Below are 112,282 nucleotides of genomic sequence, written 5' to 3' on the forward strand. Positions count from 1 at the left end.
GAATGAGTAGCAAGGTCTTGTGAAGATCAAGTGTGGGAGCGGGTTGTGAGTTAGAAGAAGCCCAGCGGATTGATGTCGTAGCTCACCAGCAGGTTTTTGGTCTGCTGATAGTGATCAAGCATCATCTTGTGAGTCTCACGGCCCACACCGGACTTCTTGTAACCACCGAAAGCGGCATGTGCCGGGTACAGGTGATAGCAGTTGGTCCACACACGCCCGGCCTTGATCGCCCGGCCCATGCGGTAGGCGCGGTTGATGTCGCGGGTCCACAGGCCGGCACCCAGGCCGAACTCGGTGTCGTTGGCGATCGCCAGGGCTTCGGCTTCATCCTTGAACGTGGTGATGCTCACCACCGGGCCAAAGATTTCTTCCTGGAACACCCGCATCTTGTTGGTGCCCTTGAGCAGGGTCGGCTGGATGTAATAGCCGGTGGCCAGGTCGCCGGTCAGCTTCTCGACCTTGCCACCGGTCAGCAGCTCGGCGCCTTCGCCTTTGGCGATTTCGAGGTAAGACAGGATCTTGTCGAATTGCTGTTCGGACGCCTGGGCGCCGACCATGGTGTCGGTGTCCAGCGGGTCGCCACGTTTGATCGACTCGACCTTCTTCATCACCACTTTCATGAAATCGTCGTAGATCGACTCTTCCACCAGCGCGCGGGAAGGGCAGGTGCAGACTTCACCCTGGTTGAAGAACGCCAGCACCAAACCTTCGGCGGCTTTCTCGATGAATTGCGGTTCGGCTTTCATGATGTCGGCGAAGAAGATGTTCGGCGACTTGCCGCCCAGTTCAACGGTGGACGGAATGATGTTCTCGGCGGCCGCATGCATGATGTGCGAGCCCACTGGTGTGGAGCCAGTGAAGGCGATCTTGGCAATGCGCTTGCTGGTGGCCAGGGCTTCGCCGGCTTCTTTGCCGTAGCCGTGCACCACGTTCAGTACGCCCGGCGGCAGCAGGTCGCCGATCAGTTCCATCAGCACGTTGATGCCCAGCGGGGTTTGCTCGGCGGGTTTGAGCACCACGCAGTTACCGGCAGCCAGGGCTGGCGCGAGTTTCCAGGCGGCCATCAGCAGCGGGAAGTTCCACGGGATGATCTGGCCGACTACGCCCAGCGGCTCGTGGAAGTGATAGGCGGCGGTGTGTTCGTTGATTTCGGCGCTGCTGCCTTCCTGGGCGCGGATGCAGCCGGCGAAATAGCGGAAGTGGTCAGCGGCCAGCGGGATGTCGGCGTTCAGGGTTTCGCGTACGGCCTTGCCGTTGTCCCAGGTTTCGGTGATGGCCAGCAGCTCGAGGTTCTGTTCGATGCGGTCGGCGATTTTCAGCAGCACCAGCGAGCGGTCCTGGGCCGAGGTTTTGCCCCAGGCGTCAGCGGCGGCGTGGGCAGCGTCCAGGGCCTTGTCGATGTCTTTGGCCGTGGAGCGCGGGAATTCGGCGATGGGCTTGCCGTTGACCGGCGAGGTGTTGGTGAAATAGTTGCCATCGACCGGCGCGACAAATTCACCGCCGATGTAGTTGCCGTACTTGGCCTTGAACGAAACGATAGCGCCTTCAGTACCGGGGTGTGCGTAACGCATGGTGGGTATCTCCTGGCTTTTTTGTGTTTATTGGAGGACGCACGGTTGTGCTTGTTAAAGCGTAGAGCAAAGGTCGGGCCAGTGCCTTGCGGCCCCCGTAAATCAAGGGTTTTGAGGTCGTACCAAGCCGTTGCTGTGACAGGCTTGGTACAGCTTGGGTGACAGTTTGTGCCATAAACGGTACAGCCTGTGACCCATGGGTCTGGTCGGGATTGCATTGGTCGGGGCGCTGGAGGATGCTGGGCATTCGCGCGCGGTGGTGTAGCTCACGCAGGGAGAATAATAAAAACATGCAAAACGATCATTTCAGTCGCCATGCCCAGCAAGTCCTGACGGTCACCCGTGGTCAGGACCCGTTGCACGGCCCCGGCAGCGATCCGTCCATCGCCCGCTCCTGGCTGCGTTGCCTGGAGGACTATCACCTCGACCCCGCGCTGACGGTTGCGCCCACGGTGCTCGAACATGGCCGCCTGCTGGAAAGCCGCGAGCGCCTGCAACAAGTGCTGAGCATCGCCGGCAGTGAAATGAACAGCCTGCATCAACAGTTATCCGGCGCCGGCCATGCCGTGCTGCTGACCGATGCCCGTGGGGTGATCCTCAACTGCGTCACCGCCCCAAGCGAGCGCAAGATTTTCGAGCGTGCCGGGCTGTGGCTGGGCGCCGACTGGAGCGAGGCTTGCGAAGGCACCAACGGCATCGGCACCTGCCTGGTGGAGCGCCAGTCCCTGACGATTCATCGCGATGAACACTTCCGTGGCCGGCATACCGGGCTGACCTGCTCGGCCAGCCCGGTGTTCGACCCCCATGGCGAACTGCTGGCGGTGCTGGATGTGTCTTCGGCCCGGGAAGCGGTGTCGCGTCAGAGCCAATTCCACACCATGGCGCTGGTCAATCTTTCGGCGAAGATGATCGAGAGCTGTTACTTCCTGCGGCATTTCGAGAACCACTGGTTGCTGCGCTTTCATTTGCAGGCGGAGTCCGTGGGCCTGTTCAGCGAAGGGTTGCTGGCGTTCGATGGCGAAGGGCGCATTTGCGCGGTCAACCAGAGTGCGTTGAACCTGCTCGGGCAGATCCGTGGCGGCCTGTTGGGCCAGCCGGTGGAGGCGTTTTTCGATTGCTCCCTGGACGAGTTGCTCGGACGTGCCAGCGCGAATGCCAGCGCCAGTTGGCCGCTGCGTACCCGCGATGGCCGTGGGTTGTTCGCGGTGTTGCGCGGCCAGCCCCGCAGCGTACCGGTGCCAGCTCCACAGCCCTTGCCCGAACGGCCCCGGTTGCCGGGCATTTGCCTGGGCGATGCGGCGCTGCAAAACGATTTCCGCAAGGCGTTGCGTGTGTTCGAGCGTGACGTACCTTTACTGATCAATGGCGAAACCGGCTCCGGTAAGGAGGCGTTTGCCAAGGCGGTGCACCATGCCAGCCTCCGGGCCGATAAAGCCTTTATCGCCCTGAACTGCGCGGCCATCCCGGAAAGCCTGATCGAGAGCGAGCTGTTCGGCTATCGCGGTGGCAGTTTCACCGGTGCCCGCAAGGAAGGTATGCGCGGCAAGCTGCAACAAGCGGATGGTGGCACGTTGTTTTTGGATGAAATCGGCGATATGCCCCTCGCTTTGCAAACGCGCCTGCTAAGGGTTTTGGAAGACCGACTCGTCGTGCCCCTCGGCGGCGAGCCGCAAGCGGTGAACGTCAGAATCATCAGCGCCACCCACCGTAATTTACTGGAGCGGGTAGAGGACGGCAGTTTTCGCGAAGACCTGTACTACCGGCTGAACGGCCTGGAAATCGCCCTGCCGCCGTTGCGTGAGCGCAGCGATAAGTCGCAACTGCTCGACTTCCTGTTGGCTGAGGAGACGGGCGACCAGCCGGTGTTGCTCGACGGCCCTGCGCGTCAGGCACTGTTGGCATTTGCCTGGCCGGGCAATGTGCGGCAGTTGCGCACGGTGCTGCGCACGTTGGCGGCATTGTGTGACGATGGACGGATTGGGCTTGAGGACCTGCCGGCGGTCATTCGCCAGTCGCGCCCGCAGCCTGCAGTAGTGGAGGACCGTTCGGATTCGCCCTTGGACGATGCAGAGCGCCTGGCGCTGCTCAATGCCTTGGAGCAACAACGCTGGCACATGAGCCATACGGCAGAGCAGCTGGGGGTAAGCCGCAACACCTTGTATAGAAAGCTGCGTAAACACGGGATCGCCCGTTAGCTAAAGAGTGCGAATTTTCCCACCCTACGCTAACCTGCCTCGATGTTTTACGAGGTCGACTATGCACATTCATATTCTCGGTATTTGCGGCACGTTCATGGGCTCTATGGCGGTTCTCGCCAAAGAACTGGGCCATCATGTTACTGGCTCCGATGCCAACGTTTACCCTCCCATGAGCACGCAGCTGCAGGCTCAGGGCATTGAGCTGACCCAAGGCTACGACCCGGCGCAGTTCGACCCAGTCCCGGACCTGGTGGTGATCGGCAATGCCATGAGCCGCGGTAACCCGGCGGTCGAGTACGTACTGAATAAAGGTTTGCCTTACGTGTCTGGCCCGCAATGGCTGGCAGACCACGTGTTGCAAGGCCGTTGGGTGCTGGCGGTTGCCGGAACCCACGGCAAGACCACCACCAGCAGCATGCTGGCCTGGGTGCTGGAACACGCGGGCATGAGCCCGGGCTTCCTGATCGGCGGCGTGCCACAGAACTTCTCGGTGTCGGCGCGCCTCGGCGACACCCCGTTCTTTGTCATCGAAGCCGATGAGTACGACAGCGCATTCTTCGACAAGCGCTCCAAGTTCGTTCACTACCGCCCGCGCACGGCGATCCTGAATAACCTGGAGTTCGATCACGCTGACATCTTCCCTGATCTGGCGGCCATCGAGCGGCAGTTCCATCACTTGGTGCGCACTATCCCAAGCGAAGGCCTGGTGATTCACCCGACTACCGAGCCGGCCTTGCAGCGCGTGATCGAGATGGGCTGCTGGACCCCGGTACAAACCACCGGCGCGGCCGGCCAATGGCAGGTCAAACTGCTGAGTGAAGACGGCTCAAAATTTGAAGTGCTGTTCGAAGGCGTCGCCCAAGGCATCGTCGATTGGGACATGACAGGCCAACACAACGTCGCCAACGCCTTGGTTACCCTGGCGGCTGCGCGGCATGTCGGGGTGGTGCCATCCATGGGCATCGCTGCCTTGAGCGCATTCAAAAGCGTCAAGCGCCGTATGGAAAAGGTCGCCGAAGTGAATGGGATTACCATCTACGACGACTTTGCCCACCACCCGACGGCCATCGCCACCACCCTGGATGGCCTGCGCAAACGCGTGGGTGGCGCCCAGGTCATTGCGATTATCGAACCACGCTCCAACTCCATGAAGCTGGGCGCCCACCGTGATGGTTTGCCGGAAAGCGTGAACGATGCAGACCAGGCTGTGTGGTATGCACCGGCCAACCTCGGCTGGGACTTGCCCGCCATCGCCGCGCTGTGCACGGTGCCGTCGATTTGCTGCGACTCACTGGAAGGCATCATTGAGCACGTGAAACACCAGGCCAAGCCCGGCACTCACGTGGTGATCATGAGCAACGGCGGCTTCGGCGGCCTGCACGGCAAACTCGCCGAGGCCCTGAAATGAGCGGCCCGGAACGCGTCACCCTGGCGATGACCGGCGCATCGGGCGCGCCCTATGGCTTGCGCCTGCTGGATTGCCTGGTGCGCGAAGACCGCGAGGTGCACTTCCTGATCTCCAAGGCGGCGCAACTGGTACTGGCCACCGAGACCGATGTCGCGTTGCCGCCCAAGGTGCAGATGATGCAGGCCTTCCTCACCGAGTACACCGGTGCGGCGGCGGGGCAGATCAAGGTCTATGGCAAGGAAGACTGGATGTCGCCGGTGGCTTCGGGCTCCGGCGCGCCGGCCGCGATGGTGGTGGTGCCGTGTTCCACCGGGACCCTGTCGGCGATTGCCACGGGGGCCTGCAACAACCTGATCGAGCGGGCAGCGGATGTGACCTTGAAGGAGCGCCGACAGTTGATTCTGGTACCGCGCGAGGCGCCGTATTCGAGCATCCATCTGGAACACATGCTCAAGCTATCAAACATGGGCGTGACCATCCTGCCGGCGTCGCCGGGCTTTTATCACCAGCCGCAAACCATCGATGACCTGGTGGATTTTGTGGTGGCGCGGATTCTCAACCTGCTGAACATTCCCCAGGACATGCTGCCGCGCTGGGGCGAGCACCATTTGAGCAGTGATGAATAAACTATTGATGGTGTTGCTGGCGGCTCAGCTGACGGGGTGCGCGACTGCGCGCACGCTGGACGCGGCACAACCCGGGGCGCCGGTGGTGTATGCCGGGACGCGTCTGGATTTGTATGCGATTCAAGGTGGGTGTTGCGCAATGGACCGCTTTGGGGCCGAGGCGCCGAGCTATCCCCATGTCGACCTGCCGGCCAGCGCGTTGCTCGATACGTTGCTGTTGCCGTTGTCGGTGCTGACGGTGTTGGGGGTTGGGTTTAACGCGACGGGCGGCCTGTAGTACAAAATATCAGGAACACCCTATACCTAATGTGGGAGCGGGCTTGCTCGCGAATGCACAGTGTCAGTCAATACATCAGTGACTGATCTACCGCATTCGCGAGCAAGCCCGCTCCCACATTTGGATGGTGTACGCCCTGGAATACGGGTTACTTGCCGAGCTTGCGCAACTCATCCGACTCCACAACCCGCACCCCGTCCTGCTCTTCCAGCGCCAGCCGCCACATCGCGCGTGCCAGTTCGCACACTTCAATGCCGTGGTACTTGCCCGGAATCAGTCGCGACAATGGCCCGGCCAGTTGCTCGGCCAAGCGTGGCTCCAACCGCTCACCCAGCAACAGCGAAGGTCGGACGATGGTCAACTGCGGCCAATCCTGAGCCTTCAGCGCCTGTTCCATTTCGCCCTTGACCCGGTTGTAGAAGATCGACGATTTCGGATCGGCGCCGATCGCGCTGATCACGATCAGGTGGCGTGCGCCCAGCTCCCGTGCGCGCTTGGCGAAGGCTACGACCATGTCCAGGTCGACGGCGCGGAAGGCTGCTTCGGACCCGGCTTGTTTGATGGTGGTGCCCAGGCAGCAGAAGGCGATGTCCACCTGGCCGCTCAGTTGCGGCAAGAACACCGCCGGGTCGCCCACCGGGTTTTCAAGGTGTGGATGCTCGGCCAACGGCTTGCGGCTGGGTGCCAGCACGCGGGTCACTGTCGGCTCGTTGAGCAGGCGGTCCAGCAGGTGTTCCCCGGTCAGGCCGGAGGCTCCGGCGAGCAATATATGCTGAGGCGTCAGGTACATGATGTTTCCCCCTAGATACAGATTCAGCTTAGTTGCTCTTGGCTTCCTTGCTATTCATTGAGACGCTTTCCAACGCTTTTCGTGCCTGCTGTTTTCGTAATAATTGCCAATGGGCAATCACGCCTTTGGGGGCCCAGATCTGCGGCTCGGAGGCTTCGAAGTTGTCCGCCTGTTCGCGTTCGGCCACGTGGGTTTGCGCCAGTTTGAAGGCTTGCTGCAAGTCGTCGGTCTGGTTGAAGGCCTGGGCGAAGAGGGCGTCGCCGAAGTAGGTGAAGTCGGCTTCTTCGGAGCAGCCGAACGACACGCGGTCGGCCCGTGAGGCGGTCATGATCAGGGTGTGTTCGTCTTTCAGCGCCGGGATGAACCCGCCGGAGTAGCAGGCCGAAATCACGATGATCTTGTCGCGGTTCTTCAGCGGTGCCAGCACGGCGGCCAACTCATCGGCCGGCAGGTCGGCCAGCTCCATGCGTGGCTGGTCGAGCACCAGTTCGTGTTCGTGGGTGCCGTGGCTGGTCAGGTAGATGAACACCAGGTCTTCCGGACCACTGCGTTCGGCCAGGGTCTGGACCGAGCGGCGCAGGCTTTCGCGAGTGGCCATGGGGCGGTCGGCAATATGGTCGCGGTGGTTCACCAGGCGGATCTGGCCGTAGGCGCCGAAGCGGGTGGCGAGCATGTTGCTGACGTAGTCGGCTTCACGCAGGAACACGCTCTGCTTGCCGTCGCCGGCCACCACCAGGGTGTACAGCTCCACCGCCTTGGTGGAGGCTGGCACGGCGGCGAGGGCAGCATCGAGCAAGCGGCCCTGGGCCAGCAGGCCGGTTTCCAGCGGGTCGGGTAATAACTTGCCGTCGGCGTCGCGCACGCGCATGCCGTTGACCCAGGTGCCGGCCTGTACGGTGCCATCGGTGAGCACCAGGGTTCCACGCCCTTGATAGCTGTCGCTGTCAAAGCCGCCGATATAGAAGCTGCCGTCGGTGAGGTTCAGGCGGCCTGGGCCGGTGAAGCGCCAGTCAACGAATTGACCGACATAGTGGCTGCCGTCGACGCCGATCAGTTCGCCCTTGCCGCTGAGGGCGCCTTCCTTGAACTCGCCGATCCATACGTCGCCGTCGGCGTTCTCATAACGGCCCTTGCCGTTGAGCTGGTTCTGTTTGAAGTGGCCGATGTACATGTCGCCTTCGGCACTGTTGAAGGTGCCGTTGCCCTCCAACTGGCCATCGACGAAGCGGCCGCTGAACTGGTTGCCGCTGTCGTCGTTACGCTGGCCTTCGCCGTTGGGCTTGCCGTGGGCGAACTGGCCCTGGTACTGGCTGCCGTCGGCCAGCTCGAGGCGGCCGAGGCCGGAATACTGGTCGTCCTTGAATTCGCCGCGATAGGTCATCTGCCCTTCTTTGAGGGTGCCTTCGCCGTTGCGTTTGCCTTGCTTGAACCCGCCGACGTAGCTGTTGCCCGCAGTGGTCAGGCTGCCCTGGCCGTCGAACAGGCCTTGCTGGAACTGGCCTTTATAGACTTCGCCATTGCTGCCATGCCACTCACCCTGGCCGTGCCATTGGCCTTTATCAAACTGGCCGGCGTACCAGCTGCCGTTGGGGTAATCCACTCGGCCCTGGCCTTGCAGCAAGCCATTGACCACATCGCCACGGTAACGACCGCCATCGGGCAGCCGCGCATCGGGCGGCAACAGCGATTCGCCGTCGCCGCACGCGGTGAGCAACAGGACAAGAGCAAGGGGGGCGAGTGGGCGCATAGCGGGATCCGGATAATTGAGCGCCGAGTATGCCGCAGCTGCGAGATCTATACATAAATTTACATGAATTGTGGTGAGCGGTCGGGCCCACCACAGCCAGGCTCAGACGAAGCAGAGTGACAACGACTCGGCTATATACGCGGGTTTTTCCTGGCCATCGATTTCCAGGGTACAGGTAGCTTTAAGTAGCCATTGCCCAGGCTTTTTCTCGGTGGCGTCGGTCAGGGTCACGGCCAGGCGCACCTTGGAATCCACCTTCACCGGCTGGATGAAGCGCACGCTGTCCAGGCCATAGTTGACTGCCATTTTCAGGCCTTCTGGCATGATCAGGATGTCTTCGATCAGCTTGGGTATCAGCGACAGCGACAGGAAACCGTGGGCGATGGTGCCGCCAAACGGTGTCTTGGCGGCTTTCACCGGGTCGACGTGGATGAACTGAAAATCGCCGGTGGCTTCCGCGAACAGGTTGATGCGCTCCTGGTCGATGGTGAGCCATGCGGAACGTCCCAGTTCCTTGCCGACATAATCCTTGAGTTGCTCTACGGGTACTGAGGGCATTGCGACTCTCCTTGGTTCATCATGTTGTGTTTTTGGACAGGTCCAGAGAACCAATGTAGATCATCACGGGCACTTGGCCCGGTCAACCCACCATGCTTTTGGCGAATGCCGCTCCATAGAGGCAGCGTGCTTATAATGCCGACACGCTTTTGGGGGGAAGAACGGATGCTGTTACGCGGTCTGACATGGCTGGTGCTGTTTCAATTGCTCGGCACGGCGATCAATCATTTGTTTGTCCCGGTGTTGCCGGGGCCGATTATTGGCCTGCTGCTGATGCTGGCATTTCTGGTGTGGCGCGGCGAAGTCGGTGAACCCCTGAGCCTGGCCGCCAGCAGTCTGCTGCGTTACCTGCCGTTGCTGCTGGTGCCGCCGGCGGTAGGCGTGATGGTGTATGCCAAGGATATCGCCGCCGACTTTTGGGCCATCGTCGGCGCGTTAGTGTTGTCGCTGGTGATCGCCATGGGTTTTGTCGGCGTGTTGATGCAGCAGATGGTCAAGCGCAAGGAGAAGGACCAATGATCTTCGACTGGCACGGCGCGTGGTCGGCGGTCATTCATCACCCGCTGTTCGGCATCGGCATCACCCTCGGCGCCTATCAGCTGGTGCTGGCGGGCTTCGAGAAAACCCGCTGGATTTTCCTGCAGCCGGTGCTGGTGTCGATGCTGCTGGTGATCGGCGTGTTGCTCAGCTGCGGCCTGACCTACGTCGAGTACCGCAAAAGCACCGAGATCATGAGCATCCTGCTGGGCCCGGCAACGGTAGCCCTGGCGGTGCCGCTTTACCTGAATCTGCGACGGATTCGCCAATTGTTCTGGCCGATTTTTACTACGCTGGTAGTGGGAGGCGTATTGGCCACCGGTCTGTGCGTGCTGTTGGGCTGGTGGTTTGGTGCCGAACACATGATGCTGATGACCATGGCGCCCAAGTCCGTGACCTCACCGATTGCGATGCTGGTGGCCGAGCAGATCGGTGGCGTGGCGGCATTGGCGGCGGTGTTTGTGCTGATCACCGGGGTGATCGGCGCGATGATCGGGCCGGCGTATTTGTCGTGCCTGGGCGTGCACAGCCCTGAGGCGCGCGGCATGGCGCTGGGCATGACCGCCCACGCCGTGGGTACCTCGGTGGCTTTGCAGGAAAGCGAAGAGACCGGCGCCTTTGCGGCGCTGGCCATGAGTTTGATGGGCGTGGCCACGGCGGTGTTCTTGCCGTTGGCCGTGTCGCTGGTTATTTAAGTCGGGTTTAAGGAAACCTTTTATGAGTCTGGCGCTTTTCCCGCTCAATACCGTGCTGTTTCCCGGGTGCACCCTCGACCTGCAATTGTTCGAGGTGCGTTACCTGGACATGATCAGCCGCTGCATGAAAAAGGGCGAAAGCTTTGGCGTGGTGTGCATCCTCGACGGCAAGGAAGTCGGGCTGGCGCCGGATGGCTACGCGTTGATTGGCTGCGAAGCGCTGATTCGCGACTTCAAGCAGCAGGACAATGGCCTGCTGGGGATTCGGGTCGAGGGCGGTCGGCGTTTCCGCGTACGTGACGCCGGTGTGCAGAAGGACCAACTGCTGGTGGCTGAGGTGCAGTGGCTGGACGAACACCCCGAGCAGCCGTTGGAAGAGGAAGACGCCGACTTGCTCGCGCTGCTCCATGCCCTGGCTGAGCACCCATTGGTAGCGTCGCTGGACATGGGCACCCACGCCGATGGCCAGCAGGCCTTGGGCAATCAGCTGGCGTATCTGCTGCCCTTTACCGAGGCCGACAAGATCGACCTGCTGCAACTTGATGACCCGCAACAGCGACTGGACGCGATTCAACTGTTGCTGGATGAATTGCAGGGCGAGCTGTTCACCTGACCCGCGAGTGCCGCTCGGATTTATCCTTCCCCGTCTTCAGATTTTCCGTCGTTGTCCTGATCTCGTTGCCTGAAATAGTTGGCAATCACGTAACGATGATCAGGGGGAAGGATGATTCAGCTTTCGCAATCGGAGCAGGTCGTATGGGATGCCTTTTTTATAGCCATCACGACACAGATACTGCAGTTGGACGACGGTCGCGGTGCGGAAGACATCGCCGAACGCGCCGCGCATATAGCTGACGAAATGTTTCTGGAGCGGCGCGAGCGCAGCGTAGAACGTCGCGCTGCGCCCTTGGATTGGCTGGGGCCTGCTTAGTAGGCGTACCTGAGCAGCGCGTGAGAGGTGCCGGTAAACGCAATAAACGCGAGCACCGCGCCACACACGGGCAAGATCAGCCACCAGACTTTCGGCGGCATTGCTGGTAATGGGCTGCGCTGCTGGCTGAAGTGCAGGCTGAAGGCACAGACCGTCATCGCCAACAGGGTGCCGGCCAGGATGTCCGTCGGCCAGTGCGCGCCCAGGTACACCCGGGAAATCGCGATGGTCGCTGCGGGAATGCAGCCGAGCACCAGCCAGGTCAGGCGCAGGCGGGTCGGTTGACCACGGCCGGCCAGCACCGCCAACGCCAGGAAGAATGCAAACGAGCCGGATGCATGGCCGCTGGGCATGCTGAAACTGGTGAGCGGATCGGTCAGCACTTCGGGGCGCATCCGCGCAAAAAACAGTTTGGTGCCGGTATTGATCAGCGCAGCGCCCAGCAGGGTGGCGCCGACAAAGATTGCCTGGCGCCATTGCCGCGCCACGACCAGCAGGCCGGTCAATACGGCACTGGCCACAAACATCTTCTTGAACTCGCCGAGCTGGGTCACCATCACCATGGCTCTATCGATCGCCGGGCCGCGGTGTTCCTGCACCAGCGCCATCAAGCCCTGGTCAAAGTCGTTCAGGTAGTGATAGCCGATAAACAACGCAATCAGCAGTGTGCCGCCGATGCAGCCAATCCACAGGGTGGCGCGCCGGTGGCCGCGCAGGCTGGTGTTGAGGCTCACGCCGATCAGCACCGCCAGGCAGGCGGCGACAATCCCGGCTTCTGGCCAGAAGCCCTCGGGCAATGGCAGACGGAAGGCCGCGCCGGTGGCCCAACCCGGCAGCAGATACGCCACCGACCATCCCGCGCCGGCCAGCAGGCTCACGGCAACAAAGCGTGGGAAGGGCATGTCACACATGCCCGCGACCATCGGCAGCATCGGCCGCAACGGGCCAATGAAACGTCCTACCAGCAGGCTCGCAATGCCGTACTTGTGGAAGTAAGCCTCAGCGCCGCTCATCCATTCAGGGTGATGCCGCAGGCCGGGCAGGCGTCGGATGTTTTGGTGGAAATGACGACCGAGGAAGTAGGAAGCAACATCACCCAGCATGCCACCGAGGAAGCCCAGCAAGAGGGTTTCCCCCAGGGACAGTGCGCCGCTGCCGGCCAGTGCGGCGATGGCAAACAGCAACACCGTGCCCGGTACGATCAGGCCGGCAATGGCCAGGCACTCCACGCACGCCACGATAAATACCGCCACGGCGAGCCATTGCGGGTTTAGGGTCAGCCAGCCGGTAATGCCATCGAGCCATGGGCCCATACAATCAAACTCCCTCTGTGAATATTGCCCCCTCTGTAGGAGCGAGCTTGCTCGCGAAGGTCGTTAACGATAACGCGGGCTTTCTGGTTTAGCGCGGCGCTCTCGGGTTCTTCGCGAGCAAGCTCGCTCCTACAGAGGGCTGGTGTGTTTCAAATCAAAAAATAGTCGCGGCCTTCGACCTGGCCCCGGCGCAGCGGGTTCCGTGTGCAATACGGCGCATAACCGGCATCCACGAAGCGGTACATCAGGTGTTCATCGCGCCCGCCGGGGATGCCCAGTCGGGTGGTCTGGATAATCTGCGCCGGCGCAAGCCCCACGTCTTCCACGTAGAGCAACTCCTGGTCAAAGCGTTTGGCATCCCACATCGGCACCTTCAAACCCAGCGCCTTGCACAGCAAGGTCTGGCCGGCACACAGCTTTTGCGAGGGGCGCGGCTTGCCGCTGGCGTCCGGGTTGTTCAGCAGCATCTGCGCCAGGCTGGCCGGGCCGGACACTTCGTCGACCCACGGATAGGCCGATTTGATCAACACCGCATTGCCTGGGCCATGGGCGCTGAAGTTCAGCGAATCCCCGCCACGGGCGTAGTACATATAGATGTGGCCGCCATCCAGAAACAAAGCCTTACGCTTTTCTGTGTAGCCGAGGGACGCGTGGCTGCCTTTTTCGGCGAGGTAATAGGCTTCGGTTTCGATAATTCGCGCCGACAGCCACAAATCACCGACACGATGGCGAATGACTTTTCCGAGCAATTCGCGCGCGAGCAGTTGCGCGTCACGGTCGAAAAAGCCGTCGGGCAGGGCGTTGGCGGGGATCAATGGCGAAAAACTGGACATGGCGATCAAAGGTAATACGGCTAAATGTGACAGGATGATAACAACTCCAGCCTTAATTCCCGCTGAACGTCGGGTTTTTACAGCTCATTTCGACCATCCGCCCCTCACCGCTGTCCGTGGGACGGCGTCACAGCTATAATCTGCCGCTTTCCTCTTTGCCAAGACCCCACCAGACCATGACTGAGTCCGTTCTTGACTACATGACCCGCCTGGGTCGCGCTGCCCGTCAGGCCTCGCGGTTGATCGCCCGTGCGAGCACGGCGCAGAAGAACCGCGCCTTGCTGGCGGCTGCCGACGCTCTGGATGCTTCGCGCTCCGAGCTGACCGCCGCCAACGAGCAAGACCTGGCCAACGGCCGGGCAAATGGTCTGGAGCCTGCCTTGCTGGATCGCCTGGCGCTGACGCCGGAACGCATTGACGACATGATCGAAGGTTTGCGTCAGGTGGCCAAGCTGCCTGACCCCATCGGTGAAATCCGCGACATGCGCTACCTGCCATCGGGTATCCAGGTGGGCAAGATGCGCGTGCCCCTGGGCGTGATCGGCATCATCTATGAGTCGCGCCCGAACGTGACCATCGACGCCGCGAGCCTGTGCCTCAAGTCCGGCAACGCCACCATCCTGCGGGGCGGTTCCGAGGCCATCAATTCCAATCGTGCCATCGCCGCGTGCATTCAGCAGGGCCTGGCCGTGGCCGAACTGCCGGCCGAAGTGGTGCAAGTGGTCGAGACCACTGACCGCGCTGCCGTTGGTGCGCTGATCACCATGCCTGAATTCGTCGACGTGATCGTGCCGCGTGGTGGCAAGAGCCTGATCGAGCGCGTGAGCCGTGATGCCAAGGTGCCGGTCATCAAGCACCTGGACGGCGTCTGCCACGTGTTCATCGACGTCGCCGCCGACCTCGACAAGGCGATCCGCATCGCCGACAACGCCAAGACCCACCGCTACGCCCCGTGCAACACCATGGAAACCCTGTTGGTGCACGCCGGCATTGCCGATCGCGTGCTGCCGCCGCTGGCTGCCATCTACCGTGACAAGGGCGTTGAACTGCGTGGCTGCGAGCGTACCCGGGCGATCCTCGGCAGCGACGTGATCGAAGCCACCGAGCAAGACTGGTACACCGAATACACGGCGCCGATCCTGTCGATCCGCATCGTCGACGACCTGGACCAGGCCATCGAACACATCAACCAATACGGCTCCAAGCACACCGACGCCATCGTCACCGAGCATTTCAGCGACGCCCGGCGTTTCCTCAACGAAGTGGATTCCGCTTCGGTGATGGTCAACGCCTCGACGCGTTTTGCCGACGGCTTCGAGTATGGCCTGGGGGCGGAGATCGGTATCTCCACCGACAAGCTTCACGCACGCGGCCCGGTTGGCCTGGAAGGGCTGACCAGCGAGAAGTACGTGGTGTTCGGTGACGGTCATGTGCGCACTTGATGGGTAAACGCATCGGGCTGCTCGGCGGCACCTTCGACCCCGTGCACATCGGCCATTTGCGCAGTGCACTGGAAGTCGCGGACGCCCTCGGGCTGGATGAGCTGCGCCTGGCACCGAATGCCCGGCCGCCCCATCGCGACACGCCGCAGGTGTCTGCGCAGCAGCGCCTGGAGATGGTCCGCCTGGCGGTGGCCGGCATCGCACCGCTGGTGGTGGACGACCGCGAACTCAAACGCGACAAACCGTCCTACACTGTCGACACCCTGGAACTGATGCGGGCCGAGTTGGCCGCGGATGACCAGTTATTTCTACTTTTGGGCTGGGACGCGTTTTGCGGCCTGCCCACTTGGCACCGCTGGGAAGAGTTGCTCCAGCATTGCCACATCCTGGTGCTGCAACGCCCGGATGCCGACGCAGAATCGCCGGATGCCTTGCGCAACCTGCTGGCAGCGCGGTCGGTAAGTGACCCTTTGGCCCTGACCGGGCCGAGCGGGAATATTGCATTCGTCTGGCAAACCCCGCTTGCGGTGTCTGCCACCCAGATCCGTCAACTGCTGGCCAGCGGGAAGTCGGTACGTTTCCTGGTGCCTGACGCGGTCCTGGCCTACATCGATGCGCACGGGCTTTACCGTGCGTCGAACTGAAAAGGCGCGCTTGAACGCACGAACATTCGTGCAGCGAGCGCCCGAACATACGAGCAAAACGAGTTTTATATGACGAACAAAGACGTAAGCAAAGTTAAGCGCAAAGGCACGTTCAAGAGCGCTCCTCTGCCAGTAGAAGCCCACACCGGCCCTGAGCTGGCCGGCGAAGAGCTGGTCAAGGTTGCCGTGGCTGCCCTGGAAGACGTGAAGGCCCAGGACATTCAAGTCCTGGACGTGCGCGACAAGCAGAGCATCACCGACTTCATGATCATCGCCACCGGTACCTCCAACCGCCAGATCGGCGCGATGCTGGACAAGGTTCGCGAAGCGGTCAAAGCCCAGGGCGTCAAGCCATTGGGTGAAGAAGGCAAGGGCGACAGCGACTGGGTACTGTTGGACATGGACGACGTGATCGTTCACATGATGACCAGCAACGCCCGTCAGTTCTACGACCTGGAGCGTCTGTGGATAGGCGCCGAGCAGAGCCGTGCCGCTGATGGCAAGCACCACAGCCCTGAAGTTGGCCACGCGCACTTCGACAAGCTCAACAAAGACCAGGAATAAGGAACGGCTGTGCGCCTGCGTCTGATCGCTGTCGGTTCACGCATGCCCAAGTGGGTGGAAGAAGGCTGGCATGAATATGCCAAGCGCCTGCCATCCGAATTGGCGCTGGAACTGGTGGAAATACCGCTCAATACCCGGGGCAAAAATGCCGACGTGGCCCGCTTTATCCGTCAGGAAGGCGAAGCCATGCTGGCCAAGGTCGGGCCCAACGAGCGGATCGTGACCCTCGAAGTGCACGGCAAGCCCTGGAGCACCGAGCAGTTGGCGGTGGAGCTGGATCGCTGGCGCCTGGATTCGCGCACGGTCAACTTCATGGTCGGCGGCCCCGAGGGGCTGGCGCCGGAAGTGTGCGCGCGGGCGGACCAGCGCTGGTCGCTGTCGCCCCTGACACTGCCGCATCCGTTGGTAAGAATCCTGATCGGTGAACAGCTGTATCGCGCCTGGACAGTTCTGTCCGGGCACCCTTACCACAAATAATCTGCGCCCTGCCTGATGACCCAGCCGATCCGCATCAAGGACCACGAGAAAGACGCACGTCTTGTACGCGCGCGGGTGGTGTTTGGCGCGATTTTGGTGGTGGTACTGCTGGGGGTGCTGATTGCGCGCCTGTATTTCCTGCAGGTAATCCAGTACGACTATCACTCCACGCTGTCGGAAAACAACCGGGTGCACGTGCAGCCGATTCCTCCGACCCGTGGGCTGATTTTCGACCGCAATGGCGTGGTGGTCGCGGATAACCGGCCCAGCTTCAGCCTGAGCATGACCCGCGAACGTTCCGGCGACTGGCAGCAGATCCTTGATGTGATCGTCGAGGTGCTGCAACTGACGCCGGAAGACCGGGTGATCTTCGAGAAACGCATGAAGCAGGGGCGCCGGCCGTTCGAGCCGGTGCCGATCCTGTTCGAGCTGACCGAAGAGCAGATCGCCCGGATCGCGGTGAACCAGTTCCGGTTGCCGGGTGTGGAAGTGGTGGCGCAATTGGTGCGGCATTACCCGCAAGGGGCGCACTTCGCGCATTCGGTCGGCTACATGGGCCGAATCAACGAGAAAGAGCTGAAGACCCTCGACCCGGTCAACTACAGCGGCACCCACCATATCGGCAAGACCGGCATCGAGCGTTTCTACGAGCCGGAACTGCACGGCCAGGTGGGTTACGAGGAAGTCGAGACCAACGCCCGTGGCCGCGTGCTGCGGGTGCTCAAGCGTACCGACCCGGTGCCCGGCAAGGACATCGTGCTGAGCCTGGACATCAAGTTGCAGGAAGCGGCGGAGATGGCCCTGGGCGGTCGCCGTGGTGCTGTGGTGGCGCTGGACCCGAGTACTGGCGAAGTGCTGGCGATGGTCAGCCAGCCAAGTTTTGACCCGAACCTGTTTGTCACCGGGATCAGCTTCAAGGCCTACGCCGAGCTGCGCGATTCCATTGACCGGCCGCTGTTTAACCGCGTGCTGCGCGGCCTGTATCCACCGGGCTCGACCATCAAGCCGGCAGTGGCAATTGCCGGCCTGGATTCTGGCGTGGTCACGGCGTCGAGCCGCGTGTTCGACCCCGGCTACTACATGCTGCCCAACTACGATCACAAATACCGTAACTGGAACCGCACCGGCGACGGATTTGTGGACCTGGACACGGCGATCATGCGTTCCAACGACACCTACTTCTATGACCTGGCCCACAAGCTGGGGATTGATCGGCTCTCGGCCTACATGGGCAAGTTCGGCCTCGGTCAGAAAGTCTCCCTGGACATGTTCGAAGAATCGCCGGGCCTGATGCCGTCCCGCGAGTGGAAGCGAGCAACCCGTCGGCAGGCGTGGTTCCCGGGCGAAACCCTGATCCTGGGGATCGGCCAGGGCTATATGCAGGCCACGCCGCTGCAACTGGCCCAGGCGACCGCGCTGGTGGCCAACAAGGGTGTGTGGAACCGTCCGCACCTGGCCAAGACCATCGAGGGCGAACGCCCGGTGGATGAAAACCCGATTCCCGATATCGTGCTGCGCGACCCGTCCGACTGGGCCAAGGTCAACCACGGCATGCAGCAAGTGATGCACGGCGCCCGGGGTACCGCGCGTAAAGCGGCAGCCGGCGCGCAATACCGGATTGCCGGCAAGAGCGGTACGGCCCAGGTGGTCGCGATCAAGCAGGGCGAGAAATACGACCGCTCCAAAGTTCAGGAGCGCCACCGTGACCACGCCTTGTTCGTCGGCTTTGCCCCGGCCGACAACCCGAAAATCGTTGTGGCAGTGATGGTCGAGAACGGCGAGTCCGGTTCCGGTGTGGCCGCTCCGGTGGTGCGTCAAATCATGGATGCCTGGCTGTTGACCGAAGACGGCAAGCTCAAGCCCGAATATGGCGGCACCCCTTCAAGCGTGGAGGCTACGGCCCGTGAAGAGTAATTTTGATCGCATCCTCTCCAGCGAGGATGTGATGCGCCGTCGTGCCACGTTGCTGCAGCGCATGCACATTGATGGCCCGTTGCTGATCCTGCTGCTGACCCTGGCGGCCGGCAGCCTGTTCGTTTTGTATTCAGCCAGTGGCAAAAACTGGGACCTGCTGATCAAGCAAGCGTCCTCGTTTGGCCTGGGCCTGTTGTCGATGGTGGTGATCGCCCAGCTGGAGCCGCGCTTCATGGCGCGCTGGGTGCCGCTGGGTTATGTCGCCGGTGTGTTGCTGCTGGTGGTGGTGGATGTCATGGGCCACAACGCCATGGGGGCGACCCGCTGGATCAACATCCCGGGGGTGATTCGCTTCCAGCCGTCGGAATTCATGAAGATCCTGATGCCGGCGACCATCGCTTGGTACCTGTCAAAACGCACATTGCCGCCCCAGCTCAAGCACGTGGGCATCAGCCTGATATTGATTGGCGTGCCGTTTATCCTGATCGTGCGCCAGCCCGACCTCGGCACCTCGCTGCTGATCCTCGCGGGCGGCGCGTTCGTGCTGTTCATGGGTGGCTTGCGCTGGCGCTGGATCCTCAGCGTGCTGGCCGCCGCCGTGCCGGTGGCCGTGGCCATGTGGTTCTTCTTCATGCACGACTATCAGAAGCAGCGAATCCTCACGTTCCTCGACCCGGAGAGCGATCCGCTGGGCACCGGCTGGAACATCATCCAGTCCAAGGCCGCCATCGGTTCCGGCGGTGTGTTCGGCAAGGGTTGGCTGTTGGGCACCCAGTCGCACCTGGACTTTTTGCCGGAAAGCCACACCGACTTTATTATCGCGGTGATGGGCGAGGAGTTCGGCCTGGTGGGCATCTGCGCACTGTTGCTGATTTACTTGCTGCTGATCGGCCGCGGCCTGGTGATTACCGCCCAGGCGCAAACGCTGTTCGGCAAATTGCTCGCCGGCAGCCTCACCATGACGTTTTTTGTTTACGTTTTCGTCAACATCGGTATGGTCAGTGGCCTGTTGCCGGTGGTTGGGGTGCCGTTGCCGTTCATTAGCTACGGCGGAACTTCGCTGGTGACATTGATGTCAGCGTTTGGGGTTTTGATGTCGATCCATACCCATCGTAAGTGGATCGCACAGGTTTGAATAAGGTGAAGATGTCAATGCAAGTAATGCGCGGCTGGGCGGCTCGGCACGTGTCCTGGATGGGCCTGTTGGGCCTGCTGGGAGCCGCTGTGCAGGAAGCGCAGGCCGGCGACTACGACGGCTCGCCCCAGGTCGCCGAATTTGTCGGTGAGATGACCCGTGACTATGGTTTCGCCGGTGAGCAACTGATGGGCGTGTTCCGCGAGGCCCAGCGCAAGCAGGCAATCCTCGACGCCATTTCCCGGCCCGCCGAACGCGTGAAGCAGTGGAAGGAATATCGCCCGATGTTCCTGACCGACGCCCGTGTGGCGCGTGGCGTGGACTTCTGGCGCCAACACGAAGCCGTGCTGGCCCGCGCCGAGCAGGAATACGGGGTGCCGGCCCAAGTGATCGTGGCCATCATCGGCATCGAAACCTTTTACGGCCGCAACACCGGCAGCTACCGGGTGATCGACGCCTTGTCGACCCTGGGCTTCGATTACCCGCCGCGCGCCGAATTCTTCCGCAAGGAACTGCGCGAGTTCCTGTTGTTGGCCCGTGAAGAGCAGGTCGACCCGTTGACCCTCAAGGGCTCTTACGCCGGGGCCATGGGCTTGCCGCAGTTCATGCCGAGCAGCTTTCGCGCCTATGCCGTGGACTTTGACGGCGACGGCCATATCAATATCTGGAGCAACCCCGATGACGCCATCGGCAGCGTTGCCAGCTACTTCAAGCGTCATGGATGGGTAGCCGGCGAGCCGGTGGTGATCCGTGCCGATGTTACGGGCGATCGCGCCGACGAAGGCCTGACCCAGGGTATCGAGCCCGTCAAGACGGTGGGGGAGTTGCGGGCGCTGGGCTGGTCGAGTCAGAATGCGCCACGCGATGATATGCCGGTGACGGCGTTCCGCCTCGAAGGCGAGAACGGCCCGGAATATTGGATGGGCCTGAAGAATTTCTACGCAATCACGCGTTATAACCGCAGTGTGATGTACGCCATGGCCGTGCATCAGCTGTCAGACATGCTGGTCCAAGCACGGGGCGTCAAGTAATGCCGGTATCACCGATGTACAAACCCCTGAAGCTGGTGGCTTACGCCGCATTGTCGTTATTGGTGGTCAGTTGCTCTACCAGCCGTGCACCGGTGCAAAAAGCCAGTGGCACTGCCGTCCGCTCCCAACCTGGGCTGGACATCAACCGCGCCCACAAAGACGGCGCGCCGTGGTGGGATGTGGATGTGTCGAAGATCCCGGATGCCACGCCGACCCTGCACACCGGCCCTTACAAGGCCAACCCCTACACCGTATTGGGCAAAAACTACTTCCCGCTGCAAGAATCGAAGACCTACGTGCAATCGGGTACGGCGTCCTGGTACGGGACCAAGTTCCATGGCCAGAACACCGCCAACGGCGAAGTGTATGACCTCTACGGCATGAGCGCGGCGCACAAGACCCTGCCGCTGCCCAGCTATGTACGCGTGACCAACCTGGACAACAACCGCACGGTGATCCTGCGGGTCAATGACCGTGGGCCGTTCTATTCGGACCGGATCATCGACTTGTCCTACGCTGCCGCGAAGAAACTCGGGTATGCCGAAATCGGTACGGCACGCGTGAAGGTTGAAGGTATCGACCCGGCCCAGTACTGGGCCCAGCGTGGCAAGCCGGCGCCGTTGATGCTTAACGAGCCGCAAACCCAGCAACCGCAAGTGACCGCGTCGACAGGCAAGATCGAACAGTGGACGCCGCCGCCGGCGCAACATGCTCCGGACACGGTCGTCGTACCGCGTGCAGCTCCGGGGGCTTCTACCGTGGGCGGGCAGTACTTGCAAGTCGGCGCTTTCGCCAACCCCGACGCGGCAGAGCTGTTAAGGTCCAAGCTCAGCGGGATGGTCAACGCGCCGGTCTTTATCAGCTCTATTGTGCGTAACCAGCAGACCCTGCACCGTGTGCGCATGGGCCCTATCGGCTCGCCGAGCGAGGTTGCGCAAGTGCAGAACAGCGTGCGCCTGGCTAACCTGGGGCAACCCAGCGTGGTCACCGCCGAATAAGCGATACAAAGGATTGATGGTTCAGGCTCGCATGCGGGTTTGAACCCTGGTTGTTGGCTCGTTGAACAATAAAAACCCAGGGGCAAGGGGTGGGCGTACAACCGAACACGCGACAGTCTGGCGACGGGCTGTCTGAATAGTTTTGCCCGCGAGGGCAAGTTTCCATAAGCAATTTCGAGAGACGGATGAACATCACCTCCTTAGCCAAACGCACGTGCCTGCTTCTTTCGCTGATCATCACCCCGGCCGCCTGGGCGGTTGAAATGGTGCCGGCTTCCCCGCAACTGGCTGCCAAGGCCTGGGTCCTCATGGATGCCGCCAGCGGCAACGTGCTGGTGGAGAACAACGGTGACCAGCGCCTGCCCCCAGCCAGCCTGACCAAGCTGATGACCGCCTACATCGCGACCCTGGAAATCCGTCGCGGCCAGATCGGTGAAAACGATCCAGTGACCGTCAGCGAAAACGCCTGGCGCACCGGCGGTTCGCGGATGTTCATCAAGGTCGGTTCGCAGGTGACTGTCAGCGACCTGCTGCACGGCATCATCATCCAGTCCGGTAACGACGCCAGCGTAGCCCTGGCCGAGCACATCGCCGGCAGCGAAGACGCGTTCGCCGACATGATGAACAAAACCGTGGCCGACCTGGGCATGACCAACAGCCACTTCATGAACCCGACCGGCCTGCCGAACCCGGAGCACTACTCGTCGGCTCACGACATGGCGATCCTGGCGCGCGCGATCATTCGTGTCGACCCGGTGCACTACGCGATCTACTCCCAGAAAGAGTTCTTCTGGAACAACATCAAGCAGCCTAACCGCAACCTGTTGCTGTGGCGTGACAAGACCGTCGATGGTCTGAAAACCGGTCACACCGAAGAAGCCGGCTACTGCATGGTGTCGTCCGCTGTCCGTGACGGCCAGCGCCTGATTGCCGTGGTGTTCGGTACCAACAGCGAGCAGGCCCGTGCGGCCGAGACACAGAAGCTGCTGACCTATGGCTTCCGTTTCTTCGAAACTCAGACCTTCTACCAGAAAGGCACCGAGCTGGCTCAAGCCCCTGTATGGAAAGGCGCAACCCATCAAGTCAAGGCCGGCCTGGCTGAAGACCTGACCCTGACCATGCCTAAAGGCCAGCTCAAGAAGCTGGTTGCCAGCATGACCATGAACCCGCAACTGGTCGCACCGATCGCCAAGGGCGATGTCATCGGTAAAGTCGAAGTGAAGCTGGACGACAAAGTGGTGCACAGCGCCGACCTGATCGCTCTGGACGCCGTCGACGAAGGTGGTATCTTCCGACGCGTGTGGGATAGCATCCGTCTATTCTTCTACGGCTTGTTCAACTGATAGTGTGCACCTGCAAAGCCCCGCGTTGATCTGACGCGGGGCTTTGCCGTCGCCACGGCTTACCGCTTACGAGGCTGTTCTGCCATGACCGATAAAGAAGTACAGGCGCCAAAGATCGAGTTCCCTCAAAAGGACTATCCGATCAAAGTGATCAGCGATACTGGCGTGGGCCGCAAAGACGCGGTGATTGCCATCGTGTTGAAGCACGCCGAGATCAATCTTGATAAGACCATTGATCGTCAAAGCAGCACAGGTAAGTACACCACGACCCAGCTGTATATCCTGGCGACCGATCAAGACCAGCTCTACAACATCAACAGCGAACTGCGGGCTACCGGCTTCGTGCACATGGTGTTGTGATGTCACAGACCCTGGGCTTTCGCGAGCTCGGCCAAATGGCATACGAGCCGGTGTGGCACGCCATGCAGCGGTTCACCAACGAGCGCGGCACCGAAGCCCCGGATGAGATCTGGCTGGTCGAGCACCCGCCGGTTTTCACCCAGGGCCAGGCCGGCAAGGCCGAGCATTTGCTGCTGCCGGGAGAAATCCCGGTGGTGCAGGTCGACCGCGGCGGGCAGGTGACTTACCATGGCCCAGGCCAATTGGTGGCTTATCTGTTGCTGGACGTGCGCAGGCTGGGTTTTGGCGTGCGGGAGTTGGTCAGTCGCATGGAGTCATGCCTGATCGAACTGTTGGCCAGCTACGGTGTGACCGCGGCGGCCAAGCCGGATGCACCGGGGGTTTACGTCGATGGCGCGAAAATCGCCTCCCTGGGCCTGCGGATTCGCCACGGCTGTTCCTTTCATGGCCTGGCCTTGAACGTGGACATGGACCTGGCGCCGTTTCGACGGATCAATCCCTGCGGTTACGCCGGTTTGGCGATGACCCAGTTGAGTGATCACGCAACACCACTAGAATTTGCCGAGGTAAGTGCCCGGCTGCGCGCGCAGCTCGTCAAACACCTCGACTATGCTGAGCAGACGACCCTAACGGGCGGAATCGACTGATTATGACTACTGATGCAGTGCAAACCATGATCCCGACGCTGGATGTTACCGAGCGTCCGGCCCCGCGTGCCAAGGTAGAAGCCGGCGTCAAGCTGCGCGGCGCCGAGAAGGTTGCACGCATCCCGGTGAAGATCATTCCGACCACCGAACTGCCGAAAAAGCCTGACTGGATTCGCGTGCGTATCCCGGTTTCGCCGGAAGTCGACCGCATCAAGGCCCTGCTGCGCAAACACAAGCTGCACAGCGTGTGCGAAGAAGCGTCCTGCCCGAACCTGGGCGAGTGCTTCTCCGGTGGCACCGCGACCTTCATGATCATGGGTGACATCTGCACCCGTCGTTGCCCGTTCTGCGACGTTGGCCACGGCCGGCCGAAGCCACTGGACGTCAACGAGCCGGAAAGCCTGGCCATCGCCATCGCCGACCTGAAGCTCAAGTACGTCGTGATCACCTCCGTAGACCGTGACGACCTGCGCGACGGCGGTGCCCAGCACTTTGCCGACTGCATCCGCGAGATCCGCAAGCTGTCGCCGAACGTGATGCTCGAAACTCTGGTCCCGGACTACCGTGGCCGTATGGACGTAGCGCTGGAAATCACCGCCGCCGAGCCGCCGGATGTGTTCAACCACAACCTGGAAACCGTGCCGCGCTTGTACAAGGCTGCGCGTCCGGGTTCGGACTACCAGTGGTCGCTGACCCTGCTGCAGAAATTCAAGCAGATGATGCCGCACATTCCGACCAAATCCGGCCTGATGCTGGGCCTGGGCGAAACCGACGAAGAAGTGATCGAAGTCATGAAGCGCATGCGCGAACACGACATCGACATGCTGACCCTCGGCCAGTACCTGCAGCCATCCCGTAGCCACTTGCCGGTACAGCGCTTCGTGCACCCGGACGTGTTTGCCTGGTTTGCCGAAGAAGGCTACAAAATGGGCTTCAAGAACGTCGCTTCCGGCCCGCTGGTACGTTCCTCGTACCACGCCGACGAGCAGGCGAAACTGGTCAAGGCCAGCCTGGTTTCGTAAGTCTCGCCCTCACTGTAGGAGCGAGCTTGCTCGCGAAGCACTCAAGAGCACCGCGCGCATCCAGAATGCGCGCGTTATCGTTTACGACCTTCGCGAGCAAGCTCGCTCCTACAGGTTGCGGTTAAGTCATCCTCTTCTGTTTGCAACCATTGCTGTTTAGAGTGCCTTGGGCAATCCACACGAGGAGAACCATGGATGACGACTCAATTGACCACTTGTGCGGTACCTGCGCTGCGCGCCGAAGGCGTGATCGGGCTGATTGCCCCTGCCGGGCCGGCCGAGCTGGATATCGACAAGGCCATGCAATGGATGCGCGCCCGGGGCTACACACTGCGGGTTTTCCCAGGTGTAGGCGAGCGTGATGGCTACCTGGCCGGCAGTGATGACGTACGCCTGAATGACCTGCACGGGGCGTTCGCCGACCCGTCCATCGACGCGATTTTTTGCCTGCGCGGCGGCTATGGCACCCCACGCCTGCTGGACTGCCTGGACTTCGACCTGCTGCGGGCCAATCCCAAGCCATTTGTCGGCTACAGCGATATCACCGCCTTACACCTGGCGATCAACCGCTATGCCGGTTTCGTCACCTTCCACGGGCCGATGTACAACGCTGACCTGTTAGGCGAAAAGCAACAACCTACCGAGTCGTCGCTGTTCAGCATGCTGCGCGGGCAAGTGAAGGCCGGTAGCCAGCTGACTCACCCGGTGGCCTATCCGCTGACCACCGTCGAGCCAGGCATCGCCTGCGGGCGGTTGTTGGGCGGCAATCTATCGATGATCGCGGCGGTGATGGGCACGGCGTACGAGATTGAGGCCGAGGGCATCATTCTGTTTATCGAGGACATTAACGAGCCGCTGTACCGAATCGACCGGCTACTCACGCATTTGCGCCTGGCCGGCAAGTTGGCTCAGGTGGCGGGTGTGGTGGTGGGGGATGTGGCTGGGGTTGATAGCCTCGCGCTTGAGCGCTTGCTGAAACAGACCTTTGAGCCGTTGTGCATTCCGGTACTGTCCGGCTGGCGCAGTGGGCACTGCAATCCGAACCTGACCTTGCCGATGGGCGCGAGGGTGCGGCTGGATGCGGGGGAGAGGCGGTTGGTGTTGGAGCAGGATGTGGTGTTTAAGGCCTGACCCTTGTATTGCCGCTGAAGGCCTCTTCGCGAGCAAGCCCGCTCCCACATTTTGACCGTGTACTTCCTGAAGGAATGCGATCGAAATGTGGGAGCGGGCTTGCTCGCGAATGCGGTAGTCGCCATGCGCCGATCTATCGGCTTTGCAGCGACTCCAGCAACTTCACCGTCGGATAACCATCCGCCGGCCAGCCCAGCGACTGCTGCGCTGCACGAATCGCCTTGCGGGTGTTGGCGCCGATGATCCCGTCCGGGTTGCCGGCATCGTAACCCTGGGCGCTGAGTGCTGTTTGCAAATCAATCCGTTGTGAGCGGCTCAACGGCAGCTCATCTTTCGGCCAGCTCCCACGAATCACGCCACCGCCACCGAACCGTTCCGACAGCAAACCAACCGCCAACGCATAGGACGACGAGTTGTTGTACTTGAGGATCGCGCGGAAGTTATCCAGCACCAGGAACGCCGGGCCACGATAGCCGGCGGGCAGCAGCAGGGCGGCAGAAAGCTGGTCCACATTGGCCGGCACGCTGGCGCCAGGCGGCACCTGGATCCCGAGCTTCAGCCATTCGCCAACGGTCTTGCGCACGCTGCCGTCGGCCAGGGCATAATCGAAGTTCAACGGCAGTTGCTGCACCTCAAAACCCCACGGCTGGCCTTTCTGCCAGCCGGAGCTTTGCAGGTAGTGCGCGGTGGAGGCGAGGGCGTCGGCCGGGCTGTTCCAGATATCGCGGCGACCGTCGCCGTCGAAGTCCACGGCGTGGGTGTTGTAGGTGGTCGGGATGAACTGGGTCTGGCCCATGGCGCCGGCCCAGGAGCCTTTCATCTGGTCAGCCGCGATGTCGCCATGCTGGATGATTTGCAGCGCCGCCAGCAGTTGGGCGTGGGCGAACGCCGGGCGACGGCCTTCATACGCCAGGGTCGCCAGGGAGCGGATCACCGAATTGTTGCCCTGGAACTGGCCGAAGTTACTCTCCATGCCCCACACCGAGACCAGCGCCTGGCGGTCGACGCCATAACGATCTTCGATGCGTTGCAGAATGTCGGCGTATTTCACCAGCAGTGCCTGGCCATTACGTACACGCAGCGGCGACAGGGCGCCGTCGAGGTATTCCCACACCGGGCGGGAAAACTCCGGCTGGCTGCGGTCGGCACGAATCACCGCCATGTCGGGTACGACATTGGCAAAGGCCGTGTCGAAAACCTGTGGCGTGATACCGGCCTTCAGGGCTTCTACGCGAAAGCCTGCCTGCCATTCGGCAAAGGTCTGGGTCGGCTGGATATCAAGGTTGTCCACCGCCAGTGGCGCAACGACGGCAGGTGCGGCTACCGGTGCAGTCTGGAGCGGGGGCAGGGGTTGAGCATCGGCGGCGGTGGGTTTTTCCGCGCAGGCGACTAACAGAATGAGGCTGGAGGCAGCGATCAGTTGGCGAAGGTGCCAACGACGGGAAAGACTAGAGGGCATGCACAGGTCCAGGGAGTACGAATCAGGTACAGACCTTATCATGCCAGAGGGGCGCTTGCCTTCAGGCAGCCAGAAAGTAAGAAGCCTCCCAGCTATTAGACTGGAAGGCTTCGCGGCGGTAGCTGCCTTTGCCTTTGCCGGCTCGTTCCTGGCGACTGCGGAACAACGGCTGGGCGATGATGGATTTGGCCTTGTTGGGGCCATGCTTGGATGGCTTTTTGCTCATGATGGGTACTCTTTGGCGGGTTGATGATGCGGTGCGAATCATCGGCCGAAGTTTGCATTCTGTCCAGCCCAGCGAGTCGTAGGACTATTCAGCAGGCAGCGCCAAGCGCTGTCCTGACATCAAAAGTGACAAACGACTCAAGCTCATCCAGGGCGATCCAGCCGCCTGGCCCTTGATCTGCGCGTCAATGCGCTGGGCCTCGAGCAGCAATTGCGCCCAGCGTTGCGCCGAGTGCCGTTGCAGGGCTTTGCTGATCAGCGGTTTGCGCTTGTCCCACACCGGTGGCCGGGCCTGGCTGAAAGCCTTGTCCAGCGGGATGCCCTGGCTGTATTGCAGGGCAATATTGGCCAGCAGGCGTAATTCCCGGGCCAGGGCCCAGAGAATCACCGGGGGCTCGACGCCTTCGCCGCGCAGCCCTTCGAGCATGCGCAAGGCGTGGGCGGGTTCGCCGTTGAGGATCGCGTCCACCAGGCCAAATACGTCAAAGCGCGCGCTGTCAGCCACGGCGCCTTGTACGGTTTCGACGGTGATCTGGCCGCCTTCAGCCATCAGCTTGAGCTTTTCGATTTCCTGGGCGGCCGCCAACAGGTTGCCTTCCACCCGCGCAGCGATCAGCTCCACCGCGTCCTGGCTGGCAGTCAGCCCGGATTGCGACAGGCGCTGACGAATCCACTGCGGCAGCTGGCTGCTGTCCACTGGCCAGATCTGTATGAACTGCGTCTGGCCGCCTTCCACCAGCGCCTTGCCCCACTTGGTCTTCTGCGCGCTGCCATCAAGCTTGGGCAGGCTGATCAGCAGCAGCGTGTCTTCGGCAGGGCGTGCGCAGTATTCCATCAAGGCTGCCGCGCCTTTATCGCCGGGCTTGCCCGAAGGCAGGCGCAGTTCCAGCAGGCGTTTTTCGGCGAACAGCGACATGCTCGCCCCGGCTTGCAGCAGCGTGCCCCAGTCGAAACTGGCGTCTGCGCTGAATACCTGGCGTTCATCGAAGCCCTTTTGGCGGGCGGCGGTGCGAATCGCGTCCGCAGCCTCCTGGCACAGCAGTGGGTCATCACCGCTGACGATGTAGACGGGCGCGAGGTTGCCTTGCAGGTGCTTGGCGAGTTGGGCGGGGGCAAGTTTCATAGGCAGGGCGAACGGGGCGCCTGGGGCGCCCCGTCTGGCTTACTCGGCAGGGACTTCGACAGGCGACTGTTTAGGCTGGCTGTTTTCATACTCTTGCGCAGCTTTCAGCGCATCGGCATCTGCCTTGGCTTTGTTGTCTGCCGTTTGCTGCAGTTGATCCAGTTTTTCCGGGGTGATCTGTTGCAGGCGCAGAACCATGCGCTGCACCAGTTCACGACGCATTTCCTTGCGCACCTGGATGGTTTCGGAATCCGAACCCACCAGGTTGTTGCCGTCGTGGCTCACGACTTTCTGTACCTGGATCTTGTCGCCCATCAGCGGCAGGTTGTCATGGCCCTGGATTTCGTAGAAGAGCGTGGTGCTCAGCTCAATGTCCGAAGCACGCCCGGCACTCGCGTAGCTGAGGTTGCGCTGCTCTTCTTTTTCATCCGCCAGGTTCAGTTTATAAGCCGCGCCTGTATAGACTTTGACGCCACTGTTTTCCAGGACCTGGCGCAGCTGTTGCACCGTTTCTCCGTAGGAGTTGCGTGCGGTGACGTCCAGTTCCTTGAGCGTCAGGTCGGTGGTGCCGGTGCCGCGCAGCTGGAAGCCGCAAGCGCTCAGTAGCACGGCAAGGCCCATAACCAGCAGATTGCGTTTGATCATTTTGATGCTCCCCTTGAAACCATGTGGGCCTTATCGAGGCCCTGGAGGTTTTGTTCGGCGCCAGGGTTATGCCCCTGGCGCCCGATCCGATTAGCTAGCGACGATATTGACCAGTTTGCCGGGCACCACGATCACTTTGCGGATCGTCAGGCCTTCGGTGAAGCGCAGCACGTTCTCATTGGCACGGGCGGCGGCTTCGACTTCTTCACGAGTGGCGCTGGCAGGCATGTCGATCTGGCCACGCAGCTTGCCGTTGACCTGAATCACCAGTTGCAGCGTGTCCTGTACCAGGGCGCTGTCATCCTGTACTGGCCAGGCGGCATCGATGACTGCACCGCTGTGGCCCAAGCGGCTCCACAGGTCGTGGCTGATGTGTGGCGTGATCGGAGCCAGCAGCAGGGTGACCGTTTCCAGGCCTTCCTGTACCAGCGCGCGGTCTTGTTCGGTGGCCTGCGGGGCTTTTTCCAGCACGTTCATCAGCGTCATCACTTGGGCGATGGCAGTGTTGAATTTATGGTGCTGGCCCACGTCCTGGCTGGCGTGCTTGATGGCCAGGTGGGTGCTGCGGCGAATGGCTTTTTGCTCATCGCTCAAGGCTGCCACGTCCAGTTTGCCCGGCAAGCCCTGGCTGACATGAGCGTGCGCCAGGCGCCATACGCGTTTGAGGAAACGGTGCGAACCCTCTACGCCGGAGTCGGACCATTCCGCGCTCATGTCGGGCGGCGAGGCGAACATCATGAACAGGCGGCAGGTGTCTGCGCCGAACTGGTCGATCATCGACTGTGGGTCGACGCCGTTGTTCTTCGACTTGGCCATCTTCTCGGTGCCGCCGATTTCCACCGGCAGGCCGTCGGAGATCAACTTGGCACTGATCACCTTGGCCTTGCTGTCACGCACCAACTCGACGTCCGCCGGGTTGAACCAGGTGTAGGCGCCATTGGCTTCGCGACGGTAGTAAGTTTCAGCAATCACCATGCCTTGGGTCAGCAGGTTCTTGAACGGCTCGTCGGAGCTCACCAGGCCTTCGTCACGCATCAGCTTGTGGAAGAAGCGCGCGTACAGCAGGTGAAGGATGGCGTGTTCGATACCGCCGATGTACTGGTCCACCGGCAACCAGTGGTCGGCCGCGGATTTTTCCACCAGGCCGCCTTCATAGTGCGGCGAGGCGTAGCGGGCGTAGTACCACGAGGACTCCACGAAGGTGTCCATGGTGTCGGTTTCACGTTTGGCCGGTGCGCCGCAGTTCGGGCAGGTGCACTCGTAGAATTCAGGCATGCGCGCCAAGGGCGAACCAGCGCCGTCCGGTACTACATCTTCCGGGAGTACGACGGGCAGTTGGTCTTCCGGCACCGGCACATCACCGCAGGTTTCGCAGTGGATGATCGGGATCGGGCAGCCCCAGTAGCGCTGGCGGCTGATGCCCCAGTCACGCAGGCGGAACTGGGTGCGCGAGGCACCGAGGTTTTTCTTGATCAGCGCGACTTCGATAGCGTCGAACGCGCCTTCGAAATCCAGGCCGTCGAACTCACCGGAATTGATCAGGGTGCCGTGCTCGCCGTAGGCGTCTTGCCACGGGGCCGGGTTGGTGTCGCCGGAACTGGTGCGCACCACGGACTTGATGGGCAGGCTGTACTTGGTGGCGAATTCGAAATCGCGCTCGTCGTGGGCCGGCACAGCCATTACCGCGCCATCGCCGTAGTGCATCAGCACGTAGTTGGCGACCCACACCGGCAGCTTCTCGCCGGTCAGCGGGTGCTCGACGAACAACGAGGTCGGCAGGCCTTTTTTCTCTTGGGTGGCGACGTCGGCTTCGGCGACGCTGCCGCCTTTGCATTCGGCGATGAACGCCTGCAGCTCAGGGTTGTTCTGTGCAGCCTGGGTGGCCAGCGGGTGTTCAGCGGCCACGGCGACGTAGGTCGCGCCCAGCAGGGTGTCCGGACGGGTAGTGAAGACTTTCAGTACGCCTTCTGCGCCGATGGAGTCGACGTTGTAGGGGAACTGCACTTCCATGCCCTTGGACTTGCCGATCCAGTTGCGCTGCATGGTCTTGACCTGCTCGGGCCAGCCAGGCAAATCGTCGAGGCTCGACAAGAGCTCATCCGCGTAGGCGGTGATCTTGAAGTAGTACATCGGGATTTCGCGCTTTTCGATCAGTGCGCCGGAGCGCCAGCCGCGGCCGTCGATCACTTGTTCGTTGGCCAGTACGGTCTGGTCCACCGGGTCCCAGTTCACGGTGCCGCTCTTCTTGTAGATCACGCCTTTTTCGAACAGGCGAGTGAACAGCCATTGTTCCCAGCGGTAGTAATCAGGCTTGCAGGTGGTCACCTCGCGGGACCAGTCCACCGCCAGGCCCAGGCTGCGCAGCTGGGTCTTCATGTAGGCGATGTTTTCGTAGGTCCACTTGGCGGGCGCTACGTTGTTCTTCATCGCGGCGTTTTCCGCCGGCATGCCGAAGGCGTCCCAACCCATGGGTTGCAGGACGTTCTTGCCCAGCATGCGCTGGTAGCGGGAAATGACGTCGCCGATGGTGTAGTTGCGCACATGCCCCATGTGTAGCTTGCCGCTGGGGTAAGGGAACATCGATAGGCAATAGAAAGTCTCCTTGCCTGGCTGTTCACTGACTTCAAAGGACTTTTGCTCATCCCAGAACGACTGGGCGGCATTTTCTATTTCACGGGGCTGATATTGTTCGTGCATGGCTACTTTTGAACTGAATAGGGGTGGCCTAATCCTCTTCGGTGCAACGTTCAGGTTGATCGACACCAAAAAGCGGCGCGTCCGTGCCCAAACCCTGCGGGAAGTGGAGTTACAGGAAGCGCCGTAGCATACATGACCCCACTCTATCGAGGGAAACCCTGATTGCGCCGCCGAGGCCGTTGGTCGCGGCGTCAGGCAGGCAGGGCCAGCAGGACTACGCTGTTTAGTGGGGAGTGAGTCTTATCTTCAATGAGGTGAGGGATGGTTGATTCGCAGCGAACTTTAACGAAACCGCAGGTGTACGAAGGACTGATCGACCGTTTGGGTCGAGCACTGGATGCAGCAAAAACCGCTGGCCGATTGTGTGATGAGCGGCCTCTGGAGTTGGAACTGCGTGGCTTGAGCCAGGCAGAGCTGGACGTAATCAAGGTGTATCTGGAGCTAAATGAGCATCGCGCGCCCCATGGCATGGCCTCCCCGCCAGCCGAGGAGTTTTCGCGCTCGGCCAAGGTGGTATGGCTCAAGGATTTCTCGGCCGGTCGCAGCCCGGAAAAACTCCGGTCCGTGCGTTTCAAGTGAAGTAACGCGTTATCTGTAGCCTTCTCAAAATCTGTTCTTGTAAAGATTGTCGCTTAACCTCGTTACACCTTAGGCTTCGGGCATCTTTGGAGATGCCCGATGCCTATTCGTTACTTCATTAAACAATTGCTGTTGCCGCCCGGCGTTCTGTTGCTGTTGCTGGCGCTTGCCTGGTGGTTTCGTCGCAGCCGGCCACGACTGGCAGCCGTGTGCTTTGCCCTGGGGTTCGGCGGGATGTGGTTGATGAGCCTGCCGGTGGCTGTGCAGTGGGGGGCAAAGGCCCTGGAGACCGAGCCGCCTTTGGCCCGGGACGAATGGGCAACCCTGGCGCAGCGGGCTGATGCCATTGTGGTGTTGGGTTCCGGGCGTGAGCGTGGGGATCCGGCCTGGGGCTCCGATCAGCCGACGGGGATCGGGCTTGAGCGCCAGCGTTACGCGGCGAGATTGGCCAAGGCTTCGGGTTTGCCGGTGCTGACCAGCGGCGGCTTGCACTACGGCACGCCGCCGAGCGAGGCGGAGTTAATGGCGGTGTCGATGCAGGATGACTTCGATGTGAGCGTGCGCTGGAAGGAAGAGCGCAGCCGTACCACCTGGGAAAACGCGCAGATGAGCGCCGAGATTTTATTGCCGCAGGGGATCAAGCGTGTGGTCGTCGTAACCCAGGCCTGGCACATGCCGCGCTCGCGCTGGAGCTTCGAAAAGGCCGGGTTTACGGTGGTTCCGGCGCCGGTGGGTTTTCTCGGTTTAGACAATGCCCGGCCTCTGGGTGGCTGGATGCCGGAGTTCAAGTCGGTTTGGCAGAGCGGGCAGTTGCTGAATGAAGCGGTGGGGCAGGTGGGCTACCGGATGTTTTACAGGTAATACCGCAGGGCAAATGTGGGAGCGGGCTTGCTCGCGAATGCAGTGTGTCAGTCACAGGTGCATTACCCGACAGACCGCATTCGCGAGCAAGCCCGCTCCCACATTGTCCGAGTATTTCTATTAAACCGTTTTCGACATCCGGCCCGCCAACAGCGCCCAGCCAAACAGGCCGAGGCACAGGATGATCAACGGCCACGAGCGCCATTCCAGATACGGCGTGAGGTTGTGCATCGGCACCACCTCGCCGTAGAGAATCCCGCGCTCAAACTGCGGGATCTGCACGGTGATCTGCCCGTACGGGTTGATCAGGCCGGTGACGCCATTGTTGGTGGCGCGAATCATCCAGCGACCCGCTTCCAGGGCGCGCATCTGGGCCATCTGCAAATGCTGCAGCGGGCCGATGGAGCGGCCGAACCAGGTGTCGTTGCTGATGGTCAGCAACAAGTCGCTACGGGCTGACAAGCTGGCGGCGAACTCCGGGTACACCACTTCATAGCAAATGAACGGCGCAATCTGATAGCCCTTGGCTTGCAGCAAAGCCTGGTCGGATGGCCCGCGGGCGAAGTCCGACATTGGCAGGTCAAAGAACGCGATCAGGCCGCGCAACATGTCCTGCAGCGGCACGTACTCGCCAAACGGCACCAGCTTCTGCTTCAGGTAGGTACCGTCGCCTTCGCCCACCACCGTGATGCCATTGAAGAAGCGCTTTTGGTGGTGCACTTCCTGGCGGATCGGTACGCCGGTGATCAGCGCGGTGTGCCGGTCCGCGGCGAACTTGCCCATCATGCCCAAGTAACCCTCGACAGATTCCTTGAGCACCGGCACGGCGGTTTCCGGCCATACCAGCAGGTCGACAGGCTTGGAGCTGAAGCTCATGTCGCGGTACAGCGCGAGCTGCGCATTCAACTGCTCGGGGTCCCACTTCATGCTTTGTTCGACGTTGCCCTGGACGGCCGCCACGGTCAGCGGTGCGCCAGAAGGGCTTGTCCATGCGTGATGTTTGAGTGCCAGGCCGATGGCCCATGGCGCCACCAACAGCAGCAAGCCCGCACCGATGAACAGGTTGCGCTTAGCCGCCAGCAGACGCGGCAGGTTGCAGATCAGTGCGGCGGTCAGCGCCAGGGCAAAGGAAATCAGCCACATGCCACCCAGCGGCGCGAGGCCGGTGAGAGGGCCGTCGAGCTGGCTGTAACCGGAATAAAGCCATGGGAAGCCGGTGAGGAACCAGCCGCGAAACGCTTCCTGGCCAACCCAGAGTGCGGCGAAGGCCAGGGCATCGGCCAATGGCGCTTCATTGCGACGCAGCCAGCGCGCCCACAGCCAGGCGGGCAGGGCAAAGAACCAGGCAATTGCCGCCGTAAACGCCAGCATCAGCATGCCAGCCAGCAGCACTGAAGCGCCGCCAAAATGGTGGATGCTGTAGTAGATCCAGCTGGTACCGGCGCCAAACAGACCGAAACCGAAACACCAGCCACGGCCCAGGGCCTGGCGTGGTGTCAGTTCACGCAATCCCGCATAAAAGAACCCGACGGCCACCAGCGCAAAAGGCCAAAGGTCGAACGGCGCCAGCGCCAGGGTAGTGATGGCGCCGGCCACCACGGCCAGCAAGTTACCGGGCCAGCCGGGTGCAATCATACGGCGCATGTCAGTCCTTAGCGGGCAATAGGTGTCAGGCGAATCAGATGGATCCTGCGGCTGTCGGCATTCAGGATGCGGAAGCGATAGGCGCCGATTTCCGTTGTCTCGTTACGCTTGGGCAGATGCCCGAACGCACTCATCACCAGGCCGCCAACCGTGTCGAATTCATCGTCGGAGAATTCGCTGTCGAAGAACTCGTTGAAGTTCTCGATCGGCGTCAGGGCCTTGACCAGGAAGTCACCGCTGGGCAGCGGCTTGATGTAGCTGTCTTCTTCCACATCGTGTTCGTCTTCGATGTCACCGACGATCTGTTCCAGCACGTCTTCGATCGTCACCAGGCCGGCCACACCGCCGTATTCGTCAATCACGATGGCCATGTGATTGTGGTTCGCACGAAATTCGCGCAGCAGCACATTCAGGCGCTTGGATTCGGGGACGAAAGTGGCAGGACGCAGCAGGTCCTTGATGTTGAAGCTGTCGCCGTTCTCCTTGAGGATCAGCGGCAGCAGGTCCTTGGCCAGAAGGACACCCATGACGTCGTCATGGCTTTCGCCGATCACCGGGTAGCGCGAGTGCGCCGAGTCGATGACGGCCGGGAGGAATTCCCGAGGGGTCTGGGTCGCCTTGATGCTGACCATCTGCGAGCGCGGGACCATGATGTCCCGCACCTGCAAGTCAGCGACCTGGATGGCGCCTTCGACGATGGCCAGCGCTTCGCTGTCCAGCAACTTGTTCTGATGTGCCTCGCGCAGCAGCTCCAGCAGCTCCTGGCGGTTTTTCGGCTCGTGGGCAAAGGCCTGGGTGAGTTTCCCCAGCCATGACTTTTGCCCGTTGCTCGATCGGTCTTCGCTCATAGCGATTACTCTAAATCCTTTGTTGTTTCAGTTAGGTGTAGTTTCAATTTCGTCATCTGCATACGGGTCGCGATGACCCAGTTCTGCAAGCAACGTTCGTTCCAGTGCTTCCATTTCTTCGGCTTCGTCATCGTCTATATGGTCGTAACCCAAGAGATGCAAGCAGCCGTGGATGACTAGATGAGCCCAATGGGCCTCAAGTTCCTTTCCTTGTTCCGCCGCTTCACGCTCGACCACTTCGACGCAGATCACCAGGTCGCCCAGTAATGGGATGTCCAGTAACTCATCGGGTACGTCAGCGGGAAACGACAGCACGTTGGTCGCGTAGTCTTTTTGTCGCCAGGTGTGATTCAGTTCACGGCCTTCGGGCTCGTCCACCAGGCGAATGGTCAGTTCCGAGTCGGCGGTACGCTGGCGCAGGGCCAGTGTGCACCATTGGCGAAACTGTTCTTCGCTGGGGGCAGGCGCTTCGGTGGCCAGCTGCAGGTCAAGCTCAAGCATCGCGGCGAGTGTCCTTGGCCGGTTGGTCATCGCGGTGTTCGAAGCGCTCGTAGGCTTCGACAATGCGCTGCACCAGCGGGTGACGGACCACGTCTTTGGGCATGAAGTGCGTGAAGCTGATCCCCGGCACGTCCTTGAGCACGTCGATCACCTGGGCCAGGCCCGACTTGGTGCCTTTCGGCAGGTCGACCTGGGTGACGTCGCCGGTGATCACGGCCGTTGAGCCGAAGCCGATCCGGGTCAGGAACATCTTCATCTGCTCGACGGTGGTGTTCTGGCTTTCGTCGAGGATGATGAAGCTGTTGTTCAGCGTGCGGCCGCGCATGTAGGCCAGCGGGGCGATCTCGATCACTTGGCGCTCGATCAGCTTGGCCACGTATTCGAAGCCGAGCATCTCGTAGAGTGCGTCGTAGAGCGGGCGCAGGTACGGGTCGATCTTCTGGGCCAGGTCGCCGGGCAAAAAGCCCAGTTTCTCGCCGGCTTCCACCGCCGGGCGCACCAGCAGGATGCGTCGCACCTGCTCACGCTCGAGGGCGTCGACTGCACAGGCCACGGCCAGGTAGGTCTTGCCGGTACCGGCCGGGCCGATGCCGAAGTTGATGTCGTTACCCAGGATCTCTTTGACGTAGCGCTGCTGATTCAAGCCGCGAGGGCGAATCATGCCTTTCTTGGTGCGCAACGCGACGCTGGCTTCGGCTACCGGGTTATTCGCCAGGTCTTGCACCGCAGATTCCTGCAGGTACAGGTGCACCGTTTCCGGCGACAGCTCGCTACCTTTGGTTTCCCGGTAGAGGCGGCGCAGGAGGTTTTCTGCCGAGGTGGTGTGTTCGGGTTCACCAATAAGCTCGAATTGATTGCCGCGGTTGCGGATCTCGATGCTCAGGCGTTGTTCGATCAGGCGCAGGTGCTCGTCGAACTGTCCGCACAGATTGGCGAAACGGCGAGCCTCAAAGGGCTCGAGGAGAAAACGATGTGGTTCTATGGGTGCGTTCAAGGTCGTTTTTAGCCGCCCTGGGGCAATTAAGATGAAATCAAGGATAACGCCAGCAGGCCGGGTGCGAAAGCACTTAAACGGAGCATCTTGGCTGACGGCGATTCTGTAGGAGCGAGCTTGCTCGCGAAAAACGTCAACGATACCGCTTGCAGCTTGAATATACGCGGTGCCCTCAGGTTTTTCGCGAGCAAGCTCGCTCCTACAGAAACTTGGTTTATTGGATCAGCGAGCCGCGCAGCGAGTGCGGTTGTGCCGCGTCGATGTGCACGTCGGCGAACTGCCCGATCAGTGTCGGATTATCGCAGCGGAAGTTGACGATCCGGTTGTTCTCGGTCCGGCCCTGCAATTCGCCAGGGTCTTTTTTCGAGTAGTCGGTCACCAGGATGCGCTGGGTCGAGCCCACCATCTGTCGGCTGATCTCGAAGCCTTGTTGGTTGAGGCGATGTTGCAGGGCGTTCAAGCGCTCTTTCTTCAACGCTTCCGGGGTCTCGTCCGCCAGATCCGCCGCCGGGGTGCCCGGGCGCTGGCTGTAGACGAACGAGTAGGAGAAGTCGAACCCGACGTCTTCAATCAGCTTCATGGTCTGCTGGAAGTCTTTCTCGGTTTCACCCGGGAAGCCGACGATAAAGTCCGAGCTGATGCAGATCCCCGGCACCGCCGCACGCAATTTGCGCAGCTTGGATTTGTATTCCAGGGCGGTGTGGTTGCGTTTCATCGCCGAGAGGATGCGGTCCGAGCCTGATTGCACCGGCAAGTGCAGGTGTTTGACCAGCTCCGGCACTTCGGCGTGGGCCTGGATCAGGCTGTCGGAGAACTCCAGCGGGTGCGAGGTGGTGTAGCGAATCCGCTCGATCCCGTCGACGGCCGCCACCACGCGGATCAGCTCCGCGAGGTCCGCCAGGCGCCCGTCATGGGTCTGGCCGCGATAGCCGTTGACGTTCTGCCCCAGCAGGGTCACTTCACGCACGCCGTTTTCGGCCAGGTGAATGATTTCTGCCAGCACGTCGTCGAACGGCCGGCTGACTTCTTCACCGCGGGTGTAGGGCACCACGCAGAAAGTGCAGTACTTGCTGCAGCCTTCCATTACCGACACATAGGCGCTCGGGCCATCGATGCGCGGCTCGGGCAAATGGTCGAATTTTTCGATTTCCGGGAACGAGACGTCGACTTGCGGCAGCTTGGTGATGCGTGCGGCGTCGATCATTTCCGGCAGGCGGTGCAGGGTTTGCGGGCCGAACACCACGTCGACGTACGGTGCACGGTCGCGAATGGCGGCGCCTTCCTGGCTGGCCACGCAACCGCCGACGGCGATCACCATGTCCGGGTTGGCCAGTTTCAGTTCACGCCAGCGGCCCAGCTGCGAGTACACCCTGTCCTGGGCCCGCTCGCGGATCGAGCAGGTATTGAGCAGGATCACGTCGGCATCTTCAGCGCGGGCGGTGACTTCCAGGGCCTGATGTTCACCCAGCAGATCGACCATGCGCGAGCTGTCGTACTCGTTCATCTGGCAACCGTGGGTTTCGATGTAAAGCTTCTTGGCCATGGGGATCGTCAACTGGTGGTAAAGAACCGCGCATTATAGGGGGCATGCCGATAGGTTCCTAGCACTGTGCATCGGACGCCATGCTATAGTTCGCGCCCTCTTTTATATCCCCCGATGTGTTACCCGCCCACCATGACCAAACGTGAAGCTCCAATCTACAAGGTGATTTTCCTTAACCAGGGCCAGGTGTTCGAAATGTACGCCAAGCAGATCTATCAAAGTGATCTGTGGGGCTTCCTGGAAGTGGAAGAGTTCGTCTTTGGCGAGCGCACACAGTTGGTCGTCGACCCGGGCGAGGAAAAACTCAAGGCTCAGTTCGAGGGCGTGGTGCGCAGTTTTGTGCCGATGCATTCGATCGTGCGCATCGATGAAGTCGAGCGCCTGGGCACGCCGAAAATCAGTGAGGCCCGTGGCATGAGCAATGTCATGCCGTTTCCGATGCCGATGCCTGAGAAGTAAGGCTTAAGACCGCGTCGACCCCTTCGCGAGCAAGCCCGCTCCCACTTTCGACCGAGTTCCACCTTTGGAATACAGTCTAAGGTGGGAGCGGGCTTGCTCGCGAAGGCGGCAGTAAAGGCGCTACAAAACTCAGGGAAGTGGCGAAAATGGCGAGCTGCCATCTGCGCTCTGCAGTTCCTGCAGGTAGTTACGGAAAATCTGACCCAACACCTGGGTCGCCACTTCCAGTTCGTCCCGCTGCATGTGCTCGGCCACTTCGTCGGCCGTGTCCAGCGCATCTTCGGCGCCGTTGACCGCCGCCATTTTCAACACGATATACGCCTGAACGTTATTGGCCGGTACGCCTTCGCCATGGAAAAACATGGTGCCCAGCTGGAATTGCGCCTGGGCGTGGCCCTGCAACGAGGCTTTCTCGAAGTAGCTCAAAGCCTTGTTGAGGTCGCGTGCGGGATTTTTACTGTCGTAGAAGTACTCGCCCAACTCGTATTGCGCCTGCGCATCCCCGCCATCGGCCTGTTTCTGGCACGCGCTCAGGGCTTCGGCCTGGCTTTCTGGCTGGGTATTGAGGGTGCAACGACCCATCGCTGGGATTAACAACGAGTTGCCGCCTGCCTGGGCAAACGCCAGCAGCGGCTGAAGGAGCAACAGGCAGCCCAGAACCAGGGTGCGGCCGGTGCGTTTCATGGGAATCGACTTACCTCTGACGGGGCGCGGGACCCACGGGGGGATCCAATAAGCGCGCATTATGAAATAAGCAGGCACCTGCTTACAAAGTCTTTACTCGTTTTTCTGCTGCGTGGGCAAGTTATCTGCCGGATTGCAGGTGAATTCTCGAAAAAAGACGGAAATGCCTGTAAGCAAAGTAGCAAATCTGACGCCGCCAGGGGCGACGTCGGATTTTTGAGCCGCTTATTTCAAGGCGGCGAAGGCGCGCTCGGCGGCATCAAGGGTCAGTTTCAGCTCGGCATCACCATGGGCGATCGAGGTGAAGCCGGCTTCAAAGGCGCTCGGGGCGAGGTACACGCCGCCGTCCAGCATCAGGTGGAAGAAGCGCTTGAATAGGTCGGCATCGCTGCCCATCACATCGTCGAAGGTGACGATGTCGTCGGCGCCGCTGAAGTACAGGCCGAACATGCCGCCCGCCTGGGTGGTCACGAACGGAATGCCGGCCGCATCGGCGCGCTGTTGCAGGCCGTCCAGCAGACGAGTGGTGTAGTCGGTCAGTTCGGCGTGGAAGCCCGGGCGGCTGATCAGGCGCAAGGTGGTCAGGCCGGCGGCCATGGCCAGCGGGTTACCCGACAGGGTGCCTGCCTGGTACACCGGGCCCAGCGGCGCGATGTGTTGCATGATTTCGCGCTTGCCGCCGAAGCAGCCCACCGGCATGCCGCCACCGATGATCTTGCCGAAAGTGCTCAGGTCCGGCGTAACGCCGTAGTAAGCCTGGGCGCCGCCGAGGGCCACGCGGAAACCGGTCATCACTTCATCAAAAATCAGCACGACGCCGTGTTTGTCGCACTGTTCGCGCAGGCCTTCCAGGAACCCCGGGGCCGGCGGTACGCAGTTCATGTTGCCGGCCACTGGCTCGACGATGATGCACGCCACTTCCTGGCCGACTTCGCTGAGCATCTGCTCGACCGCAGCGATGTCGTTGAACGGCAGGGTCAGGGTGTGTTTGGCAAATGCTGCCGGCACACCGGCGGAGCTCGGTACGCCCTGGGTCAACGCGCCGGAGCCGGCCTTGACCAGCAGGCTGTCGGAGTGGCCGTGGTAGCAGCCTTCGAACTTGATGATGCTGTCGCGGCCGGTGAAACCACGGGCCAGGCGAATCGCACTCATGGTGGCTTCGGTGCCGGAGCTGACCATCCGCACCATCTCCATCGACGGCACGATGGAGCACACCAGATCGGCCATCTCGGTTTCCATGGCGGTGGGTGCGCCATAGGACAAGCCGTGTTGCAGCTGCTGGCGCACCGCGTCCAGTACGTCCGGATGGCTGTGGCCGAGGATCATCGGGCCCCACGAACCCACGTAGTCGACGTAGCGCTTGTCATCTTCGTCGGTGACGTAGGCGCCTTCGGCATGTTTGAAGAACAACGGCGTGCCGCCAACGCTCTTGAACGCTCGCACGGGGGAGTTCACACCGCCGGGGATGTGTTTCTGGGCATTGGCAAACAGGGTTTCGGAACGGGACATGATCGTGTTCTCTGAATTCAAGATTTTAGAAGATCGTTGAAGGCGCGGGCGCGACGCGTGACTTCCTGGGTGCTGTCGGCACCAAACAGGCCGTGGACCACCGCCAGCAGGTCGGCACCGTGGGCCACCAATGGTTCGGCGTTTTCCAGGGTAATGCCGCCGATCACGCAGATCGGCAGGTGCAACCGCGCGCGGGCCTGGGCCAGCAGTTCAACGGTGGCAGCCGGGGCGCCCGGCTTGGTGTTGGAGTTGAAGAAGCGGCCGAAGGCGACGTAACTGGCACCCTCTTTGGCGGCCTGCTCGGCCAGTTCGATCTGGCTGTGGCAGGTGGAACCGATGATCGCTTTGGAACCCAGCAGCGCGCGGGCCGGGGTCAGCGGGCCGTCGGTCTGGCCCAGGTGCACGCCGACGCCGAGGCGCGCGGCCAGTTCGGCGTCATCGTTGATGATCAGTTGCGTCTTGTAGCGCGAGCACAGCTCCCGCAGTTTTTCGGCTTCCCGCAGGCGGCGCGCTTCGTCGCTGCTTTTATCGCGGTATTGCAGCAGGGTCACGCCACCGTCCAACGCCGCTTCGACGTAGGCCAGGAACTTGCCGGCCAACAGTTGGCTGTCGGTAATGGCATAAAGGCCACGTAGTTTCATCGGGCAGGCCTCTCGGTGTTACGAGCAGAAATCCAACGGCAGACGACGGGGCACGAATTGCCCCTGGCCGAGTTGTTCAGCGTCACGCAGGGTGCGCCAAGTGTAGTTGAGGGCCGATTGCACCGCGCTGACCAAACCTTCGCCTTGTGCCAGCCGACCGGCCAGTGCGCTGGCCAGGGTGCAGCCGGAACCGTGATAGCTGCCGGGCAGGCGCTGGCAGGTAAAGGTCTGGTGCGTGCCGTCGCGACTGTAGAGGCGGTTGTGCACTTCGTGCTCGTCGCCGTGGCCGCCGGTGATCAGCAAGTGCTTGATGAAAGGCAGCAGTTTCGCGGCGCATTCGTCCGCCGTGCCTTCGGGCAGTTCGGCGAGGATGCGGGCTTCGGGCAGGTTCGGCGTGGCGATCAGCGACAGCGGCAACAGCCGCTCGCGCATGGCGTAGCCCACTTCGTCCTTACCCAGGCTGCCGCCACCGCCGGCGCGCAGCACCGGGTCGCAGACCACCGGCAGATGCGGGTGCGCCTTGAGCAGCTCGACCACGGTGTCGACCATTTCCAGGGAACCGAGCATGCCCAGTTTCACCGCCGCCACTTCGGAATCGCTGAGCACCGCGTTGGCCTGGGCCAGCACCCACTCGCGATCCAGCACGCGGAAATCGCTGACATTGACGGTGTTCTGCACAGTCAGCGCGGTGACGGCCGGGGCCGCATGACAACCCTGGGCGAGCAGGGCTTCGATATCTGCCTGCAAGCCGGCGCCACCACTGGGATCATGGCCGGAGAGACAGAGGACAACGGGGCGAGAGCTGTAGATATTCATGGTGCGCGAGCTTACCACCAAACGCTTTTTGGGTGGCTGTCGGGCGAAGGTTGAATTTTTAGCGGATGAGTGGAGATAAATGGCTGTTTGCTATCATTGGTAAATACAGGTCAAATGCTCTGTAAAGCCCGCTCTAGAGCCTTTCAAAAAATTATTTCAATGGTGTCTTTTGGCCTGTAATGGCTATGCTAGAGTGGATCCAAACCAATAACTGTATCGCCGGTTCACGTCTACTCAAAAGGAATGGAGGCTTTTGACATAACCGGACAGGTCACGCTGGGGCTCTATGCGCTATTTGCTGATGTTACTGTTGAGCGGGCTGCCGATGCTGGCGGGCGCAGTCGAGTTCAACGAGTCCACCTCCCGGTTGCCCCTGGGCCAAGTGATGCAAGTCCTTGAAGACCCAAGTGGCGCCCTGACGATTGGCGATATCAGCTCGCCGGTCCTCGCCAGTCGCTTCAAAACTCATGACAAAGCCACCTTGAATGCCGGCTATTCGCGCTCGGTGTTCTGGGTCAAGGTCGACCTTCATTACCGTCCGAAAAACCCGGAGGCCTCGCGCAACTGGCTGCTGGAATTGGCCTATCCGCCGCTGAACCAACTGGAGCTGTACCAGCCCGACAGCGTCGGCAATTATCGACTGGTGTCGCGCACCGGCAGCATTCTGCCGTTTTCCAGCCGCGAAATTCGCCAGAGCAACTACCTGTTCAAGCTCGACTTGGCGCCTGACCAGCGGGAAACCCTGTACCTGCGCCTGCAAAGCCAAGGCTCGATCCAGGCGCCGCTGACCCTCTGGTCGACCACCGCGTACCTCGAAGAACAGCCATTGCGCCTCTATGTGCTGGGTGTGATCTACGGCGTGTTGCTGGGCATGCTGATCTACAACCTGTTCATTTACCTGAGCGTGCGCGACACCAGCTACCTCTATTACATCCTCTATATTGCCTCGTTCGGCCTGTATCAGCTGTCGGTCAACGGCGTGGCCGTGCAGTACTTCTGGCCGAATAACCCGTGGTGGGCGAACGCGGCGGTTCCCTTTTTGATCGGGTCGGCGGCGCTGTTCGGCAGCCTGTTTGCCCGCAGCTTCCTGCACACCGCGCTGTACAGCCGCTGGATCAACCGGCTGTTGCTGGCGCTGGCGGTCAGCGGCGCGGCGGTGATGGTGCTGGCCTTGTTCACCAGTTATGCGCTGGCGCTGCGCCTGGCCACCGGTTTGGCGCTGGTGTTCACGGTGACCATCTTCGTCGCCGCCATCAAGGCCTGGTATTGCGGCCAGCGGATGGCGCGCTACTTCATCATCGCCTGGACAGCGTTCCTGCTGGGCGGTGTGGTGAATACGATGATGGTCCTGGGCTACCTGCCCAATGTGTTCCTCACGATGTACGCCAGCCAGATCGGCTCGGCACTTGAAGTGGCCCTGTTGTCCCTGGCCCTGGCCGACCGGATCAATTCGATGCGCGAGCAACAGGCGCAGATCCTGCTGGATGCCAGCCAGAAACTCGAAGTGCTCAACACGCAGCTGGCCCACAGCAATCGGCTCAAGGACGAATTCCTCGCCACGTTGACCCACGAGTTGCGCACCCCGATGAACGGCGTGATCGGCTCCCTGGAATTGATGCAGACCGAGCCACTGGAAGGCGACCTGGCGCAGTATCACCAAACCGCCGCCGGCTCGGCCCGCGAGATGATGCGCATGGTCAACGGCATCCTCACCCTTACCGAATTGCAGGCCGGGCGCCTCAGCCCGCAACCCCAGGTGTTCAGCCTGCGCGGGTTGCTCGACACCTTGCGCCAGCAGTTCGCAGCCAGCGCCCAGAGCAAGGGCCTGGAGTTTTCGATTGATCTGGCAGATGAGTTACCGGACCGCGTCAATGGCGATCCCGGCAAGTTGGCGCAATGCCTGGATTGCCTGTTGGACAACGCGTTCAAATTTACCCACGAAGGCTCGGTACGGGTGCGGGTGGTCGGCGTGCCCCAGGCTGACGGGACGCTGCGCCTGACCTTTATTGTCACCGACACCGGCATCGGGTTCGCCTACCTCGATGAGGCGACCCTGTATCAGCGCTTCTTCCAGCTCGACGGCTCGACCACTCGCCGATACGGCGGCATGGGCATTGGCCTGGCAATCTGCCGGCAATTGATCGAGTTGCTCGGAGGCCGCCTCACCCATAATTCCGAGCCGCGGCGCGGCAGTCGCTTCCAGCTGGAGCTTGCCGTCAGTCCGGTCCAGCCCGAACCTGCGCCTGTGCGCCGAGTGCCGCAGGCGCAACGTACGCCTCAGGAGTGTACGGTGTTGCTGGTGGACGACAACAGCGTCGCGCAATTGGTGGTGCGCGGCATGTTGCTCAAGCTCGGTTACCGCGTGAAAACCGTCGATAACGGGCCGGCCGCCCTGGCGCTGTTGCAGAGTGACACCTTTGATGCGGTGCTACTGGATGTACCGGAAGGCGGGTTCTCGCTGTGCTGCCAGATCCGTGCATTGCCCGGCTGTGCCGAGTTACCGGTGATCGCCTTGAGCACCTCCTTGCAAGCCCCGGAGCGTGAGAGCTGCCATGGCGTGGGTGTCACCGACCGAGTGACCAAGCCAGTACGTTTTGAGGCCTTGCAGTTGGTGCTGCAGCTGCGGTTGTTGCATATGGTTGAGGGTGAAAGCGCCGCCACTTAGGCGCTTATGCCACTTTTTTAACCCGGTTGACGGTGCTTAACTGACATGCAGGCCTCAATGAACGTGGCCTTTTTTCAGGAGGCCCGTCATGAACCTGCACTCGTTCGCCGAAACCCACGACGTCACCAACCAGCCACCGTCCCTGGACGGCACCAACCTGTACCGTATCGATTTGCCCCTGCAAGAATGGTCCCGGCGCTTTGGTGCCGGCTGGGCCGAGCAGCGTATCGACACGTACGGCGCGCTGGCGGGCGGGCCGCTGATGGAGGCCGGTTTCCTGGCCAACCAGAACAAACCGGTGTTCAACAGCCACGACCGTTTTGGCCATCGTATCGACCTGGTGGAATTTCATCCGGCCTACCACGAACTGATGCGCACCGCCGTCGAGCATGGCCTGCCTTCGTTGCCGTGGGCCCATCCGCAATCCGGTGCCCATGTGGCCCGCGCGGCGATGACCTACCTGCACAGCCAGGCCGAAGCCGGCACCGGCTGCCCACTGACGATGACCTTCGCCTGCGTGCCGGCCCTGCGTTTGCAGCCGGACCTGGCTGAAACCTGGCTGCCGAAAATTCTCGCCACCGAATACGACCCGCGCAACGTCGGCATCGCCCACAAGGCCGGCGCCACTATCGGCATGGCAATGACCGAGAAACAGGGCGGCACCGACGTGCGCGCCAACACCACCCGCGCTTACCCCGTGGGCGCCGGTGGCCCGGGCCAGGCGTATGAGCTGGTGGGGCACAAGTGGTTCTGCTCGGCACCGATGTGCGATGGCTTCCTGACCCTGGCCCAGACCGACAAGGGCCTGACCTGTTTCCTGCTGCCCCGGCACCGCCCGGATGACACCCGCAACGAGTTCTACATCCAGCGCCTGAAAAACAAACTCGGCAACTGCTCCAACGCTTCCAGCGAAGTGGAGTTTCGCGGGGCGCTGGCCTGGATGATCGGCGAGGAAGGGCGCGGTGTACCGACCATTATCGAAATGGTGGCCATGACCCGTTTCGATTGCATGGTCGGCTCCAGTGCCTTGATGCGCCAGGCACTGACCCAGGCCAGCCATCATTGCGCCCATCGACTGGTGGGCGGCCGGGTGCTCAGCGAGCAACCACTGATGCAAAACGTATTGGCCGACCTGGCCCTGGAAAGCGAAGCGTCCCTGGCCTTGAGCATGCGCATGGGCCGCGCGCTGGACCATCTGGATAACGAACAGGAAGCCAAATTCGCCCGGCTGGTGACGGCGGTGGGCAAGTATTGGATCTGCAAACGCGCCCCGGCGATGATCAACGAAGCCGCCGAATGCATGGGCGGGGCCGGGTATGTGGAGGACAGCATCCTGCCGCGTTTGTACCGTGAGGCGCCGGTCAATTCCACGTGGGAGGGTTCCGGCAATGTGCAGTGCCTTGATGTGCTGCGGGCCTTGTCGAAAGAACCGGGCGTGCTGGAGGCGTTGTTTGTCGAGTTGGGGGATGGCCACGGTCACAAGCACCTGGCGCGGCACATCGAGCAGTTGAAGTCAGCGTTCATGGACACCCAGGACATTCAGTACCGGGCCCGGCAACTCACTGAGGACATTGCCGTGGCGTTACAGGCCAAGCTGTTGCTGGAGGCGGGTAATGCCAGTGTGAGTGATGGTTTTATCGCCAGCCGACTGGGTGAGTCGTCAGGCCGGGTCTATGGCACCTTGCCGCGCGGTGTGGATGTGGAAGTGATTGTCGCGCGGTCGACACCTCAAATCCTCTGAATGAATGCGGGCAAAATGTGGGAGCGGGCTTGCTCGCGAAGGCGGTGGATCAGCCAATACATGTGCTGACTGACCTACCGCTTTCGCGAGCAAGCCCGCTCCCACATTATTGATCGCATTCCAATTCCGGTGTTCCAGTGCGCCAGGGATACAGGCAAGATGAAGGCCTGCAAGTCAGAACACAGGATGCTTACCGTGACCGAAGCTTTTGTTGTCGTTCAAACCGCCGAAGAAGCCGTGGATCGGCTGGCGGCTCTCCATGAGCGTGCCACTGGCGCGCTCAATCAAGCCCTCAAGCGCTACCTCAAAGACCGCGTCGAGCCCGACGCCGAACAACGCGCGATGTTTCGCTACCCGGAACTTCGCCTGACCTACCTGGTGCAGGGCGAAGTCCCACAGACCACCCGGGCGTATGCCAAGGTCCAGTTACCGGGGACCTACAGCGTCACCGTCACCCATCCTTCAGCCTTCCGCAAATACTTGCTGGAGCAACTGGTGCCGTTGATGCACGACTTCACCGTGACGGTGGAAGTGGGCGTCAGCCAGCAGAACATTCCTTACCCGTACGTGGTGGAGCAGGGCGACGAGCTCGCCGGCTCCGGCGTGACCGCCGCCACGCTGGCGCGGGTGTTCCCGAGTACCGACCTGTCCGCCGCCACCGATGGCATTGCCGACGGTCTCTACGATTGGGAAAACACCGATCCGCTGCCATTGGCGCTGTTCGATGCCGCCCGTGTCGACTTTTCCCTGCGCCGCCTGGTGCACTACACCGGCAGCGACTGGCGCCATGTGCAGCCGTGGATTTTGCTGACCAACTACCACCGTTACGTTGACCAGTTCATCGTGCATGGCCTGGAACAGTTGCGCAGTGACCCACGCTTTATCCGCATGGTGCTGCCGGGCAACGTGATCATCGACAAGAGCATGGACCACGGCGAAGCCTCTGCCATCGCCGCGGGCGTGGTCTGGCACCGCTACCAGATGCCGGCCTACCACTTGCAGGCCAGCGATGGCCACGGTGTGACGCTGGTGAACATCGGTGTCGGCCCGTCCAACGCCAAGAACATCACCGATCACCTGGCCGTATTGCGTCCGCATTGCTGGCTGATGATTGGCCACTGCGGCGGCCTGCGCCAGTCCCAGACCATCGGCGACTACGTGCTGGCTCACGCCTACATGCGCCGCGACGGGATTCTCGACCGGGTCGTGCCGCCGAACATCCCGATCCCGGCCCTGGCCGAAGTGCAGATGGCCTTGCAGCAAGCCGCCGCCAACGTCACCGGCGAGAAGGGCGAGGAGCTGAAGAAGCGCCTGCGCACCGGCACCGTGTTGACCTACGACGACCGCAACTGGGAGCTGCGTTGGGCCCAGGAGCGACCGCTGATCAACCTGTCCCGCGCCGTGGCCGTGGACATGGAAAGCGGCACCATCGCAGCCCAGGGCTACCGCCTGCGGGTGCCTTACGGCACGTTGCTGTGTGTGTCGGACAAACCGCTGCACAGTGAGATCAAGTTGCCGGGTTCTGCCAACGCGTTCTATGAGCGTGCGGTCAGCCAGCACTTGAAGATCGGCATCGAGGCGGTGGATCTGTTGCGCACCGAACTCAACTCGCTGCACTCGCGCAAACTGCGCAGCTTCGACGAGCCGCCGTTCCGCTAAACGGTTGGGATGGTTATTTAACGGTCAGGCCACTAGCATTGTCGGTCCTGACCGTTAGATGTTCCTTTGCCATGTCCCGTCCTGCCCGTCCCGTTTCCCGCCGCCCTGATGTGAAAAGTCCGCAAACTTCGTCGGCCCCGCGTCGTGTCGCCAAGGCGCCACCAGCTGAGCCCAAGTTGATCCTGTTCAATAAACCCTTCGATGTGCTGACCCAGTTCAGCGACGAAGGCGGGCGGGCGACCCTCAAGGATTTCATCGACATCCCCGGCATTTACCCGGCCGGACGCCTGGACCGTGACAGTGAAGGTTTGTTGCTGCTGACCAACGACGGCCAATTGCAAGCGCGCATCGCAGACCCCAAGCACAAGCTGGCGAAAACCTACTGGGTGCAGGTGGAAGGCGAGCCGACCGAGGAGCAGCTGCAACGCCTGCGCGATGGTGTGCAACTCAACGATGGCATGACCCTGCCCGCCGAGGCCCGGCAACTGGACGAGCCGCAACTGTGGCCGCGCAACCCGCCGGTGCGGTTTCGCAAAAGCGTGCCGACCTATTGGCTGGAGTTGGTTATTCGAGAAGGGCGTAACCGCCAGGTGCGGCGCATGACGGCCGCCGTAGGGTTGCCGACATTGCGTCTGGTGCGGGTGCGGATTGGTGACTGGTCGATCGACGGCCTGGATCAAGGCCAGTGGAAGGAAGTGCCGGCGCGCTTATAAGGCGCCGGACTCGATCAGGCCGATCACCACGCTCTTGATGATAAACGCGGCGACGCCCAGGCCCAGCACGAAGAACAGGATCATCGAGCCAAAACGCCCGGCCTTGGATTTCTTCGCCAGGTCCCAGACGATAAAGCCCATGAAAATGATCAGGATGCTGACCAGGCCGGTCATCATCCATTCTTCAAACACGGCGGGATCAATCGAGTTCATTGGGTGGTTTCCGGCTGAGGCAGGCGTCGATTATACGCCAGGGCAATCGGCGCGACATTGACCTGCGTCGGTCTGTGGGAGCTGGCTTGCCTGCGATTGCATCACCTCGGTGTCTCTGCAAGACCGAGTCGTTTGCATCGCAGGCAAGCCAGCTCCCACATTTGTTCCGCGCTAGCCTTAGGTGCGCAAATGGGTCAGCGGCAACTCGGTGCTGTTGAGCACCTGGTTCAGCACAAAGCTTGAGCGCACGCTGGTGACGCCTTCGATGCGGGTCAGGTGCCCCAGCAGCAGTTTCTGGTAGTGGTCCATGTCTGGCACCACCACCTTCAGTTGGTAGTCAGCGTCCATCCCGGTCACCAAACTGCACTCCAGCACTTGCGGCAAGGTGCGGATGGCGGCTTCGAAGTTCTCGAAACGCTCGGGTGTGTGTCGGTCCATGCCGATCAGTACGTAGGCCGTGAGACTCAGGCCGAGCATCTTGCGGTCGAGCAGGGCGACCTGGCGGGCGATGTAGCCGTCGTCCTCCAATTGCTTGACCCGGCGTGAGCACGGCGAAGGCGACAGGCCGATGCGCTCGGCCAACTCCTGGTTGGAGATCCTCGCGTCGCGCTGTAATTCCGCCAAAATACTCAGGTCGTATCGGTCAAGCTTGCTCATGGGGCTGGCCTTTGTCGTAACTATTGCGGCGAATTATCTATCCAGGGTTAAAAATTGCGCAAGCACTGTTTATTGACGCAATCTTCGCAATCCTCTGTCCGGGCCTGGAGCGTAAAGTTATCAACAGAATCACCGCCCGGACATACAGTCCACTGCAGCCCGCTCATACCGCCGGCTGCGGCCGCCAACCCCACAGGGTTGCCCCGGCCCCCGGGCTGCACACTGTCCACAAGACGGCGTGAGGTGAGCCAACGTCAAAAGCGTTGAGCCAGGACGAAGTTCTCAAGGGGCGACCGACGGGTCGCCCCTTTTTATTGCCTGCGAAAATACTTCTCGTGACTGATAACCTGTCGCAGAACCGGGCCCCGGTTTTCCAGTCTTACGTGTAGGCCCTAATCCGCAGTGAGGAATAGCATGAAGCGCATCTGGCGTTTGGCAGGTGTTGGTTTGCTGATGGTAACCGTTGGTGCGCAAGTGATGGCCGACGAACAGCCTCGCTCTGAAGGCGGTGGCCAGCGTGAGGAAGGGCACCCGGGTAACAACCAGCCGCGGCCGCAGAACAACCAGCCTCGACCGCAAAATAATCAACCGCGTCCTGAAGCCCCTCGTCCCGAGAACAATCAGCCGCGTCCGCAGAATCAGCATTTCGAAAATAATCAGCCACGGCCGCAGAACGAGCATTTCGAGCGGCCCAATGGTGGTGGCCAGTGGCAAGGTCGCCCGCAAGGCAATCAGCAACAACCTCCGCACCAGGCGCCCCAGCCGGCTAATAATCTGCCGATCCAGGGCCGCCCGGATACCGTGCGCCAGACCCAGGAACCGCGTCCCGGCAACTACCAGGACATTCCGCGTCGCAACGATGGTAATCAGCACTGGCAGGCAGGCAATGGCGGCCAGGGTGGCCCCGGCCGGCCCGGCTTCAATGGCGGTGGCAATAACCACCCCAACGATCATCGCTGGCCGGGCCGTCCCGACGGGCACGGTAATGGCTGGGGCCCCGGCCCGCAGTACCGTCCCGGTTACACCGTCGACCGTTTCCCCGACCGCAACTACCGCGTGCCGTATCGTGGCCAGGACTACTTCTTCTCGGGTGGCTACTGGTATCGCCCACAAGGCCCGCGCTATGTCGTAGTGGCGCCGCCATACGGGATTCGCGTGCAATACCTGCCGGATTACGCACGGGAAGTGTGGGTGGGCAGCGCACTGTTTTTCCTTGCCGCCGGTGCTTATTACACCTACGAAGAAAGCAGCCAGCAGTACGTGGTGGTGCAGCCACCACCCGCCGCGCCAGCGCCGCAGCCAACGCCCCAAGGCAACGGGTATGACGTGGTGGCTTACCCGGCCAACGGCCAATCACCGGCGCAGGTCCAGCAGGACGGTTACGACTGCTATCGCTGGGCGGTGCAACAAAGTGGTTTTGACCCAAGGACCGTCACCTACGCCCCAGACCCGGCCGTGGTGCAAACCTACCGCCAGGCCCAAGGCAACTGCCTGAGCAGTCGCGGCTATCAGGTGCAGTACTAGGCCTTCGCGCCCTTGACCACTTCCTGCGGGTCGGCGTGCACTAGCACTTCGGCGCGCGGGTAGGCTTGGTGGATGGCATCGGCGGCTTGATCGCTGATGCCGTGGGCCACGGACAAACTCAATTCCCCCGGTAACTCCAGGTGCAGTTGCACGAACCAGTGGCTGCCGGAAATCCGCGTGCGCAAGTCATGGGCGCCCAATACACCGGGCACACTGCACGCCAGTTCCAGCATGTGCTGGCTGACATCCGGCGGCAGTTCCTCGTCCATCAGCACCGAAAAACTTTCCCGGGCGATCTGGATGGCGCTCCACAAGATGTAGGCCGCGATGCCCAGGCCAAACCAGGCGTCCACCTGATGAAAGCCGAACGCCGCCAGCACCAGCGCCACCAGGATGCTGCCGTTGAGCATCAAGTCTGAGCGATAGTGCAGCGAGTCGGCGCGAATGGCGTTGGAGCCGGTTTCGCGGATCACCCGGTATTGCAGGATCAGCAGCGCTGCGGTCAGCGCCAGGGACAGAATGATCACGCCAATGCTCAGCCATGGCGCGCCCACCGGCTCCGGATGCTGCAAACGCTGGAACGCCTGGAATGCGATCAACACCGCACTGCCGGCGATGAACAGCGCCTGGGCCATGCCCGACAGAGATTCTGCCTTGCCATGGCCATAGCGATGATCGTCATCCGCCGGGCGCAACGCGTAGTGCACAGCCAGCAAGTTGAGCAGCGAGGTGACGCCGTCGAGCAGCGAGTCGGTCAGCCCGGCGAGCATGCTCACCGAGCCACTGAGCCACCAGGCGATGGCCTTGGTCACAATCAGCACACAGGCCACGCCGACGGACGCGCGGGTGGCCAGGCGCAACAGCCGGGCGTGTTCGTGACTGGTGGTCATGGGGGGAGTCAGTCCTTAAGCGGCGGGTTGCAGGCCCAGGGTGGCGAGCTGTTGAACGCTGCCCTTGAACTGGATCATGCGCGGGTCGTCCAGCGGCAGGTTATGGCCGGTTTCTTTCTGGATGATGGTTTGCAGCTTGGCGTTGTCGACCTTGCCGTCGGCGCCGATGGCTTGCTGGAGTTTTTCCGGGGCCACCTGGGCGGTTTTGCCCGGTTCGAAATAAATCGCGCCGGTGGCGAAGTCGACACCAAAGGCGATCAGGCCCGGGATCACGTAGAACAGCAGGCCGACCGCATCGAGCACGGCAATCGCCGGGTCGATCTTGCCGTCGATCTGGCCACGGCGGTCGGGGTAGAAAATCGAACCGCACGCCGTCAACTGGCTCAGCAGGGTGACGGCCAGAACACCGCCGATGACACGGGAAGCAACACGCATGGGACTCTCCTGAAATGAACGGTAGGAGCGAGCTTGCTCGCGAAAAACGTCAACGATAACGCGTACTGCCTGAATGTGCGCGGCGCTCTTGGGTTTTTCGCGAGCAAGCTCGCTCCTGCAAGTGAAGGGTATGCCTTTGAGACCACCACCGGCCCCCGGCAGTTCGCCGTTATACTCGCCGCTCTGCTTTGGAGCCAGTATGAATTCGTTGCCAATCGATGATGTTTTACCCGCCCTGCGCGACGCCTTGGCGACGCGCCATGAAGCCGTGCTCGAAGCACCGCCCGGCGCCGGTAAAACCACACGGGTGCCGTTGGCGCTGTTGAATGAACCCTGGCTGGCCGGGCAAACCATCTTGATGCTCGAACCCCGCCGGCTGGCCGCCCGCGCAGCGGCAGAAAGACTGGCCAGCGAGCTGGGTGAAAAGGTCGGCGAAACCGTCGGCTACCGCATTCGCCTGGACAGTAAGATCGGCCCCAACACCCGTATCGAAGTGGTCACCGAAGGCATCCTCACTCGCCGCTTGCAGGATGATCCGGCGCTGGACGGCGTGGGTTTGTTGATCTTCGACGAGTTCCACGAACGCAGCCTGGACGCCGACCTGGCGCTGGCCCTGAGCCTCAATGGCCGAGACCTGTTTCGCGACGAGCAGCCGCTGAAGATCCTGCTGATGTCCGCCACCCTGGAAGGCGAGCGCCTGGCCGGGTTGCTGGACGACGCGCCGATCCTGCGCAGCGAAGGGCGCATGTACCCGGTGCAGATGCGCTGGGGTCGGCCATTCCAGCCCGGCGAATTTATCGAGCCGCGGTTGGTGCAGACCATCCTTGAAGCCCTGCACGATGAAACCGGCAGCGTGCTGGTGTTCCTGCCGGGCCAGGCGGAAATTCGTCGGGTCAATCAGCAGTTGGCTGACGCACTGGGTGATAACACCAATGTGCTGTTGTGCCCGTTGCATGGCGAACTGGACTTGGCGGCCCAACGCGCCGCCATCGACCCGGCGCCTGCCGGCCAGCGCAAAGTGGTGCTGGCCACCAACATTGCCGAGACCAGCCTGACCATCAACGGCGTGCGCGTGGTGATCGACGCCGGGCTGGCGCGGGTCCCGCGCTTTGACCCGGGCAGCGGCATGACCCGCCTCGACACCCAGCGCATCTCCCGCGCCAGCGCCACCCAGCGTGCCGGCCGGGCAGGGCGACTGGAGCCGGGGGTGTGTTATCGGTTGTGGTCCGAGGATCAACATGAAGGGCTGGCGGCGTATTCCAGCGCGGAAATTCTCTCGGCGGATCTTTCCGGTTTGGCACTGCAATTAGGCCGCTGGGGCGTGGCGCCGACTCAGTTGGTGTGGCTCGACGTGCCGCCAACCGCCGCTTATGCACAGGCCCAGGATTTGCTCGAGCGTCTTGGCGCGTTGAGCGATACCAAGCTGACCGCCCACGGCCAGAAAATGGCCGGGTTACCCGCGCATCCTCGTATCGCTCATTTGCTGTTGCGAGGTCAGGATTTGGGCTTGGCAAACATGGCCTGTGACGTAGCAGCGCTGCTGGGTGAGCGCGATATCTTGCGCGGCGCCGGCGCGGATTTGCACAGTCGCCTGGCGTTGTTATCCGGCGAAGAAAAGGCCCGTGGCACCCAAGGTGGCGTGCAGCGTGCCAAACAACTGGCCCGGCAGTACCGTGGCTATTTAAGAGGCAAGGCTGAGCAACCGGTCGCTGATCCCGATCATCCGCGCTGGCTCGGCGCGTTGCTGGCGCTGGCCTACCCGGACCGTGTCGCCCAGCAACGGCGTGCGGGCGGTGCCGAATACCGCCTGGCCAACGGCCGAGCCGCGCTGTTCGCCGAAGCCGACAGCCTGATGAAACAACCCTGGTTGGTGATCGCCGACCTGGGCAGCCGCCAGGGCCAGCGCGAAGAACGGATTTACCTCGCGGCGGATTTTGATCCGGCGTTGTTTGATTCGGTATTGGCCGAGCAGGTGCGCAACGTCGACCAGTTGGATTGGGACGAGCGCGAAGGCGTGCTGCGGGCCGAACGCCAGCGCAAGGTCGGCGAACTGGTGCTCAGCCGCGAGCCGCTGACCGGCCTCGACGAATCTGCCCGCAGTCAGGCGCTGGTTAACCTGGTACGGCGCAAAGGCCTCGAACTGCTGCCCTGGACTCCTGAACTTCGGCAATGGCAGGCGCGGGTGATGCTGCTGCGTCATCTGGACACCGGCAAGGCCAGTGAATGGCCGGATGTCAGCGACAGCGCCTTGCTCGCCAGCCTGGAACATTGGTTGATGCCCTACCTGGGCAAGGTGTCGCGCCTGAGCCATTTTGCCAATCTGGATATTTCCAGCTTCCTGCATAACTTGCTGCCGTGGCCGTTGCCTGCGCGGTTGGACGAGCTGGCGCCGCACCAACTGAAGGTGCCGTCGGGCTCGTCGGTGCGTCTGGACTACAGCGAGCAGCCGCCGATTCTGGCGGTGCGCTTGCAGGAATTGTTCGGGCTGGCGGACACCCCACGGATTGCCGGCGGGCGGCAGGTGGTCAAGCTGCACCTGTTGTCACCGGCAAGGCGCCCGGTGCAGGTAACCCAGGACCTGGCGAACTTCTGGCGCAGTACTTACGCCGAGGTGAAGAAGGATTTGAAGGGGAGGTATCCGAAGCATTACTGGCCGGATGATCCGTTGATCGCTGAACCGACTGCCCGGATCAAACCGAGAAAGTAAGCGCGATGAAGATCAAATGTGGGAGTGGCGGTGCGACGATTCGACTTGCTCGCGAAAGCGGAGTGTCAGTCAATGTAGATGTCGACTGACCCAACGCTTTCGCGAGCAAGCCCGCTCCCACATAAATCGGTTTTCACAGAGTATTTGCAGTGTGGCTTACTGCGCGGCGGGCAACAGGAACCGCGCAATCACCGGCAAGTGATTGGAGATACGCACCGTATCGCTCTGCCGCACCTTGCTCTCAACCTTTTTGATTCGCGAACTGTAGAACAGGTAGTCCAGCGTACGATCCGGCCCGTCCACGGTCGGGTCATTCGGGAAATACGTCAGCCATTTATCCCGATCAATGCCGCTGGATTCGTTGTTGCTCGGGATCATTGGGTACTTTTCCCACAGCAGATGCAGCTCACTGTCCGGCGAATATTGCCCGCGTTTACCGGCGTCCAGGCGCAGGAACTGCCCCAGGGGCAACAGGTTGAAATCCCCGCCCATCAGCCATGGCGTGCCACGGCTTTCGAATTTATCCACCAGCTTGACGGTCGCCTGCACCTGTTCCAGCACCGCGTTGTGCCCGGGGGCCGTGCCGTCCAGGCGAGTATTGAGCACGGCCAACTGGCCGCCGTCGCTCAACGGCAGGTAGGTCAGCAATAACGCGGGTTTGGCCTGGAATTGACGGCTGATCAGATTGGCGCGGGCCACCGGCAATTGCAGGCGCTCGGCGTGTTCGATCTGGTAGCGGCTCATGGTCACCAGCTTGCGGCCGACGCTGCCGAAGATGTGCAGGTCGGGCACAAAGTCGGCTTTCCAGTCGAATGCCTGGACGCTGCACGGGTAGAGGTCGGCCAGGCGCTCCTGGAGCAAGGCCAGTTGGTCCTGGTAGCTGGAAGGCTTGGCGCCTTCGTCGACTTCCTGCAACAGCAGGATGTCTGGCTGCTCGTCGCGGATCACCCGTGCCACTTCGTCGAGGCTGGCGGCCATGTCTTCAACGGTGGGGCGGTCGTCCGGGCCGCTGCCGTCTGCGGTGTCGTACCAGAACACGTAGTTTTTGCCCGCCAGGTATTGCACGTTCCAGGTCATGACCTTGAGGGCCTGGCCCGGCAGCAGGGTCGGCGCACGGGGCGCGACGCAGCGGATGGGCAGGGTTTCCTTGTCGGCAGGGCGCCAGGTCAGGCTGTAGACCAAGCCGGTCAGCAGGCCCGCGAGGATCAGCAGGCCCAGCAAGGTAATGCGCAGTAATCGGGTCATCGGCTCGGCTTATGGCGTTGCAGGACAAGGCCCGGAGCATATCACCGCACGTCGGCGTCGCCACCAATCAACATGAACAGGCGGAACAACACCACGCTGGTGAACAGCTGCAGGAAGCTTTGCGCGCTGTCCATCAGCAGGCCCAGCAGCGGGTTCGGGTCCGGGTAGACCGCCACGCTGGCGCCCTTGAGCAACCACAGTGGGGTCATAACGCACAGCAGGCACACGAGGATGCGCCAGAAATGCCCACGGGTCAGGCGCAGGCTTTCCTTCATGGCCGACAGCGCCGACATGCCCCTCAGTACCAGCAAGTATTCGGCGAAGGCCAGCACCACCATCAGCCACAAGCCCGGCAGGAAATACAGAGACAGACCCAGCAGGATCAGCAGCGTGCTGACTGCGGTCAGCAAGGCAAAGCGCGGCCACAGGGTCAGGGCCATCGCCAGCACATCCAGGGTGCGCGGCGATTCGCCCCGGGTGCGGGCGTCGAGGAACAGGATCAGCGCGCCGGTGTACAGCGGGTACACCAACAGCCCGACAATCACGCTGTAGCCGGGAAATGCATCAGGGCCGAGGGTGTGGTCGAGCACCTGTTGCAGCAGGGCCTCGAGGATCACCAATGGCAGGCACAACTGCACGATGGCACCCAGGTTGCGCTTGAAAAAGAAAAAGGAGTCGCGCAGTACGTCTAACGGATTCATCAGGGTCTTCACAGGCCGAAAAGCAAGGGCGTTACTTTAACCGATCATGAGCAGATGCAAGCAAACGTAAACCTTGCGTAAAGACCATTGAAACAATCAGTAACAGCCCCATAACTGGGTTGTACCTTGCACATCGTGCGCAAGGCGAAGATTTCTACCGGCAATCTAACGAGGTCGCCATGAACAGCGAAGAGCAAACCCTGATCGATGGACTGTTTTCACGGTTGCAGCAAGCCGAAACGGACTCAGCCCCCCGCGACGCCCAAGCTGAAGCGCGGATCAAGGAGCACGTCACTCGCCAACCGGCCGCTGCGTACTACATGACTCAGTCGATTCTGGTGCAAGAGCATGCAATCAAGAGCCTTGATGCGCAGAACAAGCAGCAGGCCCAACAAATTCAGCAATTGCAGGACCAGCTGCAACAGGCCAGGTCCCAGGCGGCGCAGCCTGCACCGAGCAGCGGCGGTTTCCTGTCGAGCATCTTTGGTGGCGGCTCCCGCGACCCGCAGCCTGCCCAGAACGCGCCTGCGTCCTCCGGCGGCGGCTGGCGTGAACCGGCGCGTCCGTCGTCTGGCGGGCAACCCGCACCGCAGCAGAACTACGGTGCCCCGCAGCAGAATTACCAGCAACCACAACAGGCCCCCGCAGCGCCGATCGGCAGCGGTTTCCTCGGCGGCGCACTCAAAACCGCAGCCGGCGTGGCCGGTGGTGTGATGCTGGCAGAAGGCATCAGCAGCCTGTTCAACCACAACTCGCAACAGCCGCAAGTCGTGGAAGAAATCATCCGCGAAGAACCGGCGCCGGCCAGCGACAACGGCAACTGGGGCAACGACGACCAGAAATTTGCCGGCAACGACAGCTGGGGCAGTGACAACAGCTCCGACAGCTTCGCCGACAGCGACTATTCCGACGACTCCTCCTCCTTTGGCGACGACGATTCCTTCGTCTGACCCACACTCAACCGGGGCGCTTCGTCGCCCCGGGCTGATTTTTCTCGGAAACTGCCTTGTGGCTGGCATACTGGCAACCTTTCCGGGCCTTTGAGCCCGGGGTCCATGCGCGTGTCATGAGGATTTGCGGTGAAAAAGATAGCCGTGTTCGCCGATGTACAAAACCTCTACTACACCGTGCGCCAGGCGTACGGTTGTCACTTCAACTACGCCGCCCTGTGGGCTGACATCAGCCAGCGCGGGCAGATTGTCGAGGCGTACGCCTATGCCATTGACCGTGGCGACAGCAAGCAGCAGCAGTTCCAGCAAATCCTGCGCAACCTTGGTTTTACCGTGAAGCTCAAGCCTTACATCCAGCGCAGCGACGGCTCGGCCAAGGGCGACTGGGACGTGGGCATCACCATCGACATCATGGACGCCGCCGCCCATGTCGACGAAGTGGTGCTGGCTTCCGGTGACGGTGATTTCGACATGCTGCTGGACCGCATCATCAACAAGCACGGCGTCGAGGCTGTGGCCTACGGCGTGCCGGGGCTGACGGCCAACTCACTGATACGCGCCGCCAGCCGCTACGTGCCGATCGAAGGCGCGTTGCTGCTTAAATAGATTTTCGACGGAGTTGGAACAGGTTTGGAACGTATAGCGGTCATCGACTTTGAAACCACCGGCATCCAGCCGAGCAGCAGCTGCCGGGCCACGGAAATCGCCGTGGTCATCCTGGAGCAGGGCCAGATCGTGGACCGCTACCAGAGCCTGATGAACGCCGGCGTGCGCGTGCCGGGGTTTATCGAGCAACTGACCGGCATCAGCAACGCCATGCTGCGCACCGCGCCGTCGGCGGAGCGGGTGATGAACGAGGTGAACGAGTTTGTCGGCACCACACCGCTGCTGGCCCACAACGCCGCGTTTGACCAGAAATTTTGGGATTTCGAGCTGGGGTTGATCCGGCGCACCCGTTTGCAGAAGTTTGCCTGTTCATTGTTGCTGGCGCGGCGCTTGATGCCAGCGGCGCCGAATCACAAGCTGGGTACGCTGACCTCATTTGCCCAACTGCCCCACACCGGCAAGGCTCACCGGGCGATGGCGGATGCGGAGATGGCGGCGAACCTCACCGCGCATCTGGCCCAGGAACTGCGCCGCACCCACGGGTTGCGGGAGCTGTCACACGAACTGCTGTGCAGCTTGCAGAAGGTTCCGGCGGCGAAGATCAATGATCATCTGAAGAAGCATCGCGGGTTCTAAGGCGCTCAAGCCGAATGCCCTCTTCAACATGGCGAAGATCCAAATGTGGGAGCGGGCTTGCTCGCGAATGCGGTGTATCAGCAAACACATGTGCTGACTGACACGGCGCCTTCGCGAGCAAGCCCGCTCCCACATGAGTTTTGCGGTGTTATTGAGGCTGTAAACAGTCCAGCGACCGATCCACCACCACCTTCGCCATCTCCACCAAATGCATCACCGCCCGCTGCTGCCCGTTCATGGGTTCGCCGGGTATCTGTGCGGTTGCCACGGCGCAATGCAGCAAGTCGGCCGCCCGTGCCAGGGCGTCTTCGAAACTCATGTTGTCGTTGAGCACGAAGGGTGCGCCGTCCGGAGCGGAGGCTTTGAGGTAGTAATCGATGGCGCGGCGGGTGAGGGTGTTGTCGCCGAGGATTTCTTCGTGGGAACTGGTTGTTTTGATCATGGGGGAAACTCCTGAAACTGAAGCTATTACCTCCCGCAAATCGGACTTGCACATCCGGTCACCGAATGGTCGATGACCGGGCGAGACTAGCGATTTGATCCAGCGTCGACAAGGCTTAAGAGCCCTCTAGGAAAGGTCCTGCAAATGAAAGGGATCAGTCGTGCTGGCCCTGAAAGAGGTCGCCCGCCGGAGAGGAGTTCATCGACACTAAGAGTAGTGGCGATCGTTCCCACGTTCCGCGTGGGAATGCGGCCCTGGACGCTCTGCGTCCGCTCTTCAAGTCGTGACGCAGAGCGTCACCGGATGCGTTCCCACGCAGAGCGTGGGAACGAGCTGCCGAGCGGCGTGTTCAGTTGCCACTCTTCCCATTCCCCTCCAACTGCCCCAACGGCACCCGTCGTTCTATCGCGCTCGACAATATGATCGAGGTCTTGCTGAACCCGAACTTCGCCACCCGATTGATCAAACTCTCCAACTCCGGCATCGACCCCACCGCTGCCTGCATGATCACGCACGGATCGCCGGTCACCCGATGGCACTCAGTCAATTCGGGGATTTCCGCCAGTGCGTCGTAAACCTTCTGGCTCCCATGGTTGGTCAGCCGCAGCTCAATCACACACTGAATCGGCAACCCCACCTTCGACAGGTCAACCTTGGCCTGATACCCGGTAATCACACCACTGGCTTCCAGTTTCGCCACTCGCTCAGCCACGGCGGGCGCGGACAGGTTCACGGTGCGCGCCAGTTGCGCGTAGGACGCGCGGCCGTCTTCCAGCAGGGCGCTGAGAAGCATGCGGTCGTATTTGTCCATGATAAGGCTCCGGGAAGGCGTGGCTTTCGAAAGCACGGTTTATAGCCTTGATAACCATGTTTTGAAAAGTGTACGGGCGCTTTAAACAGGTTTTGTAACTTATGTTTGCGGCCGGGGATTTCTAAAATAACGCTCCTTTGTCCTGCCGCAGAGCTACCCAATGCCTGGCCCACGTCGCTTTCCCTTACCGTTGATCGCTGCCTTTTTTGCGTTGTATGTGATCTGGGGGTCTACCTACCTGGTGATCCGCATTGGTGTGGAGTACTGGCCGCCATTGCTGCTGGCGGGTATTCGCTTTATGACAGCGGGTGCGCTGATGTATGCCTTCCTGCGCTGGCGTGGGGCGCCGGCGCCGACGTGGGTGCAGTGGAAGGCTGCCGCGAAGATCGGCATTTTGCTGCTGACCTTCGGCAACGGCGCGGTCAGTGTGGCCGAGCATACGGGCGTGGCGTCCGGGGTTGCCGCGTTAGCGGTGGCGACCGTGCCGTTGTTCACCTTGCTCTGTGGTTATTTCTGGGGCGCGCGTAATACCCGCCTGGAATGGGCCGGGGTACTGCTGGGGATTATCGGCATCGCCATGCTGAATATGGGCTCCAACCTGCAATCGAGCCCCACCGGTGCGGCCTTGCTGATTTTTGCGGCGGCGGCCTGGGCCTTTGGGTCGGTGTGGAGCAAGCATTTGCCGCTGCCTCAAGGTGCGATGGCCAGTGCGGCGGAGATGCTGATTGCTGGCGCCGTGCTGCTGGTGCTCAGTGCCGTCAGCGGCGAACACCTGCAAGCCATGCCACCGCTGGAAGGCTGGCTGGCCTTGGCGTACTTGACCGTGTTCGGCTCGATCATCGCCTTCAATGCCTATATGTACCTGCTCAAGCACGTGCGCCCGGCGGCAGCCACCAGCTATGCCTACGTCAACCCGGCGGTGGCGGTGTTGCTCGGGATTGTGTTTGTCGGCGAGACCATCGGCACGGAAGAAGCCCTGGCGATGTTGGTGATCATCAGCGCTGTGCTGCTGATCAGCCTGCCACAGTGGCGAAAGCCGAAACCGGAAATAAGGTAAACTGCGGCGCATTGCGACCTTGCGCTGACTTTTTCCTACGGTATTACCATGACTTTCGCCACACTTGGCCTGATCGAACCCTTGCTGCGCGCCCTTGAGACGCTTGGCTACCAGACCCCGACGCCGGTGCAGGCGCAAGCCATTCCGGCGGTGCTGGCCGGTCGCGACCTGATGGCTGCGGCCCAGACCGGCACCGGCAAGACTGCCGGTTTCGCCGTGCCGCTGCTGCAGTTGCTGACCATGGAAGGGCCGAAAGTCAGCGCCAACTCGGTGCGCGCGCTGATCCTGTGCCCGACCCGCGAGCTGGCCGAGCAGGTTCACGCCAGCGTCGCCGAGTACGCCCAAAACTTGCCGCTGACCACGTACGCCGTATACGGCGGCGTGAGCATCAACCCGCAGATGATGAAGCTGCGCAAGGGTGTTGATGTACTGGTGGCCACCCCTGGCCGCCTGATCGACCTGTTCCGCCAGAACGCGCTGAAACTCAACCAGCTGCAAACCCTGGTGCTGGACGAAGCCGACCGCATGCTCGACCTGGGCTTCTCCGAAGAACTGGCGAACATCTACCGCATGTTGCCGAAAAAGCGCCAGACGTTGCTGTTCTCCGCAACCTTCTCCGACGAGATCCGCCAGTTGGCCGGGCAGATGCTGATTGACCCGCTGACCGTCGAAGTCAGCCCGCGCAACGTCGCTGCCAACACCGTCAAGCAATGGGTGGTGCCGGTGGACAAGAAGCGCAAGGCGGAACTGTTTGTGCACCTGATGCGCAAGGGCCGCTGGAAGCAAGTGCTGGTGTTCGCCAAGACCCGTAACGGCGTGGATGCGCTGGTGGAAAAACTCCAGGGCCTGGGCATCAATGCTGACGGGATTCACGGCGACAAACCACAAGCCACTCGCCAGCGCGCGCTGGATCGCTTCAAGAGCAGTGACGTGCAGATCCTGGTGGCTACTGACGTAGCGGCCCGTGGCCTGGACATCGAAGACTTGCCGCTGGTGGTCAACTTTGACCTGCCGATCGTAGCTGAGGATTACATCCACCGCATCGGCCGTACCGGTCGTGCGGGCAACACCGGTGAGGCGATTTCCCTGGTGTGTGCGGATGAAGTGAACATGCTGTCGGCCATTGAGACGCTGACCCGTCAGACATTGACCCGGAAGATGGAGCAGGACTTCGAACCGGAGCATCGCGTGCCGGACACCGATGCCACTGGCCAGGTGGTGAAGAAGCCGAAAAAGCCGAAGAAACCCAAGGCGTCCGGTGGCGGCAAGCGCAACCTGGGCAAGTGGGTGGAGAGTGGCGAAGTATCGGTGGCGGAGCCGTCGATCAAGCCGGTGCGCAAGGTGCCTGCGTTTAATACTGGCCCGCGTAAGAAGAAGTAAGGTCACTGTAGCGAGGGAGCGTGCTGTGGTGAGGGAGCTTGCTCCCGCTGGAGTGCGCAGCGCTCCTGCTTTTTTTGGGGCCGCTACGCAGCCCAGCGGGAGCAAGCTCCCTCGCCACAGGTAATCAGTTAGCCTTCAGCCACTCCAGCATGCCGCGCCCAGCCACTCGCCCGCTGGCAAAACACCCCGTCAGCAAATACCCGCCTGTCGGTGCTTCCCAATCCAGCATCTCGCCTGCGCAAAACACGCCCGGCAATTGCTTGATCATCAAGCGTTCATCCAGCGCCTCAAACGGCACACCGCCCGCAGTACTGATGGCTTCGTCCATCGGCCGGGTTTTCACCAGCGTCAGCGGCAGCGCCTTGATATCCACCGCCAACTGCGCCGGATCATTGAAATGCTCGGCCGGGGTCAATTCCCGCAACAGCGCCGCCTTCACCCCGTCCACTCCCAACTGACTGTGCAAATGCTTGCTCATCGAGCGTGAGCCACGTGGCTTGCTCAACGCCGTAATCACCTTGTCCAGTGGCCTGCCCGGCAACAGGTCGATATGCACCGTGGCCGATCCATCCCGATTGATCGCCTCACGAATCGGCGCCGACAACGCATAGATCAGGCTGCCTTCGATGCCTGTGGCGGTGATCACGCATTCACCTAGCCGAGGTTTATCGTCCGCTAACCCGATGGCGACGTTTTTCAACGGTGCCCCGGCGAATTTGCTGACCATCAATTCGCTCCAGGCTGACACCTCGAAGCCACAGTTACTCGGTTGCAACGCTGCGTAAGGCACGCCTTGGTCTTCCAGCAACTTCAGCCACGCCCCGTCCGAACCCAGCCGCGACCAACTGCCGCCGCCCAACGCCAGCAGCACCGCATCCCCGCGCACACATTTGTCGCCTTCGGGGCTGTGGATAAGCAGGCTGCCGTCTGAATTCCAGCCCAGCCAGCGATGACGGGTGTGGATAACTACGCCTTGGTCCCGCAGGCGCTTGAGCCAGGCGCGCAGCAGCGGGGCGGCTTTCATGTCGGTAGGAAACACCCGGCCGGAACTGCCGACAAAGGTTTCAATCCCCAGCCCATGTATCCATTCGCACAACGCTTCGGCACCGAACTGACGCAGCAACGGCGCCATGAACGGCGCCCGCTCGGCATAGCGCGACAGGAACGCCGGGTAGGCTTCGGAGTGGGTGATGTTCATGCCGCCCACGCCCGCCAGCAGGAACTTGCGGCCCACCGATGGCATGCCGTCGTACACGTCGACCCGAACTCCGGCCTGGCTCAACACTTCCGCGGCCATCAGCCCGGCAGGGCCGCCGCCGATGATGATGACGTGTTGAGGTGAGGTTTGAGGCTGGGGCATGGGGATAACTGCGGTTCGGCAAAGTAGGCCGAGCATTCTACCCGAGGACGGCGAAACTGCCTGATCAAAAAATGAACAGCTTTCTGCAGCCCATGCAGCTTATGGCTTGCAGAGGCTTTCACTCAGGTTATCCACAGGCAGTTCCACAGCGATTGTGGGTAAGGTGCATAACTCAATGACAACCGGATGACGTCCAGACCCGCTGCGCACTGTGGTGCAGGATCCCGTGGCGACGGGCCAGGGCAGGGCGGTCTTTGCTGTAGCCACCGCCGATCACGCCGACCACCGGAATGTCGCGGCCCAGGCAGTGGCGCATCACGCTTTCGTCGCGGGCGGCGACGCCTGCGTCTGTCAGCTTGAGGTAGCCGAGGGCGTCGTCCTTGTGCACATCTACGCCGGCGTCGTACAGCACCAGGTCGGGCTGATACAGCGGCAGCAGGTAATTGAGGGCATCGTCGACGACCTTGAGGTAGTCCGCGTCGCCCATGCCCATCGGCAGCGGAATGTCCCAGTCGCTTTCGGCCTTGCGGGCGGGGAAGTTTTTTTCGCAGTGCAGGGACACGGTGATCGCGTCCGGGGTGTCGTGCAGGATGCGCGCGGTGCCGTCGCCCTGGTGCACGTCGCAGTCGAAGATCAGCACCCGGTTGACCCGCCCGCTGGCCAGCAGGTAATGGCTGATCACCGCCAGGTCATTGAAGATGCAGAAACCCGCCGGGTAATCGTAGTGGGCGTGGTGGGTGCCGCCGGCCAGGTGGCAGGCCAGGCCGTGCTCCAGGGCCTGCTCGGCCGCCAGCAACGAGCCGCCCACCGCGCGCACGGTGCGCCGGGCCAGGGCTTCGCTCCAGGGCAGGCCGAGGCGCCGCTGGTCTTCGCGGGACAACTCGCCGCTCATGTAGCGTTCGATATACCCAGGTTCATGGGCCAGGGCCAGAACCTCGGCAGGGCAGAGTCCCGGGCGCAGCAATTGGCTGTCCTTGGTCAGGCCGCTCTCCACCAGGTGGTCGCGCAACAGGCGGAATTTATCCATGGGGAAGCGGTGGTCCGCCGGGAACTCGGGGCTGTAGTCGTCGTGGTAGATCAATGGCAAAGGCATGGCGATTTCTGACGGGAACCAGCGACGGATCTTAACAGCGCGTTACACTCACGCACATGGCAAGGGAGGGGGACCAATGGAGCCGATACTGGAATTGGAGAGCGCACGCCTGTTGCTGCGCCAATGGAGTGATGCCGACCTGCCGGAGTTTGCGCGCATGTGCGCCGACCCGCAGGTGATGCGTTATTTCCCGGCCACCTTGAGCCGCCTGGAAAGCGCTGCGCTGATCGGGCGTATTCGCGGCCATTTTGCCGAGTACGGTTTTGGCCTGTGGGCGTTGCAGCGTAAGGACAGCGGCGAATTCATCGGCCTTACCGGCTTGCTGAATGTCAGCTTCGAGGCGCCGTTCACCCCGGCGGTGGAGATCGGCTGGCGCCTTGCCAAGGAACACTGGGGCCTGGGCTACGCCAGTGAGGCGGCCTGGACCGCCTTGCGCTGTGGTTTCGACCGGCTGAAGCTGGACGAGATTGTTTCGTTTACCACTGAAGCCAATCTGCCATCACAAAAAGTCATGCAAGCCATCGGTATGCATTACGATCCCCTGGCAGATTTTGAACACCCCAAGGTCGCAGCGGATGACCCGGTGCGGCATCATGTGTTGTATCGCATCACCCGCGCCCAATGGTTGGACACGCTGCACGGATAAGCAGCCCGGAATGCCCAATAGATTGTTGTAGGAGATGCTCTATGAGCCAAGTGTTGGAAGATCTGGTGGACCTGCTGACCCTGGAGCCGATCGAGGAAAACCTCTTTCGTGGCCGCAGCCAGGACCTGGGCTTTCGCCAGTTGTTCGGCGGCCAAGTGCTCGGCCAGTCGCTGTCGGCGGCCAGCCAGACCGTTGAAGAAACGCGGCATGTGCATTCGTTGCACGGTTACTTCCTGCGCCCGGGCGATGCGGCGCTGCCGGTGGTTTATTCGGTCGACCGAGTGCGCGATGGCGGCAGTTTCAGCACGCGCCGGGTGACGGCGATCCAGAAGGGCAACCCGATCTTCACGTGCAGCGCTTCGTTCCAGTACGACGAAGAAGGCTTCGAGCACCAGACCACCATGCCTGTGGTGGTCGGTCCGGAAAACCTGCCGTCGGAGCTGGAACTGACCCAACAGCGCGCGCACCTGATTCCTGAGCACATGCGCGAAAAGCTGCTGTGCCCCAAGCCGATCGAAGTGCGGCCGGTGACCGAGAAAGACCCGTACAACCCGCAGCCGTCCGACCCGGTCAAATGCGTGTGGTTTCGCGCGGATGGCGCCTTGGCCGACTCGCCGGCGCTGCACAAATACCTGCTGGCCTACGCCTCGGACTTCGGTCTGCTGACCACTTCGCTGCTGCCCCATGGCAAAACCGTGTGGCAGAAAGACATGCAAGTCGCCAGCCTCGACCACGCGTTGTGGTTCCACGCCGACCTGCGTGCCGATGACTGGCTGCTCTACGCCATGGACAGCCCGTGGGCCGGAAATTCCCGTGGGTTCTCCCGAGGCAGCGTGTACAACCGCGCCGGGCAACTGGTGGCGTCGGTCACGCAGGAAGGCTTGATTCGTCATCGCAAGGATTGGGCATGAGCCTGAGTGATGTGAAGCATTGGGTGTTCGACATGGATGGCACCCTGACGGTGGCCGTGCATGACTTTGCGGCGATTCGGGTGGCGCTGGATATTCCGGCGACTGACGACATTCTTACGCACCTGGCGGCATTGCCTGCTGATGAAGCAGCAGCCAAGCATGCGTGGCTGCTGGAGCATGAGCGTGAGTTGGCGCTGGGTTCGGTAGCGGCTGAGGGCGCGGTGGAGTTGGTGCGGGAACTGGCCGGGCGTGGTTATCGCCTTGGCATCCTGACGCGCAATGCGCGGGAGCTGGCCCATGTGACGTTGCAGGCAATCGGCCTGGCAGACTGCTTTGCGGTTGAGGATGTGTTGGGGCGTGATGATGCGCCGCCCAAGCCTGATCCGGGTGGTTTATTGAAGCTGGCGCGAGCGTGGGAAGTGACGCCGCAAGATATGGTGATGGTCGGTGATTACCGGTTTGATCTGGATTGTGGGCGGGCGGCGGGGACCAAGACGGTGTTGGTTAACTTGCCGGATAACCCGTGGCCGGAACTCGCGGATTGGCATGCCGAAGATTGCGCGGTATTGCGTCGAATGCTCTAACCCCAGGCAATGAAGATCAAATGTGGGAGCGGGCTTGCTCGCGAATGCGGTGTGTCAGTCAATACATATGCTGACTGATCCACCGCATTCGCGAGCAAGCCCGCTCCCACATTTTTGATCCGGTTTCTTCAGTGATTATTGGAACAGTACTTTCTGCCCCTCAGGCGACGTGAACATCTTGTCCCCGTCATGCCCAACCCCCGGCACTTCAACCAGCTTGTGGCCCAACTGCGGATGCCGCTGCTTGAGGTAGTCAAAGTAGTTGTGCCCGCGAATCAAGCGATACGCACCCTGGGTTTCAGCCCCACAGCTCTTGTCCAGCGCCGGGTGATTCGGGTCGGTGTCTTGCTGGCCCAGCAGGTAAGTGACATTGCGCGACACGTACGCCTGCTCAAGCTGCTCGGCACTTTGTCCCTTGGCGTAGGCCGGCAGGTTTTGCATGCCGTATTTCCAGTCATTGAAGCCCGGGCAACTGGCCACATCGAACTTCACCGGCCGTTGCGGGCTGAAGTACGCGTAGGACGAAGGGTTGGCCACCACGTAGCGCAGGCTGATGCCTTCGGTTTGCAGTAGCGGGTGATCATGCCCGGTCAGTGCAAAACGCTGCACCACTTGGCCGCCGCCAGAATGGCCGGCCACCACGATTTCCTTCAGGTTCGGGAACAGCTTGCGGTTGCCCAGGTGCTTGATGATCTGGTCCAACGCGCCGTAGGAGCTGATTTGGCCCGGGCCGGTGGACGGCTCGCCGGCCATCCAGTCATTGCTGTTCCAGCGCAGGGTCTGGCTGTCGATCTGGTTGCGCTTGATGTCGGTCTGGTTGAGAAACTGCGGCGCAATCACCAGGGTATTGGCGTTTTGTCCTGCGGCTTCGGCGGCTTTTTCGCCGCTGCCCAGGTAGGTCATGGCGTTGCGCAGGCGGCCATGCACGATGATCAGCGCACGGGTGACTTGAGGCAGTGGCTGGCGCCAGTCCTGGCTCAAGCCGACGCTCAGGTCGCCGGCATCCAGGTGAAATCGATCGGGACTGACCACCTTGACGCCATGCTCGGCAGCCCAGGTGGGGGTGGAACAGGTGATCAACAAACCTAACAGCAGACCCAGTCGTTTATTCATTTAAAGGCTCTTGGCGGTAAAGGTGTCGCATTGAGTGATCTGGCCCTGGGCGAAGCCGGTCTTGAACCAGCGAACCCGCTGTGCCGAGGTGCCGTGGGTAAACGAGTCAGGCACCACGCGGCCCTGGCCCTGTTGCTGCAAGCGGTCATCGCCGATGGCGTTGGCCGCATTCAGTGCCTCTTCAATGTCGCCGGGTTCCAGCCAGTTCAGGCGCTTTTGCGCGCGGTTGGCCCACACCCCGGCGAAGCAGTCGGCTTGCAGCTCCTGGCGCACCAACAGGCCGCCGTCGCCTTGCATCTGCCGGCCTTGCTGGCGGGCTGCCTGAATCTTCGCGGAGATGCCCAGAAGCGTCTGAACGTGGTGTCCGACTTCATGGGCGATTACGTAGGCCTGGGCGAAATCCCCGGCGGCCTTGAAGCGTTGGGACATTTCCCGGAAGAAGTCCAGGTCCAGGTATACCTGTTGGTCTGCCGGGCAATAGAACGGCCCGCTGGCGGACGTGGCGCCACCGCAGGCGGAGTTCACCCGGCCACGGAACAGAATCAATTTGGGGTTCTTGTAGCTCAGGCCGTTTTCCTGGAACACCTGGGCCCAGGTGTCTTCGGTGTCGCCGAGGACGGCGCGCACGAAGTCGGCCTGTTCATCATTGGCCGGCGGTGCCTGGCGGGTTTGCGGGCTGACGGAGGGCGCTTGCTCGGTGAGCTGGCCGCTGAGTTGCCCGAGGATCTGCATCGGGTCCTGGCCGGTCAGCCAGCCGATGCCGACGATCAGCACGATGGCCGTCAGGCTCAGGCCCTTGCCGCCGCCAAAGCGCATGCCGCCACCACCACCGCTGTCATCGCGGGCGTCCACCACGTTGTCGCTGCGTCGGCCTTTTTTCCATAGCATGTGGCAATCCTCTTGATGGTTCTGCAGCTCAGTGTTGTTGGTGTGTAGGGTTGGCGCCAGTCCGGCTGTCGGTGGTGAGGGGGCTTGTCCCCCGTTGGACTGCGTAGCAGTCCCAATAAGAACACCGAATCCTTCCAGAAAGAACACTTTTGCCTGCTATTGGGCTGCTGCGCAGCCCAACGCGGGGCAAGCCCGCTCGCCACAGGTAATGGGTGTCCAGCGGGAAGTTATGGGTGTCAGTCGCGGCAATAACCTTCGCCGGTGTCGACGATCAGGCAGTCTTTCTTGTCGGCCAGCCATTTCAGGCCGGTGGCTTCGCCGTCGCCGGCGCTCAGGATCTGCGGGCCGTCCGGGCGTTCAAAGGTGATGCCGTCTTCAGAGGCCTGGCCCTTGAAGGTGCCGGAATCATCGTCATCCAGGCCGTATTTCATGGTCAGTACATAGTGGCCGCGGCCAATGCTGTCGTCCTTGGCGATGGTCAGGTTCAGGCCTTCGACGCCAATCCACTTGCCGACCCATTTGTCGGTGGGCAGCACTTCCGGTACCAGCGTCGCTTGGACGGAGGGCGGTGCCGGTGCTTTGGCGGTCTCGGCTTGTTTGTCGCAGGCGCTGAGCAGCGCCAGGGTCGAAAGAATAAACAGGGTTTTTTTCATGGTACGAAGGCCTTGGTTAAAAAACGCGCAATGGGCGGGCGGACGTGAGTGTTGGACTGGAAAACCGCAATTTAGTGCGCTGTTCGAACAGTGTTTGGTTATGCTCTTGAGCGAGGCGCGTCACCCGTTCTAGATTATGCCGCGGTATGCGGCGGTCATTTCAGCCTGCCACTCAAGAGAATGCAATGACCCTCAGCACCCCACTTTCCGGCGTCAACCACCCGCTCAAAGGCATTTTGCTGATTGTGGTGGCCACTTTTCTGTTTTCCAGCCACGACGCGCTGTCCAAATACCTGGCCGGGTTTTACCCGATCGTGATGGTGGTGTGGGCCCGTTACCTGGTGCATACGCTGTTGATGGCCGGGATTTTCCTGCCGCAATCAGGGCTGCGGGTGCTGCGCAGCAAGCGCCCTTTGCTGCAGGTGGCGCGCGCGTTGTGCCTGCTGGGTACCAGCCTGTTTTTCACGGCGGCGTTGCACTTTATCCCGTTGGCCGAGGCCACGGCGGTCAACTTTCTTGCGCCGATCCTGGTCACCGCCCTGTCGGTGCCGCTGCTGGGTGAGCACGTGACCCGTGGCCAATGGCTGGCGGTGATTTGCGGGTTCATCGGAGTGCTGATCATTGTGCACCCGGGCGGTGAGCTGTTCACCCCGGCGGTGTTGTTGCCGCTGACGTCCGCGCTGTTCTTCTGCTTCTACCAACTGCTCACCCGCATCCTCAGCAAGTACGACACGCCCACCACCAGCAACTTCTTCGCCGGGCTGTGCAACACCTTGGTGATGAGCGCGCTGGTGCCGTTCTTCTGGCAGGTGCCGAGCCTGTGGCATGGGGTGTTGATGCTGGCGCTGGGCAGTTGTGGGATGACCGCGCACTTGATGCTGACCCAGGCGTTCCGCTTCGCGGCGCCGGCCTTGCTGGCGCCGTTCGGCTATTGCCAGATCGTGTTTGCGGGGTTGTTGGGCTGGCTGGTGTTCAACCACACCCCGGACCTGACCACGGTGGTCGGGATCGGGGTGATCTGTCTGAGCGGGTTGGCCGCAGCCTGGCAGCAGCGGCGCAGGTAGGAAATTCAGGCCTCGACGGTCGGAATCTTGCGCGGCGCCATAAAGTACATCCAGATCAGCGCGATGAAATACATCGCCGGAATCAGGGTGAACAGCACCGTGTAGTTGTTGTTGGTCACGGTCAGGATATGGCCGACGATCTGGGTCATGAACATCCCGCCGATGGCCGCGCACATGCCGCCAAAGCCAAACACCGTGCTCATCATGTGCTTGGGTGTGTAGTCCATCACCAGGCTCCAGATGTTGGCCGTCCAGGCCTGGTGCGCGCCGATGGCCAGGGAGATGGCAAACACCGCGACCCACAACTGGCTGGAACCGGCGGCCATGATCACCCCGACGATGCAGCAGGCGAACAGCAGCATGGATAACAGCCGCGCCTTGATCGGGTTCATCCCACGGCCGATCAGGAAGGAAGACAGAATCCCGCCGCCAATGCTGCCGAAATCCGCCGTCAGGTAAATGATGATCAGCGGAATGCCCATCTGGGTCACGTTGATGCCCAGGTTGTACTGCTGATTCAGGAACGGCGGCAACCAGTACAGGTAGAACCAGAACACCGGGGCGGTCAACGAGTAGGCGAGGGCGAAGGCCCAGGTGCCGCGCATGCGCAGGATGCGGCTGAACGGCACGCGGGGTTGTTCCGGCTCGACTTCCTGCTGCACGTAGTCCAGTTCCGATTGCTTCACGCTCGGATGGTCTTCCGGGTTGTAGTACTTCAGGCCCCAGAACACCAGCCAAATCGCACCCAGTGCCGACATGCACAGGAACGCGGCCTGCCAGCCCCATACATGCAGGATCAGCGGCAGCAGCATCGGCGTCATCATCGCGCCGACGTTGGTGCCGGCATTGAAGATCCCGGTGGCCACTGCCCGCTCGCCAGCAGGGAACCACAGGCGAGTGGTCTTGACGCAGGCCGGGTAGTTGGCCGCTTCGGTCAAACCGAGAATGAACCGACACACCATAAAGCCTACGGCCGAGGTGGCCAGGCCGTGGGCGCCGGTGGCCAAGCTCCACAGCAGCACCGCGCAGAAAAACACGCGCTTGACGCCGACCCGGTCGATCAACCGGCCTTGCAGCACAAAGCCGATGGCGTAGCCGACCTGGAACCAGAAGTTGATGTTGGCGTAGTCCATCGCCGTCCAGCTCATTTCCTTGGCCAGGATCGGTTGCATCACACCGAGGGCGGCACGGTCGATGTAGTTCAGGGTGGTGGCGAAAAACACCAGGGCCAGCATGCCCCAGCGGGTTTTACCGACAGCCATGGCGCCACGGATTTTGTCGCCGATGCCGCTATGGGGATTGCTGTGGCGCACGGCCACGGCGGGATTTTGCGAAGGCATGAGGAAGTACCCGTTTTTTTGAAATTTTTATGGTGTGTTCAGGGTCTTGGTTAACCGAGGCCACTCAACCAGAGCGGGACTCAATGTGCTGTCGATGGTGAGCAGTGGCTAAAAAATCGTCAATTCGCTGATTGCCATTCTGTTCGATAATCGCCCATAAAACTAACCGGTTCGTACATTTCAATTGCTGTGTCGAGTCTAGCGGCCAATAATTTGCCGTAAATAAGACATGCCTCAATGCCGGGAGTCGCCCCATGCAACGCTCCATCGCCACCGTTTCCTTGAGCGGAACCCTGCCGGAAAAACTCGAAGCCATCGCGGCCGCCGGGTTTGACGGCGTGGAAATCTTCGAAAACGATCTGCTGTATTACGACGGCAGCCCGCGGGAAGTTAGGCAGATGTGCGCCGACCTCGGCATTGCCATCACCTTGTTCCAGCCCTTTCGGGATTTTGAAGGCTGCCGCCGCGACCGCCTGGCGCGCAATTTGGAGCGGGCCGAGCGCAAGTTCGACTTGATGCTGGAGCTGGGCACCGACCTGGTGCTGGTGTGCAGTAACGCGTCAGCCGATTCCGTTGGCGATGAAAGCATTCTGCTGGATGACTTGAGCCTGCTGGCCGAACACGCTGGCCGGCGTGGCCTGCGCATTGGCTATGAAGCGTTGGCCTGGGGCCGGCACGTCAACACCTGGCAACAGGTGTGGAACCTGGTGCGCAAGATCGATCATCCGAGCCTGGGCGTGTTGCTCGACAGCTTCCACACGCTGTCCCTCAAGGGCGATCCGAGCGCCATCGCCGAGATTCCTGGCGACAAGATTTTCTTTGTGCAGATGGCTGACGCGCCGATCCTGGCGATGGATGTACTGGAGTGGAGCCGGCATTTCCGCTGCTTCCCCGGGCAAGGCGAATTCGACCTGGCGGGCTTTCTCGCCCCAATCATCAAGAGCGGCTACACGGGGCCGTTGTCGTTGGAAATCTTCAACGACGGCTTCCGCGCCGCGCCGACCCGGGCCAACGCCGCCGACGGCCTGCGCTCGCTGCTGTACCTCGAAGAGAAGACCCGGCAGCGGCTGGCGGAGGAAGCCAAACCGGTTCCCGAGATTCTGTTTGAAACGCCGGCCGCCAGCGAATACGACGGCATTGAATTCCTGGAATTTGCCGTGGATGAAAACCTCGGTGCCAAGCTCACTTCATGGCTGGAGCGCCTGGGCTTCGTCAAGGCCGGGCAGCATCGCTCCAAGAGCGTGAGCCTGCTGCGCCAGGGTGGTATCAACCTGATCCTCAATTGCGAACCCTATTCCTTTGCCCATAACTTCTTCGAGGCCCACGGCCCGTCGTTGTGCGCCACGGCGATCCGCGTGAAGGACAGCGCCAAGGCCCTGGAGCGTGCGGTGGCCTACAAGGGCCAGCCGTATCGTGGCCTGGTCGGCCCCAACGAGCTGGAGCTGGCGGCCGTTCGTGCACCAGATGGCAGCCTGATCTACCTGGTGGACCAGAACGAAGGCGGCCTGTACGACACCGACTTCAACCTGCAACCTGCAAGCGCTGCCAGCGGCGGCCTGCTGCGCATCGACCACATGGCGATGGCCTTGCCTGCCGACAGCCTCGACAGCTGGGTGCTGTTCTACAAAAGCCTGCTGGATTTCGAAGCCGATGACGAAGTGGTGCTGCCCGACCCCTACGGCCTGGTGAAAAGCCGGGCATTGCGCAGCCGTTGCAGCTCGATTCGCCTGCCGCTGAATATTTCCGAGAACCGCAACACCGCGATTTCCCACGCGCTGTCGAGCTATCGAGGCTCGGGCGTGCACCACATTGCCTTCGACTGCGCAGACATTTTCGCCGAGGTCAGCCGAGCCAAGGACGCCGGCGTGCCGCTGCTGGATATTCCGCTGAACTACTACGATGACCTGGCAGCGCGGTTTGATTTCGACGACGAGTTCCTCAGCCAGCTGGCGTACTACAACGTGCTGTACGACCGCGATGCCCAGGGCGGTGAGCTGTTTCACGTTTACACCGAGCCGTTCGAAGGCCGGTTTTTCTTCGAGATCATCCAGCGCAAGAACGGTTACACCGGTTACGGCGCGGCCAACGTGGCGGTGCGCCTGGCGGCCATGGCCAAGTCCCGCAGCGGTGCGGCGCGCCAGGCCAGGTTGTAAGGTGCTGGCGCTTCCTTCGGCGTACGGCGCGGCCCATAATCACCGCCTGCACCTAAGGCCGTGAGCGCACCATGACCCTGACTTCCGAGCTTCCCGCCGCGGCCACTGCGCCGCGCAAGAGCCGCAAGAACAATCCGGAAAAGACCCGCGAGAACATTCTCCAGGAAGCCATCGTCGAGTTTGTTCAGCAGGGCCTGTCCGGCGCCCGAGTGGACGCGATCGCGGAGCGTATCCAGACCTCCAAGCGCATGATCTATTACTACTTCGGCAGCAAGGAGCAGCTCTACGTCGAGGTGCTGGAGAAGCTCTACGGCGACATTCGCAACACCGAGACCCGGATGAAGCTGACGGCCCTGGAGCCCCGGGAAGCGATTCGCCGGCTGGTGGAATTCACCTTTGATCACCACGATCAGAACGTGGATTTTGTGCGGATCGTGAGCATCGAAAACATCCACAACGCCGAGTACGTAAAGCAGTCGACGTCCATCAAGGCGATGAACAGCAACATCCTCGAAGCCCTCGGCACTACGTTGCGCCGGGGTGCGGAGATGGGGTTGTTCCGTGAAGGGCTGGAGCCGCTGGACGTGCACTTGCTGATCAACTCGTTCAGCTTTTATCGAGTGTCCAACCGCCACACCTTCAGCGAGATCTTTCAGATCGAGTTGTCGGATGAGGCGGTCAAGCAGCGGCATCGGGCGATGATCTGCGAGTCGGTGTTGCGCTATTTGCAGGCCTGAGCTGACACAGTTAATGGAACAACTCGGTCAAATGTGGGAGCGGGCTTGCTCGCGAATGCGGAGTGTCAGCCACCGGATGTTTTACTGAGCCACCGCATTCGCGAGCAAGCCCGCTCCCACATTTTTGATCCCGTTTCTGCAGCTAGATGTTCATGCTTCCGAAGTGCGCGAGCATTCTCTCGGCATCCGCCACTTCGCCAGTGAACAACTCAAACGCCTTCACCGCCTGAAACACCGCCATGTTGCCGCCATCCAGGGTGCGGCAGCCCAAGGCACGGGCGTTGCGCAGCAGTTCGGTTTCCAGCGGGAAATACACAATCTCCGCTACCCACAAGTCGGCGCGCAAGGTGTCCAGCGGTACGGGCATGCCCGGTAGCTTGGCCATGCCCATCGGCGTGGTGTTCACCAGGCCGTCGGCTTCGGCCATGGCGCTTTCCAGGTCATTGCCGGCCTGGGCCCGACCAGCGCCGAAATGCTGGTTGAGGTTGTCCGCCAGGCTGCGGGCGCGTTCGGCATCCACGTCGAAGATACTCAAGCGTTCCACGCCTTCGCCCAGCAGCGCATGGGCCACTGCCGCCCCGGCACCGCCCGCGCCCATCTGCACCACGAACGTGCGAGCCACATCATTCAAGCCGCGACGAAAACCTTCGGCAAAGCCCAGGCAGTCGGTGTTGTGGCCGATGCGTTTACCGTCGCAAAGCACCACGGTATTCACCGCGCCGATGCCCCGCGCTTCGGGCGACAGTTCGTCCAGCAGCGGCAGGATCGCCTGCTTGCACGGGTAGGTGATGTTCAAGCCGGTGAAGTTCATCTGCTCGGCAGCCATCAACAGGTCGGGCAGGGCGCGGGTATCTGTCTGCAACTGATCGAGGTCGATCAGCCGATACAGGTAACGCAAGCCCTGGGCGTCACCTTCGCGCTCGTGCAGGGCCGGGGTGCGGGAAGCCTGGATGCCGGCGCCTATCAGGCCGGCGAGAATTCGACGTTTGGACACCGGGTTCATCCCTTCAAGGTCTTGCTGAAATGTTCGAGGGCCAGGTGATAACCATGGCTGCCAAAACCGGCCAGCACCGCCTTGGCAATCGGCGACACAAACGAGTGATGACGGAAGGCTTCCCGGGCATGCACGTTGGACAAATGCACTTCGATCACCGGCACTTCACTGGCCACCAGTGCGTCGCGGATCGCCACCGAGGTGTGGGTCCAGGCCGCCGGGTTGATCACGATGCCGGCACAACGGGCGCGGGCGCCGTGGATCCAGTCCAGCAATTCGCCTTCGTGGTTGGTTTGGCGGAATTCGACTTTCAGTCCGAGCTGTTCAGCGCTGCGGCCACACAGGGCGGCGACGTCGGCCAGGGTTTCGTGGCCATAAGTGGCGGGCTCGCGAGTGCCGAGCAGGTTGAGATTGGGGCCGTTGAGCACCAGCACGATAGGGGGCATGAAGGGTTCTCCACTGTTGTTTTTATGTATGCCGATAAAATGTACTGGATGGTTAATTTGGTCAATCGCCTGGGTGGGAACCGTTCGATTACCGAACGCCAATTGAAAGCAGGTGTAACTCGGTGGCTCGTTTTCTGGGCGTTGTTCCCTCTTTCCATGAGCGGTTACAACCCGGCAGTCGACGAACTAGCGCCTGCAACTAGCCTGTGACGGTATCTCCAGCAAGAGGAGCCGGTTGTCGGGTGCATGAGGAAAAGTGTTACCTGGCGGAAAATAACCTAACGGATGGGTTACGATGAAGGTAGGCACTTACAAAGGACATGTGATTGCGGTGTTTCTCAGGGATGAGCATTGCCCGCCTCATGTGCATGTGGCCGGCAAGGAATGGGATGCGCGGTTTCGTTTCAGTTTTCTGGATGGGCATGTGGCGTTGTGGGATGTAGACCCCGAACGGCGTCGGCCATCGGTGTCGATTCTTGAAGGGATTCGCCACACCCTCATGCAACCGCATTACCTGGCGCGGGCGCGAAGGATCTGGTGGGAAAAACTGCAAACGGTCTGCCTGGAAAACCGTTCCTGGGATTGGGAAGCCGGTGAGGTGTTGCCCGGGTTGATCATTCAGCGGGGCGTTTATGTGATTGCACGTGCCCGGCACGATGTTGTGGGGCAGAAAACAATTTTGAATCTGGTCAGGGCGCCGGGTTTTGTGGAGATCGATTTATGAAAAAAATCCTAAAGGCCAAAGTTTTACCGTATGTACCGATCACCGAGGCCGATATCGACAAGGCAATAGACCGAGGACGCAGGTCAACGCGTCTGTACGCTAACGCCAGCAATGTGCGTTATGAAAATGACTGCATATCCATTGGTTTCAGCGACGGCAGTCGCGTCATGTTGCCTGTGGCGGGGCTGCCGGAATTCGAAGGGTTCAGCTTGCAGGATTTCCAGCAATTGGAGGTCGGTTTTGGTGGAAAGGCGCTTTGCTGTGAGGCCCAGGACCTGGATGTTTCCATCACGGGCCTTATCGCCACAAGCCAGCCGTTAATGGCCCTGGCTACGAGCCTGGTAGCCTCCAGCAACGGTCGCAAGAGCAGCGCTGCCAAATCCGCCGCCGCCCGAGCCAATGGCAAGAAGGGCGGCCGGCCACGCAAGGAGGTTTTGGAGGACGCTGATTCAACTGATGTATGAGGATCCAATGTGAGAGCTGGACAGCTCCCACACCTGGTTACTTACCGCCGTGTCAGCAACACACCCGATTCCATATGGTGCGTCCACGGAAACTGGTCAAACAACGCGCACTTGGTAATCCGGTGCGTGTCATGCAGTTGCGCAATGTTCGCCGCCAGCGTCTCCGGGTTGCAGGAGATGTACAGGATGTTCTCGAAGCGCCGGGTCAGCTCGCAGGTGTCCGGGTCCATCCCGGCACGCGGCGGGTCGACGAACACGCTGCCAAATTCGTAGCTCTTGAGGTCGATGCCGTGCAGGCGTCGGAACGGCCGCACTTCGTTCAGGGCTTCGGTCAGTTCTTCAGCAGACAAGCGCACCAGGGTGACGTTATCCACCGCGTTTTCATCGAGGTTGCTCAGGGCTGCATTCACCGAGGTCTTGCTGATTTCGGTGGCCAGCACTTTGCGCACGCGGGTGGCCAGGGGCAGGGTGAAGTTGCCGTTGCCGCAATACAGCTCGAGCAAGTCATCACTGCGCTCGCCCAAAGCGTCGTACGCCCAGTTGAGCATCTTCTGGTTCACGGTGCCGTTGGGCTGGGTGAACGCGCCTTCAGGCTGGCGATAGCTGAAGGTGCGACCGCCGACGTCGAGTTTCTCGACCACGTAATCGCGGCCGATCACGTCACGCTTGCCCTTCGAACGGCCGACGATGCTGACATTCAGATCAGCCGCCAGCTTATTCGCTGCCGTATGCCAATGCTCATCCAGCGGGCGGTGATAACACAGGGTGATCATCGCGTCGCCGGCCAGGGTGGTGAGGAACTCCACCTGGAACAGCTTGTGGCTCAGGGCGGCGCTGGCTTGCCAGGCGGCCTTGAGCTGCGGCATCAACTGGTTGATGCGCAGGCTGGCAATCGGGAACTCTTCGATGAGGATCGGCGTGCGCTTGTCGTCCTGGGAGAACATCGCGTAGTGGCGCTGACCCTCTTCGCGCCACAGGCGGAACTCCGCCCGCAAGCGGAAGTTCTGCAACGGCGAGTCGAAAACCTGAGGCTCCGGCGCGTCGAACGGCGCCAGCAGGTCACGCAAGCGCGTGACCTTTTCTTCCAGTTGAACGGTGTAGCTTGCGGCGTCAAAAGTCATGCGTTGAACCAGCCCAGCTTGATCACGAACAGAATCGACAGGATCACCAGCGCCGGGTTCAGCTCACGGTAGCGGCCCGAAAGCAGCTTGATGGCGGTCCAGGCGATGAAACCGAAGGCAATGCCGTTGGCGATGGAATAAGTGAATGGCATCGCCAGGGCGGTGATCACCACCGGCGCGGCGACGGTGATGTCGTCCCAGTCGATTTCGGCCAGGCCCGAGGTCATCAGTACGGCAACAAACAACAGCGCCGGTGCGGTGGCGAAGGCCGGAACGCTGGCCGCCAGTGGCGAGAAGAACAGCGCCAGCAGGAACAGGATCGCGACCACAACCGCGGTCAAACCGGTACGGCCACCGGCGCTCACGCCCGCAGCCGATTCGATGTAGCTGGTGGTGGTCGAGGTGCCCAGCAGCGAGCCGGCCATGGCCGCGGTACTGTCAGCGATCAGCGCACGGCCCATTTTCGGCATGTGGCCGTCTTTGCCCATCAGACCCGCGCGCTTAGCGACGCCGATCAGGGTGCCGGAGTTGTCGAACAGGTCGACGAACAGGAACGCGAAGATCACGCTCACCAGGCCGATGTCCAGGGCGCCTTTGATGTCCAGTTGCAGGAAGGTCGGGGCCAGCGAAGGTGGCATCGACATCACGCCGCCGAACGGGGTAAAACCCAGAGCGATGGAGGCGATGGTCACCACCAGGATGCCGATCAACACGGCGCCGCGCACTTTCAGGGCTTCCAGCGCAACGATCAGCGCGAAGCCGAGGGTGGCGAGGATCGGTGCCGGTTGTTTCAGGTCGCCCAGGCCCACCATGGTGGCCGGGTTGCTGACCACGATGCCGGCGTTGTGCAGGGCGATCAACGCCAGGAACAGGCCGATACCCGCCGCAATCGCCGAGCGCAGCGGCAGCGGGATGCTGTTGATGATCCATTCGCGGATGCGGAAGATCGACAGCAGGAAGAACAGCACCGCCGAGATGAACACGGCACCCAGCGCCACTTGCCAGGTATGGCCCATGTGCAGGACGACGGTGTAGGTGAAGAACGCGTTGAGGCCCATGCCCGGTGCCAGGGCAATCGGGTAGTTGGCGATCAGGCCCATCACGGTGGAACCGATGGCCGCCGCCAGGCAGGTCGCGACAAAGACCGCGCCCTTGTCCATGCCGGTCTCGCCGAGGATGCTCGGGTTGACGAACAGGATGTAGGCCATGGCCAGGAAGGTGGTGACGCCCGCGAGAATCTCGGTGCGCACATTCGTGTTGTGTGCCTTGAGTTGAAACAGCTTTTCCAGCATGCCTGCTCCCTGTGACGCTATTTTGCGTCGTTATTTGTTGACCTCTAAGTCAAAGCACAAACTGCGCCAAGCGGCTGTGGTTCCAGAGAGGATCGGAAAAAGCGGCGCATCATACCAGCAGCCGAGGGCCAGTGGCGCATAGGCTTGATCATGGCCTTGAGGCATACTGCGCCGACGTTTATTACAGGGTCATCGACAGCATGAAAAAAGCCAGCGCCTGGAGTCTAGCTCTGTTCGGTTGTATCGGCCTGTGGCTCGGTGCAGCACCGGCGTGGGGCGCGCCTGCACCGGCGTTGAGCGAGGTGAGGGTGTTCAAGGTGCAGTCGGCCAATTGCACGGAAACCATCCCTGAACGGGCGGCCAGCACCCAGATGTGCACGCACCGTGGGCAGACGCTGGTGTACGTGATGGAAGTCGGCCTGGGCAACAGCTCCCAGGCGTTTTTCGACGGCGCGCCGGTGTCCGGCACCAGCACCGCCATCTGCCAGGTCGGCTCCATCAGCCAGGCGTGCAGCGGCGCGGGAACGTTGATGGGCTACATCTATACGTTCCAACTGGAAGTCGAAGCCGGCGGCACGTTCCAGTACAGCAACACCTCGATCAACCCACCGCGCAACCAATTGGTCACCACTCTCAGCATTCGCTGATCGCCACCCATCAATTGCCTTGAACGCTCATAAACTCCGGAAGTCGGACCGCTAAGACGGCGACTTTTCCGAACGCCGCGATTGCACACCAATCCGTGAGGTGTTTATGAGCGCGACCCCCACCGGCGCGGCGGCCAAGCCGTTCGTCAGCCATCCGATACGCATGACCCTCAATCGCCGGGACATCCAACTGGATGTATTGCCCTGGACCACCCTGCTGGACCTGCTGCGCGAGCAACTGGACCTGACCGGCACCAAGAAGGGCTGCGACCACGGCCAGTGCGGCGCCTGCACCGTGTTGCTCAACGGTAAACGGGTGAACGCGTGCCTGACCCTGGCGGTTATGTGCGACGGTGCCGAATTGACCACCATCGAAGGCCTGGCCTCGGGCGAAGACCTGCACCCGATGCAAAAGGCCTTTATCAAACACGACGCCTTTCAGTGTGGTTACTGCACGCCGGGGCAGATTTGCTCGGCGGTGGGCCTGGCCCGTGAAGGCCGTGCCCACGACACCGCGCAAATCCAGGAACTGATGAGCGGCAACCTGTGCCGCTGCGGCGCCTACAACAACATCCGCGATGCCATCGAAGAAGCCTTGCCGGCGTGCCGTGCGCAGGGAGGTGAGCAATGAATCCCTTCCATTACAGCAAACCGCTGGATGTGCAGGAGGCGGTGCACCTGGTCAGTCCGGAATCGCGGTTTATTGCCGGTGGTACCAACCTGTTGGACTTGATGAAAGAAAACATCAGCCGCCCCGAGCACCTGATCGATATCACCGGCCTGCCGCTTCGTGACGTGGAAGAAACCACCGAAGGCGGCCTGATGATCGGCGCCCTGGTGAGCAACGCCGACCTCGCGTGGCACCCACTGATCGAACAACGCTACCCGTTGTTGTCCCAAGCCATCCTCGCCGGCGCCTCGCCGCAATTGCGCAACATGGCCAGCACCGGCGGCAACCTGTTGCAACGCACCCGCTGCTACTACTTCTATGATTCCGCCGTGCCCTGCAACAAACGCGAGCCCGGCAGCGGTTGCCCGGCGCGGGTTGGCTTGAACCGCATTCACGCGATTCTCGGCGCCAGCGATCAGTGTGTCGCCACCCATCCTTCGGACATGTGCGTGGCCCTGGCCGCGCTGGATGCCAGGGTGCATGTGCAGGGTCGGGGCGGTGCGCGGGTCATCGAGTTCGCCGACTTCCACCGACTGCCGGGCGATGCACCCCAGCGGGATAACCAGTTGGCCGATGATGAGTTGATCACTGCGATCGAGTTGCCCGCTGACCACCTGGCTGCCCACAGCCACTACCTGAAGATCCGTGACCGCGCTTCTTATGCATTCGCTTTGGTATCCGTTGCGGCAGCGTTGGAACTGGAAGGCGATGTGATCGTAGATGCGCGCCTTGCCCTGGGCGGCGTCGCCCACAAGCCTTGGCGTGATCGCGCGGTGGAAGCCGCGCTGATCGGCCAGTCCGTCAGCCGCGAAACCTTCAGCACTGCCGCCGAAACCTTGCTGCTGGACGCCGAGCCGCTGGAGCACAACGGCTTCAAGATCAAACTGGCACGCCGCGCGATCATTCGTGCCCTGAGCGATGCCGCTGTTGCGGGAGCCACATCATGAGTGCGATCGGCAAGCCGTTGGACCGGGTGGACGGTCTGCTCAAAGTGACCGGGCAAGCGCGATATGCCGGGGAATTCCCCGAGGATGGCCTGCTGCACGGCAGTGTGGTGTCGAGCAACATCGCCAAGGGCCGGGTTGTCCGCATCGATGCTTCCAAAGCCCTGGCGCTGCCCGGGGTAGTGATGGTGCTTGATCACCTCAACCGCCCGAAACTCGCCAGTTACGACGACAGCTACGCCGATGCCGATGCCGCCGACGGCTCGCCATTTCGCCCGCTGTACAACGACCGCGTGCTGTATAGCGGCCAGCCGTTGGCATTGGTGATTGCCGATAACCTGGAATTGGCGCGTCATGCCGGCTCTTTGGTTGAGATCGAATATGCCGCCGAGCCCTCCGAGACCGACCTGTTGGCCTTGCAGGACCAGGCCCACCCATCGCCGCAAACACCGCCCAAGCCGCGCGGCAACTTCCAGGCTGAATGGACCGGCGCCGCCACGAGCCTGGACCTGCACTACAGCACGCCCATCGAGCACCACAACCCGATGGAGCCACACGCCAGCACCGTGCTGTATCAGCCGGACGGCACCTTGCATATCCACGACAAGACCCAGGGCCCGCAGAACTGCCAGGCTTACGTGCAGAAAGTCTTCGGCCTGGATAAGAGCCAGGTGCGAATCTTCGCTGCGTTTGTCGGTGGTGCCTTCGGTTCAGGCTTGCGGCCGCAGTACCAACTGCCGCTGGCAGTCATGGCATCGCTGGCCCTGAAGCGTTCGGTGCGCGTCACTCTTACACGCCAGCAGATGTTCACTTTTGGCTATCGCCCGCGCACCTTGCAGCGCCTGCAATTGGGCGCAGCCGCGAATGGTCGCTTGCTCGCCCTGGGCCACACCGCCATCGGCCAGACCTCGCGCTTCGAGGATTTCAGTGAGCACGTGGTGGAGTGGAGCGGCATGCTCTATCACTGCGATAACGTGCTGTTGACCTACAAACTGGTGCCGCTGGATGTGTTCACGCCGTTGGACATGCGCGCGCCCGGCGCGGCGCTCGGGGTGATCGGCCTGGAGTGCGCCATGGACGAACTGGCCTGCGCCCTGGGCATCGACCCGGTGCAACTGCGGCTGATTAACTACGCCGAGCGCAATCAGAACGAAGACAAGCCCTGGTCCAGCAAAGCCCTGCGTGAGTGCTACAGCGAAGGTGCCGAGCGTTTCGGCTGGAGCCAGCGCAACCCGGAACCACGGAGCATGCGCGACGGTCGCCAACTGATCGGTTGGGGCATGGCCGGCGGCGTATGGGAAGCGATGCAAATGAAGGCCAGCGCCAAGGCGCGAATCGATCACCTGGGCAAACTCACGGTCAGCAGTGCCACCACCGATATCGGCACCGGCACTTACACGGTCATGACCCAGATTGCGGCCCAGGCCAGCGGCGTACCGGTAGGCGACGTGACGTTTCTGCTGGGGGATTCATCATTGCCGACGGCGCCGTTGCAGGGTGGCTCGTTTACCGTGTCGTCGGTGGGCAGCGCGGTGCAGCAGGCGTGCGAGGCGTTGAATGCCAAGCTGTTGGATATTGCGCGCAAGACGTATCCGGCTTTTAAAGATGCAGAGTCGGCGCGCTTCGAGAATGGCCAGTTGCATGCCGGGGACCAGCGCATCTCCCTGGCGCAATTGGTGCAGGACAGCGGCGAGCAAGCACTGGAAGTGCAGGTTGACTGCGAGCCAGGCAAACAGCGCGAAGGCTATGCCTCAGCCACGCATTCAGCAGTGTTCGTCGAAGTGCGGGTGGATGAGGACCTGGGCACGATCAAGGTCAGCCGGGTGGTCAGTGCGGTTGCGGCCGGGCGGGTGGTTAATCCGAAGATGGCCCGCAGCCAGATTCTCGGCGGTGTGGTCTGGGGCATCGGCATGGCGTTGCATGAGGAGACCCAAATTGACCATCAATTAGGCCGCTATATGAACCACAGCCTGGCCGAGTACCACATCCCGGTAAACGCGGATATCGGCGAGATTGATGTGCTGTTTGTCGAAGAACACGACGAGATCGTCAACGCCCTGGGTTCCAAGGGCGTCGGCGAGATCGGGATTGTCGGGGTTGCAGCGGCGGTGGCCAACGCGGTGTATCACGCCACCGGCAAGCGGGTGCGGGACTTTCCCGTCACCCTCGACAAGGTGTTCTAAACCTTGGCGGGTTCTTCCACCGGCACATGCATGCGGTCGCGGTTGGCCAGGGTCGGGAACAGTTTGATCCAGACCCCGGTCACCAACAGCGTGCCGATGCCGCCCATGACCACGGCGGGTACGGTGCCGAACCAGTGGGCGGTAATCCCGGACTCAAACTCGCCCAACTGATTCGACGCGCCGATAAACAGCCCGTTGACCGCGCTCACCCGGCCGCGCATTTCATCCGGGGTTTCCAGTTGCACGAACGAGGCGCGGATCACCATGCTGATCATGTCCGCTGCGCCCAATACCACCAGCACGGCCAGGGAGAACCAGAACGAGGTCGACAGGCCGAATCCAATGGTGGCTACGCCAAACACCCCAACCGCCGTAAACATGATTCGCCCGACATGCCGGTCCACGGCAAACCGTGCCAGCCACAACGACATCAACAATGCCCCGACCGCTGGCGCCGAACGCAGCAGCCCGAGGCCCCATGGGCCGGTCAGCAGAATGTCCTTGGCAAACACCGGCAGCAACGCGGTGGCGCCGCCCAGCAGTACGGCAAACAGGTCCAGGGAAATCGCCCCGAGAATGTCCGGACGGCTGCGGATAAAGCGGATCCCGGCCAGCAACGAGTCCATGGTCGCCTTGGCCTTGTTCAAGGGCGTCTGGCGTGCCGGCAGGTTCAGGGTCAGCACACAGGCAATCAGGTACAGCACCACCGTGGGGCCGTACACCCAGACGCTGCCGAAGGCGTATAACAAACCGCCCAGAGCCGGCGCCACGATGGTGGCCAATTGCTGTGCCGACTGCGACGACGCCACCGCGCGGGGAAACAGTGCGGTGGGCACGATGCTCGGCAGCATGGCCTGGGTGGTGGGCATTTCAAACGAGCGGGCTGCGCCCAGCAGGAACGCCAGGATAAAAATCATCTCGCGGGTGACATTGCCGGTCAGTCCGCCGATCGCCAGGGACAGCGCGATCAACGCTTGAACGGTTTGGCAGATGGCTGCGACCTTGCGCCGTTCATAGCGGTCGGCCACATGGCCGGTGTGCAGCATGAACAGCACCCGCGGCACGAATTCCACCAGGCCGACCAAACCCAGGTCCAGCACGTTGCCGGTCAGTTGGTAGAGGTTCCAGCCGATGGCCACGGTGAGCATCTGGAAGCCGCTGGCGGTGAAGATCCGCGCCAGCCAGAACGCGATGAAAGGGCGGTGATGACGTAACAGCAGCGCGGGTTCACTGGGCATCGGGGAGACGGGTCTGGGTGGGGGAACGGTGAGGTTATCACCAACTTGTAACCAATAGTTGCGTGGTGGGTTGGGGGGATGAGATATGTTCAGTCTGGCTGAGTACATATCCGTTTCTTCGGTAACGGCCACCTATGGTTCCGCTCTTACAGCGGGTCACTTTTGGCAAACGCCCGGAATGCCGGCCCAGCCAAAAGTAACCAAAAGGTCTTTGCCCCACCACTCGGTGCCTCGCCTAGGCTCGGCATGCCCGCACTCCGGCCCGATTCCGCGGGCCGCCGCGCCGGGCCATCCATGGCCCGGCGCGGCTAAATCGGCTTCCCTGCCGATTTACCCGCTCCACCGTGCCTGCTTGCGGCCATCGTGGTTAACGGGGCCCGCAGATCAAAATCAAAAGCAGATCAAAAGCCAGAGCACAGCGGCCTACCGGCCGGCTTGAGTGTGAGAAGCAGAGGCAAGATCAAGAGCGAAAGCAGGGCTGCTTTTCTGTGGGAGCGGGCTTGCTCGCGAAAAACCTGAGAACGCCGCGTTGAATCAGAATGCCCGCGTCATCGTTAACGACCTTCGCGAGCAAGCCCGCTCCCACATTTGGACCGTGCCCGCTTTAGTTTCTGATTTTGCTGTTGCTGTTGCTGTTGCTTCACCACACTCAAGCCGGCCTGTAGGCCGCTGTGCCCTTGATCTGCTTTTGATCTTGATCTTAGGCGCCCCGTTAAACCACGCTGGCCGAACGTAGGCAGTACGGAGCGGGTAAACCGGCAGGACGCCGGTTTAGCCGCGACGGGGCAGGGACGCCCCGTCGCGGCGGCCCGCTTCGTGCTGCCGGAGCTGAGGGCACACCGAGCCTAGGCGAGGTGCCGAGTGGTGGGGCAAGAGCGTTTTGCTTACTTTTGCGCTTTTCAAAAGTGAGCCGCTGTAAGAGCGGAACCAATACCAGCCATCACCCAAATAACGGATATACACCCAACGCAAGCCCAATCTCCCCCCACACAACCCTTACTCGCCACTGAGGCAACCTGTCACGCGGCAAAAGACCACGCCTTGCTCTCGCGAAAATGGGACTACTCTTTCAGCAATGCTTGATCCAGATCAAAACCTTCGCCGGGATTGCTCTGGCGGCCGCAAGGCCAGAATCCCTGCGTGGTTGGTTATAAAAAGAAACGAATTTGAATTCGCCACACTCCATATCCGTGGGGGCAGTGGGTGCAGGCCTCCAGCCAGCATTCTGTATTACCTGACAGAGGAAGACTTATGTTCGGTTTGGAGGCGCTAGATCTCGCCCGAATTCAATTCGCGTTCACCATCTCATTCCATATCCTGTTCCCGGCCATCACCATCGGCCTGGCCAGTTACCTTGCGGTGCTGGAAGGCCTGTGGCTCAAGACCAACAACGACACCTACCGTGACCTCTACCATTTCTGGTCGAAGATCTTTGCCGTCAACTTCGGCATGGGCGTGGTCTCCGGTCTGGTCATGGCCTATCAGTTCGGCACCAACTGGAGCCGCTTCTCGGACTTCGCCGGTGCCGTCACGGGGCCGTTGCTGACCTATGAAGTGCTCACGGCATTCTTCCTTGAAGCCGGCTTCCTGGGGGTCATGCTGTTTGGCTGGAACAAGGTCGGACGCAAGCTGCACTTCTTCGCCACGGTGATGGTGGCCGTCGGCACGCTGATCTCGACTTTCTGGATTCTCGCCTCCAACAGCTGGATGCAGACGCCACAGGGTTTTGAAATCATTGATGGCCGGGTGATTCCTACCGACTGGCTGGCCGTGATTTTCAACCCGTCGTTCCCCTACCGCCTGATGCACATGGCCACGGCTGCCTTCGTCGCGACCGCGTTCTTCGTCGGTTCTTCGGCGGCCTGGCACTTGCTGCGCGGCAAGGACAACCCGGCGATCCGCACCATGCTGTCGATGGCGATGTGGATGGCGCTGATTGTCGCGCCGATCCAGGCGGTCATCGGTGACTTCCATGGCCTGAATACCCTCAAGCATCAGCCGGCGAAGATCGCCGCGATTGAAGGCCACTGGGAGAATATCGGCGACGAGCCCACGCCGTTGATCCTGTTCGGCTGGCCGGACATGAAAGCTGAAAAAACCAAGTTCGCGGTGGAAATCCCGTACCTCGGCAGCCTGATCCTGACTCACTCCCTGGACAAGCAGGTGCCGGCCCTCAAGGACTTTCCGCCTGAGGATCGTCCGAATTCGACCATCGTGTTCTGGTCGTTCCGGGTCATGGTGGGCCTGGGCTTCCTGATGATTTTCACCGGCCTGTTCAGCCTCTGGCTGCGCCGTGGCGACAAGATGTACACGTCCAAGCCGTTCCTGTACCTGGCGCTGTGGATGGGCCCGTCCGGCCTGATCGCGATTCTCGCCGGTTGGTTCACCACCGAAATCGGCCGGCAGCCGTGGGTGGTCTACGGGCTGATGCGCACGGCGGATGCTTCGTCCAACCACAGCTTTGCGCAGATGAGCATCACGTTGGTGTTGTTTGTGGTGGTGTATTTCGCGCTGTTCGGCGCGGGCCTGGGCTACATGATGCGCCTGGTGCGCAAAGGGCCTGTGACCCACGAAAGCACCGAGCCTACTCACGGTGGCCCTGGGCAGAAACGCACACCGGCGCGTCCGTTGTCGGCGGCTGATGACAGTGCCGATGCCGATCACGGCGACACCTTGAACAAGGGGAACTGAGCCATGGGTATTGATCTTCCGCTGATCTGGGCCGTGATCATCATCTTCGGCATCATGATGTACGTGGTCATGGACGGCTTCGACCTGGGGATCGGCATTCTCTTCCCGTTCATCCCGGGCAAGACTGACCGTGACGTGATGATGAACACCGTCGCCCCCGTGTGGGACGGCAACGAAACCTGGCTGGTACTCGGCGGCGCGGCGTTGTTTGGCGCCTTCCCGCTGGCTTATTCGGTGGTGCTCTCGGCGCTGTACCTGCCGCTGATGCTGATGCTGATCGGGCTGATCTTTCGCGGCGTGGCGTTTGAATTCCGCTTCAAGGCCAAGGACGACAAGCGTCACCTGTGGGACAAGGCCTTCATCGGCGGCTCGCTGGCGGCGACGTTCTTCCAGGGCGTGGCGCTGGGGGCGTTCATCGATGGTATCCCGGTGGTCGACCGCCAGTTTGCCGGCGGTTCACTGGATTGGCTGACGCCGTTCACGATGTTCTGCGGGGTGGCCTTGATCGTGGCGTATGCGCTGCTGGGTTGCACCTGGCTGATCATGAAGACGGAAGGCAGCTTGCAGGAGAAAATGCACAACCTCGCGCGGCCCCTGGCATTCGTGGTGCTGGCGGTGATCGGTATCGTCAGCCTGTGGACGCCGCTGGCTCATCCGGAAATCGCCTCGCGCTGGTTCACCCTGCCGAATCTGTTCTGGTTCCTGCCGGTGCCGATCCTGGTGCTGGTGACCATGTACGGCCTGATTCGCGCCGTGGCCCGGAATGCGCACTACACGCCGTTCCTGCTGACGCTGGTGCTGATCTTCCTCGGCTACAGCGGTCTGGGGATCAGCCTGTGGCCGAATATCATCCCGCCATCGGTATCGATCTGGGACGCCGCCGCGCCGCCGCAAAGCCAGGGCTTCATGCTGGTGGGCACCTTGTTCATCATCCCGTTCATCCTGGGCTACACCTTCTGGAGCTACTACGTGTTCCGCGGCAAGGTCACCCACGAAGACGGTTATCACTAGGAGGATTGACTCATGTCCGGCAAACCTTCGTTGCACGACATCGAACAGGCCGAGAAAAAGCCGCTCTGGCAACGCCTGGGCTGGCTGGCGATGATCTGGACCGGCAGCGTCCTGGCCCTGTTCGTGGTGGCCAGCCTGATGCGCATGTTCATGAATGCCGCGGGCCTGACCACCCACTGACATCCCGTTGTAAATATTGCCCTCCTTTATGGAGGGCTTTTTTATTTGCGCGCCTTGAGAATCACGAACTTCGGCGTGGCCGCCACTTGCTCGACACCGCGGAACAAACGCGCCAGCTTGCTGTGATAACCCAAGTGGCGGTTGCCGACGATATACAGGGCGCCGCCCACTACCAGCGCTTCCCGTGCCTGCTGGAACATGCGCCAGGCGAGGAAATCACCCACCACTTGCTGCTGGTGGAACGGCGGATTGCACAGCACCACGTCTAGTGATTGCGGCTCCTGATCGGCCAGGCCGTCGCCGGGGCGAATCAGCACGTCGCGCTCGCCCAGGGCCGCGCGCCAGTTCTCGGCGGCCGATTGCACCGCCATATAGGACTCATCCACCAGCGTGTACTGCGCCTCGGGGTTTTGCAGCGCGCTGGCAATCGCCAACACACCGTTGCCGCATCCCAGGTCTGCCACGTGGGCGCTGCCCAGGTTTTGTGGCAAGTGCGGCAGGAAGGCCCGGGTGCCGATGTCCAGGCCTTCGCGGCAGAACACGTTGGCGTGGTTGAGCAGTTCGATGGCCGGGGTGTCCAGGCTGTAGCGCGTCGGGTAGGGCGATACTGCGTGCGGCCGGTCGGCCAGGGTGGCGATCAGCAGGCGGGCCTTCTTGACCGCAAGAGAGGCGTGCATCGGCCCGATAAAGCGCTCCAGCAATTCACCGGCGGCGCGAGGCAAGTGCTTGATCATCGCCCCAGCAATGACCTCGGCGCCAGGTGCCAGCTGGCCTTGCAGGCGAATCAGTTGTTCTTCGAGCAGGGCCAGAGTCTTCGGCACGCGGATCAGTACGCGGTCGAACGGCCCGGCTGGGGTCTGGCTGGCGGGCAGGAACGTTACCGCGTCGAAGGTCTTGCCGTTGCGCGCCAGGTTCTTCTCCAGGCCCAGGGCACCGAGGAACGAGTCACCACTGGATGTCAACTGCACACGCCCTTCGAGGCTGGCTGCCAGGGCGCCGAAACTGTCGTTGAGCACCAGTACGCGGGTCGCCGGCGTCAGCTGTTGTTCCGCCAGGTAGCTGAGCAAGTACTCATCGGCTGCATCAAACGCTTGCAGCGGGTCGTTGTGCTGTTCTGGCTGACGGATCAGGTCGAGTTGGGCGAAGGGGCTGTCGAGCAGGGGCATGGCAGGGGAGACTCTGGGTAAGCGAACCATCGGGGTGAACGGCGACAGGAGGCTCATCAGGCACTCGCGTCATCACCGGGAACTGGTCGCAAATGTTACGTTTTTTTCCCCTGGATTACATTCGGTGTTTAAAACAACCCGCATTTCACTGCCGTGATCACTGCGGCAATCTTGTTACTGACCCCCAGTTTCTTCATTGCACTGCTGATATGGAAACCGACCGTGCGTTCGGAAAGGCACAGGATGGTGGCGATGTCGGAGGCGGTCTTGCCCATGGCCGACCATTGCAGGATTTCGGTTTCCCGCGGGGTCAATTTACTGGGGGCTTGCGGGCTAGGAGCGTCAGCATACTTTTTTGCGACGACCGCATGCATCGCGTGGCAAATCCAGAGTACTTGCCCGGCTTTTTCATAGAGTTCTTCAGGTCCCACAGGGACGGAGGTACGGGCCAAGGTCAGCATGCTGAAAACACCCTGGAAGTCATGGATCGACTGTGTCCATCCGAAATTCAGGCCGTGGGTTTGGGCATGAACCCATAAGTCCGGTACCGAGGAAAAGATTTTCTCTTCCCAGACGATGGGTAGAACCGAGCGTTTGCAGTGTGCAACAACAGGATCCAGATCAAAGTAGTGTTGTTGTTTGTACAGCGTATTCCACTCATTTGAATAGTTGTTGAGGTTGACGGTTTTCGTTTGGTTGTTGGGTAGATGAGAATTAAGGGTGAATGCGCAGTATTGGAAGCCAAGCTCGTAGGTAAGGTTGAGGGCGGCTTCGTACATACTGGTTATTTCGCTTTCGCCTTCGAGTTTGGGAACGCGAGTGTTGTGCCAGTTGATCATCGGTAACGCTCCATGTGCACGGTTTTTTCATGGGGTACTTCCAGTCCCCCCCGGTTACGACATGAAAAATTAGTGTAGGACAACGGCTACAGTTCGAAATGAAAATTCTGTTATTTTCGGCTGTGCTTTTAGTCAAAGAGTAGCTGTACAAATTAAAATCGGTGTACAAGTTTCCGAGCGCGATAAAGGTTTTTCCATTTTTTTGAAGGGCTTGCTGTGAGTGTTACTTGTTAATATTTAGTTGCATTTCATCATCTAGCGTCTTGTCGAAGTGCGGCTAATAGCCAAATGTTTAGTACCGTCCAGCGTTTGCCGATTTGTGCTTGTGGAAAAATCGTTGGCCAAGACCTCTGCGCAGCGGCAATGCCAGCACAAACCATCGGTGTTTCCAGGCGCTGCTTTGAGGGACACTAGGGGCCTCTGCAAATGGAGTTTCCCATGACGGCCAGTGCTGAAAAATACACCCGCCAGACCCTGCTCGACGTGCAATCGCTGACCCCCAGCCTGTTTACCCTGCGCACTACCCGAGACCCGGGCTTTCGCTTTCGCGCCGGGCAATTCGTGCGCCTGGGGGTGACCAAGGCCGATGGCAGCATTGTGTGGCGTGCTTATTCGGTGGTGTCCTCGCCCTTTGATGAGTACCTGGATTTCTTCTCCATCGTGGTACCAGGTGGCGAGTTCACCAGTGAGCTGAGTCGCCTGCGGGAGGGCGATACCTTGCTGGTGGAGCGCCAGGCCACGGGCTTTTTGACCCTGGACCGGTTTGTGGATGGTCGTGATCTGTGGCTGTTGGGCACCGGGACCGGTATTGCACCGTTTCTGTCGATCCTGCAGGACTTCGAGGTGTGGGAGAAATTCGAGCGGATTATCCTCGTCTATAGTGCCCGCGAAGCAACGGAGCTGGCTTACCAGTCGTTGATCCATGAGCTGGGCGAACGAGAGTACCTGGCAGAGCACGCCCACAAGCTCACTTACATTCCGATTGTCACCCGTGAGCAACATCCGGGCGCGTTGAACGGTCGGATTACTACCCTGATCGAGAATGGCGAGTTGGAGCGCGCCGCAGGTGTGGAGCTGACCCCTGAGCATTCCAGAGTGATGATTTGCGGTAACCCGCAGATGATCGACGACACGCGTCAGCTGCTGAAACAGCGTGACATGCAACTGAGCCTGACCCGCCGCCCGGGGCAGGTCGCGGTAGAAAACTATTGGTAAAACAAAGGCGCCCTGCAGGCGCCTTTACTTTATTTGCCGAGCTTACTCGGGCTTGCTGTTCTGTGCCTTGAGCAGATCGCGGATCTCCCCCAGCAGCACTTCTTCCTTGGTCGGAACCGGCGGCAGGCTAGGCGCCACGGCCTCTTCACGCTTCAGGCGGTTGATGGCCTTCACACCCATGAAGATCGCAAACGCGACGATCACAAAGTCGATCACGCTCTGGATGAACTTGCCGTACGCCAGCACCACGGCAGGCGCATCGCCCTGGGCGGCTTTGAGCGTTACGGCCAGGTCGCCGAAGTCGACGCCCCCGATCAACAGGCCGATGGGTGGCATCACTACGTCGCCTACAAAGGAGGAAACGATTTTGCCGAAGGCGGCACCGATGATAATACCGACGGCCATGTCGACCACATTACCTTTGACCGCGAAGGCCTTGAACTCACTTAACACGCCCATAGGTTATTCCTTGTTACAGATGAGGAGGTAGAAGCCAGTGTAAGACAGTGTGGCGAGGCTTGCTCGACACAACTGCTAACAGTGTCCGTTTTTATCGACACATTAAATCGCAAATAGTTTGCAAAGTGCCACCAATCGCGCGCGGAATACCCGCTATTTCATGGGGTTACCACACTATTTTTTTAATCGGGTTGGTACGGCTTTTCTATTTATCTTCTGACTCGCAGGTCACTAGCCTCTGGAAAGCACAACTCAATGTGCACTAAAAAAACCAGAGGAAACCTCGATGAAAAACCCTATTAGCCGCGGGCCTATTTCTGCGCGACGGGTGTTGCTCGTAGTGAGCGCCAGTCTTCTTTCGCTGTCCGTACACGCCGCCAACCTCACGCGCGACAATGGCGCGGCGGTCGGTGACAATCAGAACTCGCAAACCGCCGGTGCGAATGGCCCGGTCCTGTTGCAAGACGTGCAACTGATCCAGAAATTGCAGCGCTTTGATCGCGAGCGGATTCCGGAGCGTGTTGTGCACGCTCGCGGCACCGGTGCCCACGGTACCTTCACCGTCACCGACAACCTCAGCGACCTGACCAAGGCCAAGGTATTTGCCGCCGGTGAAGCCTCGCCGGTATTTGTGCGTTTTTCTGCGGTCGTTCACGGCAACCATTCGCCGGAAACCCTGCGTGACCCCCGCGGCTTTGCTACCAAGTTCTACACCGCTGAAGGCAACTGGGACCTGGTAGGTAATAACTTCCCGACGTTCTTCATTCGCGATGCGATCAAGTTCCCGGATATGGTTCACGCCTTTAAACCAGACCCGCGCACTAACCTTGATGACGATTCCCGTCGCTTTGACTTCTTCTCCCATGTTCCAGAGTCGACTCGTACACTGACCGAGTTGTATTCGGACTCTGGCACTCCTGCCAGCTACCGGGAAATGGACGGTAACGGTGTACATGCCTACAAGTTGATTAATGCCAAGGGCGAAGTGCACTACGTCAAGTTCCACTGGAAGAGCCTGCAAGGCATCAAGAACCTTGACCCTAAACAAGTAGCTGAAGTACAGGGCCGTGACTACAGCCATATGACCAACGATTTGGTCACGCACATTAACAAGGGCGACTTCCCCAAGTGGGACCTGTATGTGCAAGTGCTGAAACCTGAAGAGCTGGCCAAGTTTGATTTCGACCCATTGGACGCCACCAAGATCTGGCCAAACGTGCCTGAGCGCAAAGTCGGGCAGATGGTGCTGAACCGCAACCCGGCCAACGTCTTCCAGGAAACCGAGCAAGTGGCCATGGCCCCGGCCAACCTGGTGCCGGGCATCGAGCCGTCGGAAGACCGCCTGCTGCAAGGCCGGGTGTTCTCCTACGCCGATACGCAAATGTACCGCCTGGGGCCAAACGCCCTGCAACTGCCGATCAACGCACCCCGGGTGACCGTCAACAACGGTAACCAGGACGGCGCGATGAACTTCGGCAAGACCACCACCGGCGTGAACTACCAGCCAAGCCGCCTGCTGCCACGGGAAGAGCCGCAAACCGCGCGTTACAGCCAGTCGGCCCTGTCGGGCAGTACCCAGCAGGCGAAGATCCAGCGTGAGCAGAACTTCAAGCAGGCCGGCGACCTGTACCGCTCGTTCAACAAGAAAGAACGCCAGGACTTGATCGACAACTTCGGCGGCTCCCTGGCCACCACCGATGACGAGAGCAAGCACATCATCCTGTCGTTCCTCTATAAAGCTGATCCGGAGTACGGCACTGGCGTGACCAAAGTTGCCAAGGGCGACCTGGCCCGCGTCAAGGCGCTGGCTGAAAAGCTGACTGACTGATTGGCCCCCGTCGGCGCCCGCATGGGCGTCGACACCTGGCAGGAGAAAACCCCATGCGTATCTACATCGCTTTATTCACAGCCTTGCTGGCTTTTACCGCGCATGCCGAGTCACCCGACCCGCAAGCGGTGAAGACACAACTACAGGATTACTACTTCGACGCCGCCCGTCGTGGCGACGTGGAAATGCTCAACACCTTTATCGACTCCGGCTATTCGCTGAACACCCAGGATGAAAAAGGCTACACGGCACTGATTCTCGCCGCTTATCATGGCGAAAGTGCCTACGTGGACCGGTTGCTCGCAGCCGGCGCCGATGCCTGCGTGCAGGACAAACGCGGCAACACCGCCTTGATGGGGGCGATCTTCAAGGGTGAGCTGAAAATCGCCCAGCGCCTGCTCGCCACCGACTGCAACCCCGACCAACGCAACGGCGCCGGACAAACGGCGGCCATGTACGCCGGGCTGTTCAACCGCGTGGAACTGCTCGACGAACTGAAAGCCAAGGGCGCCGACCTCAACGCCGAAGACCCGATCGGTAACAGTGCTTCGCGTTTGGCCAGTGGTGAAATCCGTACCCCGGCGCCGCGCTGAGCTATCATCGCGGTTTTTCGGTTGGAGGTTCTCAAATGGCAAAGGCCAAGCGCATGTATGGCTGCACGGAGTGCGGCGCGACCTTTCCCAAATGGGCCGGGCAGTGCACGGAATGCGGTGCGTGGAACACCCTGACCGAAACCATGATCGAGAGCGGCGGCGCCGTGGCCCCCAGCGGTCGGTCCGGCTGGACCGGGCAACAAACCCAGATCAAGACCCTGGCCGAAGTCAGCGTCGAAGAAATCCCGCGTTTCTCCACCGCTTCCGGTGAACTGGACCGGGTGCTGGGCGGCGGCCTGGTGGACGGCTCTGTGGTGCTGATTGGCGGTGACCCGGGCATCGGTAAATCCACGATCTTGCTGCAAACCCTGTGCAGCATCGCCAGCCGCATGCCGGCGCTGTATGTCACCGGCGAAGAATCCCAGCAGCAGGTGGCCATGCGTGCGCGCCGCCTGGGCTTGCCCCAGGACCAACTGCGGGTGATGACCGAAACCTGCATCGAAAGCATCATCGCCACCGCGCGCCTGGAAAAGCCCAAGGTGATGGTGATCGACTCGATCCAGACGATTTTCACCGAACAACTGCAATCGGCGCCGGGTGGCGTGTCCCAGGTGCGGGAAAGTGCCGCGCTGCTGGTGCGCTATGCGAAACAGAGCGGCACGGCGATTTTCCTGGTGGGCCACGTGACCAAAGAAGGCGCACTGGCCGGCCCACGGGTGCTGGAACACATGGTCGACACCGTGCTGTATTTCGAAGGCGAGTCCGACGGCCGCTTGCGCTTGCTGCGGGCGGTGAAGAACCGGTTTGGCGCGGTCAACGAGCTGGGTGTGTTCGCCATGACTGACCGCGGCTTGAAAGAAGTCTCCAACCCGTCGGCGATTTTTCTCACCCGCGCCCAAGAAGAAGTCCCGGGCAGTGTGGTGATGGCAACGTGGGAAGGCACCCGCCCGATGCTGGTGGAAGTGCAGGCGCTGGTGGACGACAGCCACTTGGCCAACCCGCGCCGCGTCACCCTGGGCCTGGACCAGAACCGCCTGGCGATGTTGCTGGCGGTATTGCACCGACACGGCGGCATTCCCACCCATGACCAGGACGTGTTCCTCAACGTGGTGGGCGGGGTCAAGGTGCTGGAAACCGCGTCCGACCTGGCGTTGATGGCGGCGGTGATGTCCAGCCTGCGCAACCGGCCGTTGCCCCACGACTTGCTGGTGTTCGGCGAGGTGGGGTTGTCGGGTGAAGTGCGCCCGGTGCCCAGCGGTCAGGAGCGCCTGAAGGAAGCAGCCAAGCACGGCTTCAAGCGCGCCATCGTGCCCAAGGGCAATGCGCCGAAAGAAATGCCACCGGGGCTGCAAGTGATTGGGGTGACGCGCCTGGAGCAGGCGCTGGATGCCCTGTTCGAATAGTCGCTAGCCACCCATCACCCCTGTGGGAGCCGGGCTTGCCCGCGATGGTGGTGTATCAGCTAATTGATATGCAAACTGACACACCGCCATCGCAGGCAAGCCAGCTCCCACATGTTCAGGTCTCCAGCAAGGCGGCGAATTCCCGCTCCAGCTCTGCCTGATCCCCCAGATTCAACTCGATTATCCGCCGCAGGTGGCTGATCGAGTCGAGGTCGATGTGCTCGCACACAAAACCGAGCTGCCCATGATCGTCATGGGTCAGCCGCACCTGCATCTTCACCTCGGTCTCGGCGTCCAGATGAATGTCCACGTCGAACGATTCGTAGCGATGGCCTTGCCAGTCCTGCGGCCGTTGCACCAGCAATCCCTTGAGTGACAAATCCACCAATTGCACCGGCCAGACATGGCCGTCTTGCGTGAGCTCGGTCTTGGCATCGAAGGCAATGCGTCGAAAACGGCGACGGTCTGAAGGCTGTTCGCTCATGGTGAAACCCTCTGTGGATAAAAGAATTGTAGCCGTGCGCCATCATGGGACGGTTTTTTCTGCTTTTTTCGCCCCGGCAAGGCTCTAGACCAACGTAGGGGGGTGGCCTTTAAGGCCAGTAGCGCTAAACTCGGGATGGCTGTCTTTCTGTCCACCCTGGCTGGAATATAAAAATGAAAAATAATAATAGCCTGCTACGCCATCTACCCTGGCTGCTGCTGGCAATCGTAGGAGCGTGCGCCCTGGGCGTAGTGGCCTTGCGCCGCGGCGAGGCGATCAACGCCTTGTGGATTGTGGTCGCGGCAGTGGCCATTTATCTGGTTGCTTACCGTTACTACAGTCTGTTCATCGCTAACCATGTGATGCAGCTCGATCCACTGCGGGCTACCCCCGCCGTGGTCAACAACGATGGTCTGGACTATGTGCCGACCAACAAACACATTCTTTTCGGTCACCACTTCGCGGCAATCGCCGGCGCCGGGCCTTTGGTCGGCCCGGTACTGGCAGCGCAGATGGGCTATCTGCCCGGCACCTTGTGGCTGATAGCCGGTGTGGTGCTGGCGGGCGCGGTGCAGGATTTCATGATCCTGTTCCTCTCCACCCGTCGCAACGGCCGTTCCCTGGGGGACATGGTCCGCGAAGAAATGGGCCGCATTCCCGGGACCATCGCGCTGTTTGGCTGCTTCCTGATCATGATCATCATCCTCGCGGTGCTGGCGCTGATCGTGGTCAAGGCCCTGGCCGAAAGCCCGTGGGGCATCTTCACGGTGATGGCGACCATCCCGATCGCGATGTTCATGGGCATCTACATGCGCTACATCCGCCCGGGCCGTATCGGCGAAATCTCGATTGTCGGCGTGCTGTTGCTGCTGGGCTCGATCTGGCTGGGCGGGCAGATTGCCGCTGACCCGGTGTGGGCCAAGGCGTTCAGCTTCACCGGGATCCAGATCACCTGGATGCTGGTGGGTTATGGCTTTGTCGCCGCCGTGTTGCCGGTGTGGCTGATCCTCGCGCCACGTGACTACCTGTCTACTTTCCTGAAAATCGGCACCATCATCGCCCTGGCGATTGGCATCCTGGTGACCATGCCCGACCTGAAAATGCCGGCGCTGACCCAGTTCATCGATGGCACCGGCCCAGTGTGGAAGGGCGGTCTGTTCCCGTTCCTGTTCATCACCATTGCCTGTGGCGCGGTCTCGGGTTTCCACGCACTGATCTCCTCGGGCACCACGCCCAAGTTGCTGGCCAATGAAGGGCACGCCCGTTACATCGGTTACGGCGGCATGTTGATGGAGTCGTTCGTGGCCATCATGGCGATGGTTGCCGCTTCGGTGATCGAGCCAGGCGTGTACTTCGCCATGAACAGCCCGGCCGCCATTGTCGGCGCTGACGTGGTGACCGTTGCGCAAACTGTCAGCAGCTGGGGTTTTGCGATTACCCCGGAAGCGTTGCAGGCGGTGGCGCATGACATCGGTGAAACCACCATCCTGGCCCGTGCCGGTGGTGCGCCGACCCTGGCGGTCGGTATCGCGCAGATCTTGCACAGCGTCCTGCCGGGTGAAAACACCATGGCGTTCTGGTACCACTTTGCGATCCTGTTCGAAGCGCTGTTCATCCTGACCGCAGTCGACGCCGGTACCCGTGCCGGTCGCTTCATGCTTCAGGATTTGCTCGGTTCCTTCGTGCCGGCGCTCAAGCGTACCGAGTCCTGGACCGCCAACCTGATCGCTACCGCAGGTTGTGTGGCGATGTGGGGTTACCTGTTGTACCAAGGCGTGATCGACCCACTGGGCGGCATCAACACCTTGTGGCCGCTGTTCGGTATCTCCAACCAGATGCTGGCCGGTATCGCGCTGATGCTCGCTACCGTTGTGCTGATCAAAATGAAACGCCAACGCTACATCTGGGTGACCATGCTGCCGGCTGTCTGGCTGCTGATCTGCACCGTGACCGCAGGCTTCATCAAGCTGTTCGACGCCAACCCGGCGATCGGCTTCCTGTCCCTGGCCAAGAAATACAGCGACGCCCTGGCCGGCGGCCAGATCCTCGCACCGGCCAAGAGCATCGACCAGATGCAACACGTGATCTGGAACGCCTACACCAACGCAACGCTGACGGCGCTGTTCCTGTTCGTGGTCTTCAGCATCCTGTTCTATGCGCTCAAAGTCGGCATTGCCGCCTGGGGCAAAAAGGAACGTACGGATAAAGAAGCGCCATACCAGGCCATCCCGGACGCTTGATAGAGGATTGCAATCATGTTCAATGACATCAGTCGCCTCGGTAAATACCTCGGTCAGGCCGCGCGCCTGATGGTCGGCATGCCCGACTACGACACTTACGTCGAGCATATGCAAACCAAGCACCCCGACAAGCCGATGATGGACTACAAGGCGTTCTTCCGGGAGCGCCAGGAAGCCCGTTACGGCGGCAAGGGTGGGCCCAAGTGCTGTTGAGTCGTTAGGTCCCTTGTAGGAGCGAGCTTGCTCGCGAAAAACGTCAAGACACCGCGTTCTTCCTGAATGCACGCGGTGTCCTTGGGTTCTTCGCGAGCAAGCTCGCTCCTACAATTGTTTTTGCGTTCCTATTTCAAGGAGAATTCTTTGTCCTCTCCCATCCCCGTTACCATCCTCAGCGGCTTTCTTGGCGCGGGTAAAACCACGCTGCTGCGCCACCTGCTCAAGGCCGAGCACGGCTTGAAAATCGCCGTGATCGAAAACGAATTCAGCGACGCCGGTATCGACACCCAACTGCTGGGCAGCGAGCCGGTGCAAGTCATGACCCTGTCCAATGGCTGCGTGTGCTGCACCATCCACACCGACCTGACCAAGGCCCTGTACCTGCTGCTGGAACGCCTGGACAGCGGCGAAATCGCCTTCGACCGCCTGGTGATCGAGTGCACCGGCCTGGCCGATCCTGCCCCGGTGGCCCAGACCTTTTTCATCGATGAAGAACTGCGCGAGCGCTACATCCTCGACGGCATCATCACCCTGGTGGACGCGGCCCACGCCGAGCACCACCTGACCCAGACCATCGCCCAGGCGCAGATCGGTTTTGCCGACCGCCTGCTGGTGAGCAAGCGCGACCTGGTGGACGACGCCACCTTCGACGCCCTCAGCGAGCGCCTGACCCGCATCAACCGCCGCGCACCGATTCGCGTGGTGGAGCACGGCAAGATCGACCTCGCCGAACTGCTGGATGTGCGTGGATTCAACCTCAACGCGGGCATGACCTTGCGCCCGGTAAGCCAGGCGCCGTCCATCGACCGTATCTCCAGCCTGGTGCTGCGCACCGACCAGCCGCTGGATATCGACAAACTCAGCGAGTTCATGAACGAGCTGCTGGAAGAGCACGGCAAGCAATTGCTGCGTTACAAAGGCGTGCTGAACATTGCCGGGGAAGACCGGCGGATGGTGTTCCAGGGCGTGCTGAAGCTCTACGGGTTCGATTGGGACACCGAATGGGCCGAAGGCGAGGCGCGGGAAAGCGTGATTGTGTTTATTGCCGACGAGTTGCCGGAAGAGAAGATTCGCGAAGGCTTTGCGCGGGTTTACCAATCCTGACTTGAAACGCAGTCAAAATGTGGGAGCGGGCTTGCTCGCGAAAGCGGTGTGTCACTCAGCACTTGCATCAACTGACACACCGCTTTCGCGAGCAAGCCCGCTCCCACATTTGATGTCATTTCAGATTGAGAAAGCAGAGTTTTCAGGCATAAAAAAGCCCGGCTCAAAGGCCGGGCTTTTCATTCAAACAACTGCAATCAAGCGCCGTATACCGGCAGCTTCTTGCAGATAGTCTTGACCTTCTCACGAACAGCATCAATCACTGCTTCGTTGTTCAGGTCAGCCAGGATGTCGCAGATCCAGCCAGCCAGTTCCTTGCACTCTGCTTCCTTGAAGCCACGAGTCGTCACAGCCGGAGTGCCGAAGCGCAGGCCGGAGGTGACGAACGGCGAACGTGGGTCGTTCGGTACCGAGTTCTTGTTCACGGTGATGAAGGCTTTGCCCAGAGCGGCGTCCGCGTCTTTACCGGAGATGTCTTGCTTGATCAGCGAGAGCAGGAACAGGTGGTTCTCAGTACCGCCGGACACCACGTCAAAACCACGCTCGATGAACACGCCGGCCATGGCCTTGGCGTTTTTCACCACTTGCTGCTGGTAGGTCTTGAACTCAGGCTGCAGGGCTTCCTTGAAGCAGATCGCTTTAGCGGCGATCACGTGCTCCAGCGGGCCACCCTGGCCGCCTGGGAATACGGCGGAGTTAAGCTTCTTCTCGATCTCGGCGTTGGCGCGAGCCAGGATCAGGCCGCCACGTGGACCGCGCAGGGTCTTGTGGGTGGTGGTGGTCACCACGTCGGCGAATGGCACCGGGTTCGGGTAGACGCCAGCAGCGACCAGACCGGCCACGTGGGCCATGTCGACGAACAGGTAGGCGCCCACCTTGTCGGCGATTTCGCGGAAGCGTGGGAAATCCAGGATCTGCGAGTAGGCAGAGAAACCGGCCACGATCATTTTTGGCTTGTGCTCAACCGCCAGGCGCTCGACTTCGTCGTAGTCGATCAGGCCGTTGCCGTCGATACCGTACTGAACGGCGTTGTACAGCTTGCCGGAGGAGGAAACGCTGGCGCCGTGGGTCAGGTGACCGCCGTGGGCCAGGCTCATGCCCAGGATGGTGTCGCCCGCTTGCAGCAGGGCCAGGTACACGGCGCTGTTGGCTTGGGAGCCGGCGTGTGGCTGGACGTTGGCGTAATCGGCGCCGAACAGTTCCTTGGCGCGGTCGATGGCCAACTGCTCAACGATGTCGACGTACTCGCAACCACCGTAGTAACGCTTGCCCGGGTAGCCTTCGGCGTACTTGTTGGTCAGAACCGAACCTTGAGCCTCCATAACCGCAGGGCTGGTGTAGTTTTCCGAAGCGATCAGCTCAATGTGCTCTTCCTGGCGCACGGCTTCTTGCTCCATGGCGGCAAAGAGATCGGCGTCGTACTTGGCAATGGTCAAATCACGGCTGAACATGGCGGTCCTCAAGGATCGGGGGCAGAAAAGAAGCGCATTCTAACCTAATGGGTTTTGGATGGCATATGAAAGGACATCATGTCGCGGACAAGCGGGATTCACTTAGGGATGAGCGGTGCCCTTGTGGCGAGGGGGCTTGTCCCCCGTTGGGCTGCGCAGCAGCCCCATTCAGGGCTCACGCGTTTATTCAGGTAGATCGAGGTGCCAGGTTTTGGGGCCGCTTCGCAGCCCAACGGGGGACAAGCCCCCTCGCCACAAAAAGCGGCATCACACGCTCTCAGTCGAACATGAACAGCGCGTCATTACTGAACTGCGCCTCAAACCGGTTCGCCGGCATCGGCCGTCCGAACAGGTAGCCCTGAACCTCATCGCAACCGTGCTCCCGCAGGAAGTCCAGTTGCTCATGGGTTTCCACACCCTCGGCGATCACCGCCAGGTTCAGGCTGTGGGCCATGGCGATAATCGCCCGGGCGATCTGCGCATCCTGTTCACCCGACGGCAGGCCGTCGACGAAGGTGCGGTCGATTTTCAGCACGTCGATGGGGAACTGCTTGAGGTAGTTCAGCGATGAATAACCGGTGCCGAAGTCATCTACCGCAATGCTCAGGCCGAGGTTTTTCAGGCTGGCGAGGATCTGCATCGCTTCGTTGACCTCGCGCATCAGGATACTTTCGGTCAGTTCCAGCTCGAGGCACGCCGGTGGCAGGCCGGTGTCCTTGAGGATGGTCGCGATGCGCTCGCCCAGTTGCCCGTCGGAGAACTGCCGGGCCGAGATGTTCACCGAGACCTTGGGCACCCGCACCTTGTTCTGGTGCCAGGTCTTGAGTTGGCGGCAGGCTTCGCTGATTACCCAGTCGCCCACGTCCACCACCAGCCCCAATTCCTCCAGCACCGGGATAAAGTCCCCCGGCGGCACCAGCCCGCGACGGGGATGGCGCCAGCGCAGCAGGGCTTCGGCGCCGGTCAGGCGTTTGCCGTCGCCGCTGAACTGCGGCTGGTAATACAGCACGAATTCGTTTTGTTCCAGGGCGTGGCGCAGGTCGCTTTCCAGCTCCAGACGCTCCAGGGCGCTGGCGTTCATGTCGGCCTGGTAGAACTGGAAGTTGTTCTTGCCGCGCTCCTTGGCGTGGTACATCGCCGTGTCGGCGTTCTTCATCAACTGGCTGAGTTCGTTGCCGTCCTGCGGGCTCAGGGCGATGCCGATACTGGCGGTCACAAAGAACTCGCGGCCCTCAAGCACAAACGGTTTCACCAGGCTGGCCAGAATCTGCTCGGCCACGTGAATCGCGCGGTTCAGCGCCATCTCACGGTTGACCCGCGGTTGCAGGAGCAAGGTGAACTCGTCGCCGCCCATGCGTGCTACGGTGTCGTCTTCGGCCACGCAGCCCAGCAAGCGGGTGGCCATTTCCTTGAGCATGCGGTCGCCGGCGGCGTGGCCCAGGGAATCGTTGATCGGCTTGAAGCGGTCGAGGTCGAGGAACATCAGCACCACCCACGACTTCTGCCGTTCCGCCGACTGCAACGCGGTGTGCAGGCGGTCCTGGAACAGCGTGCGGTTGGGCAGGTGGGTCAGGGCGTCGTAGTAGGCCAGGCGGTGGATCCGCTGTTCGCTGGCCTTGCGCTCGCTGATGTCACTGAAGAAGCACACGTAGCTGGCCAGGTCGCCTTCGTCATCGAATACGGCGGTAATCCCGACCCAGGCCGGGTAATGCTCGCCGTTGCGGCGCTTGAGCCACACTTCGCCTTCCCAGGTGCTGTGCTGATGCAATTGCTTGAGCACGTAGCGCAGGTGGGCTTCCTGCTGTTCGTCGACGGTGAGCATGTTCGGTAACTGGTCGAGCACGTCCGCCACCGCGTAGCCACTCACCCGGCTGAACGCCTCGTTGGCCTGCACGATATAGCCGGCAGGGTCGGTGATCAGGATCGCCGAAGTCGAGTGTTCGAATACCGTGGCCGCCATGCGCAGGTCTTTTTCCGCACGGCGTTGCTGGCTGATGTCGCGACCCACGCCGAGGATGCCTTCGAACGCACCGTGTTCGTCCCACACCAGCACCAGGCGCAGTTCGATCGGGATCTTGCGCCCGTCGGCCCGCAGGCAGTCGAACAGGAACAGCTGGGTCTGCACGTCGTTGCGCAACGCCGCGAGGGAGTCGGGTTGGTCCAGGGCGCGGCTGACTTGCTCCACCAGGGAGTAAATTCCAGTCAGTTGTTGCGGGTTGGCGATAGTCGATTGCCAGCCGTTTTCGAAGATCCAGTCCACGTCATAGCCCAGCACGCCGTTCACCGACGGGCTGACGTAGTTCAGGGCCAGCTTGCTGTCGGTGGAGAAGATCACGTCGCTGATGCTTTCAGCCAGCATGCGGTAGCGCTGTTCGCTGTCACGCAGGGATTCGCTGGCCTCGATCTGGTCGGTGATGTCCTTGGCCACGCCGATGATGCGCGTGACCTGGTCGGTCTTGTCCCGGGCCAGGGCCTGTTCGCGGATGTCGAAGCGCCGCCATTGGTTGTTGCGGTGGCGAAAGCGCAGCTGGCACTGCAGTTGGCTCAGGTAGCCGGCCTGGCGCTGTTGCAGGCGCAGGTCGTGGTAACGCTCGGCGTCTTCGGGGTGCAGCAGGATTTCCCAGAAATACTCGCCCATTTGCTGCAACTCGGGCTTGTTGTAGCCCAAGGTGTGGCCCAGGTGATGGTTGCTGAAAATCATCCGCTGGCTGATCACGTCCTGCACATACAGGTGATCGGGCACGGTGCGTACCACGTCCGACCAGAAACCCTCGCGCTCCACCAGCGACAGCTCGATCAGCTTCCGGCTGGTGATGTCGCTGATGCTCAGGATCACCGCCTTGAAGTCGTCCTGTTGTTCCGGCAGGCGCATCACCAGCCACAGGTATTGGTCGTTGCCTTCGACATCGCTGAGCTGGATTTCCAGTTCGAGCTGCTTCTGTTGGGTCAGTACCGCGTCGATCACCTGGTTGCCGATGGCGGTAGGGCTCGACGGGCAAGCGTCGATCAGGCGCTCCCAGGCTTGCTCGCAGGAAGCGACATTCAGCAGGCGCACCGCCACCTGGTTGACCTCGGTGACGCGCAATTCCTTGAGCAGTTGTTGGCGTTGCTCCGGGCTGTCTTGCAGCAACTGCTGCAGTTGCTCGCGGGTCTGCAGTTGAGCTTTGTCGAAGAATGCGCGCAGGCCGGACAGGTCCAGCACACACAGCGCCACGCCGGTGCCTTCGAAAATATCCTGGTAGCGGCGGCGGCCTTCATGCACCTGGCGCTGGCGGCGGCGCATGTTCAGCAGCACGATCACCGGGATCAGCGAGAAGGCCAGGCCCAGCAGGCATTTGCCGATAAAGGCCGGCAGCAGTTGCTCCAGCACGGCGGCACGGTCGAACAGGCCGCGCAGTTGCCAGTCGCTTTTGCTCAGGGGCGTGACCAGTACACTTTTGTTCAATTCGTCCGGGGTCAACGCCGAGGCCCACTGGGCCGGCATGCCGCTGTCACGGCTGACTACGCGGTGGTTGAGGCGGTTTTCGATCACCCACATTGGGCGCTGGCCCTGGCCGTCCTGGCGTGTCAGGTTGGCCAGGAAGTTGGGCGCCAGGCGCAAGGCCCAGTACATCTTGGTGCCGCCACTGGGCTGATGCAGCAGCAGGTAGATGACGGTGCCGTCGTTGTTGTTGCTCAAGTAATAGGACTGGGCGTGGCTGCGCTTGACCAGCTCTTCGAGCCAGGCGCTGTCCTGGCTGTCGCCGGCGCTGTCGCTGATCATCGCGCCGCTGGGGGCGAGCAGGGCGACGCTGCGCAGCTCCGGCAGGGAGCGTTGCAGGGTGCGCATCAGGATTTGTTGCTGTTCAGTGTCCCGTGGCGGCTCGACGATCGGCAGCAGGTTCAGCGCGATCTGCGCACTGAGGGCCATGTTCAGGCTGATTTGTTCGGCCAGGTCGGCGCTGTAGTCGATGGTGTATTGCTGCTGGTTTTTCTGGTTTTGCTGCAACTGGTCCAGCAGTTGCCAGAATAATAAGGCGAGCAGCAGCAGGACCAGCGTCGCCAGAGCGCCCTTGAGGGTTCCGTGCAGGGGCGCTCCCGGCGCTATATGAGCGGCGCGCAGGGGAGTTGGCGGGGTGACGTTGGACAAACTGTGATCCTGCGGTTTGGCTGGACTGGCGCGCGACGTGCACTATAAGCCGGACGCCCGGAGGGCGGCTAGCATGCCTTGTGTTGTGGCAAAGTGCCAGCCCCGCTTGGCTGGACTGCCCATGCGCATTCAGGTAGCTTTGCCGGTTACGCGAGGGCGTTCCAGCCCCAGACAATCAGGCTTCTACCGCACGCAGGCATTGATCATGGTCAACGGCCCGCGCCGCGCATGGCCTGGCACGGGTTTCGCCCGCTTAATTCATCAGTCACTGACGCTAGGTTCACCATGGCTCAATACGTCTTCACCATGCATCGGCTGGGAAAAGTTGTTCCGCCGAAGCGGGAAATCCTGAAAAACATTTCTCTGTCCTTCTTCCCGGGCGCCAAGATCGGCGTGCTCGGCCTCAACGGTTCGGGTAAATCCACCCTGTTGAAAATCATGGCCGGCGTCGACACCGAGTTCGACGGCGAAGCCCGCCCGATGCCCGAACTGAACATCGGCTACCTGCCGCAAGAGCCAATCCTGGACCCGACCAAGACCGTGCGTGAAGTGGTCGAGGAAGCGGTCAGCGTGATCAAGAACGCCCAGGCCCGCCTGGACGAGGTCTATGCAGCCTACGCCGAAGAAGATGCTGACTTCGACAAACTGGCGGCAGAACAGGCCAAGCTCGAAGCCATCCTGCAAGCCAGTGACGGTCACAACCTGGACCGCCAGCTGGAAGTTGCCGCCGATGCGCTGCGCCTGCCGGCGTGGGACGCCAAGATTGAGCACCTGTCCGGTGGTGAAAAGCGGCGTGTGGCCCTGTGCCGCCTGCTGCTGTCGGCCCCCGACATGCTGCTGCTCGACGAACCCACCAACCACTTGGACGCCGATTCCGTCGCCTGGCTGGAGCGCTTCCTCCACGACTTCCCGGGCACCGTGGTTGCGATCACGCACGACCGGTACTTCCTGGACAACGTGGCCGGCTGGATTCTGGAACTCGACCGTGGCGCCGGTATCCCTTACGAGGGCAACTACTCCGGTTGGCTGGAAGCCAAGTCCGACCGTCTGGCGGCCGAATCCAAGCAGCAGTCGGCCCATGAAAAGGCCATGAAAGACGAGTTGGAATGGGTGCGTAAAGGCGCCAAGGCACGTCAGTCGAAATCCAAGGCCCGTCTGGCGCGTTTCGAAGAAATGCAGTCCCAGGAATTCCAGAAGCGTTCCGAGACCAACGAAATCTACATCCCGGCCGGTCCGCGCCTGGGTGACAAGGTCATCGAGTTCAAGAACGTCTGCAAGGGCTACGGCGATCGCGTGTTGATCGACAACCTGTCGTTCTCCATGCCGAAAGGCGCCATCGTTGGCGTGATCGGCGGTAACGGTGCGGGTAAATCCACCCTGTTCCGCATGCTGATGGGCAAGGAACAACCGGACTCGGGCACCATCGAAGTCGGCGAAACCGTGCAACTGGCCTGTGTGGACCAGAGCCGCGACGACCTCGACGGCAGCAAGACGGTGTTCCAGCAGATTTCCGACGGTTCCGACCAGATCCGTATCGGTAACTATGAAATCCCGTCGCGCACCTATGTGGGCCGTTTCAACTTCAAGGGCGGCGACCAGCAAAAGTTCGTCAAGGACCTGTCCGGTGGTGAGCGCGGTCGCTTGCACCTGGCCCTGACCTTGAAAGAAGGCGGCAACGTCTTGCTGCTCGACGAACCGTCAAACGACCTCGACGTTGAAACCCTGCGTTCCCTGGAAGAAGCCCTGCTGGACTTCCCGGGCGCCGCCATTGTGATCTCTCACGATCGGTGGTTCCTTGACCGTGTGGCCACTCACATCCTGGCGTACGAAGACGATTCCCAAGCGGTGTTCTTCGAAGGCAACTACACCGAATACGAAGCCGATCGCAAGAAACGCCTCGGCGAAGCCGCTGCCCAGCCGCATCGTGTACGGCATAAAAAACTGGCCTGATTCGGGTTGGTGGTTTGAAAAAGCGGAGCCTTCGGGCTCCGCTTTTTTTTGCGTGTTTTTTTGTAAGACCGAGTTGGATTCATTCGCGAGCAAGTCGAATCGTCGCACCGCCGCTCCCACCTTGAAATGCATTCCAAATGTGGGAGCGGGCTTGCTCGCGAAGACGGTTTAACTATTGGTGCAAAACTCGACTTTAAATCCTCATTAAGGTGCAAAAACCGCCTGTATTTATATCTAATGCACCATTTAAATTCACAAAAGCGACATTTCGCCCTGTCGCGGTGCGACATGAATTGATAAAGTCCGGGACAAATCTCCTTTAACGACAATAAATTTGCCGAGACTTTTCATGATCGAATCCGTTGAATCCTTCCTTGCCCGCCTCAAGAAACGCGATCCCGACCAGCCGGAATTCCACCAGGCCGTGGAAGAAGTACTGCGCAGTTTGTGGCCGTTTCTTGAAGCCAATCCCCATTACCTGACCTCGGGCATCCTGGAGCGCATCTGCGAGCCGGAGCGTGCGATTGTGTTCCGGGTGTCGTGGGAAGATGACCAAGGCAAGGTACGAGTCAACCGCGGGTTCCGGATCCAGATGAACAGCGCCATCGGCCCGTATAAGGGCGGCCTGCGCTTCCACCCATCGGTAAACCTGGGCGTGCTGAAATTCCTCGCCTTCGAACAGACCTTCAAGAACTCCCTGACCTCGCTGCCCATGGGCGGCGGCAAGGGCGGCTCGGACTTCGATCCCAAGGGCAAGAGCGACGCCGAGGTGATGCGCTTCTGCCAGGCATTCATGAGCGAGCTGTATCGCCATATCGGTTCCGACGTGGATGTGCCCGCCGGTGATATCGGCGTGGGCGCCCGGGAGATCGGCTTCCTGTTCGGCCAGTACAAGCGCCTGAGCAACCAGTTCACCTCGGTACTGACCGGCAAGGGCATGAGCTACGGCGGCAGCCTGATCCGCCCGGAAGCCACCGGTTTTGGCTGCGTGTACTTCGCTGAAGAAATGCTCAAGCGCAACGGCCAGCGTGTCGAAGGCAAGCGCGTGGCCATCTCCGGTTCCGGCAACGTCGCCCAATACGCGGCGCGAAAAGTCATGGACCTGGGCGGCAAGGTGATTTCCCTGTCCGACTCCGAAGGCACCTTGTACTGCGAAAGCGGTTTGACCGAGGAACAATGGTCGGCGCTGCTGGAGCTGAAAAACGTCCAGCGCGGGCGCATCAGCGAACTGGCTCCACGTTTCGGCCTGGAATTCCGCGCCGGCCAAGCACCTTGGGAACTGGCCTGCGACATCGCACTGCCCTGCGCCACCCAGAACGAACTGGACGCCGACGCGGCGCGCACCCTGTTGCGCAATGGCTGCGCATGCGTGGCCGAAGGCGCCAACATGCCCACCACCCTGGAGGCTGTGGATATCTTTATCGACGCCGGCATCCTGTTCGCACCGGGCAAGGCCTCCAATGCCGGCGGCGTGGCGGTGAGCGGGCTGGAGATGTCGCAGAACGCCATGCGCCTGCTGTGGACCGCTGGCGAAGTGGACAGCAAGCTGCACAACATCATGCAGTCGATCCACCATGCCTGCGTGCATTACGGCGAAGAAAACGGT

General features: G+C 61.2%; 104 protein-coding genes (1 of these 104 cut by a window edge). 59 read left to right on the forward strand and 45 right to left on the reverse strand.

The annotated features are described in order from the left end of the window. Positions 1-50: 50 nt before the first annotated feature. Positions 51-1,571 (reverse strand): aldehyde dehydrogenase family protein, encoded by a 1,521-nt coding sequence (locus HBJ59_RS25705; protein ID WP_003219398.1) that lies wholly within the window; start codon positions 1,569-1,571, stop codon positions 51-53. A gap of 290 nt (positions 1,572-1,861) precedes the next feature. Here HBJ59_RS25705 and HBJ59_RS25710 point away from each other — a divergent pair, with 290 nt between their 5' ends. The 4 genes from HBJ59_RS25710 (at position 1,862) to HBJ59_RS25725 (ending at position 6,080) form a co-directional block, all read left to right on the forward strand. Beyond that, entirely contained in the window at positions 1,862-3,766 is a 1,905-nt protein-coding gene (locus HBJ59_RS25710; RefSeq protein WP_167665189.1) for a sigma-54-dependent Fis family transcriptional regulator, read from the forward strand. A gap of 61 nt (positions 3,767-3,827) precedes the next feature. Continuing rightward, positions 3,828-5,177, forward strand: a complete 1,350-nt coding sequence (mpl, locus tag HBJ59_RS25715) for a UDP-N-acetylmuramate:L-alanyl-gamma-D-glutamyl-meso-diaminopimelate ligase (RefSeq protein WP_167665190.1) — start codon at positions 3,828-3,830, stop codon at positions 5,175-5,177. Then, positions 5,174-5,803, forward strand: a complete 630-nt coding sequence (gene ubiX / locus HBJ59_RS25720; protein WP_003219402.1) for a flavin prenyltransferase UbiX — start codon at positions 5,174-5,176, stop codon at positions 5,801-5,803. Before mpl ends, ubiX begins: the two co-directional genes overlap by 4 nt. Beyond that, positions 5,796-6,080, forward strand: a complete 285-nt coding sequence (locus tag HBJ59_RS25725; protein ID WP_076014101.1) for a YceK/YidQ family lipoprotein — start codon at positions 5,796-5,798, stop codon at positions 6,078-6,080. Before ubiX ends, HBJ59_RS25725 begins: the two co-directional genes overlap by 8 nt. Before the next feature lie 148 nt (positions 6,081-6,228). Here the strand turns inward: HBJ59_RS25725 and HBJ59_RS25730 are convergent, their stop codons facing one another. The 3 genes from HBJ59_RS25730 to HBJ59_RS25740 all read right to left on the reverse strand — a co-directional run bounded on the left by HBJ59_RS25730 (position 6,229) and on the right by HBJ59_RS25740 (position 9,175). Continuing rightward, complete coding sequence (locus HBJ59_RS25730) at positions 6,229-6,870, reverse strand: oxidoreductase (RefSeq protein WP_167665191.1); 642 nt, start codon at positions 6,868-6,870, stop codon at positions 6,229-6,231. A gap of 28 nt (positions 6,871-6,898) precedes the next feature. Further along, positions 6,899-8,617 (reverse strand): C13 family peptidase, encoded by a 1,719-nt coding sequence (locus HBJ59_RS25735; protein WP_167665192.1) that lies wholly within the window; start codon positions 8,615-8,617, stop codon positions 6,899-6,901. Between the two features lie 102 nt (positions 8,618-8,719). Next, complete coding sequence (locus HBJ59_RS25740) at positions 8,720-9,175, reverse strand: MaoC family dehydratase (protein ID WP_167665193.1); 456 nt, start codon at positions 9,173-9,175, stop codon at positions 8,720-8,722. 165 nt (positions 9,176-9,340) lie between these two features. Here HBJ59_RS25740 and HBJ59_RS25745 point away from each other — a divergent pair, with 165 nt between their 5' ends. The 4 genes from HBJ59_RS25745 (at position 9,341) to HBJ59_RS25760 (ending at position 11,338) form a co-directional block, all read left to right on the forward strand. After that, positions 9,341-9,694: a CidA/LrgA family protein gene (locus HBJ59_RS25745; RefSeq protein ID WP_017476261.1), complete on the forward strand. Its 354-nt coding sequence runs from the start codon at positions 9,341-9,343 to the stop codon at positions 9,692-9,694. Next, a complete protein-coding gene (locus HBJ59_RS25750; RefSeq protein ID WP_167665194.1) occupies positions 9,691-10,407 on the forward strand; it encodes an LrgB family protein in 717 nt (238 codons plus the stop codon). The genes HBJ59_RS25745 and HBJ59_RS25750 overlap by 4 nt, the downstream gene beginning before the upstream one ends. Before the next feature lie 22 nt (positions 10,408-10,429). After that, a complete protein-coding gene (locus HBJ59_RS25755; RefSeq protein WP_167665195.1) occupies positions 10,430-11,020 on the forward strand; it encodes an LON peptidase substrate-binding domain-containing protein in 591 nt (196 codons plus the stop codon). 111 nt (positions 11,021-11,131) lie between these two features. Beyond that, positions 11,132-11,338, forward strand: a complete 207-nt coding sequence (locus HBJ59_RS25760) for a hypothetical protein (RefSeq protein WP_167665196.1) — start codon at positions 11,132-11,134, stop codon at positions 11,336-11,338. On the opposite strand, the gene HBJ59_RS25765 is transcribed toward HBJ59_RS25760, so the two are convergent. After that, positions 11,335-12,651, reverse strand: a complete 1,317-nt coding sequence (locus HBJ59_RS25765; protein ID WP_167665197.1) for a bifunctional DedA family/phosphatase PAP2 family protein — start codon at positions 12,649-12,651, stop codon at positions 11,335-11,337. The genes HBJ59_RS25760 and HBJ59_RS25765 overlap by 4 nt on opposite strands. A 149-nt stretch (positions 12,652-12,800) precedes the next feature. Beyond that, a complete protein-coding gene (locus HBJ59_RS25770) occupies positions 12,801-13,484 on the reverse strand; it encodes a DNA-3-methyladenine glycosylase (RefSeq protein ID WP_076014093.1) in 684 nt (227 codons plus the stop codon). Between the two features lie 176 nt (positions 13,485-13,660). Between HBJ59_RS25770 and HBJ59_RS25775 the strand changes: the two genes are divergently transcribed. The 13 genes from HBJ59_RS25775 to HBJ59_RS25835 all read left to right on the forward strand — a co-directional run bounded on the left by HBJ59_RS25775 (position 13,661) and on the right by HBJ59_RS25835 (position 26,192). Continuing rightward, positions 13,661-14,926, forward strand: a complete 1,266-nt coding sequence (locus tag HBJ59_RS25775; RefSeq protein WP_076014092.1) for a glutamate-5-semialdehyde dehydrogenase — start codon at positions 13,661-13,663, stop codon at positions 14,924-14,926. Continuing rightward, positions 14,926-15,570 (forward strand): nicotinate-nucleotide adenylyltransferase, encoded by a 645-nt coding sequence (gene nadD / locus HBJ59_RS25780; protein WP_003215431.1) that lies wholly within the window; start codon positions 14,926-14,928, stop codon positions 15,568-15,570. Before HBJ59_RS25775 ends, nadD begins: the two co-directional genes overlap by 1 nt. A 69-nt stretch (positions 15,571-15,639) precedes the next feature. Continuing rightward, entirely contained in the window at positions 15,640-16,134 is a 495-nt protein-coding gene (rsfS, locus tag HBJ59_RS25785; protein ID WP_167665198.1) for a ribosome silencing factor, read from the forward strand. 9 nt (positions 16,135-16,143) lie between these two features. Further along, a complete protein-coding gene (gene rlmH, locus HBJ59_RS25790) occupies positions 16,144-16,611 on the forward strand; it encodes a 23S rRNA (pseudouridine(1915)-N(3))-methyltransferase RlmH (protein WP_003185785.1) in 468 nt (155 codons plus the stop codon). 15 nt (positions 16,612-16,626) lie between these two features. Continuing rightward, a complete protein-coding gene (mrdA, locus tag HBJ59_RS25795; RefSeq protein WP_076014091.1) occupies positions 16,627-18,525 on the forward strand; it encodes a penicillin-binding protein 2 in 1,899 nt (632 codons plus the stop codon). Between the two features lie 31 nt (positions 18,526-18,556). Next, the gene (gene rodA / locus HBJ59_RS25800; protein ID WP_050543221.1) at positions 18,557-19,660 is read left to right on the forward strand and encodes a rod shape-determining protein RodA; all 1,104 of its coding nucleotides are present in this window, start codon (positions 18,557-18,559) and stop codon (positions 19,658-19,660) included. 17 nt (positions 19,661-19,677) lie between these two features. Next, positions 19,678-20,691, forward strand: a complete 1,014-nt coding sequence (mltB, locus tag HBJ59_RS25805) for a lytic murein transglycosylase B (protein WP_063026905.1) — start codon at positions 19,678-19,680, stop codon at positions 20,689-20,691. After that, positions 20,691-21,689, forward strand: coding sequence for a septal ring lytic transglycosylase RlpA family protein (locus HBJ59_RS25810; RefSeq protein WP_076014089.1), 999 nt, complete (start codon positions 20,691-20,693; stop codon positions 21,687-21,689). Before mltB ends, HBJ59_RS25810 begins: the two co-directional genes overlap by 1 nt. Before the next feature lie 185 nt (positions 21,690-21,874). Next, on the forward strand, positions 21,875-23,032 hold the full coding sequence (locus tag HBJ59_RS25815) for a D-alanyl-D-alanine carboxypeptidase family protein (RefSeq protein WP_167665199.1): 1,158 nt from the start codon (positions 21,875-21,877) through the stop codon (positions 23,030-23,032). 84 nt (positions 23,033-23,116) lie between these two features. Then, positions 23,117-23,392, forward strand: coding sequence for a DUF493 domain-containing protein (locus HBJ59_RS25820; RefSeq protein ID WP_076014087.1), 276 nt, complete (start codon positions 23,117-23,119; stop codon positions 23,390-23,392). Next, complete coding sequence (gene lipB, locus HBJ59_RS25825; protein ID WP_003215439.1) at positions 23,392-24,039, forward strand: lipoyl(octanoyl) transferase LipB; 648 nt, start codon at positions 23,392-23,394, stop codon at positions 24,037-24,039. The genes HBJ59_RS25820 and lipB overlap by 1 nt, the downstream gene beginning before the upstream one ends. 2 nt (positions 24,040-24,041) lie before the next feature. Then, positions 24,042-25,061: a lipoyl synthase gene (lipA, locus tag HBJ59_RS25830; RefSeq protein ID WP_003215441.1), complete on the forward strand. Its 1,020-nt coding sequence runs from the start codon at positions 24,042-24,044 to the stop codon at positions 25,059-25,061. A 195-nt stretch (positions 25,062-25,256) separates the two neighbouring features. After that, positions 25,257-26,192, forward strand: a complete 936-nt coding sequence (locus HBJ59_RS25835) for an LD-carboxypeptidase (RefSeq protein ID WP_167665200.1) — start codon at positions 25,257-25,259, stop codon at positions 26,190-26,192. A 133-nt stretch (positions 26,193-26,325) separates the two neighbouring features. Here HBJ59_RS25835 and HBJ59_RS25840 read toward each other — a convergent pair whose 3' ends face one another. From HBJ59_RS25840 to leuS, 5 genes are all read right to left on the reverse strand, one after another. After that, positions 26,326-27,651 (reverse strand): lytic murein transglycosylase, encoded by a 1,326-nt coding sequence (locus tag HBJ59_RS25840; RefSeq protein ID WP_076014085.1) that lies wholly within the window; start codon positions 27,649-27,651, stop codon positions 26,326-26,328. A 61-nt stretch (positions 27,652-27,712) separates the two neighbouring features. Beyond that, positions 27,713-27,877: an alternative ribosome rescue factor ArfA gene (arfA, locus tag HBJ59_RS25845; RefSeq protein WP_003176285.1), complete on the reverse strand. Its 165-nt coding sequence runs from the start codon at positions 27,875-27,877 to the stop codon at positions 27,713-27,715. 84 nt (positions 27,878-27,961) lie between these two features. Beyond that, entirely contained in the window at positions 27,962-28,999 is a 1,038-nt protein-coding gene (holA, locus tag HBJ59_RS25850; protein WP_167665201.1) for a DNA polymerase III subunit delta, read from the reverse strand. Positions 29,000-29,038: 39 nt separating this feature from the next. Next, complete coding sequence (lptE, locus tag HBJ59_RS25855; RefSeq protein ID WP_076014083.1) at positions 29,039-29,644, reverse strand: LPS assembly lipoprotein LptE; 606 nt, start codon at positions 29,642-29,644, stop codon at positions 29,039-29,041. Between the two features lie 90 nt (positions 29,645-29,734). Continuing rightward, positions 29,735-32,341, reverse strand: a complete 2,607-nt coding sequence (leuS, locus tag HBJ59_RS25860) for a leucine--tRNA ligase (RefSeq protein WP_167665202.1) — start codon at positions 32,339-32,341, stop codon at positions 29,735-29,737. 261 nt (positions 32,342-32,602) lie between these two features. Between leuS and HBJ59_RS25865 the strand changes: the two genes are divergently transcribed. Together HBJ59_RS25865 and HBJ59_RS25870 are read left to right on the forward strand one after the other, a co-directional pair. Next, on the forward strand, positions 32,603-32,920 hold the full coding sequence (locus tag HBJ59_RS25865; protein WP_167665203.1) for a hypothetical protein: 318 nt from the start codon (positions 32,603-32,605) through the stop codon (positions 32,918-32,920). Between the two features lie 99 nt (positions 32,921-33,019). Beyond that, the gene (locus HBJ59_RS25870; RefSeq protein ID WP_167665204.1) at positions 33,020-33,781 is read left to right on the forward strand and encodes a YdcF family protein; all 762 of its coding nucleotides are present in this window, start codon (positions 33,020-33,022) and stop codon (positions 33,779-33,781) included. Between the two features lie 120 nt (positions 33,782-33,901). Here HBJ59_RS25870 and lnt read toward each other — a convergent pair whose 3' ends face one another. From lnt to miaB, 5 genes are all read right to left on the reverse strand, one after another. Beyond that, positions 33,902-35,425 carry an apolipoprotein N-acyltransferase gene (gene lnt, locus HBJ59_RS25875; protein ID WP_076014079.1) on the reverse strand — a complete coding sequence of 508 codons (1,524 nt, stop codon included), beginning with the start codon at positions 35,423-35,425 and terminating at the stop codon, positions 33,902-33,904. An 8-nt stretch (positions 35,426-35,433) separates the two neighbouring features. Next, positions 35,434-36,273: an HlyC/CorC family transporter gene (locus tag HBJ59_RS25880; protein WP_003215451.1), complete on the reverse strand. Its 840-nt coding sequence runs from the start codon at positions 36,271-36,273 to the stop codon at positions 35,434-35,436. Positions 36,274-36,300: 27 nt separating this feature from the next. After that, complete coding sequence (gene ybeY / locus HBJ59_RS25885; RefSeq protein ID WP_076014078.1) at positions 36,301-36,774, reverse strand: rRNA maturation RNase YbeY; 474 nt, start codon at positions 36,772-36,774, stop codon at positions 36,301-36,303. Beyond that, positions 36,767-37,768, reverse strand: coding sequence for a PhoH family protein (locus tag HBJ59_RS25890; RefSeq protein WP_076014077.1), 1,002 nt, complete (start codon positions 37,766-37,768; stop codon positions 36,767-36,769). Before HBJ59_RS25890 ends, ybeY begins: the two co-directional genes overlap by 8 nt. Before the next feature lie 214 nt (positions 37,769-37,982). After that, the gene (gene miaB, locus HBJ59_RS25895; protein ID WP_076014076.1) at positions 37,983-39,311 is read right to left on the reverse strand and encodes a tRNA (N6-isopentenyl adenosine(37)-C2)-methylthiotransferase MiaB; all 1,329 of its coding nucleotides are present in this window, start codon (positions 39,309-39,311) and stop codon (positions 37,983-37,985) included. A gap of 132 nt (positions 39,312-39,443) precedes the next feature. Between miaB and HBJ59_RS25900 the strand changes: the two genes are divergently transcribed. Beyond that, on the forward strand, positions 39,444-39,770 hold the full coding sequence (locus HBJ59_RS25900) for a DUF1820 family protein (RefSeq protein WP_003215457.1): 327 nt from the start codon (positions 39,444-39,446) through the stop codon (positions 39,768-39,770). Positions 39,771-39,899: 129 nt separating this feature from the next. On the opposite strand, the gene HBJ59_RS25905 is transcribed toward HBJ59_RS25900, so the two are convergent. The 4 genes from HBJ59_RS25905 to HBJ59_RS25920 form a co-directional block, all read right to left on the reverse strand. Further along, positions 39,900-40,454 carry a tetratricopeptide repeat protein gene (locus tag HBJ59_RS25905; RefSeq protein ID WP_017476238.1) on the reverse strand — a complete coding sequence of 185 codons (555 nt, stop codon included), beginning with the start codon at positions 40,452-40,454 and terminating at the stop codon, positions 39,900-39,902. A 225-nt stretch (positions 40,455-40,679) separates the two neighbouring features. Then, a complete protein-coding gene (gene hemL, locus HBJ59_RS25910) occupies positions 40,680-41,963 on the reverse strand; it encodes a glutamate-1-semialdehyde 2,1-aminomutase (RefSeq protein ID WP_076014074.1) in 1,284 nt (427 codons plus the stop codon). 17 nt (positions 41,964-41,980) lie between these two features. After that, positions 41,981-42,604 carry a thiamine phosphate synthase gene (gene thiE / locus HBJ59_RS25915; protein ID WP_076014073.1) on the reverse strand — a complete coding sequence of 208 codons (624 nt, stop codon included), beginning with the start codon at positions 42,602-42,604 and terminating at the stop codon, positions 41,981-41,983. Between the two features lie 18 nt (positions 42,605-42,622). Then, complete coding sequence (locus HBJ59_RS25920) at positions 42,623-43,420, reverse strand: hydroxymethylpyrimidine/phosphomethylpyrimidine kinase (RefSeq protein ID WP_167665205.1); 798 nt, start codon at positions 43,418-43,420, stop codon at positions 42,623-42,625. A gap of 286 nt (positions 43,421-43,706) precedes the next feature. Between HBJ59_RS25920 and HBJ59_RS25925 the strand changes: the two genes are divergently transcribed. The 4 genes from HBJ59_RS25925 (at position 43,707) to HBJ59_RS25940 (ending at position 50,198) form a co-directional block, all read left to right on the forward strand. After that, positions 43,707-46,085 carry a 7TM diverse intracellular signaling domain-containing protein gene (locus tag HBJ59_RS25925; protein ID WP_167665206.1) on the forward strand — a complete coding sequence of 793 codons (2,379 nt, stop codon included), beginning with the start codon at positions 43,707-43,709 and terminating at the stop codon, positions 46,083-46,085. A gap of 88 nt (positions 46,086-46,173) precedes the next feature. Then, positions 46,174-47,826, forward strand: a complete 1,653-nt coding sequence (locus HBJ59_RS25930) for an acyl-CoA dehydrogenase family protein (protein WP_167665207.1) — start codon at positions 46,174-46,176, stop codon at positions 47,824-47,826. A gap of 159 nt (positions 47,827-47,985) precedes the next feature. Next, entirely contained in the window at positions 47,986-49,485 is a 1,500-nt protein-coding gene (gene amn / locus HBJ59_RS25935) for an AMP nucleosidase (RefSeq protein ID WP_172834544.1), read from the forward strand. Positions 49,486-49,556: 71 nt separating this feature from the next. Beyond that, positions 49,557-50,198, forward strand: coding sequence for a pseudouridine synthase (locus HBJ59_RS25940; protein ID WP_167665208.1), 642 nt, complete (start codon positions 49,557-49,559; stop codon positions 50,196-50,198). Here HBJ59_RS25940 and HBJ59_RS25945 read toward each other — a convergent pair. Together HBJ59_RS25945 and HBJ59_RS25950 are read right to left on the reverse strand one after the other, a co-directional pair. Continuing rightward, the gene (locus HBJ59_RS25945) at positions 50,193-50,402 is read right to left on the reverse strand and encodes a DUF2788 domain-containing protein (RefSeq protein ID WP_026077819.1); all 210 of its coding nucleotides are present in this window, start codon (positions 50,400-50,402) and stop codon (positions 50,193-50,195) included. The two genes, HBJ59_RS25940 and HBJ59_RS25945, sit on opposite strands and share 6 nt — an antisense overlap. Before the next feature lie 186 nt (positions 50,403-50,588). Beyond that, entirely contained in the window at positions 50,589-51,068 is a 480-nt protein-coding gene (locus HBJ59_RS25950; RefSeq protein ID WP_003194418.1) for an Lrp/AsnC family transcriptional regulator, read from the reverse strand. Positions 51,069-51,482: 414 nt separating this feature from the next. Between HBJ59_RS25950 and HBJ59_RS25955 the strand changes: the two genes are divergently transcribed. Next, on the forward strand, positions 51,483-52,592 hold the full coding sequence (locus tag HBJ59_RS25955) for a DUF6515 family protein (protein WP_167665209.1): 1,110 nt from the start codon (positions 51,483-51,485) through the stop codon (positions 52,590-52,592). On the opposite strand, the gene HBJ59_RS25960 is transcribed toward HBJ59_RS25955, so the two are convergent. Together HBJ59_RS25960 and HBJ59_RS25965 are read right to left on the reverse strand one after the other, a co-directional pair. After that, the gene (locus HBJ59_RS25960) at positions 52,589-53,482 is read right to left on the reverse strand and encodes a cation diffusion facilitator family transporter (RefSeq protein WP_167665210.1); all 894 of its coding nucleotides are present in this window, start codon (positions 53,480-53,482) and stop codon (positions 52,589-52,591) included. The genes HBJ59_RS25955 and HBJ59_RS25960 overlap by 4 nt on opposite strands. 15 nt (positions 53,483-53,497) lie before the next feature. Then, positions 53,498-53,917, reverse strand: coding sequence for a hypothetical protein (locus HBJ59_RS25965; RefSeq protein ID WP_017476229.1), 420 nt, complete (start codon positions 53,915-53,917; stop codon positions 53,498-53,500). Between the two features lie 199 nt (positions 53,918-54,116). On the opposite strand from HBJ59_RS25965, the gene hrpB reads away from it, so the two are divergent. After that, positions 54,117-56,624: an ATP-dependent helicase HrpB gene (gene hrpB / locus HBJ59_RS25970; RefSeq protein WP_076014066.1), complete on the forward strand. Its 2,508-nt coding sequence runs from the start codon at positions 54,117-54,119 to the stop codon at positions 56,622-56,624. Between the two features lie 156 nt (positions 56,625-56,780). Here the strand turns inward: hrpB and HBJ59_RS25975 are convergent, their stop codons facing one another. Next, a complete protein-coding gene (locus HBJ59_RS25975) occupies positions 56,781-57,869 on the reverse strand; it encodes an endonuclease/exonuclease/phosphatase family protein (protein WP_076014065.1) in 1,089 nt (362 codons plus the stop codon). Positions 57,870-57,910: 41 nt separating this feature from the next. Next, positions 57,911-58,570: a YciC family protein gene (locus HBJ59_RS25980; RefSeq protein WP_076014123.1), complete on the reverse strand. Its 660-nt coding sequence runs from the start codon at positions 58,568-58,570 to the stop codon at positions 57,911-57,913. 179 nt (positions 58,571-58,749) lie between these two features. Between HBJ59_RS25980 and HBJ59_RS25985 the strand changes: the two genes are divergently transcribed. The 3 genes from HBJ59_RS25985 (at position 58,750) to HBJ59_RS25995 (ending at position 60,762) form a co-directional block, all read left to right on the forward strand. Then, entirely contained in the window at positions 58,750-59,520 is a 771-nt protein-coding gene (locus tag HBJ59_RS25985) for a DUF2076 domain-containing protein (protein ID WP_167665211.1), read from the forward strand. A 129-nt stretch (positions 59,521-59,649) separates the two neighbouring features. Beyond that, the gene (locus tag HBJ59_RS25990) at positions 59,650-60,126 is read left to right on the forward strand and encodes an NYN domain-containing protein (protein ID WP_017476223.1); all 477 of its coding nucleotides are present in this window, start codon (positions 59,650-59,652) and stop codon (positions 60,124-60,126) included. 24 nt (positions 60,127-60,150) lie between these two features. Continuing rightward, positions 60,151-60,762 carry a PolC-type DNA polymerase III gene (locus HBJ59_RS25995; protein ID WP_017476222.1) on the forward strand — a complete coding sequence of 204 codons (612 nt, stop codon included), beginning with the start codon at positions 60,151-60,153 and terminating at the stop codon, positions 60,760-60,762. 148 nt (positions 60,763-60,910) lie between these two features. Here the strand turns inward: HBJ59_RS25995 and HBJ59_RS26000 are convergent, their stop codons facing one another. Both HBJ59_RS26000 and HBJ59_RS26005 read right to left on the reverse strand, forming a co-directional pair. Then, the gene (locus HBJ59_RS26000) at positions 60,911-61,204 is read right to left on the reverse strand and encodes a DUF6124 family protein (RefSeq protein WP_167665212.1); all 294 of its coding nucleotides are present in this window, start codon (positions 61,202-61,204) and stop codon (positions 60,911-60,913) included. Positions 61,205-61,553: 349 nt separating this feature from the next. Next, the gene (locus HBJ59_RS26005; RefSeq protein WP_167665213.1) at positions 61,554-62,015 is read right to left on the reverse strand and encodes an Lrp/AsnC family transcriptional regulator; all 462 of its coding nucleotides are present in this window, start codon (positions 62,013-62,015) and stop codon (positions 61,554-61,556) included. Between the two features lie 160 nt (positions 62,016-62,175). On the opposite strand from HBJ59_RS26005, the gene yedA reads away from it, so the two are divergent. Both yedA and HBJ59_RS26015 read left to right on the forward strand, forming a co-directional pair. Continuing rightward, positions 62,176-63,072 carry a drug/metabolite exporter YedA gene (gene yedA / locus HBJ59_RS26010; protein ID WP_076014060.1) on the forward strand — a complete coding sequence of 299 codons (897 nt, stop codon included), beginning with the start codon at positions 62,176-62,178 and terminating at the stop codon, positions 63,070-63,072. Between the two features lie 48 nt (positions 63,073-63,120). Further along, complete coding sequence (locus tag HBJ59_RS26015) at positions 63,121-64,452, forward strand: DEAD/DEAH box helicase (RefSeq protein WP_076014059.1); 1,332 nt, start codon at positions 63,121-63,123, stop codon at positions 64,450-64,452. A gap of 124 nt (positions 64,453-64,576) precedes the next feature. On the opposite strand, the gene HBJ59_RS26020 is transcribed toward HBJ59_RS26015, so the two are convergent. Further along, positions 64,577-65,812, reverse strand: a complete 1,236-nt coding sequence (locus tag HBJ59_RS26020; protein WP_167665214.1) for a TIGR03862 family flavoprotein — start codon at positions 65,810-65,812, stop codon at positions 64,577-64,579. 172 nt (positions 65,813-65,984) lie between these two features. After that, a complete protein-coding gene (locus HBJ59_RS26025; RefSeq protein WP_167665215.1) occupies positions 65,985-66,905 on the reverse strand; it encodes a histone deacetylase in 921 nt (306 codons plus the stop codon). A 76-nt stretch (positions 66,906-66,981) separates the two neighbouring features. On the opposite strand from HBJ59_RS26025, the gene HBJ59_RS26030 reads away from it, so the two are divergent. The 3 genes from HBJ59_RS26030 to HBJ59_RS26040 are packed head-to-tail and all read left to right on the forward strand — an operon-like array spanning position 66,982 to position 69,046. Beyond that, positions 66,982-67,551, forward strand: coding sequence for a GNAT family N-acetyltransferase (locus HBJ59_RS26030; RefSeq protein WP_167665216.1), 570 nt, complete (start codon positions 66,982-66,984; stop codon positions 67,549-67,551). A 41-nt stretch (positions 67,552-67,592) separates the two neighbouring features. Beyond that, on the forward strand, positions 67,593-68,462 hold the full coding sequence (gene tesB / locus HBJ59_RS26035) for an acyl-CoA thioesterase II (protein WP_167665217.1): 870 nt from the start codon (positions 67,593-67,595) through the stop codon (positions 68,460-68,462). After that, on the forward strand, positions 68,459-69,046 hold the full coding sequence (locus tag HBJ59_RS26040; RefSeq protein WP_167665218.1) for an HAD family hydrolase: 588 nt from the start codon (positions 68,459-68,461) through the stop codon (positions 69,044-69,046). Before tesB ends, HBJ59_RS26040 begins: the two co-directional genes overlap by 4 nt. A 135-nt stretch (positions 69,047-69,181) precedes the next feature. Here HBJ59_RS26040 and HBJ59_RS26045 read toward each other — a convergent pair whose 3' ends face one another. The 3 genes from HBJ59_RS26045 to HBJ59_RS26055 form a co-directional block, all read right to left on the reverse strand. Further along, positions 69,182-70,159, reverse strand: a complete 978-nt coding sequence (locus tag HBJ59_RS26045) for a hypothetical protein (protein ID WP_076014053.1) — start codon at positions 70,157-70,159, stop codon at positions 69,182-69,184. After that, a complete protein-coding gene (locus HBJ59_RS26050) occupies positions 70,160-71,047 on the reverse strand; it encodes a neutral zinc metallopeptidase (RefSeq protein WP_076014052.1) in 888 nt (295 codons plus the stop codon). A 236-nt stretch (positions 71,048-71,283) separates the two neighbouring features. Beyond that, positions 71,284-71,700 carry a hypothetical protein gene (locus HBJ59_RS26055; RefSeq protein WP_167665219.1) on the reverse strand — a complete coding sequence of 139 codons (417 nt, stop codon included), beginning with the start codon at positions 71,698-71,700 and terminating at the stop codon, positions 71,284-71,286. A gap of 185 nt (positions 71,701-71,885) precedes the next feature. On the opposite strand from HBJ59_RS26055, the gene HBJ59_RS26060 reads away from it, so the two are divergent. Next, on the forward strand, positions 71,886-72,764 hold the full coding sequence (locus HBJ59_RS26060; protein ID WP_017477864.1) for a DMT family transporter: 879 nt from the start codon (positions 71,886-71,888) through the stop codon (positions 72,762-72,764). 5 nt (positions 72,765-72,769) lie between these two features. Here HBJ59_RS26060 and HBJ59_RS26065 read toward each other — a convergent pair whose 3' ends face one another. Beyond that, complete coding sequence (locus tag HBJ59_RS26065) at positions 72,770-74,104, reverse strand: MFS transporter (protein WP_076014050.1); 1,335 nt, start codon at positions 74,102-74,104, stop codon at positions 72,770-72,772. A 254-nt stretch (positions 74,105-74,358) separates the two neighbouring features. Between HBJ59_RS26065 and quiC the strand changes: the two genes are divergently transcribed. Continuing rightward, the gene (gene quiC / locus HBJ59_RS26070; protein ID WP_167665220.1) at positions 74,359-76,257 is read left to right on the forward strand and encodes a 3-dehydroshikimate dehydratase QuiC; all 1,899 of its coding nucleotides are present in this window, start codon (positions 74,359-74,361) and stop codon (positions 76,255-76,257) included. Positions 76,258-76,328: 71 nt separating this feature from the next. Next, positions 76,329-76,994 (forward strand): TetR/AcrR family transcriptional regulator, encoded by a 666-nt coding sequence (locus tag HBJ59_RS26075; RefSeq protein ID WP_167665221.1) that lies wholly within the window; start codon positions 76,329-76,331, stop codon positions 76,992-76,994. A gap of 142 nt (positions 76,995-77,136) precedes the next feature. On the opposite strand, the gene HBJ59_RS26080 is transcribed toward HBJ59_RS26075, so the two are convergent. Further along, positions 77,137-77,997 carry a shikimate dehydrogenase gene (locus HBJ59_RS26080; RefSeq protein ID WP_167665222.1) on the reverse strand — a complete coding sequence of 287 codons (861 nt, stop codon included), beginning with the start codon at positions 77,995-77,997 and terminating at the stop codon, positions 77,137-77,139. Continuing rightward, the gene (aroQ, locus tag HBJ59_RS26085) at positions 77,994-78,434 is read right to left on the reverse strand and encodes a type II 3-dehydroquinate dehydratase (protein ID WP_017477859.1); all 441 of its coding nucleotides are present in this window, start codon (positions 78,432-78,434) and stop codon (positions 77,994-77,996) included. Before aroQ ends, HBJ59_RS26080 begins: the two co-directional genes overlap by 4 nt. 295 nt (positions 78,435-78,729) lie before the next feature. On the opposite strand from aroQ, the gene HBJ59_RS26090 reads away from it, so the two are divergent. Together HBJ59_RS26090 and HBJ59_RS26095 are read left to right on the forward strand one after the other, a co-directional pair. After that, positions 78,730-79,158 carry a DUF4160 domain-containing protein gene (locus HBJ59_RS26090; protein WP_167665223.1) on the forward strand — a complete coding sequence of 143 codons (429 nt, stop codon included), beginning with the start codon at positions 78,730-78,732 and terminating at the stop codon, positions 79,156-79,158. After that, a complete protein-coding gene (locus HBJ59_RS26095) occupies positions 79,155-79,622 on the forward strand; it encodes a DUF2442 domain-containing protein (protein ID WP_167665224.1) in 468 nt (155 codons plus the stop codon). The genes HBJ59_RS26090 and HBJ59_RS26095 overlap by 4 nt, the downstream gene beginning before the upstream one ends. Positions 79,623-79,663: 41 nt before the next feature. On the opposite strand, the gene trmA is transcribed toward HBJ59_RS26095, so the two are convergent. After that, entirely contained in the window at positions 79,664-80,743 is a 1,080-nt protein-coding gene (gene trmA / locus HBJ59_RS26100) for a tRNA (uridine(54)-C5)-methyltransferase TrmA (protein ID WP_167665225.1), read from the reverse strand. Continuing rightward, on the reverse strand, positions 80,740-82,035 hold the full coding sequence (locus tag HBJ59_RS26105; RefSeq protein WP_063026981.1) for an NCS2 family permease: 1,296 nt from the start codon (positions 82,033-82,035) through the stop codon (positions 80,740-80,742). Before HBJ59_RS26105 ends, trmA begins: the two co-directional genes overlap by 4 nt. Positions 82,036-82,235: 200 nt before the next feature. Between HBJ59_RS26105 and HBJ59_RS26110 the strand changes: the two genes are divergently transcribed. The 4 genes from HBJ59_RS26110 (at position 82,236) to HBJ59_RS26125 (ending at position 86,479) form a co-directional block, all read left to right on the forward strand. Continuing rightward, a complete protein-coding gene (locus HBJ59_RS26110) occupies positions 82,236-82,682 on the forward strand; it encodes a DUF4879 domain-containing protein (RefSeq protein ID WP_076014043.1) in 447 nt (148 codons plus the stop codon). A gap of 106 nt (positions 82,683-82,788) precedes the next feature. Then, positions 82,789-83,313, forward strand: coding sequence for a (2Fe-2S)-binding protein (locus HBJ59_RS26115; protein WP_076014042.1), 525 nt, complete (start codon positions 82,789-82,791; stop codon positions 83,311-83,313). Beyond that, a complete protein-coding gene (locus HBJ59_RS26120) occupies positions 83,310-84,299 on the forward strand; it encodes a xanthine dehydrogenase family protein subunit M (RefSeq protein WP_167665226.1) in 990 nt (329 codons plus the stop codon). The genes HBJ59_RS26115 and HBJ59_RS26120 overlap by 4 nt, the downstream gene beginning before the upstream one ends. Next, the gene (locus tag HBJ59_RS26125) at positions 84,296-86,479 is read left to right on the forward strand and encodes a xanthine dehydrogenase family protein molybdopterin-binding subunit (RefSeq protein ID WP_167665227.1); all 2,184 of its coding nucleotides are present in this window, start codon (positions 84,296-84,298) and stop codon (positions 86,477-86,479) included. Before HBJ59_RS26120 ends, HBJ59_RS26125 begins: the two co-directional genes overlap by 4 nt. On the opposite strand, the gene HBJ59_RS26130 is transcribed toward HBJ59_RS26125, so the two are convergent. Continuing rightward, the gene (locus tag HBJ59_RS26130; protein ID WP_167665228.1) at positions 86,476-87,717 is read right to left on the reverse strand and encodes an MFS transporter; all 1,242 of its coding nucleotides are present in this window, start codon (positions 87,715-87,717) and stop codon (positions 86,476-86,478) included. The genes HBJ59_RS26125 and HBJ59_RS26130 overlap by 4 nt on opposite strands. A gap of 1,251 nt (positions 87,718-88,968) precedes the next feature. On the opposite strand from HBJ59_RS26130, the gene HBJ59_RS26135 reads away from it, so the two are divergent. Genes HBJ59_RS26135 through HBJ59_RS26145 form a run of 3 tightly spaced genes read left to right on the forward strand, consistent with a single transcriptional unit; the run spans position 88,969 to position 91,599 of the window. Then, entirely contained in the window at positions 88,969-90,408 is a 1,440-nt protein-coding gene (locus HBJ59_RS26135) for a cytochrome ubiquinol oxidase subunit I (RefSeq protein WP_076014038.1), read from the forward strand. Positions 90,409-90,411: 3 nt separating this feature from the next. Then, positions 90,412-91,419: a cytochrome d ubiquinol oxidase subunit II gene (cydB, locus tag HBJ59_RS26140; protein ID WP_008432810.1), complete on the forward strand. Its 1,008-nt coding sequence runs from the start codon at positions 90,412-90,414 to the stop codon at positions 91,417-91,419. Between the two features lie 12 nt (positions 91,420-91,431). Continuing rightward, positions 91,432-91,599 (forward strand): DUF2474 domain-containing protein, encoded by a 168-nt coding sequence (locus HBJ59_RS26145; RefSeq protein WP_003215809.1) that lies wholly within the window; start codon positions 91,432-91,434, stop codon positions 91,597-91,599. Between the two features lie 41 nt (positions 91,600-91,640). On the opposite strand, the gene HBJ59_RS26150 is transcribed toward HBJ59_RS26145, so the two are convergent. Both HBJ59_RS26150 and HBJ59_RS26155 read right to left on the reverse strand, forming a co-directional pair. Then, the gene (locus HBJ59_RS26150; protein ID WP_167665270.1) at positions 91,641-92,765 is read right to left on the reverse strand and encodes a methyltransferase; all 1,125 of its coding nucleotides are present in this window, start codon (positions 92,763-92,765) and stop codon (positions 91,641-91,643) included. Between the two features lie 128 nt (positions 92,766-92,893). Continuing rightward, a complete protein-coding gene (locus HBJ59_RS26155) occupies positions 92,894-93,604 on the reverse strand; it encodes a LuxR family transcriptional regulator (RefSeq protein ID WP_167665229.1) in 711 nt (236 codons plus the stop codon). A 438-nt stretch (positions 93,605-94,042) separates the two neighbouring features. Between HBJ59_RS26155 and HBJ59_RS26160 the strand changes: the two genes are divergently transcribed. Next, positions 94,043-94,819, forward strand: coding sequence for a ferredoxin--NADP reductase (locus HBJ59_RS26160; RefSeq protein WP_167665230.1), 777 nt, complete (start codon positions 94,043-94,045; stop codon positions 94,817-94,819). A 42-nt stretch (positions 94,820-94,861) separates the two neighbouring features. Here HBJ59_RS26160 and mscL read toward each other — a convergent pair whose 3' ends face one another. Continuing rightward, positions 94,862-95,278 carry a large-conductance mechanosensitive channel protein MscL gene (mscL, locus tag HBJ59_RS26165; RefSeq protein WP_003215816.1) on the reverse strand — a complete coding sequence of 139 codons (417 nt, stop codon included), beginning with the start codon at positions 95,276-95,278 and terminating at the stop codon, positions 94,862-94,864. A 286-nt stretch (positions 95,279-95,564) separates the two neighbouring features. Between mscL and katB the strand changes: the two genes are divergently transcribed. Genes katB through radA form a run of 3 tightly spaced genes read left to right on the forward strand, consistent with a single transcriptional unit; the run spans position 95,565 to position 99,102 of the window. Then, on the forward strand, positions 95,565-97,106 hold the full coding sequence (katB, locus tag HBJ59_RS26170) for a catalase KatB (protein WP_167665231.1): 1,542 nt from the start codon (positions 95,565-95,567) through the stop codon (positions 97,104-97,106). Between the two features lie 53 nt (positions 97,107-97,159). Then, the gene (locus HBJ59_RS26175) at positions 97,160-97,699 is read left to right on the forward strand and encodes an ankyrin repeat domain-containing protein (RefSeq protein WP_167665232.1); all 540 of its coding nucleotides are present in this window, start codon (positions 97,160-97,162) and stop codon (positions 97,697-97,699) included. Between the two features lie 35 nt (positions 97,700-97,734). Next, positions 97,735-99,102 carry a DNA repair protein RadA gene (radA, locus tag HBJ59_RS26180; RefSeq protein WP_003215821.1) on the forward strand — a complete coding sequence of 456 codons (1,368 nt, stop codon included), beginning with the start codon at positions 97,735-97,737 and terminating at the stop codon, positions 99,100-99,102. Positions 99,103-99,217: 115 nt separating this feature from the next. Here the strand turns inward: radA and HBJ59_RS26185 are convergent, their stop codons facing one another. After that, positions 99,218-99,586 carry a PilZ domain-containing protein gene (locus tag HBJ59_RS26185; RefSeq protein ID WP_167665233.1) on the reverse strand — a complete coding sequence of 123 codons (369 nt, stop codon included), beginning with the start codon at positions 99,584-99,586 and terminating at the stop codon, positions 99,218-99,220. A gap of 173 nt (positions 99,587-99,759) precedes the next feature. Here HBJ59_RS26185 and HBJ59_RS26190 point away from each other — a divergent pair, with 173 nt between their 5' ends. From HBJ59_RS26190 to yjiA, 3 genes are all read left to right on the forward strand, one after another. Continuing rightward, positions 99,760-101,826 (forward strand): carbon starvation CstA family protein, encoded by a 2,067-nt coding sequence (locus HBJ59_RS26190; RefSeq protein ID WP_167665234.1) that lies wholly within the window; start codon positions 99,760-99,762, stop codon positions 101,824-101,826. A gap of 15 nt (positions 101,827-101,841) precedes the next feature. Continuing rightward, the gene (locus HBJ59_RS26195; RefSeq protein WP_003176208.1) at positions 101,842-102,039 is read left to right on the forward strand and encodes a YbdD/YjiX family protein; all 198 of its coding nucleotides are present in this window, start codon (positions 101,842-101,844) and stop codon (positions 102,037-102,039) included. A gap of 147 nt (positions 102,040-102,186) precedes the next feature. Further along, a complete protein-coding gene (yjiA, locus tag HBJ59_RS26200) occupies positions 102,187-103,146 on the forward strand; it encodes a GTPase (RefSeq protein ID WP_167665235.1) in 960 nt (319 codons plus the stop codon). A 197-nt stretch (positions 103,147-103,343) separates the two neighbouring features. Here yjiA and glyA read toward each other — a convergent pair whose 3' ends face one another. Both glyA and HBJ59_RS26210 read right to left on the reverse strand, forming a co-directional pair. Then, positions 103,344-104,597 carry a serine hydroxymethyltransferase gene (gene glyA / locus HBJ59_RS26205; RefSeq protein WP_167665236.1) on the reverse strand — a complete coding sequence of 418 codons (1,254 nt, stop codon included), beginning with the start codon at positions 104,595-104,597 and terminating at the stop codon, positions 103,344-103,346. A gap of 277 nt (positions 104,598-104,874) precedes the next feature. Then, positions 104,875-108,726, reverse strand: coding sequence for an EAL domain-containing protein (locus HBJ59_RS26210; RefSeq protein WP_167665237.1), 3,852 nt, complete (start codon positions 108,724-108,726; stop codon positions 104,875-104,877). Between the two features lie 285 nt (positions 108,727-109,011). Here HBJ59_RS26210 and ettA point away from each other — a divergent pair, with 285 nt between their 5' ends. Further along, positions 109,012-110,676, forward strand: coding sequence for an energy-dependent translational throttle protein EttA (gene ettA, locus HBJ59_RS26215; protein WP_076014026.1), 1,665 nt, complete (start codon positions 109,012-109,014; stop codon positions 110,674-110,676). 349 nt (positions 110,677-111,025) lie between these two features. Continuing rightward, on the forward strand, positions 111,026-112,282 hold the 5' portion of the coding sequence (gdhA, locus tag HBJ59_RS26220) for an NADP-specific glutamate dehydrogenase (protein WP_167665238.1). Its footprint extends 81 nt past the window's final position; the window shows 1,257 of its 1,338 coding nt (coding positions 1-1,257); its start codon is at positions 111,026-111,028; its stop codon lies off the right edge, out of view.

The sequence above is a fragment of the Pseudomonas sp. AN3A02 genome, from assembly GCF_011765255.1.
GTDB lineage: Bacteria > Pseudomonadota > Gammaproteobacteria > Pseudomonadales > Pseudomonadaceae > Aquipseudomonas.

What these genes read in the sequence shown, in the direction of transcription:
- HBJ59_RS25705 (WP_003219398.1), bottom strand. Translation starts at nt 1,571, where the DNA reads ATGCGTTACGCACACCCCGGTACTGAAGGCGCTATCGTTTCGTTCAAG.
- HBJ59_RS25710 (WP_167665189.1), top strand. Translation starts at nt 1,862, where the DNA reads ATGCAAAACGATCATTTCAGTCGCCATGCCCAGCAAGTCCTGACGGTC.
- mpl (WP_167665190.1), top strand. Translation starts at nt 3,828, where the DNA reads ATGCACATTCATATTCTCGGTATTTGCGGCACGTTCATGGGCTCTATG.
- ubiX (WP_003219402.1), top strand. Translation starts at nt 5,174, where the DNA reads ATGAGCGGCCCGGAACGCGTCACCCTGGCGATGACCGGCGCATCGGGC.
- HBJ59_RS25725 (WP_076014101.1), top strand. Translation starts at nt 5,796, where the DNA reads ATGAATAAACTATTGATGGTGTTGCTGGCGGCTCAGCTGACGGGGTGC.
- HBJ59_RS25730 (WP_167665191.1), bottom strand. Translation starts at nt 6,870, where the DNA reads ATGTACCTGACGCCTCAGCATATATTGCTCGCCGGAGCCTCCGGCCTG.
- HBJ59_RS25735 (WP_167665192.1), bottom strand. Translation starts at nt 8,617, where the DNA reads ATGCGCCCACTCGCCCCCCTTGCTCTTGTCCTGTTGCTCACCGCGTGC.
- HBJ59_RS25740 (WP_167665193.1), bottom strand. Translation starts at nt 9,175, where the DNA reads ATGCCCTCAGTACCCGTAGAGCAACTCAAGGATTATGTCGGCAAGGAA.
- HBJ59_RS25745 (WP_017476261.1), top strand. Translation starts at nt 9,341, where the DNA reads ATGCTGTTACGCGGTCTGACATGGCTGGTGCTGTTTCAATTGCTCGGC.
- HBJ59_RS25750 (WP_167665194.1), top strand. Translation starts at nt 9,691, where the DNA reads ATGATCTTCGACTGGCACGGCGCGTGGTCGGCGGTCATTCATCACCCG.
- HBJ59_RS25755 (WP_167665195.1), top strand. Translation starts at nt 10,430, where the DNA reads ATGAGTCTGGCGCTTTTCCCGCTCAATACCGTGCTGTTTCCCGGGTGC.
- HBJ59_RS25760 (WP_167665196.1), top strand. Translation starts at nt 11,132, where the DNA reads ATGATTCAGCTTTCGCAATCGGAGCAGGTCGTATGGGATGCCTTTTTT.
- HBJ59_RS25765 (WP_167665197.1), bottom strand. Translation starts at nt 12,651, where the DNA reads ATGGGCCCATGGCTCGATGGCATTACCGGCTGGCTGACCCTAAACCCG.
- HBJ59_RS25770 (WP_076014093.1), bottom strand. Translation starts at nt 13,484, where the DNA reads ATGTCCAGTTTTTCGCCATTGATCCCCGCCAACGCCCTGCCCGACGGC.
- HBJ59_RS25775 (WP_076014092.1), top strand. Translation starts at nt 13,661, where the DNA reads ATGACTGAGTCCGTTCTTGACTACATGACCCGCCTGGGTCGCGCTGCC.
- nadD (WP_003215431.1), top strand. Translation starts at nt 14,926, where the DNA reads ATGGGTAAACGCATCGGGCTGCTCGGCGGCACCTTCGACCCCGTGCAC.
- rsfS (WP_167665198.1), top strand. Translation starts at nt 15,640, where the DNA reads ATGACGAACAAAGACGTAAGCAAAGTTAAGCGCAAAGGCACGTTCAAG.
- mrdA (WP_076014091.1), top strand. Translation starts at nt 16,627, where the DNA reads ATGACCCAGCCGATCCGCATCAAGGACCACGAGAAAGACGCACGTCTT.
- rodA (WP_050543221.1), top strand. Translation starts at nt 18,557, where the DNA reads ATGCGCCGTCGTGCCACGTTGCTGCAGCGCATGCACATTGATGGCCCG.
- mltB (WP_063026905.1), top strand. Translation starts at nt 19,678, where the DNA reads ATGCAAGTAATGCGCGGCTGGGCGGCTCGGCACGTGTCCTGGATGGGC.
- HBJ59_RS25810 (WP_076014089.1), top strand. Translation starts at nt 20,691, where the DNA reads ATGCCGGTATCACCGATGTACAAACCCCTGAAGCTGGTGGCTTACGCC.
- HBJ59_RS25815 (WP_167665199.1), top strand. Translation starts at nt 21,875, where the DNA reads ATGAACATCACCTCCTTAGCCAAACGCACGTGCCTGCTTCTTTCGCTG.
- HBJ59_RS25820 (WP_076014087.1), top strand. Translation starts at nt 23,117, where the DNA reads ATGACCGATAAAGAAGTACAGGCGCCAAAGATCGAGTTCCCTCAAAAG.
- lipB (WP_003215439.1), top strand. Translation starts at nt 23,392, where the DNA reads ATGTCACAGACCCTGGGCTTTCGCGAGCTCGGCCAAATGGCATACGAG.
- lipA (WP_003215441.1), top strand. Translation starts at nt 24,042, where the DNA reads ATGACTACTGATGCAGTGCAAACCATGATCCCGACGCTGGATGTTACC.
- HBJ59_RS25835 (WP_167665200.1), top strand. Translation starts at nt 25,257, where the DNA reads ATGACGACTCAATTGACCACTTGTGCGGTACCTGCGCTGCGCGCCGAA.
- HBJ59_RS25840 (WP_076014085.1), bottom strand. Translation starts at nt 27,651, where the DNA reads ATGCCCTCTAGTCTTTCCCGTCGTTGGCACCTTCGCCAACTGATCGCT.
- arfA (WP_003176285.1), bottom strand. Translation starts at nt 27,877, where the DNA reads ATGAGCAAAAAGCCATCCAAGCATGGCCCCAACAAGGCCAAATCCATC.
- holA (WP_167665201.1), bottom strand. Translation starts at nt 28,999, where the DNA reads ATGAAACTTGCCCCCGCCCAACTCGCCAAGCACCTGCAAGGCAACCTC.
- lptE (WP_076014083.1), bottom strand. Translation starts at nt 29,644, where the DNA reads ATGATCAAACGCAATCTGCTGGTTATGGGCCTTGCCGTGCTACTGAGC.
- leuS (WP_167665202.1), bottom strand. Translation starts at nt 32,341, where the DNA reads ATGCACGAACAATATCAGCCCCGTGAAATAGAAAATGCCGCCCAGTCG.
- HBJ59_RS25865 (WP_167665203.1), top strand. Translation starts at nt 32,603, where the DNA reads ATGGTTGATTCGCAGCGAACTTTAACGAAACCGCAGGTGTACGAAGGA.
- HBJ59_RS25870 (WP_167665204.1), top strand. Translation starts at nt 33,020, where the DNA reads ATGCCTATTCGTTACTTCATTAAACAATTGCTGTTGCCGCCCGGCGTT.
- lnt (WP_076014079.1), bottom strand. Translation starts at nt 35,425, where the DNA reads ATGCGCCGTATGATTGCACCCGGCTGGCCCGGTAACTTGCTGGCCGTG.
- HBJ59_RS25880 (WP_003215451.1), bottom strand. Translation starts at nt 36,273, where the DNA reads ATGAGCGAAGACCGATCGAGCAACGGGCAAAAGTCATGGCTGGGGAAA.
- ybeY (WP_076014078.1), bottom strand. Translation starts at nt 36,774, where the DNA reads ATGCTTGAGCTTGACCTGCAGCTGGCCACCGAAGCGCCTGCCCCCAGC.
- miaB (WP_076014076.1), bottom strand. Translation starts at nt 39,311, where the DNA reads ATGGCCAAGAAGCTTTACATCGAAACCCACGGTTGCCAGATGAACGAG.
- HBJ59_RS25900 (WP_003215457.1), top strand. Translation starts at nt 39,444, where the DNA reads ATGACCAAACGTGAAGCTCCAATCTACAAGGTGATTTTCCTTAACCAG.
- HBJ59_RS25905 (WP_017476238.1), bottom strand. Translation starts at nt 40,454, where the DNA reads ATGAAACGCACCGGCCGCACCCTGGTTCTGGGCTGCCTGTTGCTCCTT.
- hemL (WP_076014074.1), bottom strand. Translation starts at nt 41,963, where the DNA reads ATGTCCCGTTCCGAAACCCTGTTTGCCAATGCCCAGAAACACATCCCC.
- thiE (WP_076014073.1), bottom strand. Translation starts at nt 42,604, where the DNA reads ATGAAACTACGTGGCCTTTATGCCATTACCGACAGCCAACTGTTGGCC.
- HBJ59_RS25920 (WP_167665205.1), bottom strand. Translation starts at nt 43,420, where the DNA reads ATGAATATCTACAGCTCTCGCCCCGTTGTCCTCTGTCTCTCCGGCCAT.
- HBJ59_RS25925 (WP_167665206.1), top strand. Translation starts at nt 43,707, where the DNA reads ATGCGCTATTTGCTGATGTTACTGTTGAGCGGGCTGCCGATGCTGGCG.
- HBJ59_RS25930 (WP_167665207.1), top strand. Translation starts at nt 46,174, where the DNA reads ATGAACCTGCACTCGTTCGCCGAAACCCACGACGTCACCAACCAGCCA.
- amn (WP_172834544.1), top strand. Translation starts at nt 47,986, where the DNA reads ATGAAGGCCTGCAAGTCAGAACACAGGATGCTTACCGTGACCGAAGCT.
- HBJ59_RS25940 (WP_167665208.1), top strand. Translation starts at nt 49,557, where the DNA reads ATGTCCCGTCCTGCCCGTCCCGTTTCCCGCCGCCCTGATGTGAAAAGT.
- HBJ59_RS25950 (WP_003194418.1), bottom strand. Translation starts at nt 51,068, where the DNA reads ATGAGCAAGCTTGACCGATACGACCTGAGTATTTTGGCGGAATTACAG.
- HBJ59_RS25955 (WP_167665209.1), top strand. Translation starts at nt 51,483, where the DNA reads ATGAAGCGCATCTGGCGTTTGGCAGGTGTTGGTTTGCTGATGGTAACC.
- HBJ59_RS25960 (WP_167665210.1), bottom strand. Translation starts at nt 53,482, where the DNA reads ATGACCACCAGTCACGAACACGCCCGGCTGTTGCGCCTGGCCACCCGC.
- HBJ59_RS25965 (WP_017476229.1), bottom strand. Translation starts at nt 53,917, where the DNA reads ATGCGTGTTGCTTCCCGTGTCATCGGCGGTGTTCTGGCCGTCACCCTG.
- hrpB (WP_076014066.1), top strand. Translation starts at nt 54,117, where the DNA reads ATGAATTCGTTGCCAATCGATGATGTTTTACCCGCCCTGCGCGACGCC.
- HBJ59_RS25975 (WP_076014065.1), bottom strand. Translation starts at nt 57,869, where the DNA reads ATGACCCGATTACTGCGCATTACCTTGCTGGGCCTGCTGATCCTCGCG.
- HBJ59_RS25980 (WP_076014123.1), bottom strand. Translation starts at nt 58,570, where the DNA reads ATGAATCCGTTAGACGTACTGCGCGACTCCTTTTTCTTTTTCAAGCGC.
- HBJ59_RS25985 (WP_167665211.1), top strand. Translation starts at nt 58,750, where the DNA reads ATGAACAGCGAAGAGCAAACCCTGATCGATGGACTGTTTTCACGGTTG.
- HBJ59_RS26000 (WP_167665212.1), bottom strand. Translation starts at nt 61,204, where the DNA reads ATGATCAAAACAACCAGTTCCCACGAAGAAATCCTCGGCGACAACACC.
- HBJ59_RS26005 (WP_167665213.1), bottom strand. Translation starts at nt 62,015, where the DNA reads ATGGACAAATACGACCGCATGCTTCTCAGCGCCCTGCTGGAAGACGGC.
- yedA (WP_076014060.1), top strand. Translation starts at nt 62,176, where the DNA reads ATGCCTGGCCCACGTCGCTTTCCCTTACCGTTGATCGCTGCCTTTTTT.
- HBJ59_RS26015 (WP_076014059.1), top strand. Translation starts at nt 63,121, where the DNA reads ATGACTTTCGCCACACTTGGCCTGATCGAACCCTTGCTGCGCGCCCTT.
- HBJ59_RS26020 (WP_167665214.1), bottom strand. Translation starts at nt 65,812, where the DNA reads ATGCCCCAGCCTCAAACCTCACCTCAACACGTCATCATCATCGGCGGC.
- HBJ59_RS26025 (WP_167665215.1), bottom strand. Translation starts at nt 66,905, where the DNA reads ATGCCTTTGCCATTGATCTACCACGACGACTACAGCCCCGAGTTCCCG.
- HBJ59_RS26030 (WP_167665216.1), top strand. Translation starts at nt 66,982, where the DNA reads ATGGAGCCGATACTGGAATTGGAGAGCGCACGCCTGTTGCTGCGCCAA.
- tesB (WP_167665217.1), top strand. Translation starts at nt 67,593, where the DNA reads ATGAGCCAAGTGTTGGAAGATCTGGTGGACCTGCTGACCCTGGAGCCG.
- HBJ59_RS26040 (WP_167665218.1), top strand. Translation starts at nt 68,459, where the DNA reads ATGAGCCTGAGTGATGTGAAGCATTGGGTGTTCGACATGGATGGCACC.
- HBJ59_RS26045 (WP_076014053.1), bottom strand. Translation starts at nt 70,159, where the DNA reads ATGAATAAACGACTGGGTCTGCTGTTAGGTTTGTTGATCACCTGTTCC.
- HBJ59_RS26050 (WP_076014052.1), bottom strand. Translation starts at nt 71,047, where the DNA reads ATGCTATGGAAAAAAGGCCGACGCAGCGACAACGTGGTGGACGCCCGC.
- HBJ59_RS26055 (WP_167665219.1), bottom strand. Translation starts at nt 71,700, where the DNA reads ATGAAAAAAACCCTGTTTATTCTTTCGACCCTGGCGCTGCTCAGCGCC.
- HBJ59_RS26060 (WP_017477864.1), top strand. Translation starts at nt 71,886, where the DNA reads ATGACCCTCAGCACCCCACTTTCCGGCGTCAACCACCCGCTCAAAGGC.
- HBJ59_RS26065 (WP_076014050.1), bottom strand. Translation starts at nt 74,104, where the DNA reads ATGCCTTCGCAAAATCCCGCCGTGGCCGTGCGCCACAGCAATCCCCAT.
- quiC (WP_167665220.1), top strand. Translation starts at nt 74,359, where the DNA reads ATGCAACGCTCCATCGCCACCGTTTCCTTGAGCGGAACCCTGCCGGAA.
- HBJ59_RS26075 (WP_167665221.1), top strand. Translation starts at nt 76,329, where the DNA reads ATGACCCTGACTTCCGAGCTTCCCGCCGCGGCCACTGCGCCGCGCAAG.
- HBJ59_RS26080 (WP_167665222.1), bottom strand. Translation starts at nt 77,997, where the DNA reads ATGAACCCGGTGTCCAAACGTCGAATTCTCGCCGGCCTGATAGGCGCC.
- aroQ (WP_017477859.1), bottom strand. Translation starts at nt 78,434, where the DNA reads ATGCCCCCTATCGTGCTGGTGCTCAACGGCCCCAATCTCAACCTGCTC.
- HBJ59_RS26090 (WP_167665223.1), top strand. Translation starts at nt 78,730, where the DNA reads ATGAAGGTAGGCACTTACAAAGGACATGTGATTGCGGTGTTTCTCAGG.
- HBJ59_RS26095 (WP_167665224.1), top strand. Translation starts at nt 79,155, where the DNA reads ATGAAAAAAATCCTAAAGGCCAAAGTTTTACCGTATGTACCGATCACC.
- trmA (WP_167665225.1), bottom strand. Translation starts at nt 80,743, where the DNA reads ATGACTTTTGACGCCGCAAGCTACACCGTTCAACTGGAAGAAAAGGTC.
- HBJ59_RS26105 (WP_063026981.1), bottom strand. Translation starts at nt 82,035, where the DNA reads ATGCTGGAAAAGCTGTTTCAACTCAAGGCACACAACACGAATGTGCGC.
- HBJ59_RS26110 (WP_076014043.1), top strand. Translation starts at nt 82,236, where the DNA reads ATGAAAAAAGCCAGCGCCTGGAGTCTAGCTCTGTTCGGTTGTATCGGC.
- HBJ59_RS26115 (WP_076014042.1), top strand. Translation starts at nt 82,789, where the DNA reads ATGAGCGCGACCCCCACCGGCGCGGCGGCCAAGCCGTTCGTCAGCCAT.
- HBJ59_RS26120 (WP_167665226.1), top strand. Translation starts at nt 83,310, where the DNA reads ATGAATCCCTTCCATTACAGCAAACCGCTGGATGTGCAGGAGGCGGTG.
- HBJ59_RS26125 (WP_167665227.1), top strand. Translation starts at nt 84,296, where the DNA reads ATGAGTGCGATCGGCAAGCCGTTGGACCGGGTGGACGGTCTGCTCAAA.
- HBJ59_RS26130 (WP_167665228.1), bottom strand. Translation starts at nt 87,717, where the DNA reads ATGCCCAGTGAACCCGCGCTGCTGTTACGTCATCACCGCCCTTTCATC.
- HBJ59_RS26135 (WP_076014038.1), top strand. Translation starts at nt 88,969, where the DNA reads ATGTTCGGTTTGGAGGCGCTAGATCTCGCCCGAATTCAATTCGCGTTC.
- cydB (WP_008432810.1), top strand. Translation starts at nt 90,412, where the DNA reads ATGGGTATTGATCTTCCGCTGATCTGGGCCGTGATCATCATCTTCGGC.
- HBJ59_RS26145 (WP_003215809.1), top strand. Translation starts at nt 91,432, where the DNA reads ATGTCCGGCAAACCTTCGTTGCACGACATCGAACAGGCCGAGAAAAAG.
- HBJ59_RS26150 (WP_167665270.1), bottom strand. Translation starts at nt 92,765, where the DNA reads ATGCCCCTGCTCGACAGCCCCTTCGCCCAACTCGACCTGATCCGTCAG.
- HBJ59_RS26155 (WP_167665229.1), bottom strand. Translation starts at nt 93,604, where the DNA reads ATGATCAACTGGCACAACACTCGCGTTCCCAAACTCGAAGGCGAAAGC.
- HBJ59_RS26160 (WP_167665230.1), top strand. Translation starts at nt 94,043, where the DNA reads ATGACGGCCAGTGCTGAAAAATACACCCGCCAGACCCTGCTCGACGTG.
- mscL (WP_003215816.1), bottom strand. Translation starts at nt 95,278, where the DNA reads ATGGGCGTGTTAAGTGAGTTCAAGGCCTTCGCGGTCAAAGGTAATGTG.
- katB (WP_167665231.1), top strand. Translation starts at nt 95,565, where the DNA reads ATGAAAAACCCTATTAGCCGCGGGCCTATTTCTGCGCGACGGGTGTTG.
- HBJ59_RS26175 (WP_167665232.1), top strand. Translation starts at nt 97,160, where the DNA reads ATGCGTATCTACATCGCTTTATTCACAGCCTTGCTGGCTTTTACCGCG.
- radA (WP_003215821.1), top strand. Translation starts at nt 97,735, where the DNA reads ATGGCAAAGGCCAAGCGCATGTATGGCTGCACGGAGTGCGGCGCGACC.
- HBJ59_RS26185 (WP_167665233.1), bottom strand. Translation starts at nt 99,586, where the DNA reads ATGAGCGAACAGCCTTCAGACCGTCGCCGTTTTCGACGCATTGCCTTC.
- HBJ59_RS26190 (WP_167665234.1), top strand. Translation starts at nt 99,760, where the DNA reads ATGAAAAATAATAATAGCCTGCTACGCCATCTACCCTGGCTGCTGCTG.
- HBJ59_RS26195 (WP_003176208.1), top strand. Translation starts at nt 101,842, where the DNA reads ATGTTCAATGACATCAGTCGCCTCGGTAAATACCTCGGTCAGGCCGCG.
- glyA (WP_167665236.1), bottom strand. Translation starts at nt 104,597, where the DNA reads ATGTTCAGCCGTGATTTGACCATTGCCAAGTACGACGCCGATCTCTTT.
- ettA (WP_076014026.1), top strand. Translation starts at nt 109,012, where the DNA reads ATGGCTCAATACGTCTTCACCATGCATCGGCTGGGAAAAGTTGTTCCG.